This window comes from Psychrobacillus sp. FSL W7-1457 (genome assembly GCF_038593405.1).
GTDB lineage: Bacteria > Bacillota > Bacilli > Bacillales_A > Planococcaceae > Psychrobacillus.
In genome coordinates, this window is sequence record NZ_CP151993.1 from 1,785,914 (window position 1) to 1,901,256 (window position 115,343).

General features: G+C 35.7%; 121 protein-coding genes, 1 pseudogene, 2 riboswitches and 1 other annotated feature (2 of these 125 running past the window's edge). Of the genes and pseudogenes, 88 read left to right on the forward strand and 34 right to left on the reverse strand.

All coding sequences use genetic code 11. The annotated features are described in order from the left end of the window. From NSQ95_RS08500 to hisF, 4 genes are all read left to right on the forward strand, one after another. On the forward strand, positions 1-482 hold the 3' portion of the coding sequence (locus tag NSQ95_RS08500) for an RNA polymerase sigma factor (RefSeq protein WP_342560685.1). 10 nt of this gene lie to the left of the window's left edge; 482 of the gene's 492 nt are visible here — the last part of the coding sequence; its start codon lies beyond the left edge, outside the window; the stop codon is at positions 480-482. Then, entirely contained in the window at positions 482-1,234 is a 753-nt protein-coding gene (locus NSQ95_RS08505; RefSeq protein WP_342560686.1) for a hypothetical protein, read from the forward strand. Before NSQ95_RS08500 ends, NSQ95_RS08505 begins: the two co-directional genes overlap by 1 nt. A 200-nt stretch (positions 1,235-1,434) precedes the next feature. Next, entirely contained in the window at positions 1,435-2,055 is a 621-nt protein-coding gene (gene hisH, locus NSQ95_RS08510; RefSeq protein WP_342560687.1) for an imidazole glycerol phosphate synthase subunit HisH, read from the forward strand. Then, entirely contained in the window at positions 2,048-2,821 is a 774-nt protein-coding gene (hisF, locus tag NSQ95_RS08515; protein ID WP_342560688.1) for an imidazole glycerol phosphate synthase subunit HisF, read from the forward strand. The genes hisH and hisF overlap by 8 nt, the downstream gene beginning before the upstream one ends. A gap of 255 nt (positions 2,822-3,076) precedes the next feature. Here the strand turns inward: hisF and NSQ95_RS08520 are convergent, their stop codons facing one another. The 4 genes from NSQ95_RS08520 to NSQ95_RS08535 all read right to left on the reverse strand — a co-directional run bounded on the left by NSQ95_RS08520 (position 3,077) and on the right by NSQ95_RS08535 (position 5,806). Further along, positions 3,077-3,739, reverse strand: coding sequence for an HAD family phosphatase (locus NSQ95_RS08520; RefSeq protein ID WP_342560689.1), 663 nt, complete (start codon positions 3,737-3,739; stop codon positions 3,077-3,079). A 127-nt stretch (positions 3,740-3,866) separates the two neighbouring features. Beyond that, positions 3,867-4,460, reverse strand: coding sequence for a spore coat protein (locus NSQ95_RS08525; protein WP_342560799.1), 594 nt, complete (start codon positions 4,458-4,460; stop codon positions 3,867-3,869). A 210-nt stretch (positions 4,461-4,670) separates the two neighbouring features. Beyond that, positions 4,671-5,255, reverse strand: a complete 585-nt coding sequence (locus NSQ95_RS08530; RefSeq protein WP_342560690.1) for a branched-chain amino acid aminotransferase — start codon at positions 5,253-5,255, stop codon at positions 4,671-4,673. Then, positions 5,252-5,806 carry a DUF1273 domain-containing protein gene (locus NSQ95_RS08535; protein WP_342560691.1) on the reverse strand — a complete coding sequence of 185 codons (555 nt, stop codon included), beginning with the start codon at positions 5,804-5,806 and terminating at the stop codon, positions 5,252-5,254. The genes NSQ95_RS08530 and NSQ95_RS08535 overlap by 4 nt, the downstream gene beginning before the upstream one ends. A gap of 92 nt (positions 5,807-5,898) precedes the next feature. On the opposite strand from NSQ95_RS08535, the gene NSQ95_RS08540 reads away from it, so the two are divergent. Further along, positions 5,899-6,126 carry a YuzF family protein gene (locus NSQ95_RS08540; protein ID WP_169361494.1) on the forward strand — a complete coding sequence of 76 codons (228 nt, stop codon included), beginning with the start codon at positions 5,899-5,901 and terminating at the stop codon, positions 6,124-6,126. A gap of 12 nt (positions 6,127-6,138) precedes the next feature. Beyond that, positions 6,139-7,032, forward strand: a complete 894-nt coding sequence (locus tag NSQ95_RS08545) for a manganese catalase family protein (RefSeq protein ID WP_342560692.1) — start codon at positions 6,139-6,141, stop codon at positions 7,030-7,032. A 177-nt stretch (positions 7,033-7,209) separates the two neighbouring features. On the opposite strand, the gene NSQ95_RS08550 is transcribed toward NSQ95_RS08545, so the two are convergent. From NSQ95_RS08550 to NSQ95_RS08570, 5 genes are all read right to left on the reverse strand, one after another. Then, positions 7,210-8,352: an alpha-hydroxy-acid oxidizing protein gene (locus NSQ95_RS08550; protein WP_342560693.1), complete on the reverse strand. Its 1,143-nt coding sequence runs from the start codon at positions 8,350-8,352 to the stop codon at positions 7,210-7,212. Between the two features lie 56 nt (positions 8,353-8,408). Continuing rightward, the gene (locus tag NSQ95_RS08555) at positions 8,409-9,080 is read right to left on the reverse strand and encodes a methionine ABC transporter permease (RefSeq protein WP_342560694.1); all 672 of its coding nucleotides are present in this window, start codon (positions 9,078-9,080) and stop codon (positions 8,409-8,411) included. After that, positions 9,077-10,096: an ATP-binding cassette domain-containing protein gene (locus NSQ95_RS08560; RefSeq protein WP_342560695.1), complete on the reverse strand. Its 1,020-nt coding sequence runs from the start codon at positions 10,094-10,096 to the stop codon at positions 9,077-9,079. The genes NSQ95_RS08555 and NSQ95_RS08560 overlap by 4 nt, the downstream gene beginning before the upstream one ends. A gap of 195 nt (positions 10,097-10,291) precedes the next feature. Continuing rightward, positions 10,292-11,101, reverse strand: coding sequence for a MetQ/NlpA family ABC transporter substrate-binding protein (locus NSQ95_RS08565; RefSeq protein WP_342560696.1), 810 nt, complete (start codon positions 11,099-11,101; stop codon positions 10,292-10,294). Positions 11,102-11,194: 93 nt separating this feature from the next. Continuing rightward, positions 11,195-11,309: riboswitch (SAM riboswitch) on the reverse strand. A 181-nt stretch (positions 11,310-11,490) separates the two neighbouring features. Beyond that, positions 11,491-12,654 (reverse strand): pyridoxal phosphate-dependent aminotransferase, encoded by a 1,164-nt coding sequence (locus NSQ95_RS08570; RefSeq protein ID WP_342560697.1) that lies wholly within the window; start codon positions 12,652-12,654, stop codon positions 11,491-11,493. Positions 12,655-12,739: 85 nt separating this feature from the next. Between NSQ95_RS08570 and NSQ95_RS08575 the strand changes: the two genes are divergently transcribed. The 6 genes from NSQ95_RS08575 to NSQ95_RS08600 all read left to right on the forward strand — a co-directional run bounded on the left by NSQ95_RS08575 (position 12,740) and on the right by NSQ95_RS08600 (position 17,880). Then, the gene (locus tag NSQ95_RS08575) at positions 12,740-13,519 is read left to right on the forward strand and encodes a carbon-nitrogen family hydrolase (protein WP_342560698.1); all 780 of its coding nucleotides are present in this window, start codon (positions 12,740-12,742) and stop codon (positions 13,517-13,519) included. Between the two features lie 79 nt (positions 13,520-13,598). Then, a complete protein-coding gene (locus NSQ95_RS08580) occupies positions 13,599-14,075 on the forward strand; it encodes a PaaI family thioesterase (protein WP_340883665.1) in 477 nt (158 codons plus the stop codon). A 219-nt stretch (positions 14,076-14,294) separates the two neighbouring features. After that, positions 14,295-14,504, forward strand: coding sequence for a hypothetical protein (locus tag NSQ95_RS08585; RefSeq protein ID WP_169360154.1), 210 nt, complete (start codon positions 14,295-14,297; stop codon positions 14,502-14,504). A 247-nt stretch (positions 14,505-14,751) separates the two neighbouring features. Continuing rightward, positions 14,752-15,420 (forward strand): hypothetical protein, encoded by a 669-nt coding sequence (locus tag NSQ95_RS08590; RefSeq protein ID WP_342560699.1) that lies wholly within the window; start codon positions 14,752-14,754, stop codon positions 15,418-15,420. A gap of 173 nt (positions 15,421-15,593) precedes the next feature. Then, the gene (locus NSQ95_RS08595; RefSeq protein WP_340881957.1) at positions 15,594-17,054 is read left to right on the forward strand and encodes an IS1182 family transposase; all 1,461 of its coding nucleotides are present in this window, start codon (positions 15,594-15,596) and stop codon (positions 17,052-17,054) included. 265 nt (positions 17,055-17,319) lie between these two features. Then, complete coding sequence (locus tag NSQ95_RS08600) at positions 17,320-17,880, forward strand: sugar O-acetyltransferase (RefSeq protein WP_169360152.1); 561 nt, start codon at positions 17,320-17,322, stop codon at positions 17,878-17,880. Positions 17,881-17,985: 105 nt separating this feature from the next. Here NSQ95_RS08600 and NSQ95_RS08605 read toward each other — a convergent pair whose 3' ends face one another. Continuing rightward, entirely contained in the window at positions 17,986-19,263 is a 1,278-nt protein-coding gene (locus tag NSQ95_RS08605; protein ID WP_251556171.1) for an MFS transporter, read from the reverse strand. A gap of 134 nt (positions 19,264-19,397) precedes the next feature. Next, positions 19,398-19,673 (reverse strand): hypothetical protein, encoded by a 276-nt coding sequence (locus tag NSQ95_RS08610; RefSeq protein ID WP_342560700.1) that lies wholly within the window; start codon positions 19,671-19,673, stop codon positions 19,398-19,400. A 245-nt stretch (positions 19,674-19,918) separates the two neighbouring features. On the opposite strand from NSQ95_RS08610, the gene NSQ95_RS08615 reads away from it, so the two are divergent. Then, a complete protein-coding gene (locus tag NSQ95_RS08615) occupies positions 19,919-20,383 on the forward strand; it encodes a hypothetical protein (RefSeq protein WP_298471724.1) in 465 nt (154 codons plus the stop codon). 110 nt (positions 20,384-20,493) lie between these two features. Here NSQ95_RS08615 and pepF read toward each other — a convergent pair whose 3' ends face one another. Further along, positions 20,494-22,305 carry an oligoendopeptidase F gene (gene pepF / locus NSQ95_RS08620; RefSeq protein ID WP_342560701.1) on the reverse strand — a complete coding sequence of 604 codons (1,812 nt, stop codon included), beginning with the start codon at positions 22,303-22,305 and terminating at the stop codon, positions 20,494-20,496. A gap of 475 nt (positions 22,306-22,780) precedes the next feature. On the opposite strand from pepF, the gene NSQ95_RS08625 reads away from it, so the two are divergent. The 7 genes from NSQ95_RS08625 to NSQ95_RS08655 all read left to right on the forward strand — a co-directional run bounded on the left by NSQ95_RS08625 (position 22,781) and on the right by NSQ95_RS08655 (position 29,146). After that, positions 22,781-23,962, forward strand: a complete 1,182-nt coding sequence (locus NSQ95_RS08625) for an ABC transporter substrate-binding protein (RefSeq protein ID WP_342560702.1) — start codon at positions 22,781-22,783, stop codon at positions 23,960-23,962. Between the two features lie 102 nt (positions 23,963-24,064). Next, positions 24,065-24,937: a branched-chain amino acid ABC transporter permease gene (locus tag NSQ95_RS08630; RefSeq protein WP_169360146.1), complete on the forward strand. Its 873-nt coding sequence runs from the start codon at positions 24,065-24,067 to the stop codon at positions 24,935-24,937. Positions 24,938-24,947: 10 nt separating this feature from the next. Then, positions 24,948-25,901: a branched-chain amino acid ABC transporter permease gene (locus NSQ95_RS08635; RefSeq protein WP_342560703.1), complete on the forward strand. Its 954-nt coding sequence runs from the start codon at positions 24,948-24,950 to the stop codon at positions 25,899-25,901. After that, a complete protein-coding gene (locus NSQ95_RS08640) occupies positions 25,891-26,679 on the forward strand; it encodes an ABC transporter ATP-binding protein (RefSeq protein ID WP_169360144.1) in 789 nt (262 codons plus the stop codon). Before NSQ95_RS08635 ends, NSQ95_RS08640 begins: the two co-directional genes overlap by 11 nt. Continuing rightward, positions 26,672-27,376 (forward strand): ABC transporter ATP-binding protein, encoded by a 705-nt coding sequence (locus tag NSQ95_RS08645; protein ID WP_169360166.1) that lies wholly within the window; start codon positions 26,672-26,674, stop codon positions 27,374-27,376. Before NSQ95_RS08640 ends, NSQ95_RS08645 begins: the two co-directional genes overlap by 8 nt. Before the next feature lie 6 nt (positions 27,377-27,382). Further along, complete coding sequence (locus tag NSQ95_RS08650) at positions 27,383-27,553, forward strand: hypothetical protein (protein WP_342560704.1); 171 nt, start codon at positions 27,383-27,385, stop codon at positions 27,551-27,553. Between the two features lie 54 nt (positions 27,554-27,607). Then, the gene (locus NSQ95_RS08655; protein WP_340883655.1) at positions 27,608-29,146 is read left to right on the forward strand and encodes a sensor domain-containing diguanylate cyclase; all 1,539 of its coding nucleotides are present in this window, start codon (positions 27,608-27,610) and stop codon (positions 29,144-29,146) included. 42 nt (positions 29,147-29,188) lie between these two features. On the opposite strand, the gene NSQ95_RS08660 is transcribed toward NSQ95_RS08655, so the two are convergent. Further along, positions 29,189-29,566 (reverse strand): hypothetical protein, encoded by a 378-nt coding sequence (locus tag NSQ95_RS08660; protein WP_340883653.1) that lies wholly within the window; start codon positions 29,564-29,566, stop codon positions 29,189-29,191. A gap of 82 nt (positions 29,567-29,648) precedes the next feature. On the opposite strand from NSQ95_RS08660, the gene NSQ95_RS08665 reads away from it, so the two are divergent. The 3 genes from NSQ95_RS08665 (at position 29,649) to aac(6') (ending at position 30,997) form a co-directional block, all read left to right on the forward strand. Next, the gene (locus NSQ95_RS08665; RefSeq protein WP_340883651.1) at positions 29,649-30,089 is read left to right on the forward strand and encodes an OsmC family protein; all 441 of its coding nucleotides are present in this window, start codon (positions 29,649-29,651) and stop codon (positions 30,087-30,089) included. A gap of 203 nt (positions 30,090-30,292) precedes the next feature. Beyond that, the gene (locus tag NSQ95_RS08670) at positions 30,293-30,535 is read left to right on the forward strand and encodes a hypothetical protein (RefSeq protein WP_169360140.1); all 243 of its coding nucleotides are present in this window, start codon (positions 30,293-30,295) and stop codon (positions 30,533-30,535) included. Between the two features lie 6 nt (positions 30,536-30,541). After that, entirely contained in the window at positions 30,542-30,997 is a 456-nt protein-coding gene (aac(6'), locus tag NSQ95_RS08675; RefSeq protein WP_342560705.1) for an aminoglycoside 6'-N-acetyltransferase, read from the forward strand. A gap of 92 nt (positions 30,998-31,089) precedes the next feature. Here the strand turns inward: aac(6') and NSQ95_RS08680 are convergent, their stop codons facing one another. Next, positions 31,090-31,740, reverse strand: a complete 651-nt coding sequence (locus NSQ95_RS08680; protein WP_340883649.1) for a hemolysin III family protein — start codon at positions 31,738-31,740, stop codon at positions 31,090-31,092. A gap of 140 nt (positions 31,741-31,880) precedes the next feature. Here NSQ95_RS08680 and NSQ95_RS08685 point away from each other — a divergent pair, with 140 nt between their 5' ends. The 6 genes from NSQ95_RS08685 (at position 31,881) to NSQ95_RS08710 (ending at position 36,158) form a co-directional block, all read left to right on the forward strand. Continuing rightward, positions 31,881-32,447: a DUF1836 domain-containing protein gene (locus NSQ95_RS08685; protein ID WP_298471705.1), complete on the forward strand. Its 567-nt coding sequence runs from the start codon at positions 31,881-31,883 to the stop codon at positions 32,445-32,447. Then, entirely contained in the window at positions 32,447-33,964 is a 1,518-nt protein-coding gene (locus tag NSQ95_RS08690; protein ID WP_340883648.1) for an amidohydrolase, read from the forward strand. The genes NSQ95_RS08685 and NSQ95_RS08690 overlap by 1 nt, the downstream gene beginning before the upstream one ends. Before the next feature lie 53 nt (positions 33,965-34,017). After that, entirely contained in the window at positions 34,018-34,326 is a 309-nt protein-coding gene (locus NSQ95_RS08695) for a DUF4870 domain-containing protein (RefSeq protein WP_340883647.1), read from the forward strand. Positions 34,327-34,353: 27 nt separating this feature from the next. Beyond that, a complete protein-coding gene (gene coaW / locus NSQ95_RS08700; RefSeq protein WP_169360135.1) occupies positions 34,354-35,175 on the forward strand; it encodes a type II pantothenate kinase in 822 nt (273 codons plus the stop codon). A gap of 164 nt (positions 35,176-35,339) precedes the next feature. After that, a complete protein-coding gene (locus NSQ95_RS08705; RefSeq protein WP_053589685.1) occupies positions 35,340-35,540 on the forward strand; it encodes a cold-shock protein in 201 nt (66 codons plus the stop codon). Positions 35,541-35,642: 102 nt separating this feature from the next. Then, on the forward strand, positions 35,643-36,158 hold the full coding sequence (locus NSQ95_RS08710) for an SRPBCC family protein (RefSeq protein WP_340883646.1): 516 nt from the start codon (positions 35,643-35,645) through the stop codon (positions 36,156-36,158). 73 nt (positions 36,159-36,231) lie between these two features. Here the strand turns inward: NSQ95_RS08710 and NSQ95_RS08715 are convergent, their stop codons facing one another. Further along, positions 36,232-36,624 carry a reverse transcriptase-like protein gene (locus NSQ95_RS08715; protein WP_340883644.1) on the reverse strand — a complete coding sequence of 131 codons (393 nt, stop codon included), beginning with the start codon at positions 36,622-36,624 and terminating at the stop codon, positions 36,232-36,234. A gap of 90 nt (positions 36,625-36,714) precedes the next feature. On the opposite strand from NSQ95_RS08715, the gene NSQ95_RS08720 reads away from it, so the two are divergent. Then, positions 36,715-36,897 carry a zinc-finger domain-containing protein gene (locus NSQ95_RS08720; protein WP_340883643.1) on the forward strand — a complete coding sequence of 61 codons (183 nt, stop codon included), beginning with the start codon at positions 36,715-36,717 and terminating at the stop codon, positions 36,895-36,897. Between the two features lie 37 nt (positions 36,898-36,934). Here the strand turns inward: NSQ95_RS08720 and NSQ95_RS08725 are convergent, their stop codons facing one another. After that, positions 36,935-37,138, reverse strand: coding sequence for a cold shock domain-containing protein (locus NSQ95_RS08725; protein ID WP_169360131.1), 204 nt, complete (start codon positions 37,136-37,138; stop codon positions 36,935-36,937). A gap of 804 nt (positions 37,139-37,942) precedes the next feature. Here NSQ95_RS08725 and NSQ95_RS08730 point away from each other — a divergent pair. From NSQ95_RS08730 to NSQ95_RS08745, 4 genes are all read left to right on the forward strand, one after another. Further along, a complete protein-coding gene (locus tag NSQ95_RS08730) occupies positions 37,943-38,575 on the forward strand; it encodes an HD domain-containing protein (RefSeq protein ID WP_340883642.1) in 633 nt (210 codons plus the stop codon). Further along, the gene (locus NSQ95_RS08735; protein WP_340883640.1) at positions 38,572-40,452 is read left to right on the forward strand and encodes an ABC-F family ATP-binding cassette domain-containing protein; all 1,881 of its coding nucleotides are present in this window, start codon (positions 38,572-38,574) and stop codon (positions 40,450-40,452) included. The genes NSQ95_RS08730 and NSQ95_RS08735 overlap by 4 nt, the downstream gene beginning before the upstream one ends. Positions 40,453-40,477: 25 nt before the next feature. Beyond that, complete coding sequence (locus NSQ95_RS08740) at positions 40,478-41,590, forward strand: conserved virulence factor C family protein (protein ID WP_340883639.1); 1,113 nt, start codon at positions 40,478-40,480, stop codon at positions 41,588-41,590. A gap of 249 nt (positions 41,591-41,839) precedes the next feature. Further along, positions 41,840-42,124 (forward strand): hypothetical protein, encoded by a 285-nt coding sequence (locus NSQ95_RS08745; RefSeq protein ID WP_169360126.1) that lies wholly within the window; start codon positions 41,840-41,842, stop codon positions 42,122-42,124. A 64-nt stretch (positions 42,125-42,188) separates the two neighbouring features. On the opposite strand, the gene NSQ95_RS08750 is transcribed toward NSQ95_RS08745, so the two are convergent. Further along, positions 42,189-43,640, reverse strand: coding sequence for a UDP-N-acetylmuramoyl-L-alanyl-D-glutamate--2,6-diaminopimelate ligase (locus NSQ95_RS08750; RefSeq protein ID WP_342560706.1), 1,452 nt, complete (start codon positions 43,638-43,640; stop codon positions 42,189-42,191). A gap of 524 nt (positions 43,641-44,164) precedes the next feature. On the opposite strand from NSQ95_RS08750, the gene NSQ95_RS08755 reads away from it, so the two are divergent. The 12 genes and pseudogenes from NSQ95_RS08755 to NSQ95_RS08810 all read left to right on the forward strand — a co-directional run. Next, on the forward strand, positions 44,165-44,596 hold the full coding sequence (locus NSQ95_RS08755; RefSeq protein WP_340883636.1) for a BrxA/BrxB family bacilliredoxin: 432 nt from the start codon (positions 44,165-44,167) through the stop codon (positions 44,594-44,596). Beyond that, complete coding sequence (locus NSQ95_RS08760; RefSeq protein WP_340883635.1) at positions 44,597-45,376, forward strand: class I SAM-dependent methyltransferase; 780 nt, start codon at positions 44,597-44,599, stop codon at positions 45,374-45,376. A gap of 300 nt (positions 45,377-45,676) precedes the next feature. After that, complete coding sequence (locus NSQ95_RS08765; protein ID WP_340883633.1) at positions 45,677-46,252, forward strand: YpjP family protein; 576 nt, start codon at positions 45,677-45,679, stop codon at positions 46,250-46,252. 39 nt (positions 46,253-46,291) lie between these two features. Then, positions 46,292-47,236 carry a thymidylate synthase gene (locus NSQ95_RS08770; protein ID WP_340883632.1) on the forward strand — a complete coding sequence of 315 codons (945 nt, stop codon included), beginning with the start codon at positions 46,292-46,294 and terminating at the stop codon, positions 47,234-47,236. Positions 47,237-47,250: 14 nt separating this feature from the next. After that, complete coding sequence (locus tag NSQ95_RS08775; RefSeq protein ID WP_298467783.1) at positions 47,251-47,742, forward strand: dihydrofolate reductase; 492 nt, start codon at positions 47,251-47,253, stop codon at positions 47,740-47,742. Then, a complete protein-coding gene (locus NSQ95_RS08780; RefSeq protein WP_342560707.1) occupies positions 47,735-48,478 on the forward strand; it encodes a lysophospholipid acyltransferase family protein in 744 nt (247 codons plus the stop codon). Before NSQ95_RS08775 ends, NSQ95_RS08780 begins: the two co-directional genes overlap by 8 nt. Before the next feature lie 55 nt (positions 48,479-48,533). Further along, positions 48,534-49,373 carry a DegV family protein gene (locus tag NSQ95_RS08785; RefSeq protein ID WP_298467788.1) on the forward strand — a complete coding sequence of 280 codons (840 nt, stop codon included), beginning with the start codon at positions 48,534-48,536 and terminating at the stop codon, positions 49,371-49,373. A 91-nt stretch (positions 49,374-49,464) separates the two neighbouring features. Then, on the forward strand, positions 49,465-50,277 hold the full coding sequence (locus NSQ95_RS08790; protein ID WP_298467791.1) for a GDSL-type esterase/lipase family protein: 813 nt from the start codon (positions 49,465-49,467) through the stop codon (positions 50,275-50,277). A gap of 13 nt (positions 50,278-50,290) precedes the next feature. Further along, positions 50,291-50,866: a YpmS family protein gene (locus NSQ95_RS08795; protein ID WP_169360117.1), complete on the forward strand. Its 576-nt coding sequence runs from the start codon at positions 50,291-50,293 to the stop codon at positions 50,864-50,866. 10 nt (positions 50,867-50,876) lie between these two features. After that, positions 50,877-51,407: a peptide-methionine (S)-S-oxide reductase MsrA gene (msrA, locus tag NSQ95_RS08800; protein ID WP_342560708.1), complete on the forward strand. Its 531-nt coding sequence runs from the start codon at positions 50,877-50,879 to the stop codon at positions 51,405-51,407. Continuing rightward, positions 51,397-51,807 carry a peptide-methionine (R)-S-oxide reductase MsrB gene (msrB, locus tag NSQ95_RS08805; RefSeq protein WP_169360115.1) on the forward strand — a complete coding sequence of 137 codons (411 nt, stop codon included), beginning with the start codon at positions 51,397-51,399 and terminating at the stop codon, positions 51,805-51,807. Before msrA (NSQ95_RS08800) ends, msrB begins: the two co-directional genes overlap by 11 nt. Before the next feature lie 375 nt (positions 51,808-52,182). Continuing rightward, positions 52,183-52,836: pseudogene (locus NSQ95_RS08810) on the forward strand (transposase); the annotation flags it as partial. 218 nt (positions 52,837-53,054) lie between these two features. On the opposite strand, the gene NSQ95_RS08815 reads toward NSQ95_RS08810, so the two are convergent. Then, the gene (locus NSQ95_RS08815) at positions 53,055-54,899 is read right to left on the reverse strand and encodes a methyl-accepting chemotaxis protein (RefSeq protein WP_298467797.1); all 1,845 of its coding nucleotides are present in this window, start codon (positions 54,897-54,899) and stop codon (positions 53,055-53,057) included. Between the two features lie 119 nt (positions 54,900-55,018). Here NSQ95_RS08815 and NSQ95_RS08820 point away from each other — a divergent pair, with 119 nt between their 5' ends. From NSQ95_RS08820 to NSQ95_RS08845, 6 genes are all read left to right on the forward strand, one after another. Further along, on the forward strand, positions 55,019-55,240 hold the full coding sequence (locus NSQ95_RS08820) for a YozE family protein (protein WP_298467800.1): 222 nt from the start codon (positions 55,019-55,021) through the stop codon (positions 55,238-55,240). Positions 55,241-55,312: 72 nt separating this feature from the next. Beyond that, positions 55,313-56,014 (forward strand): purine-nucleoside phosphorylase, encoded by a 702-nt coding sequence (gene deoD, locus NSQ95_RS08825; RefSeq protein WP_169360112.1) that lies wholly within the window; start codon positions 55,313-55,315, stop codon positions 56,012-56,014. A 73-nt stretch (positions 56,015-56,087) separates the two neighbouring features. Next, a complete protein-coding gene (locus tag NSQ95_RS08830) occupies positions 56,088-57,614 on the forward strand; it encodes a S41 family peptidase (RefSeq protein ID WP_340883628.1) in 1,527 nt (508 codons plus the stop codon). 130 nt (positions 57,615-57,744) lie between these two features. After that, positions 57,745-58,650: a GTP-binding protein gene (locus tag NSQ95_RS08835; RefSeq protein WP_298467867.1), complete on the forward strand. Its 906-nt coding sequence runs from the start codon at positions 57,745-57,747 to the stop codon at positions 58,648-58,650. Beyond that, positions 58,643-58,897, forward strand: a complete 255-nt coding sequence (locus tag NSQ95_RS08840) for a hypothetical protein (protein WP_298467806.1) — start codon at positions 58,643-58,645, stop codon at positions 58,895-58,897. Before NSQ95_RS08835 ends, NSQ95_RS08840 begins: the two co-directional genes overlap by 8 nt. 160 nt (positions 58,898-59,057) lie before the next feature. Beyond that, entirely contained in the window at positions 59,058-59,993 is a 936-nt protein-coding gene (locus tag NSQ95_RS08845; protein ID WP_298467808.1) for a CAP domain-containing protein, read from the forward strand. A gap of 290 nt (positions 59,994-60,283) precedes the next feature. Here the strand turns inward: NSQ95_RS08845 and NSQ95_RS08850 are convergent, their stop codons facing one another. Then, positions 60,284-61,636 (reverse strand): MATE family efflux transporter, encoded by a 1,353-nt coding sequence (locus tag NSQ95_RS08850; RefSeq protein ID WP_169360109.1) that lies wholly within the window; start codon positions 61,634-61,636, stop codon positions 60,284-60,286. 40 nt (positions 61,637-61,676) lie between these two features. Here NSQ95_RS08850 and NSQ95_RS08855 point away from each other — a divergent pair, with 40 nt between their 5' ends. Continuing rightward, the gene (locus NSQ95_RS08855; RefSeq protein ID WP_251553193.1) at positions 61,677-62,753 is read left to right on the forward strand and encodes an undecaprenyldiphospho-muramoylpentapeptide beta-N-acetylglucosaminyltransferase; all 1,077 of its coding nucleotides are present in this window, start codon (positions 61,677-61,679) and stop codon (positions 62,751-62,753) included. A 38-nt stretch (positions 62,754-62,791) separates the two neighbouring features. On the opposite strand, the gene NSQ95_RS08860 is transcribed toward NSQ95_RS08855, so the two are convergent. Beyond that, positions 62,792-63,337 (reverse strand): GNAT family N-acetyltransferase, encoded by a 546-nt coding sequence (locus NSQ95_RS08860; RefSeq protein WP_169360107.1) that lies wholly within the window; start codon positions 63,335-63,337, stop codon positions 62,792-62,794. 677 nt (positions 63,338-64,014) lie between these two features. Here NSQ95_RS08860 and NSQ95_RS08865 point away from each other — a divergent pair. The 7 genes from NSQ95_RS08865 (at position 64,015) to NSQ95_RS08895 (ending at position 73,801) form a co-directional block, all read left to right on the forward strand. Further along, entirely contained in the window at positions 64,015-64,692 is a 678-nt protein-coding gene (locus NSQ95_RS08865; RefSeq protein WP_298467817.1) for a response regulator transcription factor, read from the forward strand. After that, on the forward strand, positions 64,689-66,059 hold the full coding sequence (locus tag NSQ95_RS08870) for a HAMP domain-containing histidine kinase (RefSeq protein ID WP_342560709.1): 1,371 nt from the start codon (positions 64,689-64,691) through the stop codon (positions 66,057-66,059). The genes NSQ95_RS08865 and NSQ95_RS08870 overlap by 4 nt, the downstream gene beginning before the upstream one ends. A 275-nt stretch (positions 66,060-66,334) precedes the next feature. Then, positions 66,335-69,136 carry a 2-oxoglutarate dehydrogenase E1 component gene (locus NSQ95_RS08875; RefSeq protein ID WP_342560710.1) on the forward strand — a complete coding sequence of 934 codons (2,802 nt, stop codon included), beginning with the start codon at positions 66,335-66,337 and terminating at the stop codon, positions 69,134-69,136. A 26-nt stretch (positions 69,137-69,162) separates the two neighbouring features. After that, positions 69,163-70,404: a 2-oxoglutarate dehydrogenase complex dihydrolipoyllysine-residue succinyltransferase gene (gene odhB, locus NSQ95_RS08880; protein WP_169360103.1), complete on the forward strand. Its 1,242-nt coding sequence runs from the start codon at positions 69,163-69,165 to the stop codon at positions 70,402-70,404. Positions 70,405-70,801: 397 nt separating this feature from the next. After that, positions 70,802-70,999 (forward strand): DUF6501 family protein, encoded by a 198-nt coding sequence (locus NSQ95_RS08885; protein ID WP_342560711.1) that lies wholly within the window; start codon positions 70,802-70,804, stop codon positions 70,997-70,999. A 60-nt stretch (positions 71,000-71,059) separates the two neighbouring features. After that, the gene (locus NSQ95_RS08890; RefSeq protein WP_342560800.1) at positions 71,060-71,911 is read left to right on the forward strand and encodes a MoxR family ATPase; all 852 of its coding nucleotides are present in this window, start codon (positions 71,060-71,062) and stop codon (positions 71,909-71,911) included. Positions 71,912-71,920: 9 nt separating this feature from the next. Beyond that, positions 71,921-73,801 carry a VWA domain-containing protein gene (locus NSQ95_RS08895; RefSeq protein WP_342560712.1) on the forward strand — a complete coding sequence of 627 codons (1,881 nt, stop codon included), beginning with the start codon at positions 71,921-71,923 and terminating at the stop codon, positions 73,799-73,801. Positions 73,802-73,956: 155 nt separating this feature from the next. Here NSQ95_RS08895 and NSQ95_RS08900 read toward each other — a convergent pair whose 3' ends face one another. Then, positions 73,957-74,439, reverse strand: coding sequence for a GyrI-like domain-containing protein (locus NSQ95_RS08900; protein WP_342560713.1), 483 nt, complete (start codon positions 74,437-74,439; stop codon positions 73,957-73,959). Between the two features lie 440 nt (positions 74,440-74,879). Then, positions 74,880-75,317 (reverse strand): DUF3139 domain-containing protein, encoded by a 438-nt coding sequence (locus NSQ95_RS08905; protein WP_342560714.1) that lies wholly within the window; start codon positions 75,315-75,317, stop codon positions 74,880-74,882. A 449-nt stretch (positions 75,318-75,766) separates the two neighbouring features. Here NSQ95_RS08905 and NSQ95_RS08910 point away from each other — a divergent pair, with 449 nt between their 5' ends. Next, positions 75,767-76,519 (forward strand): hypothetical protein, encoded by a 753-nt coding sequence (locus tag NSQ95_RS08910; protein ID WP_342560715.1) that lies wholly within the window; start codon positions 75,767-75,769, stop codon positions 76,517-76,519. Positions 76,520-76,940: 421 nt separating this feature from the next. On the opposite strand, the gene NSQ95_RS08915 is transcribed toward NSQ95_RS08910, so the two are convergent. Continuing rightward, on the reverse strand, positions 76,941-78,137 hold the full coding sequence (locus NSQ95_RS08915; RefSeq protein ID WP_169360100.1) for a toxic anion resistance protein: 1,197 nt from the start codon (positions 78,135-78,137) through the stop codon (positions 76,941-76,943). Next, positions 78,115-78,786, reverse strand: coding sequence for a 5-bromo-4-chloroindolyl phosphate hydrolysis family protein (locus tag NSQ95_RS08920; protein ID WP_251553186.1), 672 nt, complete (start codon positions 78,784-78,786; stop codon positions 78,115-78,117). The genes NSQ95_RS08915 and NSQ95_RS08920 overlap by 23 nt, the downstream gene beginning before the upstream one ends. Before the next feature lie 245 nt (positions 78,787-79,031). Between NSQ95_RS08920 and NSQ95_RS08925 the strand changes: the two genes are divergently transcribed. The 4 genes from NSQ95_RS08925 to NSQ95_RS08940 all read left to right on the forward strand — a co-directional run bounded on the left by NSQ95_RS08925 (position 79,032) and on the right by NSQ95_RS08940 (position 81,353). Then, on the forward strand, positions 79,032-79,307 hold the full coding sequence (locus NSQ95_RS08925; RefSeq protein ID WP_340883622.1) for a DUF1033 family protein: 276 nt from the start codon (positions 79,032-79,034) through the stop codon (positions 79,305-79,307). Positions 79,308-79,500: 193 nt separating this feature from the next. Then, the gene (locus NSQ95_RS08930) at positions 79,501-79,701 is read left to right on the forward strand and encodes a cold-shock protein (RefSeq protein WP_169360097.1); all 201 of its coding nucleotides are present in this window, start codon (positions 79,501-79,503) and stop codon (positions 79,699-79,701) included. Between the two features lie 176 nt (positions 79,702-79,877). Further along, the gene (locus NSQ95_RS08935) at positions 79,878-80,690 is read left to right on the forward strand and encodes an STAS domain-containing protein (protein WP_342560801.1); all 813 of its coding nucleotides are present in this window, start codon (positions 79,878-79,880) and stop codon (positions 80,688-80,690) included. A 174-nt stretch (positions 80,691-80,864) separates the two neighbouring features. Beyond that, complete coding sequence (locus NSQ95_RS08940; protein ID WP_169361409.1) at positions 80,865-81,353, forward strand: DUF1232 domain-containing protein; 489 nt, start codon at positions 80,865-80,867, stop codon at positions 81,351-81,353. A 95-nt stretch (positions 81,354-81,448) separates the two neighbouring features. On the opposite strand, the gene NSQ95_RS08945 is transcribed toward NSQ95_RS08940, so the two are convergent. After that, positions 81,449-83,050, reverse strand: a complete 1,602-nt coding sequence (locus NSQ95_RS08945; RefSeq protein ID WP_169361410.1) for an ATP-binding cassette domain-containing protein — start codon at positions 83,048-83,050, stop codon at positions 81,449-81,451. Positions 83,051-84,001: 951 nt separating this feature from the next. Here NSQ95_RS08945 and NSQ95_RS08950 point away from each other — a divergent pair. After that, positions 84,002-84,772, forward strand: coding sequence for a hypothetical protein (locus tag NSQ95_RS08950; RefSeq protein ID WP_342560716.1), 771 nt, complete (start codon positions 84,002-84,004; stop codon positions 84,770-84,772). Positions 84,773-84,932: 160 nt separating this feature from the next. Here the strand turns inward: NSQ95_RS08950 and NSQ95_RS08955 are convergent, their stop codons facing one another. Continuing rightward, positions 84,933-85,271 (reverse strand): HNH endonuclease signature motif containing protein, encoded by a 339-nt coding sequence (locus tag NSQ95_RS08955; protein WP_342560717.1) that lies wholly within the window; start codon positions 85,269-85,271, stop codon positions 84,933-84,935. Between the two features lie 253 nt (positions 85,272-85,524). Between NSQ95_RS08955 and NSQ95_RS08960 the strand changes: the two genes are divergently transcribed. Then, the gene (locus tag NSQ95_RS08960; protein ID WP_342560718.1) at positions 85,525-85,890 is read left to right on the forward strand and encodes a hypothetical protein; all 366 of its coding nucleotides are present in this window, start codon (positions 85,525-85,527) and stop codon (positions 85,888-85,890) included. Positions 85,891-86,035: 145 nt separating this feature from the next. On the opposite strand, the gene msrA (NSQ95_RS08965) is transcribed toward NSQ95_RS08960, so the two are convergent. Then, positions 86,036-86,557, reverse strand: coding sequence for a peptide-methionine (S)-S-oxide reductase MsrA (gene msrA / locus NSQ95_RS08965; protein WP_342560719.1), 522 nt, complete (start codon positions 86,555-86,557; stop codon positions 86,036-86,038). A gap of 175 nt (positions 86,558-86,732) precedes the next feature. Between msrA (NSQ95_RS08965) and NSQ95_RS08970 the strand changes: the two genes are divergently transcribed. The 11 genes from NSQ95_RS08970 (at position 86,733) to NSQ95_RS09020 (ending at position 96,637) form a co-directional block, all read left to right on the forward strand. Next, a complete protein-coding gene (locus tag NSQ95_RS08970; protein ID WP_342560720.1) occupies positions 86,733-87,683 on the forward strand; it encodes an LCP family protein in 951 nt (316 codons plus the stop codon). 67 nt (positions 87,684-87,750) lie between these two features. Continuing rightward, the gene (locus NSQ95_RS08975) at positions 87,751-88,947 is read left to right on the forward strand and encodes an AI-2E family transporter (protein WP_342560721.1); all 1,197 of its coding nucleotides are present in this window, start codon (positions 87,751-87,753) and stop codon (positions 88,945-88,947) included. A gap of 5 nt (positions 88,948-88,952) precedes the next feature. Further along, positions 88,953-89,348: a sporulation protein gene (locus NSQ95_RS08980; protein ID WP_169361414.1), complete on the forward strand. Its 396-nt coding sequence runs from the start codon at positions 88,953-88,955 to the stop codon at positions 89,346-89,348. Positions 89,349-89,472: 124 nt separating this feature from the next. After that, on the forward strand, positions 89,473-89,700 hold the full coding sequence (locus tag NSQ95_RS08985; protein ID WP_342560722.1) for a hypothetical protein: 228 nt from the start codon (positions 89,473-89,475) through the stop codon (positions 89,698-89,700). 75 nt (positions 89,701-89,775) lie between these two features. Further along, the gene (locus NSQ95_RS08990; RefSeq protein ID WP_298467850.1) at positions 89,776-89,907 is read left to right on the forward strand and encodes an RAxF-45 family protein; all 132 of its coding nucleotides are present in this window, start codon (positions 89,776-89,778) and stop codon (positions 89,905-89,907) included. A gap of 108 nt (positions 89,908-90,015) precedes the next feature. Then, positions 90,016-91,884, forward strand: a complete 1,869-nt coding sequence (gene abc-f / locus NSQ95_RS08995) for an ABC-F type ribosomal protection protein (protein ID WP_342560723.1) — start codon at positions 90,016-90,018, stop codon at positions 91,882-91,884. An 84-nt stretch (positions 91,885-91,968) separates the two neighbouring features. Next, a riboswitch (SAM riboswitch) is annotated at positions 91,969-92,072 on the forward strand. A 145-nt stretch (positions 92,073-92,217) separates the two neighbouring features. Further along, positions 92,218-93,126 (forward strand): homoserine O-succinyltransferase, encoded by a 909-nt coding sequence (metA, locus tag NSQ95_RS09000; protein WP_342560724.1) that lies wholly within the window; start codon positions 92,218-92,220, stop codon positions 93,124-93,126. 453 nt (positions 93,127-93,579) lie between these two features. Continuing rightward, complete coding sequence (gene speD / locus NSQ95_RS09005; RefSeq protein WP_342560725.1) at positions 93,580-94,395, forward strand: adenosylmethionine decarboxylase; 816 nt, start codon at positions 93,580-93,582, stop codon at positions 94,393-94,395. Between the two features lie 242 nt (positions 94,396-94,637). Beyond that, the gene (locus tag NSQ95_RS09010) at positions 94,638-95,354 is read left to right on the forward strand and encodes a DUF5694 domain-containing protein (RefSeq protein WP_342560726.1); all 717 of its coding nucleotides are present in this window, start codon (positions 94,638-94,640) and stop codon (positions 95,352-95,354) included. Positions 95,355-95,389: 35 nt separating this feature from the next. Continuing rightward, a complete protein-coding gene (locus NSQ95_RS09015) occupies positions 95,390-96,319 on the forward strand; it encodes an aminoglycoside phosphotransferase family protein (protein WP_342560727.1) in 930 nt (309 codons plus the stop codon). A 120-nt stretch (positions 96,320-96,439) separates the two neighbouring features. Further along, complete coding sequence (locus tag NSQ95_RS09020; protein WP_342560728.1) at positions 96,440-96,637, forward strand: hypothetical protein; 198 nt, start codon at positions 96,440-96,442, stop codon at positions 96,635-96,637. 335 nt (positions 96,638-96,972) lie between these two features. Here NSQ95_RS09020 and NSQ95_RS09025 read toward each other — a convergent pair whose 3' ends face one another. Beyond that, complete coding sequence (locus tag NSQ95_RS09025) at positions 96,973-98,130, reverse strand: acyl-CoA dehydrogenase family protein (RefSeq protein ID WP_342560729.1); 1,158 nt, start codon at positions 98,128-98,130, stop codon at positions 96,973-96,975. A 66-nt stretch (positions 98,131-98,196) separates the two neighbouring features. Beyond that, positions 98,197-99,129, reverse strand: coding sequence for an aldo/keto reductase (locus NSQ95_RS09030; RefSeq protein WP_342560730.1), 933 nt, complete (start codon positions 99,127-99,129; stop codon positions 98,197-98,199). Positions 99,130-99,829: 700 nt separating this feature from the next. Between NSQ95_RS09030 and NSQ95_RS09035 the strand changes: the two genes are divergently transcribed. Both NSQ95_RS09035 and fosB read left to right on the forward strand, forming a co-directional pair. Next, positions 99,830-100,402 (forward strand): histidine phosphatase family protein, encoded by a 573-nt coding sequence (locus NSQ95_RS09035; protein WP_342560731.1) that lies wholly within the window; start codon positions 99,830-99,832, stop codon positions 100,400-100,402. Next, on the forward strand, positions 100,392-100,820 hold the full coding sequence (fosB, locus tag NSQ95_RS09040) for a metallothiol transferase FosB (RefSeq protein WP_342560732.1): 429 nt from the start codon (positions 100,392-100,394) through the stop codon (positions 100,818-100,820). The genes NSQ95_RS09035 and fosB overlap by 11 nt, the downstream gene beginning before the upstream one ends. Positions 100,821-100,899: 79 nt before the next feature. Here the strand turns inward: fosB and NSQ95_RS09045 are convergent, their stop codons facing one another. From NSQ95_RS09045 to NSQ95_RS09055, 3 genes are read right to left on the reverse strand one after another with little or no spacing between them, the layout of a single operon-like run. Next, positions 100,900-101,085 (reverse strand): hypothetical protein, encoded by a 186-nt coding sequence (locus NSQ95_RS09045; RefSeq protein WP_169361334.1) that lies wholly within the window; start codon positions 101,083-101,085, stop codon positions 100,900-100,902. 1 nt (position 101,086) lies between these two features. Next, entirely contained in the window at positions 101,087-101,260 is a 174-nt protein-coding gene (locus tag NSQ95_RS09050; RefSeq protein ID WP_169361335.1) for a YvrJ family protein, read from the reverse strand. Continuing rightward, the gene (locus tag NSQ95_RS09055; protein ID WP_169361336.1) at positions 101,253-101,768 is read right to left on the reverse strand and encodes a sigma-70 family RNA polymerase sigma factor; all 516 of its coding nucleotides are present in this window, start codon (positions 101,766-101,768) and stop codon (positions 101,253-101,255) included. The genes NSQ95_RS09050 and NSQ95_RS09055 overlap by 8 nt, the downstream gene beginning before the upstream one ends. A gap of 423 nt (positions 101,769-102,191) precedes the next feature. Between NSQ95_RS09055 and NSQ95_RS09060 the strand changes: the two genes are divergently transcribed. From NSQ95_RS09060 to ileS, 5 genes are all read left to right on the forward strand, one after another. Further along, a complete protein-coding gene (locus tag NSQ95_RS09060) occupies positions 102,192-103,502 on the forward strand; it encodes a helix-turn-helix domain-containing protein (protein ID WP_342560733.1) in 1,311 nt (436 codons plus the stop codon). Positions 103,503-103,891: 389 nt separating this feature from the next. Then, positions 103,892-105,208 (forward strand): hemolysin family protein, encoded by a 1,317-nt coding sequence (locus tag NSQ95_RS09065; protein ID WP_342560734.1) that lies wholly within the window; start codon positions 103,892-103,894, stop codon positions 105,206-105,208. A gap of 45 nt (positions 105,209-105,253) precedes the next feature. Beyond that, positions 105,254-106,318 (forward strand): hemolysin family protein, encoded by a 1,065-nt coding sequence (locus tag NSQ95_RS09070; RefSeq protein WP_342560735.1) that lies wholly within the window; start codon positions 105,254-105,256, stop codon positions 106,316-106,318. Positions 106,319-106,472: 154 nt separating this feature from the next. Continuing rightward, positions 106,473-107,027, forward strand: coding sequence for a GNAT family protein (locus NSQ95_RS09075; RefSeq protein ID WP_342560802.1), 555 nt, complete (start codon positions 106,473-106,475; stop codon positions 107,025-107,027). A 130-nt stretch (positions 107,028-107,157) separates the two neighbouring features. After that, positions 107,158-107,398, forward strand: a binding site (T-box leader). Between the two features lie 52 nt (positions 107,399-107,450). Beyond that, positions 107,451-110,519, forward strand: a complete 3,069-nt coding sequence (gene ileS / locus NSQ95_RS09080) for an isoleucine--tRNA ligase (RefSeq protein ID WP_342560736.1) — start codon at positions 107,451-107,453, stop codon at positions 110,517-110,519. Between the two features lie 51 nt (positions 110,520-110,570). On the opposite strand, the gene NSQ95_RS09085 is transcribed toward ileS, so the two are convergent. Further along, on the reverse strand, positions 110,571-111,035 hold the full coding sequence (locus NSQ95_RS09085) for a hypothetical protein (RefSeq protein WP_340883605.1): 465 nt from the start codon (positions 111,033-111,035) through the stop codon (positions 110,571-110,573). Between the two features lie 102 nt (positions 111,036-111,137). Here NSQ95_RS09085 and NSQ95_RS09090 point away from each other — a divergent pair, with 102 nt between their 5' ends. Further along, positions 111,138-111,938 carry a methyltransferase domain-containing protein gene (locus tag NSQ95_RS09090; protein ID WP_340883604.1) on the forward strand — a complete coding sequence of 267 codons (801 nt, stop codon included), beginning with the start codon at positions 111,138-111,140 and terminating at the stop codon, positions 111,936-111,938. 38 nt (positions 111,939-111,976) lie between these two features. Here the strand turns inward: NSQ95_RS09090 and NSQ95_RS09095 are convergent, their stop codons facing one another. Next, positions 111,977-113,383, reverse strand: coding sequence for an HD domain-containing protein (locus NSQ95_RS09095; RefSeq protein WP_342560737.1), 1,407 nt, complete (start codon positions 113,381-113,383; stop codon positions 111,977-111,979). Positions 113,384-113,857: 474 nt separating this feature from the next. Between NSQ95_RS09095 and NSQ95_RS09100 the strand changes: the two genes are divergently transcribed. After that, positions 113,858-114,019, forward strand: a complete 162-nt coding sequence (locus NSQ95_RS09100; protein ID WP_169359217.1) for a hypothetical protein — start codon at positions 113,858-113,860, stop codon at positions 114,017-114,019. Between the two features lie 687 nt (positions 114,020-114,706). Further along, positions 114,707-115,343, forward strand: partial view of an ABC transporter permease subunit gene (locus NSQ95_RS09105; RefSeq protein WP_298469961.1) — the 5' portion only. The gene runs 203 nt beyond the window's last position; only the first 637 of its 840 coding nucleotides appear in the window; the start codon lies at positions 114,707-114,709; its stop codon lies off the right edge, out of view.

Below are 115,343 nucleotides of genomic sequence, written 5' to 3' on the forward strand. Positions count from 1 at the left end.
AAGTAGTTAGCTCGACTGAACTAGATATAGAAAGAATTGTTGATACATATGGCGATATGCTATTTAGAATATGTCTTGTTATTTTATGCAACGAACATGATGCAGAGGATGTTGTGCAAGATACTTGTTTTAAATATTTAACTAAATCTCCGACTTTTTACGATTCCGAACATGAGAAAGCATGGTTAATTACTATTGCCACTAATCGCTGCAAAAATATGAGAAGGTACAATTTTATTCGTAAACATATGGATATCAGTGATTTGCAACTATTTTGTAAGGACGAAGAAAACTACGGTTTGCTCGACCATCTTATGAAATTACCAAATAAACATAAGATTGTATTATTACTTTATTATGTAGAGGGCTATAAAGTAGAGGAAATAGCAAAAATACTTACCATTACAACATCAGCAGTAAAAAAGCGTTTACAACGTGGGAGAGCTCTAGTTCGAGAAAGATACCGAAAGGAGAATGAGTGATGGACTTGGAGAAGATTAGAGATGCTGTTAATTCTATTGAAATGTCAAAAGCTATGAAAAACCGCGTAAAAAAGAATGGTAATATTCTAGAAAAGAAAAAGTCGGCAAAAGTACATTATAGAAGGTGGATTTCAGTAACATGTGCATTTGGAATCCTTTTATCTATTATAATAGGCATGTCATATCTTAATAAGAATGGAGAGCTCCAAGCTGCAAACTTTACAATAGTTGCTTATGCATTAAGTGATGAAGGAAAACAGTTGAATACAACTATTACTTCAGAAAAAGCTACTATTGAATTAGCAACAGAAGATAGAGTAGGTATCATAGGTAGTATAAGTGGTGATGGAGCTAATTTAATTTTTTCAGATGTTAGATTCAATATAATTGGAGAACAGGTCGACTCAATCACTTATACCTTAAGCGAAGGCAAGTTTGTTGAGGATGTTACATTTACATCTAAAGAATTTGTAGACAAAGAATGGTTAATAGAGGAAAAGATAAACTACATTACTGGTGAGCCTGGTTCGGATGTGTATCAGGGTATAAAGGAAGTAGGGAATACCTATACAGTTAAGTACAATGAACAGGATAAATATAAATATACACTTGCAATTCCTCATGATGGTGATGGTGTAGTGGTTAATGACATCATAATTGAAGCAACTGTAAAGTATACAAATGGAAACTCTGAACAACAACATATCGTTGTAACTCAAGAATCAAATTCTATTTCATTAAAGCTTAAATAAAACTATGAAGATGCTCGAGCTTTTTCGACTAATAGGTGCAAACAATATCAAATAAAAATGAGCCAGGAGAAAATATCCTAGCTCATTTTTTATTGTCGGTTTCTTTTATTGTGCTATCGTATTAGCAGACTAAAGTTTTTCTTTTATTTTCTGTCAACTGATGGCATAATAAATGTAAGAGATAGAAGAGGGGGAACAGCATGATTGGCATAATAGATTATGGAGCAGGAAATTTACATAGTGTGGTTAAGGCAATAACTCGCCTTGGTTATCAGATTAAGCTTATCACCAAACCTAGCGAGCACGATGATGAAATAGAAAAGCTAATTCTACCAGGTGTAGGAAATGCCAAGGTGGCCATGGATGTTTTAAATGACACAGGCTTAAGTGACTATTTGCGGGCAGAAGTTAATAAGGGGACACCCCTTTTAGGAATTTGCTTAGGAATGCAGCTTCTTTTAGAAACGAGTGAGGAAGGAAATGTTCCATGCCTAGGGTTTCTACCAGGAACAGTCCCTTTGTTTGGGGAAGAGGCAGAAAAAATTCCACATATGGGTTGGAATCAAGTTCAGGATGTGCAAAATCATTTCTTGTTTCAAGATATTCCAGATAATACGGACTTCTATTTTGTTCATTCCTATTACGCACAGCCTAGCATGGAGGAACACATAATCGGTGTGACAAATTATGGACCTGACTTTGCATGTGCAATCGGAAATTCGCAGGTGATGGGTGTACAATTCCATCCAGAAAAAAGCGGTAAATACGGCATTCAATTGCTAGACAATTACTGCAAGCAAGGAGTTGAGGAGCATGCTTAGAAAACGAATTGTTCCTGCAATAGACGTTTTAGGTGATAAAGCAGTAAAATATATACAATTCAGAAACCCTACGATTATTGGAGATCCAGCAGAACTAGGGAAGAAATATTCGGAGGATGGGGCGGATGAGTTAATCTATCTAGATACTACTGCATCGTTGAAAAACCAAGACTTAAAGATAGATTGGATTCGTCGAGTTGCAGAGCAAGTATACATACCTTTTTCGGTAATTGGCGGTGTTCGAACGATAGATGACTTTAAAAGATTGCTTCGTGCTGGAGCAGATAAGGTAGGGGTTAACTCCGCCGCTGTACAGCGACCAGAGCTCTTAAGAGAAGCGGCAGATATATTCGGTAAGCAATGTGTGGTGCTAGGATTGGATGCCATGCCAATTTATAATGAGAACAATGAAATTATCAGATGGGAAGTTTATACACATTCAGGACATGAGAAAACAGGAATGGATGTAGTAGAGTGGGCACAGCAAGCAACTGACCTTGGTGCAGGAGAGATTATTTGTACAAGTATTCATAAGGACGGTATGAAAAATGGATATGATGTCGAGCTTATTAAGCTGCTATCTGAAAAAGTGAATGTGCCAATTATTGCATCTGGTGGAGCCGGTACTTTAGACCATATCGAAGAAGTGTTTACGGAAGGAAAAGCAGATGCTGCTTTAGTAGCCTCGATGATCCACTATGGGGACTATACTATTTCGGAGATTAAAGATTATTTATATAAGAAGGATATTAATGTGAGAATGTAGTTTTCGATTGACCCCCTGTTAAGGATTAATTCTTAGCAGGTCTTTTTTTGTTAGAAGTATATGTTAGTTTTTATTATATATATTTGACAATCGGTCGGTTTGTTGGCGTAATCGGTCGGTTCTGCCAAATAATCGTTCGGTTATTGAGCAAAATCGGTCGGTCACATAAAAAAGCTATCCAATCATCATCGATTAGGTAGCTTTTAGGCTGTTTAGGCACCAATTTGTGTGGGTCTGTCTAAAATAAAAGCTTCTCTATCTAAGTATTTCCCATCCTCGTTCTTGGGCAATAGTTCGAAGTTTTTCCTCAGGCTTTACAGCTACAGGATTCCCGACTAATTCAAGGACGGGTAAATCTGAATAGCTATCTCCGTAAGCGTAGCTGTTTTCCCAATCTATTTCTTGGCCTTCTAGCTTTTCTAAAAGCTTTTTCGTCTTCACCCTGCCATTTACATGCTCTAGTGGAGTCTTTGTATACACATAGTTATCTTTGTAAATGATTTCAGTTCCGATGATCTCGGTAAATGAAATTCCTTCCGTGACACGTTCTAAAAATTGGGTATAAGCACCTGAGACTAGATAAATATGTATATTTTCTTGCTGATGAGCATTCAATTTTTCTAAAACCTTTTTATTGAAGCTTTGTTGCATTTGCTCTTTTAATTCGTCAAAGTATTGATACATCTCATCTTGTGTTCTACCTTCAAAAGCCTCCAGATATAATTGCATGGACCGTTTTCTCATACTAGTAGTTGGGTAAAGCTTGAGTTTATTGGCAATATAGGGAGGAACGATGGATCTATAAAAACGTTTATATTGTGGATGATAAGTTGGATGTACCTTTAAGTGATTCATTAGCAGCTTGAATGTCTCTTCCTCATATAATGTTCCATCAAAATCAAAAATAGCAACTTGCATATCTTCACCTTTTCATTAATATGGTTTTATTTTATTATACTGGAAAAGAGTGAGGAAAGACAAAAATTCTATTAAGAAATAAGCGCTTTCCGTCCTTAAGGGGAACAGAAAGCGCTTATTTAGGTTACTATTGCATTTTGTACATTGGACCTTGAGCAGTCCCGTAGTGATTAAAAATTTGTTCCATCGTTTGGTCATCGAAGCGTGGTACTTGATAGTAACCGTGCTTGTTTTGATAAATGGAAAGCTCATAAGCCATCTCGATACAGTTAGGAATTGAATCCTGCAGGACTCTTCGCACAACCGGGTTAGTAGCTTCTAGCGCTGCAGGAACCTTACCAGCAGCTCCTGCTTTAGCAGAGCCTAACAAATAACCGGAGATCATTTCGTCATTTATCTCTGAAGCACTTTGGATAGGTTTTTTAGGTTGTGATGACGGTTTTAGACCATAAGTAAAATCATTTTGCGTTGCCATCTTATAAGATGCAGTGCGATGTGAAGGGTCTTTACCAGTTTTAAAGCATTCCACTAGCATATTATACTCGTCTAAAGCAAAAGCATATTGACGGTCTAGAATGCTTAATAATTCCTGATCCTTCACGTGTGGACGTAAAATGGTGCTCAAGTTTAATGCACCGATTGCTGCAGACAATACCTCATGTACATCCATTAATTCGTGCGCACCATGATTAAAATGAGGTACAACCGTTTGCCCATTCATCGTTTCACTGTGATTTTGACTGTATGTGTTATCCAATCTATTCTCCTCCTCCATTAAGATGTATTGAAACATCTCGATTAGTGTGAACAGAACAAACAAAAATATGTATACACGCTCAGTTAAAAAGAAAGTGTTACAGGTGCCTGGCACCTGTAACACTTTTGAAATAAAATAATCGTGATTTTTGGGGAATCACGATTATGTATGCATTTAGTTTTCGGTTGAAGCTACTAATGAGAACAGGAAGCGATACAAAAACTGGTATGTTTCTTCTATTGTATAATTCGTGTTAAATCCGTCAATATAATTTAAAGGTAGATTGACTTCCCACAGGCCATCTCCAGCAGAGAACATGACACTGTAATTCATTGCTTTTCCATCAAAGTGTTCGTTCAAATATGCTTTTAGTGCGTCCCCGTGTTTCTTTTGTACGGATAGTCCAAACATGGCTGTATATACTTCAAATACTTCATCGTACTCAAAGGCGATAGCGTCTACACTTAATGTTTCGAAATGAGGAGTCTCTAAGTACATAAACTCGTTCATTTTTTCTTTAAAATGAGAAATAGGAGTTTTTAAAAAGGCGTTAGATTCTTTTGAGATTAATTCCTCTGTTTCTTTATCGAATCTTTCAATGATTGCATTTTCAAATAGTTTGTCGCTTTCGATTACGGATATACTGGCAGTATCCGATAAAAGTTCATTAGTTAAAGCATAGTCGTGCTCTTCTTTCGTCAGTGAGAGACTTTCTCCTGCATGTTCCGTAATTTTTTGAGTTAGTTTCTTTTTTATCATATATAATCGTTCCTTTCTTCATCTGCAATTACTTGTAAGTCGTATGCGTCAATACTAATTATAGGGTAGTTATTATTTTCTGCATAACTTTGAGCAAGTTTTTTAATAAATTTTGGTGATCCTTCATTTTCGTCATCATAAATGATTAACATGGCATCCGTATTTCTAATGAGAAATTTGTTTTTTTCGATAAATTGCCACGGCGCCTCATAAGGCTTTTTTGTCACGCTTGTATGAAAATCAGCAAGTGCAATAAGCCTTTGATAGTTTTCCTTCTTCTGCTCATTCCAATTTTTCTCTTGTTCCAAGAAGGGTGTAATAATAGAATATTTTAGCTGGGGAAATTCCTTCTTTAGCTCCACTACTAGCTCTGCTGCCCATGTTTCCACGCCTAGCTGTCCACTAAGAATAACCCATTCCAGTCCTTCATCAAGGAGAGCACGCATTTGACTCTCAATCGCTTTTTTTATAATAGGAACTCCAGGATGGCTATCATTAAATATCCCTAATTCATGGGCTTTATACCCAGTTACCAAAAGTCTTTTAATCATTTTCTCTTCCTTTTCTTAAGTTATTGAGTAATGTGACCATATACTACATTTTCTCATAAACTAATATGAATGCAAAGAAGGGATGATGGAAGTTGAATGAAAGAAGTAGCGTGGAGTTTGTAAGTCCGTTTGATGGTTATGTATTCCAAGCAGCAGAAAGTTTAATAGGCACTAATATTGCAGTGCAAACGACTAAAAATATCCTTCAAGGAAAATTGACAGCAGTCGCTCCAGATCACCTTGTCGTGAATGTAGGTGGAGTTCCTTTTTATGTACGTATACAAGCTATCGTTTGGATTTCTCCGAACATATCTAAATGAAAGGATGGTTAATTGTTTAATAGAGTAGATAAATTGTTGATTGAATTGCCCAATTTAGAATATGGAGATGCAAATGCGGCTTCCGCTGTGCAGGAGCTCTTAGGTGGTAAATTTGGTGAAATGTCGACACTTAACAACTATATGTATCAATCCTTTAACTTCCGTGGCAAAACTAAGCTAAAACCATTCTATGATTTGGTGGCCAGTATAACAGCGGAGGAATTTGGTCATGTGGAGCTCGTCTCCAATACGATAAATCTATTATATAAAGGAACTAGCTTCAGTGGAGACCCAGATGTGGCACCACTACAAGATGCCAAAAATATGCGAAACACTTATGCTTTTATAGCCAATGCTCAAACCTCCTTAGCCGGAGATTCCATGGGAAATCCTTGGAGAGGAGATTATGTATTTTCTAGTGGTAACCTAGTATTAGATCTTTTGCATAATTTCTTTTTGGAATGTGGTGCAAGAACCCATAAAATGAGAGTATATGAAATGACTGATCACCCAACTGCTAGGGAAATGATCGGATATTTATTAGTTCGTGGAGGGACGCATATTATCGCTTATGCAAAAGCCCTTGAAATAGCTACAGGTGTAGATGTAACTAAAATGTTGCCAATTCCTAACCTTGATAATCGTGCGTTTGATCAGGCACGAAAATACGAGGATTTAGGATATGGGAATGTGCTTTTTACATGGAACAACGTAGGCGATTATAAAGACATTGATAAAATCTGGAAGGGTAAGAATCCTACAAGTGGGGACCAATTAATTGTGAAGGAAGGTAGTCCTAAAGGCTATAAAATTCCTGAATTAGAATCTCTCCCGGAAGAGTTCGCTCCTGGAATCGGTCCAGAGGAATTCCAAGCCATTGCCAAACGATTAATGTCTAAAATGTAAACTGACATACAGGTAGGGACTAAGGGTGCTTCAGAAAAACAATGGCCAAAAACTGAACAAACGTAATGTAAAATAAATGAATACTTATTTTTTTGCTAAATGTGTTTGTACCATAGATCGATAATTTGATAGAAACAAAAACCCCCATTCTCATAGAACGGGGGTTATCTACTATTGTTATTCTTTCGTAACCGTCATGCGCTGAAGTTCTTTCATATTACGAACACCAGCCAAGGATATAGAAACCTTTGTCTCTTGCAGGAAATTCTCTAGGACCCTTTCTACTCCTATTTGTCCTCCAGCAGCTAGCCCCCAAACGAAGGGGCGGCCGATACATACAGCAGAGGCACCAAGAGCTAGAGCCTTTACAGCATCAGAGCCTCGTCTAATACCACTGTCAAATAAAACAGGAATTCTTCCATCAATAGCTTTTACAATACCAGGAAGTGCATCAATACTTGCAATAACGCCATCCAGTTGCCGTCCACCGTGGTTAGAGACAATGATGCCGTCTATTCCTTGTTTTACTGCTAGTTTGGCATCCTCTGGATGGAGGATCCCTTTAATCAAAATCGGGAGAGAAACGTAGTTCCTTAGCTCGGATATATCATTCCAGTTCAAGGTAGGATGATATATATTCTCTAAAATACTATCAACGATAGCCTCCTGAGAATGCTCTGGTAAAGCAGCCATAAAAACAGGGTCTGAAGCATAATTACCTTGGCCAAAGCCGCGCTTTAAAGGAGAGAACTGGTTGCGAATATCTTCTTCTCGCCAACCGAGCATAACCGTGTCTACTGTCAGGACAATTGCTTCATAGCCAGCAGCTTCCGCGCGTTTAGCCATGCTAAACGCTATCTCTTTGTTAGAAGACCAGTATAGCTGAAACCATTTAGAGCTGCCGGGAGTTGCGGAAGCAATCTCTTCAATAGAAAAGCTCGATACAGTACTTTGTATGTAAGGAAACTCAAACTTAGCTGCAGCTTTTGCCACAGCAATTTCACCATCTTCATGTGCAATTTTATTTACTCCAACTGGAGCGATGAAGAGGGGGTGAGGATAAGTTTTACCAAGTATTGTTACTTCGGTATTTAGCGTAGATACATCATTTAAAAATCTTGGAACGATTGAGTACTTCGAAAAACTATTTATATTTTTTCTATAGGTTTCTTCTCCACCTGCAGATGATCGAATATAACCAAAGGGACCAGCCTCTAATGTTTCTTTTGCAGCCTTCTCTAATTCGTTAAAGTCAATAGGGTACTGTTCATTATTATCTATATTGCCTAATAGTAGGTCATTGTTTTTAGCATTGGACATAATCTACACCTCTTACATAAAATTAGGGATATTCAAACCATCTACATTTTGGTAGACTAATCCTTTTTTAATCTTGCAGCTAATCTATTACCGATAGACTGAATTCCTTGTACCAAAATAATTAAGACAACTACTGTGGCATACATAACGTCCTCTTCGTAGCGTAAATGCCCAAATCGATAGGCCAAGTCTCCTAGACCACCAGCACCAACCATACCTGCCATCGCAGTTGCTCCTATTAATCCTACAGTTGCAATCGTTAAACCTAATATGATGGATGGACGAGCCTCGCGGAGCAGCACATGCCATATAATAAAACGGGTTTTTATTCCCATAGCTGTGTATGCTTCTAGGACTCCATTTTGTACCTCTAGAAGCGCAGATTCCATTAATCGAGCAATGTACGGAGCAGTGTAAATGACTAGTGGAACGATCACACCTTTAACACCTATTGTTGTACCTACTAGTAATTTTGTAAAAGGTAGGATAAAGAATAATAAAATGATAAACGGGATAGAACGAATAATATTAATTAGAAGGTTACTTAACTGGTAAACTACTGCATTTTGTAGCGCTTGACCAGGTCTCGTTAGAACGATTAGGATGCCTAAGGGAATACCTATCAAGATGGAAATCAATAAAGAGATCCCGACCATTTGAAATGTTTCTATGATGGCTTCTCCAATTAGTGGCAACCATTGGTTTGTAAATTGTTCTATTCTACTCATGATTGCACCTCCAAGTTTTCCGTTTCAACGCCGCGTTCGTTTAGAAATTGGATTGCAGACTGAACTTGGTCCGGGTCTCCGACTAAATGGATGACAATATTACCCACAATCCCATTTTTCAACTCAATGATATTGGCGGTTAATATATTAGGCTGGACTTCAAATCTTTGACTAACCTCTGCTAATAAGGGCTTGCCAGTGCTCTCTCCAACGAATGTTAAACGTGTAACAGCACCTGTTACATGGAGCTGAGAAATTAGAGACGGGGATAGATTTCGTTGACTGATTGTGCTTAAAAACTTCTTTGTAGTTGGATGCTTTGGCTTTGTAAAAAGGTTAATCGCCGTGTTTGCTTCTACAACTTCTCCTTTTTCCATTACATACACATGATCACATATTTTTTGAATGACATTCATCTCATGGGTGATTAGTAGAATAGTGATACCCAGCTCTTTATTTATTTTTAATAACAAATCTAGTATGGAATCAGTAGTTTCAGGATCCAATGCACTTGTTGCTTCATCGCTTAATAGTACTTCGGGTTCCTGTGCAAGGGCTCTAGCTATTGCGACGCGTTGTTTTTGCCCTCCTGAAAGCTGGTTTGGATAGCTTTTATACTTATCAGATAAACCAACTATTTCTAAGTACTTTTCTACTCTACTTTTTACTTCTGCTTTGTTATAGCCGAGTAGCTTTAATGGAATGGCAATATTATCATAAACAGTTGCTGTTTTTAGAAGGTTAAATCCTTGAAAGATCATTCCTATTTTATTTCGTACCATACGTAGCTTCGCCGGGGGAAGGGGGGTAATGTTATTGCCGTTTATGTATACTTTTCCGGATGTTGGTTTCTCTAATAGATTTACACAGCGAATGAGCGTACTTTTCCCTGCACCGCTATATCCTATAACACCATGAATTTCACCTTTTTTTACGTGTATGCTTACGTTATTAACAGCCTTAACCGTACTACTTTTACTGTTGAATTCTTTTGTAATATTTTCTAAAACTATCATGAATGATCTTCCTTTCTAAAGAAACGCCGGCAGACATAGGCGATTACGCTTTTCTAGTTGTCTAGCTTCGGCGTCTTGCCCCTCGGGGTCAAATGGGAAAATACTGCGGTGGCTGTGGATCTGCCTCCTCGCATTTTCCCATTTGCCTGTCGGTGCAGACATAGACTCCTACGCTTTTCTAACTACTTTTTACTTTTACCATCCTGGTAGTGCAGAACCTTGGAATTCTTCTTCAATAAATTCTCTAACTTCGTCTGAATGGTATGCTTTAATGAATTTTTGAATGACAGGGTCATTTTCATTTTCCTTACGAACAACAATATGGTTAACGTATGGTGAATCTGCTGACTCTAACAAAATAGATTCTTCTCCAGGGTTAATACCAGCTTCCAAAGCATAATTGGAATTGATTGCTGCTGCATCGACCTCACTAAGCTGTTTTACTATTTGAGCAGCCTCTAATTCAATAAATTCAAGGTTTTTAGGATTTTCTTCAATGTCATGAATAGAAGCATTTCCTTTTTTACCTTCTTTCACTTTGATAAAACCGTTCACTTCTAATATGTCTAAAGCTCGTGCACCTTGTGTTGGATCATTTGGTAGTCCAAAGGTAGCCCCATCTGGCAATTCTTCGAAGGATGAATACTTTTCAGAATAAACGCCCATTGGAAGTAAAATAGTCTCAGCGACTGGTACTAGCTCTGTATCATTATTTTCGTTGAATGAGTCAAGAAAAGGTAGAGTTTGATAACTGTTTGCGTCTAAGCTTCCTTCAGCAAGTGCTGTGTTTGGAAGTACGAAATCTGAAAAAGCCTTTATCTCAATTTCTAGTCCGTCGCGTGCTGCAACTTCCGCAACAACCTCAGTAACTTGTTCATGTGGACCTGACGTAACGCCAATAACTAATTTATTTTCATCTAATGGTCCTGAAGTAGCATCATCACCACAAGCCGAGAGTAACCCTGTTAATAAAACACCTGATAATACTAAGCTTAATTTTTTCATCGTAATTCCTCCTGAATATGTATTAATAAAAACGAATAAATATAAAAGCCTCTCTTTCAAAAGAAAGAGAGGCACACAAATATGTATGGTCCTCTCTTATCTTCCAAAACAAAAATGTTTTGCAGGATTTAGCACCTTTCTATACTTTTTTAGTATAGATGGTTGCCGAGCTTCAACGGGCCAGTCCCTCAGCTACTCTTGATAAGAGATAATAATCTATTAAGTTTTTCGTTTTTACTATAGAAAAAATTTACTACACTGCTCTATTGAAGTCAATAGATATTTTTATATTTTTATAATTGTTTAGAAAACTTCAAATAGAGAATTATATAAATAATTATGCATAAGCAATATTTAGCAAGAAGACTGAATCAGTGTTTCAGCAACTATTAAAAAAGCTGTAGCTTTTCTATTCTTTCTACGGCTTCGACGAGTCGATCCTCATCAACTAATAGCCCCACCCGTACATAACCTTCTCCATGCTTACCGAAGCCGTTTCCAGCAGCGACTGCAACATCAGCTTTTTCTAAAAGAAGGTCTGCAAATTCCTCGCTAGTATAGCCATTTGGAACTGGAAGCCAAGCGAAGAAAGAGCCTTCTGGAGCTTTTACGTTCCAACCAATTTTTCTACATGCCTCTATGAAAATGTTTCTTCTTTTTTCATAAAGTGCTACTAATTCATCCACACATTCTTGAGAGCCATTTAATGCTTCGGCTGCTGCAGTCTGAACCGCAGGAAAGAGACTGACAAAAAGATGATCTTGTATAATATTAATAGATTCAATGATTTTAGAATTACCGACTGCAAAACCCACACGCCATCCAGCCATATTATAGGTTTTAGAGAGTGTATACATTTCAATGCCGATTTCCTTTGCGCCTTTTGCTTCTAAAAAGCTAACTGGTTTCTTTCCATCAAACCCAATACCTCCATACGCAAAGTCATGTACAACGGCTATACCATTTTCCTTCGCTAAATCTACCGTTTCTTGAAAAAATTCTGAAGTGGCAGAAGCTCCAGTTGGGTTATTTGGATAATTCAAATACATCAGTTTTGCAGCTTCTTTTTGTTCTGTAGAAAGCTGCTCGTAATCTGGAAGAAAACTATTTTCCTCTAACAGGGGCATTGTTTCAAATTGTACATTGGCTAGCCCAATACCTGATAAGTAATCTGGATAACCAGGGTCTGGAAGAAGCATTAACTCGTTATCATTCATCAAAGCTAAAGGTAGTTCAACCAAACCAATTTTAGTTCCAAATAAAATAGCGACTTCTGTATCAGGATCCAAATTTACGTTGTATTCGCGCGAATAAAAATCTACTGCTGCTTGCTTCAACTCATTTATTCCTCTGAATGGAGAATATTTATGAGATTGAGGGTTTTTAGCAGCACTTGATAATGCTTTTACAATATGATCCGGTGTGGGCTGGTCGGGATTACCTTGTCCAAGATTTATCACATCTCTTCCTTCTGCCACAGCTTTCGAGACTTTTTGTACTAGTGTTGCAAAAAACTGGGGAGGGAGATTTTTTATACGATCAGAAAATTCCATGGGCAATACCTCTTTTTCTAAATAGTTGCATATATTAGTCAAATCTTATAACCTTTTTAGTATTATGTCTAGAGGTGGTGTCGGTATGAAAATTGCTTGTGTTCAGTTAGATATAGCATTTGGTAATCCTAAAGAAAATTTTGAAAACGTTGAAAAGAAGATTAGAGAGGCTGCAAAGCAAGAAGCTAAACTAATCATTTTACCGGAAATGTGGAACACGGGATATGATTTGACTAGATTAGAAGAAATAGCTGATAAAGAGGGGAATGACACAAAGAAATTATTAGCCAAGCTAGCGAAGGAATTACATATTCACATTATCGGTGGCTCTGTCTCTACAAAAAAGGATTCTCATTTTTATAATACGATGTATATTGTAAATGATTCTGGAGATATCATAACAGAGTATGATAAGGCCCACTTATTTAAGCTAATGGATGAACATTTGTATTTAAAAGCAGGAAACAAGAAAAACTTATTCGAAATCGAGAATATAAAGATGGCAGGTGTTATATGCTATGATCTTCGCTTTCCTGAATGGTTTCGGGCTCACTCTTTACTAGGAGCCAAGGTAATATTTGTTCCTGCACAGTGGCCAGCAGCCCGGATTGATCATTGGAAAATTCTTCTGCAGGCAAGAGCAATCGAAAATCAATGCTATATAGTGGCAGTAAATCGAGTAGGAAAAGACCCGAACAATGAATTTAATGGTAACTCGATGGTGATTGCCCCTTGGGGAGAAATAGTATGGTTAGGTAATGAGGAGGAAACTACCGGTCTAGTAGATATTGATTTAAATCTTGTAGAAGAAGTAAGAGGTAGAATTCCGGTTTTTCAAGATAGGAGAGAATCATTATATAAATAATAATATTTATTTGAAAACTCTTAATTTAAGTTGACTGATAGTTTGCTTTTTTGTATGGTTTGTTAAAGGGGGAGAAATAATGACAGAACACAAAATTGCTATACAGGATGAATATCCGGATGATTTTGCTTGGTGTTATGGATGTGGTCGTTTAAATGAAGAGGGGTATCATTTAAAGACATATTGGAATGGAGATCAAACAGAAACAATTTATCAACCTAGAGAAGAGCATACTGCAATTCCTGGCTTTGTGTATGGTGGATTAATAGGGGCTTTGGTAGATTGTCACGGGACCGGCTCAGCATCACTTGCTCTTCACCGAAAAAATGGATTTGAGCCTGGCAGTGGTGAGGCACCTCCACGATTTGTGACGGGTTCACTGCATGTGGATTTTCTGAAACCAACACCACAAAAAGTTGAACTAAAGGCTATCGGTACGGTGGAAGAAATACATCCGAAAAAGTGGAAGGTGACTTCTGAGGTGTTTGCTGGAGACGTCCTTTGTGCTAAAGGGGAAGTAATCGCTGTTGTCATGCCTGCTACTTTTGCGAAATAATAAATATAACAGTTAACACAGGATATTTTTCCTGTGTTTTTATTATTGATTAAAGGAAAATAGTGACTTTCTGCAAAGGTCGGTTACCCATGTTGTAACTGGATATTTATGTTAAAATATTAAAGAGTTTATCAATGTAGAGACTTTAAATGACACGATATAGGTCATTGTTTTTTTGAGGTAGAGTTGAATGATTTGTAATCTTTAAGGAGGGACAAAATGATAAAATCTGCAAAGGGTCAATTAATACTTTCCACAATAACTGCCACTCTCTTTATTATTGCTTCCTTTTCTTTTATACAATTTAATGATGGTAATAGTTTTTTCTTTGGACCGGTTGTGTTCTACATTTTAATGTTATTAAATGTATTTCATGCGGGATTATTAACGCAAAAATATATTCAATTCAAAAATGACGACACTGATTAAACTACAGATAAATTAAAAATATAATCGTTAATAGGCAGAAATACAATGATGAGCTATAGGTGGAGTTCTCAGCTTTTTATTGCATTTCAGTTCCTTGAAATATCCTTATGATCTTGTTTTCTAGCTTGCTTTTACATACGATATACTTTTCGAAATGGAACAGAGGATGCTCGTTGGAAAACAACTATTAAATTTAAGATTATAACCCCTCTTTTATGGGAAAGAAATAATAAAGGAGGGGAAATCAATGGATACTATTTTGTACTTATTTTTTACAGCGGCATATATAGGGCTGTTTATTTGGGGATTAATAGGAATAAAGAAAAAAGATGTTTTCAAGTGGACAAGCTTTGTGTATCTTATTATTTTGGCACTCATCTATGATAATGGAATAATTGGTATTGGGAGATGGATCGGTGAAGGTGATTTGCTGGAAACCTTGAATCTCTTACGATTTTGGACGCATGCATTTTTAACTCCATTACTTGTCTTATTTGCGGTTGGTACATTGAAGGAAAGTGGAATAGCATGGGCTCAGAAAAAATGGCTTACGATATCAGCTATTATTTATACATTGATTTTAATAGGTATTGAAATATGGTTGGAAGCGTCTCAGCTTACATTAAAGGCTGAGGAGGAATATGGGGTTCTTAGATATGTCTCTACAGAAGAAGCTTCAGGGCCACCAATTATGATTCTTCTAGTAACACTTGTATTAATCGTAACTAGTGCTATTCTTTGGAAGAAAACAAAATGGGCAGTATTTTTTATAGGTGCAATCGTTATGACAATAGGTAGTGCGGTTCCTATCAATGTAGAGAGCGGTGCGGTCACGAATGCATTTGAATTGTTCTTATTATTTACGCTTATTTGGACAAAGAGAAGGCTTATAAAAGGTAAACTCCAATATAAATAAATTCAAATTAAAGAAATTAAGACGACCCAATAAATTACGAGGGCACTGAAAAAGTCAATGAAATTACTAAAGCGATTGCGTGAACAGATTTCTGTTCACGCAATCGCTTTTTCTTTATCTTACATCCTCTTATCATAGTATAATGAGTAAAACTAACTAGAGGTGACGCAGCCATGATTTCCAAACAAGAAACACTAAATTTGAGCCCTTATATAGCTTTGTATGATTTAGTTATCCCAAAAGATAATATGCTTCGCCAAATCAACGAGCTCGTCGATTTTTCATTTATCTTAGACGAATTAAAATCAAAATATTGTTTGGATAATGGTAGAAATGCGATTCCACCTATTCGTATGTTCAAATATTTACTGTTGAAAGCCATACATGACCTATCAGATGCCGATCTCGTAGAGCGTTCAAAATTCGATATGTCGTTTAAATATTTTCTAGATATGTCACCAGAAGAAGAGGTCATTGATTCCAGTTCTCTTACAAAATTTCGCCGCCTTCGTCTCCAAGACATGAATCTATTAGATTTACTCATTGGAAAGACGGTTGAAATTGCGTTGGAAAAAGGGCTTATCACCAGTAAAACCGTTATTGTCGATGCAACTCACACAAAAGCTCGTTATAATCAAAAATCACCAAAAGAGTTTTTACAAGAAAAATCAAAAAATGTGCGTAAAACGGTTTACCAACTCGAGGAAGAGATGGTCGGAAAGTTTCCTAAAAAGCCAACTTCAAATGAAGTGACGGAGGAATTGGATTATTGCCGCCGAGTTGTGGAAGTCGTCGAAACACAATCAAAAGTAGCACAAATCCCTGCTGTGAAAGAAAAATTAAATGTCTTAAAAGAAGTCATCGATGATTACGATACACAGTTGGGTCATTCAAAAGATCCTGATGCGCGTGTCGGACATAAATCGGCAGACTCGGCTTTCTTTGGATTCAAAACGCATATCGCGATGAGTGATGAACGAATTATCACAGCCGCGATTGTAACAACTGGTGAAAAAAGTGATGGTCAATATCTTCAAGAATTAGTAGAGAAAAGTAAAGGGACAGGGATGGACATCGAGACGATCATTGGAGACACGGCTTATTCAGGCAAAGATAATTTACAATACGCCAAATCGGAAGAACTTCAATTAATTTCAAAATTAAATCCCGTTATCACAAATGGTAACGGTCAAAGAAAAATTGCATTTGATTTTAATAAAGATGCCGGTATGTTTGTGTGCCCAGTCGGGCACATGGCGATTCGAAAAGCACGGACTGGAAAGAAAAATGAAAATCAAAATCAAAAAATCACCTTTTATTTTGACATCGAAAAATGTAAAGTTTGTCCAATGCGTGAAGGCTGCTATACAGAAGGTGCGAAAAGTAAAACGTATAGCATCTCATTGAAATCAAATGAACATGAAGAACAAGAGGCCTTCCAAGAAACTGAGGCCTTCAAAGAACTAGCCAAAAAACGCTATAAAATTGAGGCGAAAAATAGTGAGATTAAAAATCCGCACGGCTATAAAACGGCAAAATCAGCGGGTTTATTTGGCATGGAAATACAAGGTGCCACAACGATATTCGCTGTCAACCTGAAACGGATCATGAAACTACTAAATGAAAAAGAGTAAGAAATAGACAATGAAATAAGGCACTTTCCGTTCGAATTGAACAGAAAGTGCCTTGTTTTTGGTTGAAAAACCAATTAGATTTTAAAACTCGTTAGTTTTTCAGTGCCCTCTAAATTACTGGGTTGTCTTTTTGAATTTAACTAAACTAATGGCAAGAGAAGTCTAACGATCAATATAGAAAAAATAAGTTGGAACTACCTTAAATGTGTTAGGCTTTGGTCAAGAGATATAATGCCAGTTAAGTATAAAGATGAGGAGGATAAAAATGAAATCTGAAAAAGAAAAAATGCTGTCCGGTGAATTGTATAATCCAGCAGATACCGAATTAGTTAGAGACAGGGAAGAGGCAAGGAGAAAGGTAAGAATTTATAATGAGACTATTGAAAGTGAAGGGGAAAAACGCCGTGAACTACTAATGGACTTATTAGGTTCTACAGGGAAATTAGTTTATATGGAGCCAACGATTAGATTTGATTATGGCTATAATACGCATGTTGGTGACAACTTTTTTGCGAATTTTGATTGTATCATATTGGATGTTTGTGAAGTTCGCTTTGGGGATAATTGCATGCTTGGACCAAGTGTGCAAATTTATACAGCCACACATCCTCTGCATCCAGGAGAACGTAATTCCGGCAGAGAGTATGGAAAACCTGTCACAATTGGAAATAATGTTTGGATAGGGGGACATGCAGTTATCAATCCAGGAGTCAATATTGGAGATAATGCTATTATTGCAGCTGGTGCTGTCGTTGTAAAAGATGTGCCTGCGAATGTGGTGGTAGGCGGTAATCCGGCAAAAGTAATTAAAGAAATTGAAATATAATGAGCTTATTAGGAGCAACGGGAGCATCAAAGTATAGAGATTTTAAATTTCATACAGAAAGTGAAAAGTGAAATTGCGCGTGGCAATTTCACTTTTTGCAAACTATTAGACAGCATCAACTGGTACAGGCTTTGGTGCTTCTTCTGGTTCTGGTACTTGTGTCAAAACTATTATTCCAATAATAAATAAGATGATTAAGCTAAATACACCGTAAGAGGAATTCCCTGTAACTTGTGTAGTAAATCCAATTAATAAAGGTCCCATTATGGAAGCAAATTTACCGAAAATATTATAGAACCCAAAAAACTCGTTAGAATTTTCTTTTGGTATTAGCTTGCCGAAATACGATCTACTTAATGCTTGGATCCCACCTTGAGAGGTTGCTACTAGCATAGCTAAAATCCAAAAATCAGTGATAGTTTCTAAGAAAAATGCATACGTACATACAATTGTATAGACGATAATCCCTACATATAACATTTTCTTTTCAGAAAATCTAACCGCCAGCCTACCATATAGAATTGCAAATGGAGCTGCGACTACCTGGGTAACAAATAGAACAATGATTAAATCAGTAGATTTTAAGCCTAGGTCCGTACCGTAGGCAGTAGACATTGAAATAATGGTTCCTACACCGTCAATGTAAAAGAAATATGCTATTAAAAATAGAAACAATGCCCGGTACTGACGAATCTCCTTAACCGTTTTTCCAAGTCGTTTAAAACTTTGTGTAATTGGATTTTTTTCTCGCTCGATATAATGAATCTGTTTTACATTTTTAAACATCGGAATAGCGAATATAATCCACCAAGCTGCGGTGATAAGGAAAGCAATGCGGCTTGCTGTGATATCTGAAATAGGAATGATATTATTGCTGGCCAAAAGAATGATGACTATACTGATTAAAAATGGGATAGCACTACCTATATATCCAAGACCGTAACCTCTAGATGATACTCGAGACATTCGCTCGTTAGTGGTGACGTCAACAATGAAGCCATCATAGAAAACGTTAGCTCCAGTTGCACCAAGAGCAGCAAAAGTATAGCAAATTAAAAATAGATACCATTTGTCATAGGGGATAAAGGCAAGCAATGCAGTTGCTGTTACTCCTAAAAAGAAAAAGAAATAGAAAAATTTCTTTTTAAAGCCTTTGTAATCGGCGATGGTACCAAGGATTGGTCCGATCATTGCTAATATAAACGTAAAAATCGCAATCGTATAACTAAGGTAAACCGTTGAATCAGCTGTATCAATGCCAGCAGCAGTAGCTGACCCTTTATAAAAAATAGGAAAAATTGCAGTAGTAATTATGATGGAATATGCGGAGCTACCCCAGTCGTAGAGAGCCCAACTATTTTCTTCCTTTGTAAACTTTTTCATCATTTTCCCCCTTCCCGTCTGATAATATTGTACATGATTTGTAACAAAGTTTGTAAAAATTTCTGAAATTTTACAACTCTTTTTTGTTCCATAATGGTGGGAAGAGAGAGGATTCCCCGCGAATAGGAATAGCTTTATTTCATTTTAATTGAAATTTCGGAAACAACATAGGCTAGATGGTCATTGCCAAACAACTGTAGTACTTGAATTACGGTTTGAGTGTCTACATCTACAGCATTTATTTCTGTTTCTTCTACTGCTTTTGCTAAAGCTTCATTCGTTGCTTGTTCCGGATAGGCAGTTTGATAAAGTGCAAAAGGGTCTACTTCATTGTTAATACACCATTGTGCAAATAATTGAATCATCATATTCTCATCTTGTTCGTATTGCTCAATCACTTTGTTTTTCATATTTACTCCTTGTTAAGTCATATTTTATGGCTTATTTGATTATATCTTTAAAAAAGTGGTTAGACAGGATTGGTTATTTAATTAGTATAATTATAGCAAAGTTCGTTAAATATAGAAGTAGTTTAAAAGCGGAAGGAGGGTGTATCAACGGTTTGTTGGAATACTACTATAAAACAAGTTGCTAATAGTTGACTATAAATTTATATATCTTGATATAAAAATAATAGATTAAGGGGGATTTATTAATGGCAATATTAAAAGACTATACAGAACAACCAACTTGTGAAGTTGAACTAAATATAGAATCAGTAAATGATATGAGCGTAAAATTCAACATTTGTTTCCGTTCTGGTCACAGTTTCCCTGCCGTACATTCAAAATCAATACGCTGTTTAAAAGAAGATTTCCTGGAAATGTTAAGTGATTTAAAACGACTAAATAACACATATTTAAGTATGCTAGAACATAAAGATCCAGGGTTGTGTATTTATCATATTCCTCAGTTTGGTACTTATTACTATCCTAACTATGGATTATTGGTGCCTGAGAAGGAAAGGGATTTACGCTATAGATTAATTTTTGTTTTAGATGCAGGTGAGCTGAATCATCGAATGGCAACAGAATGTGGACCCGCCTTATGTTTAATAGTTAGGATGGAACAAATTAATGAATTTGCTAACAGTTTAATTGCTCAAGTAAATACTGTTTAATAACTGATACACACTAATTAAATAATAAGCCCCAGAAATTTTACGAGTGGTAAAATTTCTGGGGCATTTTAAATTTTTTTGCAGTATCGTTTAGCTTGTTCGTTCTTAACTTACTTGCTGTCAATTTCCTCTGTTAAGCTTTCAAGTTCATCAACAAGTGAACCAATATATGCAATTGTATCTCGGAGTGGTTCATCAGTTGTAATGTCCACACCAGCCATTTTAGCTAATTCTACTGGCGATTTAGTTCCACCAGCCTTTAATACTTCTAACCATTCGTCTACTGCCGGCTGTCCTTCGTTTAGTATACGTTTAGCAACCTGCGTGGAGATGGTTAAACCTGCACTATATGTGTATGGATATAATCCCATATAGTAATGTGGCTGTCTCATCCAAGTAAGCTCTGCTCCATCTGTTATTTCCACAGAATCTCCCCAGAATTCTTCTAAAACCTCTCGCTTGTATGCATTTAAAATTTCAGCATTTACATTTTGCCCTTGATCTACACGCTCATAAACTTTACGTTGATAAGCTGCTTCTAGTAAATGAGTAACAAAGTTATGATAATAGGTTCTAGCAACAATGGAAGATATTACCCAACGTTTAAATTTAGGGTCATCCGAACTTTTCAAAAGATGATTGGCAACTAACATTTCATTCATTGTGGAAGGCGCCTCGATAAAATATAAAGATGGACGAGAATTAAATAGATTTTGTTCTTGGTGTGCAAAATAGAAATGACCCGCATGACCAAGCTCGTGAGCGAGAACAAATACTTCATTCATTCGACTCGACCAGGATATTAAAATGTATGGGTGACTACCATATGGACTAGAACAGAAAGCGCCCGTGGATTTTCCTTCATTTTGTGCAAAGTCTACCCAGCGTTCCTTATAAGAGCGATCAACCATTTCTAAATACTTATCACCCATTACTGATAATGATTCATTAATATACTTCTTGGACTCTTCTATTGTAATAGTCGGCTCATAGTTTGGATCTAGGGCAATCTTTAAATCAGCGAAGGTCATCTTATCTAAGCCATGTACCTTTTGAAGTAATTTTGCATATTTCCTCATATGTGGTGCTAATTCTTTTGTGATTAGATCTATTTGACGGTTATATAAAGATCGATCGACTTCTTGGTCGAACAATAAATATTCGAATACCGAATCGTATCCTCGCAGGTCAGCCGTTGTTTTTTCTTGTTGAAGCGCAATGTCATACGTTTTTGCAGTGGTATGCTGATATTCCTTCAATTTAGATGAAAAAGCTTCAAATGCTGCTCTTCGAAGAACTGTATCTGTTTCAGCTTCCCAATCATTTTCAAAGGAAACGTAGCTTAATGGATATGTTTTTCCGTTTACCTCAAAGTCAGGAAAAGAAATATCCAATAATTTAGTTGTTTCATATAAATTATAAGGTGCATCAAATGTTGGAGAGTAGGCAGCTAATACCTTTTCCACTTCTGGGTGAAGCGTATATTTCTTTCTTTCTAGTAACTTCACTAAATAGTTTTCGTAAGAAGAATCCAGTTTTGCTGCTTCCTCAAGTAACTCTGTGGGCATTTCTAATAGTTCGCTGTCAACAAAAGATGTTTGGCTAGCAACCTTGCCAGCTAATGAACTAAATTGACCGGCTCTCATTTGTGCTTCCGTATTTGACTGGTCTTCCGTAATCGCTAATCTTGCATAGCTACCTAACAAACTAAATTTCATATAAAGAGACTGGTATTCCTCCAAAGCATCAATGATGACATTAGCGCTATCTAATTTCCCTTTATACTTTTCAACGAATACAGGGACATTTTTCTCTATTTCTGCGTAAGCATCTTTATATTCCTTTTCCGAAGCAAATAAATCCTTTAAGTTCCAAGTTTCTTCTATTTTAACCTCTGATCTTTTTGGTAAACTTTGTACCATTCCCATCTCTCCTTAATATTACGGATATCGAACTATAAATAATTATAACGGAACTTAATAGAAAAGTAATTATTTTTCTTATATTCAGATTTATTTAATGAAACGGCTTTTATGTAGAGCTAAGACAATGAGCATATATACTACTTTTTTTATTAATTGTTCGTGCTTAACTTTTAAAAAGGGGTTATAAAATTGACACCTTTAAATGATATCAAAGTTAAACTGATCAGATTTTTGAAGCTAGTATTTCATGATTTTCAATAATAGAAGTATGAAAATGATGCCATTTTTTTATTTAATATATTGATATACTAAAGATTAAAAAGATTCGAATTAGTCAAATTTTTATAGACTGATTCCTATCTTTGTTTTACAATGTAATTGTATTACGAAAGGATAATTTTGGATGAAGTTAACTATAAGAAAGAGATATTAGTTCGCTTTTCAATTTCAAAATTTTCAAACAACAAAGGGGATGCATTGTATGAAAAAATCAAAGTTTGCTTCATTATTCCTAGCCTCGACCATTCTCATTGGAGTTTTGGCAGGTTGCAATAGTGAAGGCGGTTCAGGGGATGGCGGAGATACGATTAAAATTGGTATTAATCTTGAGCTATCTGGTGGAGTTGCTTCCTACGGACAATCAGAAGATAAAGCAATTGATCTGGCTGTAGAGGAAATTAATGATGATGGTGGTATTGACGGGAAGAAAATCGAACTTGTAAAAGTAGATAATAAATCGGATGCTGGTGAAGCCACCAGTGGAGCAATTAAGCTTATTACAAAAGATAAAGTAGTCGCTATCATTGGAGCTGCAACTAGTGGTAACACTGTAGCTCAAGTAGAAGTTGCTGGAAAAAATAAAGTACCACTTATCTCTCCATCAGGCACGAGTACTACAGTAACCGTTACGGATAAGGGTAAACTAAATGAGTTTGCTTTCCGCACAGCGTTTATTGACCCATTTCAAGGAACAGTAGCAGCAAATTTTGCCGCTAATGAGCTAAAGGTTAAAAACGTAGCGATTTACGCAGATAACAGTAGTGATTATGCGAAAGGCTTAGCAGCTTCCTTTAAGAAGGATTTTGAAGCTGCAGGCGGAAAAATTGTTGCACAGGAATCTTATGTTGCTAAAGATACAGATTTCCGTTCTACATTAACAAGTCTTAAATCTAAAAATCCAGATTTCATCTTTATCCCTGGTTATTACGAGGAAGTTGGTCTTATCGTTAAGCAAGCTCGTGAAATGGGGATTACAGTACCATTGATGGGAGCAGATGGATGGGATTCACCGGATATTGTTGATTTAGCAGGGGCAGATGCATTAAATAACACATATATTATCACTGCTTATTCTTCAGAGGATCCAGATGGTAAAGCTAAAGCCTTCTCAGATAAGTTTAATGAAAAATACGGGGAAGCCCCTAACTCCTTCCACGCTTTAGGCTATGACACTGTTTATCTATTAAAAGATGCAATTGAGAGAGCAGATTCAACAGATGGAACAAAAATTAAAGAGGCATTAGAAGCAACAGATAATCTAGATCTTGTAACGGGACTTTACTCGATGGATGAAAATCACCACCCAGTAAAATCAGCAACCATTATAGAGTTCGTAGATGGAGAGCAAGTGTTTAATACAAAGGTTAATCCATAAATATTGTTACTAATAACGGAGGGATTCATTCCCTCCTTTTCTGTGACTCTATGAAAAAAGGGGTTAGGCTTGTGCTGCCCTAAATATAAGGAGTGTAACTACATGGAATGGGTTCAACAGTTGATTAATGGTATTTCACTAGGAAGTATATATGCCTTAATCGCCCTTGGATATACAATGGTTTATGGAATTATTAAGTTAATAAACTTTGCTCATGGCGATGTATTTATGGTAGGTTCTTTCATTGGTTTCTATTCAATTACCGTATTTGGTTTAGGTTTTTTTCCCGCACTTATTATTTCAATGACTGTCTGTGCATTATTTGGTGTTCTAATAGAGCGCATTGCCTATAAACGACTAAGAAATGCTACACGTATAGCGGCTTTAATTACTGCCATAGGGGTTTCTTTACTCATTGAATATGGAGTGATTTATATAAGAGGTGCTCAATCTGAGGCATACCCAGATTTCTTTAAGAAAAACTTTGAACTATTTGGTGTGCAAATAGGTATGCAGTCCATCTTAATATTGTCTGTTTCCGTTGCATTAATGATTATTCTGCAATTTATCGTACATAAAACGAAAACAGGAAAGGCAATGAGAGCTGTTTCTCATGACACAGAGGCGGCAAAATTAATGGGTATTAACGTAGACAACACAATTTCCGCAACTTTTGCAATTGGTTCAGCCCTAGCGGGTGCTGCTGGTGTTATTTTTGGAGTTTACTATACAAAGATTGACCCATTAATGGGAGTTATTCCAGGGGTAAAGGCCTTTATAGCAGCAGTATTAGGGGGAATTGGAATTATACCTGGAGCAATGGTAGGAGGTCTACTTTTAGGTGTTATTGAATCTGCTGTAAGTGCAATAGGCTTCTCTTTGTGGAGAGATGCAGCAGCATTTGTCATTCTAATATTAATACTTATCTTTAGACCATCAGGTATTTTTGGCAAAAATGCACGAGAGAAAGTGTAGGTGTATACGTATGAAGAGAACCTCTAAACAATTTTGGCTATTTGTTGTATTGGGGATAGCCATCTATGCCGTGATACAGCTTCTTATTATGAACGGGATTATAGATCAATTTTATAGTAATACAATTATTGTTATATCTATTAATATTATATTAGCCGTAAGCTTACACCTTATAATTGGGATTACCGGACAATTTTCTATAGGGCATGCAGGCTTCTTAGCAATTGGGGCATATATTTCAGCTATTGTGACAATGAGGCTTGAATTACCATTTTTCTTAGCCATAATAATAGGTGGAATTGTTGCTGCTTTAGCTGGGTTGATCGTTGGCATTCCTAGTCTTCGCTTAAAGGGAGACTACTTAGCGATAGCAACGCTTGGCTTCGCTGAAATTATTCGTATTGTTTTCTTGAATATCGACTATGTTGGTGGAGCTTCCGGTATGCAGGTTGACCATATGACCACATGGACTACAGCATTCATCTGCTTAGCAATTACTATCTTGGTGATTGTCAATTTCACAAATTCAAGACATGGTATTGCCTCCATTTCAGTTAGGGAAAATGAAATTGCTGCAGATGCCATGGGAATAAATACGACTTATTATAAGGTAGCAGCATTTGCAATCGGTTCCTTTTTTGCTGGAGTAGCAGGCGCTCTTTACTCACATAATTTTTATATCATTCAACCAAGTCAATTTGGTTTCTTGAAATCGTTCGACATTTTAATCTTTGTTGTTCTAGGAGGATTAGGGAGCTTATCTGGAGCCGTTTTATCAGCTATCCTATTAACCGTCGTCTCAACGTATCTACAAGGATATCCAGAAACTCGAATGATCATATACAGTCTCGTACTAATCATTGTTATGTTGTATAGACCAAAAGGATTGATGGGGACGATGGAGATTACAGATTACTTTAAAATGTGGAGAACACCAAAAGGGGGCAGTCAATATGGAAAATAGGCCTTTACTAGAGGTGATAAATGCCGGAATTCAATTTGGGGGCTTGAAGGCTGTCCAAAATTTAAATATGGTTTTAAATGAGGGAGAGCTTGTAGGTTTAATAGGGCCAAACGGAGCAGGCAAAACAACGAGCTTTAACCTATTGACTGGGGTCTATGCACCTACCACTGGAGATATTATGTTTAACGGGGAAAGAATTAATGGATTAGCCCCCTTTAAAGTAACTAGGAAAGGAATCAGCAGAACCTTTCAAAATATTCGTCTGTTTAATGAATTGACTGTCTTAGAAAATGTGAAGGTCGCTTATCATTCTTTAGCTAAGCATACGATGCTTAGCTCCATTCTGCGACTACCTTCTCATTTTAAAGGTGAGCAAGAGATGGAAGAGAAATCTATCGAATTTTTGAAGATATTTAAATTAGATAGATATAAGGATGAGCTTGCTAAAAACCTTCCTTATGGTCAACAGAGACGGTTGGAGGTTGCAAGAGCTTTAGCAGCAGGGCCTAAGCTACTTTTATTAGATGAGCCAGCAGCTGGAATGAATCCTAAAGAAACAAAAGAACTGATGGATCTAATAGGATTTATTCGTGAAAAGTTTAATTTAACCATTCTGCTGATTGAGCACGATATGAATCTTGTAATGGGTGTTTGCGAAAGAATTTATGTATTAGACCATGGACAGCTTTTAGCAGAAGGTACTCCTCAAGAAATACGAAATCATCCAAAGGTCATTGAGGCTTATTTGGGAGAGGAGGTTCCTAATGTCCATGCTTAAAGTAGAAAATATGGATGTGTATTATGGGAATATCCAAGCTTTACATAATATATCGTTAGAAGTGAATGAAGGAGAAATTGTTACGTTAATCGGAGCGAACGGGGCTGGAAAAAGCACGCTCCTTAAAACTCTATCTGGATTGTTAAAGCCTAAGAAAGGGAAAATCGAGTTTTTAGGTAAATCTATAACAGGGAAAGCAGCTCAAACGATAGTGAAGGCTGGTATATCTCATGTACCAGAGGGTCGAAGAGTTTTTGCTAATCTTACTGTAGAGGAAAATCTCGAGCTAGGAGCATTTCTTCGTAAGGATAAGGCAGGCATTAATTCAGATTTAACAAAGGTTTATGAAACTTTTCCAAGATTGTTAGAAAGAAGAAAGCAGCTATCCGGAACACTCTCCGGTGGAGAGCAGCAAATGCTTGCCATTGGGCGAGCGATTATGGCAAAGCCTAAACTAGTGTTACTAGACGAACCGTCGATGGGATTGGCTCCGCTTATGGTTCAAACTATTTTTAAAGTCATAGAAGAGATAAATAATGACGGCACCACCGTATTATTAGTTGAACAAAATGCCCATATGGCACTTTCCGTAGCTAATAGAGGATACGTTATTGAAACAGGTAAGGTAGTATTATCTGGGCCTGCAAGGGAGTTACAATCGAGTGAAGAAGTTAAGCTAGCTTATTTAGGTGGTTAATAAAAGATGCTAGGAGAAAAAGGTGAGCTTGGTAGCTATCAAGCTCATTTTCCATTTTATAAGGGATGTCAAATCTTTAACATCACACAACTTTTCGCCTATTTGAAAAAAGAATTTTTCTTCTCTTTTTCTCCATATCAATCAAAATATCCATTATCTATAGTTATTCCTATATAAATAATGCTACAATGAGAAAATGTAGTAATTATATTGTATAAATTTGGAGGAAACATGATAAGAACGTTACGTTTTTGGATTTTAACTTTAATTTCATTTTCAATCATTGGCATACTGACAAGCTCACTCTTTTCAAGCTATTTAGTGACAAAAGATAGCTTGATTGATAACTCGTTGGAGCAAAATCGAGTATATTCTAAAAAGCTGGCGGAAATGTCAGAGGAGCTTTTTTCTTCTATGCAACTTAACCTTGAAGGGAGAAAAGCTGATATTATCAAGCTATTGGATAATCCGACAGAATTAACAATAGTATTGAACCAGCTGATAGTAACAAGTAAAAACTTTAACTCTGTCTCAGTTATTGATAAGAACGGTCTCGCGATAGCTACTTCTCCTAATGTAGGAATTGCTGGTACTGTTATTCAATCCGAAGGTGTTAAAGAAGCATTAGATAAGAAAGAGAATATTATTACAAAACCATATATGGCTGCGACAGGTAGATTACTAGTTCTTGTATCCACCCCGCTTTTTAATGAACAAAATGAGTACCTAGGAATGCTGAACGGAACCATCTATTTAGAAGAGGATAATTTTATACGAAACATTTTAGCAGAGCATTATTCTAAAGATGGATCGTATGTTTATGTCGTGGACCATTCAGGAACGCTTATTTATCACCCTGATGAAGAGAGAATCGGAGAAGTAGTAAAAAGTAATGAGATAGTAGAGAGCTTAATCAGAGGTGACAGTGGCGCAAGTATTACTGAAAATACGAAGGGTGACCTGTACGTGGCTGGATATACTTTAATAGAAGCAAGCAGATGGGGAGTAGTATCGCAAACCCCTTATGCTTCAAGTATAGAGCCTCTTGCTGGAATCATATTGAAGATATTTTTATATGCACTTCCTTTTATAGTTTTATTTCTTGTAGTAGCTTTTGTCCTTTCAACTAAACTAGCTTCTCCATTACAAAAACTTGCAATGTACACAATGGATCCTCAATTTAATAGAAATGAGCTAGAAATTCCGACATGGTATTTTGAGGCTAAGCAGTTAACGGAAACTGTTGAAAACTATCGAAAACAGCAAGAAGAAACTGTAGAGAATTTTAAAACTCAATCCTTAACTGACCCTTTAACTGGGTTAAAAAATAGAAGGTTTGCAGAATATCTTTATAGTCATTTAATCGAGAGTAAAAATAACTTCTCGATGATTATGGTGGATATCGATTTCTTTAAAAAAGTAAATGATGAGTTTGGACATAATGCAGGGGATGAGGTTCTGCAATTCATAGCTTACCGAATGAATGGGGTCGCTCGTGAAGAAGATTATATCATTCGATTAGGTGGCGAGGAATTTGCAATTGTTATGCCGAATACTCTACTAGAGGAAGCATATCTTATTGCAGAGATACTGAGAAAAGATATTGAATCTACTTTACCTCCAACCAATAAGGCTATTACAATATCTTCTGGAGTGGGGGAATACAAGCATAAGGCTGAAGCGATTTCTTCATTTATGGACCGTATTGATCAGGCTCTATATAAAGCAAAATCTAATGGGCGTAATCAAACGATTAAATCCAAGTATTAGAAATAACGTAAAAAGGTTTTAGCAAGTAGCTAAAACCTTTTGTCATTGTACATTGTTCATCTTTTTAATGAGATAAAATACAGCCTCTATAATTATTCCTATTACTAACCCAAAAGCACTAAACATAAACAGTGACAGGATTCCTATTATATCACCGTTTCCTTCAGGATTTATAATGAAGGAGCGGAAAAGGTCAATGAAACCTATCGCCAATCCAAACGTAAATAAATAAAATGCTTTGTAGAGCTTGTATAATAGCATAGCCCCAGCTGTGACTCCTGCTACAATGGAAAAGGCTGCAAAAGCAATAAAGTTCATAATAACTAATTCTTGTCCTAATACATACCTAACACCTAGAATTAGTAAAAAAAGTGAAGCTACAATGATGAAACCAGCAATTTTCCCATAATTTTTTAACAAATTAAACGCCTACCTTCTCTTTTTATAATATAGGAAAGTGGCACAATTTCCAATACATCCATAAGAAAGGTTTGATCAAATTATGACGGAACATCTTTTTCATTTAAAAGCGAATTGGCCTGGAGGCAGAAATGACGTGGGAGATATTCACTCAGGGAATTTACAAACTAATATCTCCATTCCAAAAGAAATGGACGGACCTGGAATTGGAACTAACCCTGATGAAATGCTTTTAGGTGCTGCAGCGACTTGTTATATTATTACACTGGCTGCAATGATGGAGAGAAGTAAAGTAAATACAGAAAACTTAGAGATGAACTCAACTGCTATAGTAGATGTTACAAATGGTATTTTTACGTATAAAAAAATTATTCATCGTCCGATAATTGTAATAACAGATGAAAAAGACAGACTAGTATCAGAAAAGCTCGCTATTAAAGCAGAACAAAGCTGTATGATAAGTAAAGCATTGCGAGGAAATGTGGATATTGAAGTAGAATATTCTATAAATATAACGGATTAATCGATTTCATAAAATAGTGAAGAACGATATAACTAAATGATTATTTTGATTTTCATACCTTTAAGTTAAATTGCTAAATAGAAGAAGTTATAATAACCGATATTTTTCAATATTGATCTTTAATTGATTGTTCATGTTTTTACTTTATAAAAGGAATTACATCTTTAATTAAAACTACATTTTGATTAATAGGGGTGAATACAGTGGAATGGATAATAATACCAGCTTTAATTTTTTCTGTACCTGTCATAAGAGCGATAACAGATCACTTAGAAGAAAAAGCACGTATAAAAGCTAGCTCTGTTAAAGATGCGTTAGAACTAGAAAGACTAAAACAAGAAAATTTTATCATTGAAACCGAAAAGATGAAAATAGAATTGGAACAAATGAGATTACAATCTCCCTCTCCAAGCTTAGACTTTTCCGTTACTAAAAAGGAGGTTTAGCATTGTATGGAAGGTATAATGATGATTAAACGAGCTGAAATAGAAGATTCAATGGATGTAGTCAGATTAGCTTCTCTTCTATGGCCAGGACACAACATAGAAGAGTTTAAAATAGAAACAGGCCAGCTGATAAAAAACGAGAATGCGATTGTTTATCTAGCATATGGACCTTTAGGAGAGCCAATAGGATTTGCACAGTGTCAAATTCGAACAGACTATGTTGAAGGAACTAGTACAACGCCAGTAGGCTATTTGGAAGGACTATTTGTGAAAGAAACGTTCAGGAGATCAGGCATCGCCAAGCAGCTAGTTAAACATTGCGAAGACTGGTCTATTTTAAAAGGCTGTAGGGAGTTTGCTAGTGACTGTGAGCTAGACAATGAGGAGAGTTATAACGTCCACCTGAAGCTAGGCTTTAAAGAAGTAAATCGTGTCGTTGCTTTTGCTAAAAAGCTGACTTAAACATGAGGAAATTATGAAAGGCACTTTCTGTTCAATTTGAACGGGAAGTGCCTTTCTCATCTGCTATATTTTGTTTATACAACGTAGAAGGTTTATATCACAAATTCATATACACATATAAAATGAAATATGGTTCCGAGCAATATGAAAATATGGAAAATTTCGTGGAAGCCTAATTTTTTTATAAATGGTAGATTAGGCTTTATACCATATATGATTCCGCCTATCGTATAGAAAATGCCTCCTCCAACTAAATATAAAAGTCCGTGGGTTCCAAGACTATCAGCTAATGAAGGAGCAAGAAAGATAATAATCCATCCCATTCCTATATAAAGGGCTGTGGAAATCCATCTTGGGCAATCAAACCAGACCATCTTAAATAATATTCCTGAAAAAGCTAGGATTCCAATTAAACCAAATAATAGATACCCTGTTGATCCCTTTAAAGTAATCAGGCAAAAAGGAGCATATGTGCCAGCGATGAGTAAATAAATCATTGAATGGTCTAAACGGCGTAAAAACTGAATAACACGACCTTTCGACTTGACCGCATGATACGTGGCAGAAGCTGTGTAAAGCAATATCATACTAACGCCAAATATAGAGAGAGCTGTTAATGTTAGGCTCGTTGCGTTTAAGGTAACTCCTTTCATAAGCATGAGGAATAACCCGGTTATTCCTAAAATAGCTCCAAATAAATGAGATAAGGAGTTAAAAGGTTCTCTAATATAATTTTCTAGCATAAAATGAATGCCTCCACTTCAATATGTAGTTTTAATAACTACATATAATGATATATTGATATGTATTGGTAGTCAAGGTTTACCTTTATTGAGTTTTAAGTTACTATGTTTTTAAGTATTACTAGGAGGTTCATTTATTTATGAATGATTTAAATAGGTTAATTGACCGTTTAGCTTTAGACACTGCCATTAAAGAAGAGGATATACCGGAAATAGACTTATACATGGACCAGGTTATACAGCTTTTTGATGCTAAATACGGGACGACCATTCGAAGTGATGAAGACAAGGTATTAACTAAAACGATGATTAACAATTATGCAAAGGGCAAGCTATTCGTTCCGATAAAAAATAAGAAGTACTCTAAACAACATATTATGTTGATTAATCTTATTTACCATTTAAAAGGATCACTTTCCATCAGTGATGTGAAAGAAACTTTATCTCCCTTAAAGGAGAAAATGGCTTCAGATGAATTTACATTAAATAATTTTTATCAATACTTTATTTCCCTTCAGCAAAATAATAAACAAGTCTTTTTAAAAGAAATTCAAGATTTAGATAAACTAACTAAAGAATTAGAGGCCGAGGAGGAATTACAAAAACTACTGTTAATCTCTTCTCTAGCTAATATGAGTAATTTTTATAGAAGAGCTGCGGAGTTGCTGGTTGATGAGCTTGCTCCTAAAGAAAAGGAGAAAAAATAATGAAAACTCTTTGGACAGACGGAAGTATTTATACAATGGATTCGGAAAATTCTATGACGGAAGCAGTTTTAACAGAAGGTGGAAAAATTATCCGAACAGGTGAAAAAGAAAAATTACTTCCCATGGCCGACATAGTTATTTCCCTTAAGGGGTCTGCAATGTACCCGGGATTGGTAGATAGTCATATTCATTTAATCGGTCACGGGGAAAAGCTTTCCTATCTCGACCTTTCTGGCTTTACATCCATAGAAGACATAGTGACAGAGGTAAGAAAAAAAGTCGTTCCTGGTCAGTGGTATATAACAGAGGGCTGGAACGATAACAATTTAATAGAGAGTCGCCCTATTACTCGAACTGATCTAGACGGTGTTATACAAGAAAGCCCAATCGTATTAAAAAGAATTTGTAGACATGTCCTTGTAGCGAATTCCAAAGCAATGGAAATTGCGGGGATAACCGAAGAAACTACTAGTCCAGTTGGTGGAATGATAGGAAGAGACGATAATGGTAGATTAAACGGGCTATTCTACGATGAGGCACAGAATCTAATCACTTCTCACATCCCACCAGTTACCTCAGATTACTTAGCTGACGTTATACGATTAAGTATCCAAGATTTACTCTCAAAGGGACTTACAGGCGTGCATACGGAGGATATGTCCTATTACGGGCAATATAATGTGCCATTAAAAGCGTACCACGATGCTGTAGAAGAAAATTTTAAAGTTCACCTGTTAAGACATCATTTAGTTTTTGAACAAATGCAGAGAGAGGTACCTACTGAATTCATAGAATTTGGTGCGATGAAAATTTTTGTAGACGGTTCATTGGGAGGAAGAACGGCTCTATTGTCTACTGACTATTTTGATGCCACTGGAACACAAGGGGTAGCTGTTCATCCTGAAGAAAAACTTGAGCAATTAGTGAAAATAGCTCGAGATTACCAAGAAAACATAGCAGTGCATGTAATTGGAGATAAGGCTACAGAGCTTATATTGGATGTAATCGAAAAATATCCGCCACCTCATCCGAAAAAGGATCGGCTCATTCACGTAAATGTTTTACGGAAAGATTTAATAGAAAGAATGCGCAAGCTTCCTTTAGTATTAGATATCCAGCCAATATTTGTTCCTTCCGATTTTCCTTGGGTAAGAGAACGACTAGGAAGCGAAAGAATGGAGTGGGCATATGCCTGGAAAACTCTTATAGCTGCTGGATTAGAATGCTCAGGCGGTTCAGATTCGCCGATTGAAAATGCGGATCCATTTTTGGCCATGGATGCTGCAGTAAACAATGTGTGGAATCCTGCTCAGTCATTGTCCTTGTATGAAGCACTTTGTCTTTATACAATAGGTAGTGCTAAGGCAATAGGTAAGGGGCTTTCTCGAGGAAAAATTGAATCAGGCTATGATGCTGATTTTACAATTGTTAATGAGCCGCTTACCGTAAGTAATCTAGCGAAGGTGTCTGTGTGTAAAACAGTAGTAGCAGGAAATATTGTGTATGAAAGAAAATGAAACTAATTATCTGTATATCCGTATAATAAGTTAAAGAAAAAGGAGGTTATATCATGGAAAATACAGGGCTAAAAGTATTATTACATGCAAGCACTTGGTTTGCACCGTTTTTAGTACCATTTGTGTTGTATTTAGTAGTAGATAATCATGAAATTAGAAATTTATCTATTCAAGCAGTACTTTTTCAATTAGTAATGTCAGTCCTACTGTTTATATCATTTTTACTGATATTTATTATAATAGGTATTCCATTAGTAATAATTTTTGCTATAATGGCTTTTGTTGTCCCGATTATAGGTATAATTAAAGCAATCAATGGCGAAACATTTAATTATCCTATTGTGGGATCATGGATTAAATAAGGGCTGTAATGTAAAAGGGGAAAAAGTATGACTACTAGAATTGGTATTGATGCAGGTGGAACTTTAACGAAAGTCGCTTACTGGAACGATGAAAATATAATGTCCTTTAAAAGTTTTCTATCCTCAGATTTTCAAAGTGTTAAAGAGTGGGTGGAAAGTAAGCATTCGTCAAGTTCTATCTGCCTTACTGGTGGTCGAGCAGAACAACTAAAAAAGATCCTTTTGTCAAAAGAGGATCTTCCTTATGTAGTTGAGTTTGATGCAACGATGAATGGTGTGATGCATCAAATGAAACAGGAAATCATTAATAGTAGCTCGGCAATCATTGCAAATATTGGTACAGGTACTTCAATACATATTATGCATGATAACTCGCATGCTCGAATTGGTGGAACTGGAGTAGGTGGGGGAACACTTTTAGGATTGGGAACGGCATTAACAGGTTTAACAGATTATAAGGAAATGATTCAGTTATCTTTAAATGGAAATAGATCGACAATAGATGTTTTAGTAAGTGATATTTATAAAGATAACAAATTACCAATAACTGGATCGCTTACTGCTAGTAATTTTGGTGGTGTTTCTTTAAAAAACGAAGAAACAAGAACAAAAGCAGATCTGATTGCAGGTATCCAGGGTATAATTGGTGAAGTTGTGGCAACATTATGTATACAAGCTGCAGATGCTCATGGTGTCGAGGACATAATTTATATAGGTTCTACACTAGAAGATAATATATTGCTTCAGGAAATTATTGAATCCTATACGATACTAAAAAAGAAAAATCCAATATTTTTAGAAAAACATGGGTATAGTGGAGCGATTGGTGCATTATTGGAAAACAATTAAAAAAGATTTTGGATAATTGTTGCATTATTAGGATAGGCGTGTTATATTTAAAGAGGATTATTTTTGTTCGGTTAGTTAGTAGGTGGCAACACTTTTACTTAACAGTGTTGAGCAAGGATAGTAACACAATGTATGCACAATTTGCATACGAGGAGGATACACACATGGAACAAGGTAAAGTAAAATGGTTTAACTCAGAAAAAGGATTCGGATTTATCGAACGCGAAGGCGGAGACGATGTATTCGTACATTTCTCAGCTATCCAAAGCGAAGGTTTCAAATCTCTTGACGAAGGTCAAGAAGTAACTTTTGAAATCGAGCAAGGCCAACGTGGTCTTCAAGCTACTAACGTAGTTAAAGCTTAATTTTAAACCTAAACTTTAACAGGCTCTCATTTCGAGGGTCTGTTTTTTTGTGTTATCATATATAGAAAGGTTCACATATTGATATGCAAGGGAGTAGTTTGGATGAAAAAGTGGAAGAAGGATATAATTATTAATGTGCCTATTGAATTTGCATGGCCTTATTTCTATGGGGACTTAGAGAAAAAGAAAGCAATTTTCCCTAAAATTATAGATGAAGAGGTTTTAAAGGAAACACATGAAGTGGAAGGTACAATAATCCGACAAGCATATAAAAACGGATCGATAGACGAATCTTATGACCTTACTATAAAAAAGTTCATCAACGAACCAAATCATAAGCTCGTACAAGAAGCCTTTATTTTAAACAACATGTTCCGTATGAAGGTGGATTACGAATTAAATTCAGTGGATGAAAACCAAACAAGGTTTACTTATCGATCTGTTAACAGACCAAGAAACCCCTTGTTGAGTCTATTTCAACTCTTCGGCAAAGATGATGTTATTATACGATTCATGAATCGCACAAAAACTAATATTGAGGAAGCGTATAACTCAAACGGAGTAGAACAAGACGTAATCGTAACACCAGGAGAGATTGAAACTGCACCTGAAAAGTAAAAAGAAATGCTTTCATAGTAAAGCCCAAAAAAAAACACCTCCACTCAAATATATTTGTTGGAGGTGTAGCTTGTTATGGTAAATTCTTTCGTACTGCTTCTCGTGCTAATGCATGTGCAGCTTTATTTTGATCATCAGAGATCCACTTTATAAAAAACATATCGAAGGTATCTGTTATAGCTAGTATTTTTTCTAATATGGCTGCAAACTCAGGGTTCTTAGCGTAGCGTTTTTCAACTGCTGCGAATACTATTTGTGAATCAGTCCTAATAGACACGATGGTAGGGGATAATTTCGATACTTCTTCCAAACCACGTTGTAAGGCGATAAATTCAGTAACGTGATTTGTTTGGTCTCCTATAAACTCACTAATTTTAATCTGGTGACCTTCTCCTTTGATAAAAATCCCAATACCACTAGGTCCTGGATTGCCAGTAGTGGAGCCATCAATATATAATTCAATCATTATTAATCATCCTTTAAGGTAATGTAAGGTAATTTTTCGAATAAATATAATTGTACTGTTGAATATGTCATACGGCAAGGAGTAGAAAAAATGAAGCATACACAAATTATAAATGAAATTGATCAGCTAATAGAAAATTATTGTAAAGGCTGTTTAGTGAAAAGTGAACTAAGAAAAGAAAAAGGCAAGACTAAAGCTCATCAGTTTTGTATTAAAGGCTGCACGGTTGGGGAAGAGATAAAAGAGGCAGGCAACAAATTATTTGGAAAATAAAAAAAGTCCCACGACCAGTTGCCGCGGGAAGAACTGTTTACTTCGATTTTATAACGTTTGCAGCCTGAGGTCCACGGTTTCCTTCAATGATCTCAAATGTTACTTCTTGACCTTCATCAAGTGATTTGAAACCTTCTCCTTGAATACCAGTAAAATGGACAAAAACATCTTCCCCATCATTGTACTCGATGAACCCATAACCCTTTTCGTTGTTAAACCATTTTACTTTCCCCTGTTGCATAACTGTTCCTCCCTTAATCCACAAAAAATTCTGTAAATGGATAAAATAAACTATACATGAAATAGATGCTACCGTCAATAAAATGTCGAATTATAGCTAAAATCTTATCAATTTTATGAGGTGAAAAAAGCTATAATTTAAAATATAATCCAACAAACTTAAGTATACCCAAATTAATGAAGAAATTCTCAATTTAAAATATGTAATGTGATTAGGTCTTTGGATAGGTAAATTAAATTATTATAATAAATTTTAGCTTTGTTAAAGTTATTGGTTGATTATGACTAACAATTCTTTTTTATAGTGACTGTAAACATAAACAAAAGAACTTTCAAATTGCTATTAAGAATAAATATAGATGATGAAATTGGGGTTGGTGACAGTTTTTCAGCTATGTTTATGTGAGTAAATTTGTTAGTGCTTTATCGATGTTAAAGCGGTTCCCATTTAATGATTGGAGCGCCAGATGGCGACTCATACGGGATGAGTGAGATAGATAAGACATCATAACCACGCGCGTAAGGATTGGTGATGGCTTATCGATCACCCCGAGGAAAGCGATCGGCTGGGGCGGAAATCAATTCTACTCTCTGATCTATGATTTCTTTGCGTCATAAATTCACCTCACCCTTTATAAATTTTAATCAATAAGAAAAGGCTAGCTAAAGAGAAAATATGATATCCACTTACAACAAGAGGGTACCTTCGAATGACTTTCAAAGGAAAAGACTGCACTATAGCGGTCTTTTTTTCTTTTTTTCGTTATAATGAATAGGATGACTCGTTTGAAGGAGGTATTTTAATATGAATGCTATTATCCTGTGTGAAAAGCTAGTTAAAGACATATACAACAAATTTGACGCCAGTCATGATTTTTTGCATATAGAAAGAGTGCGTAAAAATGCGCTGACCATTGCTTCTACGGAGATAAATATCGATTTAGAGATAATTGAATTAGCAGTTCTACTACACGATGTAAGCGATCCGAAATATTCGAACGAAGGGAAATTTATGGAGGATTACATCATTGAGCAACTTGAACTTACTGATGTATCAAAAGATAAAGTAAAAAAAATCATTCAATCTGTTTCCTTTAATGGAGGAAATGAGACAACCGCGGATACGATCGAGGCAAAGATTGTTAGAGACGCAGATCGGCTAGATGCTATTGGAGCCGTTGGAATAGCAAGAACGTTTGCATATGGTGGAGCAAAGGGTAGAAAATTATACGATGTATCTGAAACGCCGAGAGACAATATGTCCATCGAGGAATACCGTTCTAAACAAACAGCTTCCGTCACTCATTTCTATGAGAAGCTGTTGAAGCTGGCAGACGGAATGCAAACTAGAAAAGGCAAAGAGCTTGCTGCAGAAAGGCATGCCTTCATGGAATTATTTCTAGAAAACTTAAGAAAAGAAACAGGGGAATCTATATGAGTCATTTAATCATTTCTAATCTTACAAAAACAGTAGGTGAGAAAACGCTATTCGAAGATATTTCATTTACAATTAATAATCAAAATCGTGCAGGGTTAATCGGTATCAATGGTACAGGGAAATCGACCTTTTTATCGATTATTGCAGGACAGCTTGAGGCAGACTCTATTGATCGGGACCATCCGAACAAGTTTCGAATTGCCTACTTAGAACAGCAACCGGTATTTGAAAAAGAAGAAACGGTCCTTCAAACTGTATTTAGTGGAGATTCACCTATTCTGAAGATCAACAGAGAATATGAAGAAGCATTGCTCGCTTTAATGGCTAATTCCGATTCAACTGAATTACAAAATAGATTGATGGACTTACAGCAGAAAATGGATGAGCTACAAGCATGGGATGTAAATGCTTTAGCAAAAACAGCTTTAACTAAACTAGGGATTACGCAGTTTGAAGATTCAATTTTACATTTATCAGGTGGCCAACAAAAAAGAGTCGCGCTTGCAAAAGTGTTAATAGAGCCGGCTGATTTATTGCTATTAGATGAGCCTACTAACCATTTAGACAAAGAGTCAACAGATTGGCTGCAGGACATGCTGCAAAAAGTAGAAGGGGCCATTATCTTTGTTACACATGACCGTTACTTTTTAGACACAGTAGCCACTCATATTTATGAGCTTGCTGATAAAACGTTGTATACTCACACAGGTAATTATGCAGATTATCTGGAATCTAAAGCGATTCGTGAAGAGATGAACGCTGCATCTCAGCAAAAGCTACAAAATTTATATCGTAATGAGCTAAAATGGATTCGCAGAGGTGCAAAGGCTAGATCTACCAAGCAAAAGGCAAGAAAAGATCGTTTTGAAGAAATCGATTCACAACTGGACCGCGATAATTCTGCTTTAAATCTAGAGCTTGAAATGGCTACTACTAGGTTAGGGAAGCAGGTGTTAGAGGGTAAAAATATTTCTAAACGTTTTGATGCAAAAGTCATTGTAGATGATTTTTCGTTTATCCTACAGGCAGGAGATCGAGTTGGCATAGTGGGGCCAAATGGGGTTGGAAAGAGTACTTTACTGAAAATGCTAGCAGGCGAGATTCAGATGGACTCTGGAGAAGTAGTTGTTGGATCGACTGTAAAACAGATGCACTTCTCACAACAGCTTCCAAAACTAAATGAACAAATGAGAATGATTGAATATGTACGCGAATCCTCCAATCTAATAGAAGTAGGATCTGGAGAAAAATTCTCGGCTGCTCAAATGCTTGAACGGTTTTTATTTCCATTAAATACACATGGCACGCAAATAGGCAAGCTCTCCGGTGGGGAGAAAAAACGTTTAGTTCTATTAAAAATGTTAATGGAGCAGCCAAATGTTCTATTTTTAGATGAGCCAACAAATGACCTGGATATTCAGACCTTATCTGTTTTAGAGGACTTTATGGAATCTTTCCCTGGTGTAATTATTACTATTTCTCATGATCGTTTCTTCCTGGACCGTATTGCTAAAAAGCTTTGGATTCTAAACGGAGATGGCTTAGTTAGAGAATGGTTAGGAATTTATTCGGATTATTTGGAAGACCTTAAGGATACATCAAAAAAAGTAGTGGAAGTTAGGAAAGATAATGCACCCGTAAAAAGTACGAAGGAAAAGAAAAAGCTAACTTATAAAGAACAACGAGAATGGGATACAATCAGTGAGGATATTGAAAAAACAGAGAGGTTGATTGAAGAATTGGAGCAAAAGCTGTTAACTACAGGCTCTGATTTTACATCGTTACAGCAACTGACCGAACAATTAGATCAAGCAAACGAAGTATATGAGAAGCTAATAGAAAGATGGTCTTATTTAGAAGAGATCGTTTCGTCCTGATTTTATAATATTGGAGGTATAAGATATGAAAATATTGACGATAGAACCAACGCCAAGTCCGAATACGATGAAGGTAGTCGTTGACCAGGAGCTTCCTTTTGGGAAGAGTTATAACTATAAAAAGGATCATATAGAAGACGCACCAAGAGAAATACAACGTATATTTGATATCGAAGGAGTAAAAGGGGTATACCACGTTGCGGACTTTTTAGCGATTGAACGAATTGCAAAGTTTAGTTGGGAATCCATCTTAGCATCTATTGAAAATGTATTTGGCGGTGAAAATGAAGCGGAAACTGAAGAAAAGCCTTTAGATCATTATGGTGAAGTATATGTCCATGTACAATCATTCAAGGGAATCCCGCTTCAGGTGAAAGTATTTGATAGTGAATCAGAGTCAAGATTTGGTTTATCTGCCCGCTTTACCAAGGCTTTGGATGAAGCGATGGAGGGTGATAAAGAAAATTATATTATGCTTCGTAAATGGGTTGACTATGGTGTGCGATATGGTGATCAAAAGGAAATTGGTGAGCAGCTAGTAAAAGAATTAGAGGCAAGCTTTCCCCAAAGTAAGCTGGAGCAACTAATTGCAGACAAAGACAAAGCCGAGGATGATAGAAAGCCTATAAGAGTTCCGTTCACTTTGGAGGAATTTGAAATAAGTGAATGGGAGAAGAGGTTCCAATTACTTGATAACCTTATTAACCCACAGGTTGAAGATATCCCAGTTCTAGCAAAAGCAATACAGGATGAACAGGTTTCAATAAGAAGGCTTGCTACTGTATATCTTGGTCTTATTGAAGATGAAAAAGTCATTCCGTACTTAGAAATGGCACTGAAAGATAAGAGTGCATCGGTTCGACGTACTGCAGGAGATGCAATGAGTGATTTAGGATTTGTACAATTTTCAAAAGCAATGGAAGAGGCGCTGTTTGATAAAAACAAATTAGTTCGTTGGCGAGCAGCTATGTATTTCTATGAGGTGGGAGATATGGATGCATTACCAGCCTTAAAGAAAGCGATGGATGACAAGGAATATGAAGTTAAGCTTCAAATCCGTATGGCGATTGCCCGTATTGCAGAAGGGGAAGAAGCAAAGGGCTCCGTTTGGAAGCAAATGAGCGAGGCAAGAAAATGAGTAAAAGTGAAGAGTCTGGCGGATATCGCCAGCTCTTCTTTTTTAGTTAAATAGATTGAAAATTGTAATAACTGTCGTTTTAAATGTTTAACAGACTAAAATGTGGGGAATTTTATTGTATATAGCAGTTTTTTCTCGAACAAAATCGATTCATTAAAAAAGTAATATTAATTTGTAATGTTGTTGTGTAAATTCAGGAAAATAGGTGAATAATATAAGTAGAACATAAAGTCGAAACGAGGGATCAAAATGAGTAAAGACCAAGTGAAGAAAAAAGAATACAAATATCGGGAAAATACCCAAATCACATACTATTTTACAACCATTTTTCTGATCGCCGGTACTCTTTTAACCTTGTATCTGCTGACTTTTAAAGTAGAAAATATCAGCATATTCATTATTGTATTGTCTATTTTGGCTGGTGGCTTACCGGTAGGTTTTATCGGAGCGTTTATCGATTATAAAATGTCAGTATCAAAGGTAAAATATCGCACCAATTCATCTGTAAAAGAAAGCAGACCTGAGCATAATTAATGCAAGGTCTGTTTTCTTTTTATATAGACATTATTCAGAAATCACAGTTCAATAATAGAACTTTCTATAACAGGCTTTCTATTTCAGGTTTTGCTGAATGCTTGGTACTTAAAAGATAATTTAATGTGTCAATATCAGATTTAGTCGAGAGGGAATAGCTTTGTTTATATGCTTCATTACCTTTTCCAGTAATTACTATCCAATCTCCTGGTCCCGCTATTTCCCAAGCGTATTTAATAGCCTCTGTTCGATCAGGGTATATCACACACTTTTCATGTGCCCCTAAATTCTCAAGCTCGTTTATCATTTGTTCCGCAGGTACCCCATTGAGATCATCAAATGTTAGAATGCATCGGTCTGCATATTTTAATGACATTTCAATCATCCTTGCCCTTTTTTGTACATCTCGATTACCCCTAAAGCCAAAAACATGATAAATCATCCGTGCGTTCTGTGACTTTACGGTGTCTAAAATATAGTGAAACGCATTGGCGGTGTGCGCGTAATCTACGACAGCGGTCGCACTATTCGCAAGAGGAAATAACTGATAACGTCCTGGAATAGCTTTGAAATTATTTAACGTTAGCTCAACACGTTTGGGATCTAACCCGAAATGAACGCTTGTAGCAAAGGCTGCAGCTGCATTATTAATATTGTGCTCGCCTTGCATTTGTGTTGTAAGAGAAAAAACCTTGCCAGTCTGTTGTTCGATAATTTTATCTATATCTATTGTATAAGTAGGAGAGCTTCCATTAATTTTAATAACTTCTCTTCCAAGTGAATTTACATATGTATTAAGCCTCTCACTCCAGTCATTACTAGAGAGAAGAATTGCTTTTCCATTGCTTTTTAAGTATGTAAACAACGATTGTTTAGCTAAATAGTATGATTCCATATCTTTATGGTAATCGAGGTGCTCGTGTTCTATATTTGTAAAAATACAATAATCAAATTCAAGTCCTTCTACGCGTTGTTGCACTAGACCATGGGAAGAAACTTCCATAATAATTACTTGGTCCTTGCTCTTTGCAGCAAGTTCATGGAAAGTCAGAGGATCTAATGTCGTATGAGTAGAAGAATATTCTTCGTTGTTAATAATAATAGAAATACTCCCGAATACAGCACAGGAGATTCCTTGGCTCTCAAGTATATGCTTCAACATATAAGAAGTAGTAGTTTTACCGTTTGTTCCAGTAATTCCAATTATTGTTTTGTTATTCGTTGGATTTTTGTAAAATGTTCTAGCAAGAAAGGCTAATGCTTTTCTCGCATCTTTTACTTGAAAGTATGGAACCTCATTTAAGAATAGTTCCTGTTCACCGACCACGGCAATAGCCCCGTTCGTAAGAGCATCCTCAATATACGTATGTCCATCTGAATGAGTCCCTGAAATAGCGACGAACAAATAACCTTCTTTAATGTTTTTAGAATTAAAAGCAATCCCGTTTACTTGAATATTCTGTGTCTTTAGAGTTGGAATAATCTCGACTGAAGATAATAGTTCATTTAGTTTCATAATTTATTTCGCCCCTCATCTAGTTGGTTTGAATTACGAGGTAGCAGATCCATCGTAAGGTTCTAAAATGTATACAAAATCATTAGACTTATTTTGAACGGATACGAGTAAGTTTATGCTAATACTTAGTCATCCATATAGATGAGCAAATGTTGAAAAATGTCAAAAAAAGTCGATATACATTCATTTTAATAGTAACATAGTTAATTTTCTTTCACTAAATAAAAGTATTTCAGTATTCTAAAATAATTCTATTTTCCCTATTTAAAGAGAAACAAGATTATTTAATGCTATGTAGCAGCTATTTAGATTCGTACGAATGAACTGGCTCTTATTATTTTCTTTGCTCTATTTCGAAAACCTGAGAAAATAAATGGATTTAAGGGAAATATAGCACAAGACTATCAAGAGGTTAATGTACTATAAGTAAAAATGAGTGAAAAAAAACTTAAACAAAAGTAGAATAGAAAATAGAATACCTTTTAAGAATGGGTAATTGAACATACGTGAAAGTGGGCGAAGAGATGAACGCATATGATGAATATATGAAGCAAGTAGTTAAACCAATGAGAAGTGAGCTGACGAATGCTGGTTTTAAAGAGCTGACTACACCTGATCAAGTGCATGAGCATATGAAAGAAGAAGGTGTGTCATTAATAGTGATTAACTCGGTATGTGGTTGTGCAGCGGGGCTCGCAAGACCTGCTGTTACTGAAGCGATTGGCGAATTACCAAAGAAACCAAATCATCTTGTTACTGTTTTTGCAGGACAAGATCAAGAGGCGACTGCTACTATGAGAGATTATTTTAGTGAAGTCCCACCAAGTTCACCTTCCATTGCTATATGGAAGGATGGAGAATTAGCTTATTTTATCCCTAGAGAGCAAATTGAAAGTAACTCTATGGAAACAATCAAAGACCACCTGACAGGTGTTCTCACTGACATAATTGCTTAAATGAAAACAGTTATAACGACTGCTGGAAGAACGAATCCCGAATATACTCGGGTAGCAAAAGATATAGCTGCTGATTTATGTATAAACTTCATAGACCGAAAGAAAAAGTCAGTGGAAAAAATACAAAACGAGCAGTTAGCGGATGTTTTAGTAGTTGGTAAGGAAAGGCTGGAGTTTTTTGCATATGGTTCCACCACTCCTTTTTTCTTTCACCCAAATTCTGCAGCCTTTCGTTTAAAAAGGCTGTTAAAAGCGGAAAAAGACCCTTTTCTTGAAGCAACAGGCTTAAAGTTGGGGGATAGGTTTTTAGATACTACAGCTGGTTTATGTTCTGATAGCTTAATTGCTGCTTATACAGTAGGAAATCCAGGAAAAGTAGTTGCACTAGAGAAGGAAAAGATGGTTGCATATATTATTAATCGAGGATTAAAAAGCTATGAAACGGAATTTAGTGAATTAGAAAATTCCATGCGAAGAATTCAAGTGATTCATAAAGATGCAGTAGACTATTTAAAAACGGTAAAGGATAACTCATTTGACGTTGTGTATATGGATCCAATGTTTGAAGAGGAAATTGCCGAGTCTAATAATTTTCAAGCCCTTAGAGAAATAGGGGCTATTGGAACTCTGTATACAGAGTGGGTCGAGCAAGCGAAGCGAGTTGCCAAAAAACGAGTTGTTTTAAAGGCGCATTTCCGCTCTCCTATGTTTGAGGATTTTGGTTTTACCCGACTGACAAGACTAAGTTCTAAGTTCCATTACGGAATAATTGAAGTATAAAACAAAGAGGGAAGTGACTATACAAGTCGCTTCCCTCTTTGTTTTAGAATAATGAACTATTTACTTTTAAATCAGTGCGTGAAGTTTAAAGAAGTTAAATAACCTAATAAAAATAAAAATCCGATTCCAATGATAATATCTGTGCTCATAAGAATTTCCTCCTTAGTTTAAAAAACTACTGATTGTTTACCCTTTTTATTGTACAATGAATACTAGGAAGATGAAACCTTTTGTTCTCGATTTCGTATATGTTTATAATATTGCTTTTACTAAATTGTACATAATTGAAGGTGATTAAACATGAAAAAATGGTTCCAAAAATCGATTATTATTACTGTGGCATTTCTAACATTTGGACTGATTTCACCTAACCATGTTATTTGGGAGCAACTGTTAGAGAGCAAAGTGCCGATGAAGTCGGTCTCTGCAGAGAAGCATACGGTAGAGTATGACCAGGTTAGTCTTAAAGAATCCATTGATTACAGTGAAAAGATTACTCTGGCCGCTAAAGAACAAGCTTACATTAAGTTTGGTGCGAGAATTGGCCCTGTTATTCAAAATGAGTTTGATGAAGTTATTTTCCCTAGAATTCAAGAGGCAATTAATACAACATTGGTTTCTGTTGATGACCAAAAAGCAGCTAATCTAGCAATAACAGAACAGCCTTCTGGAGAATATTACGAAAAAATATTCCATATTTTTGATGAAACTACAAAAAAAGATTTGATGCGTTTTCATGTAAGAACAGATAAAAAACCGCTAGATGGTTACTACTTTAATTTTCATTATCACCTAGCAGAGGATAAATATTCAAAGCATTATGCTTTAGGTGAAATTTATTGGTCTAAGAACACCCCACCTAAATGGCTCTCCTAGATGAGAGCTTTTTTGCTATAAAAGGAAAGGAGCAAGCAAATGCAACAATACTTAGATTTATGTAAGCACATTATGGAACATGGGATTGAAAAAGGTGATCGAACAGGAACGGGAACAAAAAGTGTTTTTGGTTATCAAATGCGTTTTGACCTTTCAAAAGGATTTCCTCTTATGACTACTAAAAAAACTGCTTTTCGCTTGATAGTAAGTGAATTATTGTGGTTTTTAAAGGGAGATACCAACGTTAAAACCTTGATTAAGGCCAATAACCATATTTGGGATGAATGGGCATTTGAAAAGTGGGTAAATAGTGATACATATAATGGTCCAGATATGACAAACTTTGGTGTACGAGCTTCGAAGGATCCTGAATTTAAGGCTTTGGTGGATCAACAAATGAAGGTTTTCTGTGACAACATTCTATCTGATGAGTCTTTCGCAGAAGAATTTGGAGACCTTGGTCCTGTCTATGGTAGACAATGGCGCTCATGGCCTGGCAAAAACGGTGAAACGATTGATCAGCTTGCGAATTTGATCGATGGATTACAAAAGAACCCTGATTCCAGACGACATATCATTACTGCTTGGAATCCATCTGAGGTCGATGATATGGCATTACCGCCCTGTCACACTTTTATGCAATTCTATGTAGCGAACGGAAAATTGTCTTGTCAACTCTATCAGCGAAGTGCTGATGTTTTTTTAGGAGTGCCTTTTAATATAGCTTCCTATGCTTTACTTGTTCATTTAATAGCAAAAGAATGTAAGTTAGAAGTTGGAGATTTCGTACATACTTTAGGTGATGCTCATATTTATTTGAATCACTTTGAACAGGTTGAAACACAATTATCGCGAACACCGCGTGCTTTACCGACATTAGTCTTAAATGAAGAAAAAGCTTCCATCTTTGATTTTGAAATCGAAGACATTTCTATAGAAGGCTATGATCCGCATCCCAAAATCAAAGCACCAATTGCTGTATAAAGGAGAGAATAATGATGATATCACTAATCGTAGCACATGATCCAAACCGAGTAATTGGCTATAACAAAGACTTGCCTTGGCATATACCTGGTGATTTAGCATATTTCAAAGAAAAAACAATGAGTAAGGCAATGGTTATGGGACGGAATACATATGAATCGATTGGGAAAGTATTACCAGGTAGAAAAAGTATAATTGTTACTAGAAACTCCTCTTATAAAGTCGAGGGAGCAGAGGTAGTAAACAATTTAGTGGATGCAATCGAATTGGCGAAGAGTCACCACGACGAGGTTATGGTAATTGGAGGAGAGCAGATTTTTAGAGCAATCCTACCAAAAGCGGACAGACTATATATCACCTTCATTCAACAAACATTCAAAGGTGATACTTACTTCCCACCATACAGCTCCGATGAATGGGTACTTACTGAAAAGTCGGAAGAAATGAAGACATCTGACGGAATAACTTACGTATATTTGGTTTACGATAGAAAGGTTAGTGAATAAGTTGTTTTCTTCTTTAAGAACTTTTGGCTTTTTGTTTGGCTATTTACCAATAAGCATCCCAAAACTCAACAAAATTAAGTCTAAAAAAGGCTTACTATCAGTAGAGCAGTATGACTTGCTTGTCCACGAAGTTCCGCAAAAATGGGCTGGGGGTATTTTAAAACGAACAAAAAGCGAATTTACTGTAGAAGGATTGGAAAATCTTCCTGATGGAGCTGTCTTATTTGTAAGCAATCATGAAGGGAACTTCGATATTCCTACTTTGTTAGCCCATATCCCTAAGCCGTTTGGGTTTATTTCAAAAATCGAGGTTAAAAAAATTCCACTAATTCCTAAATGGATGGAAGAAATGAATTGTGTGTTTTTAGACCGGACAAATCGAAAAAGTAGTTATCGATCAATTCAGGATACAGTATCACAATTACAAAATGGTCATTCTATTTTAATGTTTCCGGAGGGAACTAGAAGTAAGGGACAGGGGATAGGAGCATTCAAATCGGGATTTGTCCGTATTGCTAAAGACGCAGATGTTCCTATTGTTCCTATCGCGATTCATGGAACCTCTAATATTATGGAGAAAAATAATAATAAAATTAGTCCAGCACATGTTCAAATTAGTATCCTTCCTTCATATAGTAAAGAAACGATTCAAGTAAGTAATTCAGAACAAATAAAAGAAGACTTACATATAATTATTGCAAATAAAATTAATGAGCTTCAAAGCAGGCATAAATAGTTTACAGATTAACATCTTTCTTCTTATAATATACTTAGGAAGGAAGGGATATACAGTGCCAAAGGTTCATATAGTTACAGACTCTACAGCTGATTTAACTAAAGAGATAATTGAAAAGTATAATATACATGTAGTACCTTTGACGATTCAGATTGATGGGGAGTCATATATTGATGGGGTTAATATTCAACCAGAGGAATTTTTAGAAAAGATGAGTACTTCTAAAGAACTTCCTAAGTCCTCCCAGCCTGCAGTAGGGGTGTTCAAAGAGCTATACGATAGACTTGGTAAGAATGGAGATCAAGTTATCTCAATACATATGACCGGTGGTATGAGTGGTACTGTCAAATCTGCTCAAACAGCTGCTGACCTGACAGATTCTGATGTGACTGTTATTGACTCCAAGTTTATCTCCTTTGCTTTATATTTCCAGGTGGAAGAAGCTGCTAAAATGGCTGTTAATGGAGCTACAAAAGATGCAATTGTTGAGAAGGTATTAGACATATGCACTAAAACAGATCTATATGTAGTAGTAGATACTTTGGATAATTTAGTGAAAGGTGGACGTATTGGAAAGGGAAAAGCAATGATTGGATCTTTACTTTCTATTAAACCCATTGCGAGCCTTGCGAATGGAGTTTATACTCCTGTGGCAAAAGCTAGAAGTCATAAGCAAGTAGTCAACTATTTGTTTAAACAGTTTATGGAAGACACTAAAGGTAAAGTTGTAAAAGCGGTAGGTATTTCTCATGCTAATGGATTGTCTATGGCTACACCCTTAATGGAATTAATAAAAGACTCGGGTTTCAAAGATATTCAAGTGTCCTTTACTTCCCCGGTGATTAGTACGCATACTGGTCCAGGTGCCATTGGATTTATGTATATGACAGAATAATGCCAAAGCAGGGAAGATCAAATTTTCCCTGCTTTTATTTATAGTTTTACATCATCTTGTATATAAATGGAGTTAAATAAAGGGGTTAGATATGAAATATAAATTTTTAATTATTCTTGTTTGTATTTCTTTATTAGCTAGCTGTGCGCCAGAAAAAATAGAAGAAGTTAGCTTTCCGATAAAGGAAACGGTCTTATTCGAAGAATATATTATTCCGCCTGAATTTTTCCCGAGAACATTAGAACTTGTAGGTCTTGGAGATTCTCTTACTCAAGGGGTAGGAGATGAACTAAAGAAGAATGGGTACGTTGGAAGATTAAAAAATCAAATCTTAGAATACAAGGGAATAGAAGATGTCGTGTTAACCAATACTGCTAAAAGAGGAAGACGAAGTGACCAACTTCTAAAGTTGTTAAAAGATGGAGAAATCGATCATCAACTTCGTAAAGCAGACTTAATCACTATTACCATTGGTGGAAATGATGTCATGAAGGTATTTAGAAAAGATCTCTTCAACCTTCAGATTGAGGCATTTCAAAAGGAATTACAGCGTTTTGAGCGAAATTATGATGAAATCTTAGAGCAAATTCGAGAGGTTAATAGTAGTGCTCCAATAATAATGATTGGAATTTATAACCCTATTACCATAGTTACAGATGAAACGAGCGAAGTAGATCAAATCATAACAGATTGGAACGACACTATAGAATCGCTATCCTATAGTAATACAAATGCTTGTTATGCACCTATTGATACTTTGTTTGATTCTAATGCAAACTTAGTCTATCATACCGACTTTTTTCATCCGAACAGCAAGGGGTATGAGCTGATAGTAGATAACGTAGTAAATTCTTTAGAAAATTGTGGTTTGATAGATGAGCAAAGTAGGGAATTGTTCTTTTGAGGAGCTGGTTTAGATGAATAAGTGGATGATTGCCTTTTTTTTATTATTATTAATCATTGCAGGGAGTATAGGAACCCTTTTGTACTGGATTACATCTCCAACGGAAAATGTTGACGTTGAAAGTATTACTACACCTGACCCTTCCGGACATGTATTAACTGTAAATGTCTCTAAGGAAGATTTTCAGGGAATAGCAAATACTTTTATAGCTACAGCGATGGATGATAAGCCTATTCCCCTTCAATTGAGTGTAGAGGAGCAAATTATTTTAAGCTCTGAGTTAACCATTTTCTCATTAACTCTTCCTGTAAAGATGTATTTCGAACCTTTTGTCGAAGAGAATGGGAATATTCGTTTGGAGCAATCGTCGGTTGAAGTCGGACAGCTTCAATTACCACCCGATACTGTGTTAAAGTTATTACGAGATTCAATAGACCTCCCTCGCTGGATGGTAGTGAAGCCTGATGAAGAAGAAGTTTTAATTCAGTTGGCTAGTATTCCTATGGCGTCTGGTGTGAATGTTCGAGCGAAGGAATTGAATCTTCAAGAAGACAAAATTGTTTTAGAAATTATAGTTCCATCGAAATGAGGGATATAAAATGGAAAAAGCAACATTTGCAGGTGGCTGTTTTTGGTGTATGGTAAAACCGTTTGATTCTTATGACGGCATTAAAAAAGTTGTTTCCGGTTATACGGGTGGTAATTTACCTAACCCTACTTATGAACAAGTGTGTTCAAATGCTACCGGACACTTTGAGGCAGTTCAAATTACGTATGATCCGGAAAAATTTTCTTACGATCAACTACTGGATATATTTTGGCTAAACATCGATCCAACAGATGAAGAAGGGCAATTTTTCGACAAGGGATCTTCCTATCAAACAGCTATTTTTTATCATAATGAAGAGCAACGAGAAAAAGCAGAACAATCAAAGGCTGCTTTAAATGCCTCTGGTCGATATCCGAAAAAAATAGCTACCAAAATTTTGCCTGCATCTGAGTTTTATGAGGCAGAAGAATACCATCAAGACTATTATAAAAAGAATCCAAGTCATTATAATAGATACTTTGTTGGTTCTGGTAGAGCAAACTTCGTTGAAAACAATAGGAGGTTACAAAATGAAGGATAAATTAACTGAAATGCAGTATTACGTGACTCAGCAAAATGGAACAGAACCACCCTTTCAAGGAGAATATGATAAGCATTTTGATGAAGGAATTTATGTAGATGTTGTTTCAGGCAAACCATTATTCCATTCAAAGGACAAATATGATGCTGGTTGTGGCTGGCCAAGCTTTACTAGACCAATCGAGAGCCACGAGGTAACTGAGCATTTTGATGATTCTCATGGTATGAGAAGAGTAGAAGTGAGAAGTAAAACAGCAAACTCACATCTTGGTCACGTATTCCCTGATGGTCCAAAAGAAGAAACAGGCTTACGCTACTGTATTAATTCAGCTGCTATGCGTTTTGTTCCCAAGGACAAGCTAGAGGAAGAAGGCTATGGAGAATACTTAAAACTATTCTAATGTAAAAAAGCATGGATTTCATATCCATGCTTCAGACTGTAGACAAACTCCAAAAATTTTGGAGTTTGTCTACAGTCTTTTTTCTTTTAAAATAGAAGTTAAGCGAGGAAGAGTTGATTTCCACTACGAACGGACGCTTTCCGCGGGCACGGCTTAGGCCAACAGGATGTTGGTCAGGAAAACGTTGTCACACGATGTGACGTCCTTAGTTTTCCCTCCTTGAAACTCCCTCACTGCGCTCAGTCCAGGGTCTTCAGCTCGCGCTGTTCCCGCTGGAGTCGCCGTTCTTCGCTCCAATCAACGGGTCTCCTATAAAATGAATGAGGTGATGGATTTGATGACGAAAAATCAAACCAATGACGCGAACAATTAGAAATCTTGACTATTGAACAGTTGGTACCACAAGACCATCTTTTTCGTAAGTTAGATGCGGCAATTGATTTTTCATTTATCTATCCATTGGTTGAAAATCTTTATTCTACACAGGGAGACCTAGTATCGACCCAGTGGTACTTATCAAGATGACTTTTATCCAATATACCTTTGGTATACGGTCCATGCGCCAAACCATTAAAGAGATTGAAACCAACATGGCATACCGATGGTTTCTAGGCTTTGGTTTCCATACCGAGGTTCCCCATTTCTCAACTTCCGCGAAAAACTATGTCCGTCGTTTTGCAGACACAGATCTATTAGAGCAGATTTTCTACAGAGTATTAAAGGATGTCGCAGATCGTGGGCTCCTAAATCCCGGATCATGTCTTTGAGACGCAGGCTTATGAAAAGAGGCTCCAGGAGGAGCTCAACCTCGACCGGGAAAAGCATGGGAAGAAACCATTCCCGCATGAAAAGTTTGAAAAGGAAGAATACAAGGAGATTAAGGAATCGACAACAGATCCTGAAAGTGGTTAATTCGTAAAAGATGAACGGACAAAGCAGTTCGCCTATTCTTTTCACGCTGCAACAGACAAGAAGGGTTTTGTACTTGCAAACATTGTCACACCTGGAAATGTTCACGACAGCCATATCAATGCTTTTTATGTAATTGTTAAGGGTAGAGAGTGTAATAAGAAAGGGGGGGAACCTTGCGGAGATACACATAAGTATTGGGCTAATGGACCCATACCTTGTAGGGGTGGTCCTTAAATAAAGTGTAGAGCCTCACAAAGTGATTTATGGCTTTTTACATAAGAAAAGCTAGCACTATGATTCTCAGTACTAGCTAAAACGGTTATATTACTTACAAATTATAACTTGAACTCGTTTACTACTTTTCTAAGCTCGTCCGCTTGGTGTGATAATTCTACAGCGGAAGCATTGATTTCTTGCATGGCAGCACTACCTTGTTCAGCGGCGGCAGCAGAGTTTTCAGTATTTGACGCAGTGTTTTCTGCAATATGAGTCACTTCTATAAAGGAAGCAGCTACTTCCTGGCTAAATTCCAGTGTTTTTTCTATCTGATTGACCATTTTATTAATAATACTAATCGTTTCGTCTGTTTGTTTCATAATTTGTTCAAGGGAAGTGCTTGTTTCATTCGCTACTTCAACGCCTTTTATAACATTTTCGACCCCTTCGTGATTTTGTTTAACAATAGAGGTTACCTCCGTTTGAATGGAGGTTACAATTCCTGTTACCTCTTTTGCTGCTTTTTGAGATTGCTCTGCAAGCTTCCTTACTTCATCTGCTACTACTGCAAAACCTCTTCCATGTTCTCCGGCACGTGCAGCCTCAATTGCCGCATTTAGAGCCAGTAGGTTAGTTTGCTCTGCAATTGCAGTGATGGTTTTAATAATAGAAGTTATCTCATACGATTTAGTTCCTAAAGATTGAACAGTCTGAGAGGTATTAGCCATCGTTTCTTCAATATTTAACATAACATTTGAAGAATGTTGAACAGACAATGCTCCTTGTTTGGCAGCGGCAGTCATGTGATCAGTCGCTACTTTTACAGCTTGTGCATCCTCATTCAAATATCTTGTTGCTTCTTCTAGTGAATTCATTTTTTGAATAGCTAAGGTCATGCTTTTCATAGTCTGCTCACTACCAGATGCTATCTCATTTGTAGAATCCGCTATTGACTGAATTGTAATAGCAGTGTCGTCAGAAGAGGCCATCAATTCCTGACCGCTAGCTGATACATTTTCGGTTAAATGGCTTACACGTCTAACTAAATCAGCAATAGAAGCGATTAAAACATTTGTATTGGAAGCAATTTCAGCAAATTCGTCTTTCGTTCTTACTTTTACTCTTCTCGTTAAATCACCGCCAGCTTGAGCGATTTCTAAAATCGAACGGTTAATAGAGTAAGTGCTTCTTTTAATAGAATTAAATAGTACAATTCCAAATACTAATGTTAATAATACAGAGAAAATCGTTAAGCCTATAAATATGTTCAAAGCGTTTTGATTTTCGCTCTTTAAGAGTGCAATTTGCTTAGCGTTCTTTTTAGCTAACACTTCGTTCATCGCTTCGATTTGGACATCTACATGGCTCATGGCTGCGCGTCCACTTCCTGCATTTACAAGCTTTTGAGCAGCCTCAAATCCTTTTTGGTCTCTTAGGCTTAATGCACGTTCAGAATATTGAAGGTATGTATTAAAATGCTCGTTAATCGCCGTTACTTTTTTGAGCTCATCAGGACGATTTTTAAAAATAGTCTGCAATTCTTTAAAGCGAGTAACGATTGCATCTTTATAACTTCTATAACTTGACATATAATTTGATTTACCTGTGATGATATAGCTTTGTTCTGCATTTGAAAGTTTAGCAATATCCGCAGATATTTGATTGACCATTAACTGCTCTTTTATGTCCACGTTTATAAAGTTTTCTAGTTCCTTCTGAGATGATTGCATGTTGGCCGAAGTAAGGACAAGCATGGAAAATAGAATTATAATAAGGACGGAAAAAATGATGAGTACTCTGCCACGTATGGAATTTAACAAATTGGTATTTTGAAAGCTTTTGTTTGCATTCCTTTTAAAAAGGGAAAATGAACGACTACTAAGGGATTTGCGCTGTTTCTTTGGTTTAGGTACTTTGGGCGTACTAGGTATTTTGTTTTTTTTCGATTTAAATCCATATTTCAATTGAGCCATTCCTTTCTAATGTTTTATCATCATAATTTTTAGTTTAATTGTTTTAGACTGAATTATCTACAAAATTTTAAATTAATATACTACTTCAGGACTAAAGGAGGAAAAATAATATGAATCAATCGTTTTATTTATTTGCATTAAAATTCCGGGGAGGTCAAAAGACCGATGCCAAAGCTCTATTTGCGGAACAAATGTTTTTACAGCATGATTTTCCAAAAGCAGAAACATCTTTTCAGCCACTTTCCGAGTATATTGAGGAGCTCGCGCATCCAGAGATGCCGGCAATAGTTTTTGATGAAATATGGGAGTTATACGAAGACAATAACCTCTAGGCTTCTACATTGCATTTTATAGTAAAAAAAGGTATCATAAACACGATAAGTTTTAGAAATGAGGTTATATTAATGAGTATTCATATTAATGCAAAAAAAGGTGAAATAGCTGACACGATTTTACTACCAGGAGATCCACTTCGTGCAAAATATATTGCTGAAACTTTCTTAGAGGATGTTGTGCAATATAATGAAGTGCGTAATATGTTTGGTTACACAGGTACATATAAAGGGAAAAGAGTTTCTGTACAAGGAACAGGAATGGGAGTACCATCCATTTCTATATATACAACTGAATTAATGGCTGAATATGATGTACAAAAATTAATCCGTGTTGGAACTTGTGGAGCTATCCAAAAAGACGTAAAAGTACGTGACGTTATTCTTGCTCAATCAGCATCTTCTGACTCTTCTATGAATAAAGTACTTTTAGATGATATTAGCTTTGCTCCTACTGCTGATTTCAATTTATTATACAATGCATATAATGCAGGTAAAGAAGCAGGACTAAACCTACGCGTAGGTAATGTATTTACAGCTGATTTATTCTATAATGAAAATGCTCAAAATGAAAAATGGGCAAGCTACGGTGTACTTGCAGTTGAAATGGAAGCTGCTGCATTATATACACTAGCTGCTAAATACGGAAGACAAGCTCTAGCCGTATTGACTGTTAGTGATCACATTATTACTGGAGAAGTTACTTCTTCAGAAGAAAGACAAACAACATTTAATGACATGATCGTAGTGGCATTAGAAGCAGCATTAAAATAAGGATGTAATTTTAAAAAAAACAGACTGTCATTTTTGGCAGTCTATTTTTTGAAAAACGAATTGTGTGAAAAGGGTGAAGATTTTGGACGAACAAGAGCAACGAACAAACGAAGAACAGGAACAATCATCGCCTGAATCTTCCAAATATGTAAAGATTAAACCTTTGATGCTTTGGTTAATGATTTTTGGTCTCATGATAATCACGGCTGGCGTTACATCACTTCTATTTATGTTTGGAAAAGAGGATGAAGCTAGTGAAATAAAAGGGCAAGAATCACAGGTACAATATGTAGGTGAACGAAAAGAATTCACTAAGTTATATATGGCTTATGACAAATTAAAAAAAGATTACTATAAGGATATTGATGAGGATACAGTGATTAATGGTGCCATCAATGGCATGGTCGATGCACTGGAAGATCCTTATTCTGAATACATGGATACAGAAGAGGCATCTATGTTTGAAGACAGTGTTCATTCGAGCTTCCAAGGAATTGGAGCGGAAATACAGGAGCAAGATGGTATCATTACGGTTATTTCTCCTATTAAAAATTCTCCAGCCGAAAAGTCTGGGTTGTTACCTAATGATAAGGTTTTAAAAGTAGATGGGAAAGATATTAAAGGCTACAGTGTTTCGGAAGCTGTTTTATTAATTCGCGGTAAAAAAGGCACTGAAGTTACATTAACGATTCAACGTGGTGAAGGCGCATTAATTGAAACGACAATAGTTCGAGATGATATCCCTATAGAAACAGTTTATCCTGAGATGTTAAGTGACAAAGTAGGGCATATTATGATTTCTAGCTTTTCTGACGATACGTATGATGAGTTAGTTACTGCGATCGATGATCTGAAAAAAGAAGGCATGGAGTCATTAGTTCTGGATGTAAGACAAAATCCAGGTGGCCTGCTAGATTCGGCAGTCGACATTTCGAACCTCTTTGTTGAGGAAGGCAAAAATATTGTACAAATTGAAACAAAAGATGATAAAAACAAACTTGTAAAAGAGGCGATTGTTGCATCACCTGGTCTCCGAGTGGATCTTCCTGTTACAGTGTTGATCGACGAAGGGAGTGCATCTGCATCTGAGATACTTGCAGGAGCATTAAGCGAATCAGCAAATATGCCTATTGTTGGTGTAAATTCGTTTGGTAAAGGAACTGTGCAGTCTCTTAACAATTTACCTGATGGCTCTAATATTAAAATAACAACAGCAAAATGGTTAACACCGAAAGGTAACTGGATACATGATAAAGGTATTGCACCAGATTACGAAGTACAATATCCTTCTTATGCGATGTTATCTCCTTTAAATACTTCTGAAGTTTTAAAGACAGGTATGACATCAGATGCTATTAAAAATGCTAAGGAAATGTTAAAAGCAGTTGGATACGATCCAGGTACTATTAATACTAGCTTTGACGAGACTATGGTTTCTGCGGTGAAAAAATTCCAAGCTGACAACAAACTGGATGCTACAGGTGAGCTTACCGGTGATTCTGCTAATACATTGATGAATAAGCTTCGTGAAAAATTACTAAACGAAGATCCTCAATTATTAAAGGCAGAAGAGATAGCAAAGGATTTAATTAAAAAATAAGTAATAGCATAATCTATTTCTTAAAAGAGCTGACCTGCAATGGTCAGCTCTTTATTCAAGAGAAGAAGTTTTGACGTTGCCGAGTTGACGATGAATTTCTTTAGGAAATACATAGGAAGAGGTGTGGATGTTGAAAGATGTATATTTATTGAGTGGATTTTTAGGAAGCGGGAAAACATCCTTGTTAACCAATTTAATCTCACAATTCAAAAATGAAGGTATTAAACCAGCAGTAATTATGAATGAGTTAGGTAAATTGGCTTTTGATAGTAGAGCAGTAGAGGAAGACATCCCTCTTAAAGAAATGCTAGAAGGATGCATATGCTGTACAGGATCTGAGAAGATGGAAGCACAGCTTCAAATGTTGTTGGCTGGGGAAGATTTTGATGTGTTATTAATAGAGACTACTGGAGCTGCACACCCTGTTGAAGCATTAGATGCAGTATTCTCACCGATATTTGCAAATCAGTTAAATATAAAAGGTATTATTACTGTTGCCGACTGCAAAAGATGGTTAGAACGCGACAAGCTGTCACCCAGAACACGGATGCTCTTCCTTGAGCAAATCAAACATGCACATTTAATTGTTGCCAATAAAGTAGATTTACTAACTGATGACGAGATTGCGACTGCCTCTATGGAACTCCAAGGTATTAATGGGGATGCACCGATCATTCAAGCCTCAAACAGTAAAATTTCTATAAAAGCACTTGCTAACTTGGAAGCTACCTTTCATGAAAAAGAAGTTAAAGAAGCGGCAATAGGCAAGCAACTTTCCTTGTCTTCAAGGCTTCATACCTTTAACGGACCAATAGATCAAGAAGCCTTCGAGGATTGGGTTAGAGGTCTTCCTGACTCCGTCTATCGGATGAAGGGTTATGTTCCACTTAAGGGACACAAATATCCTTATTTATTTCAATATGCTTATGGAATGATCCAATGGCTCCCTGAATACATGAAAATGGAGCCCCAACTTGTAATTATCGGAGAGCAAATAAATAAGCTTGAGATTATAGGGGATTCGGTTAATGATTGATGCTTTTAAATTGCTATATAAAAATCGCACCACGAATGATATTACCGAAGAAGAAGTACGTAATGTCATTAAATCGGAGCTCCTAGACGAATATACTCACCCGAGGGTAAGGCAGAGCATTGAAAAAAAACGTGAAATGATCACAGAACGAGTTAAAAATAGCAAACTATCTATTTCACAGCAAGAAGATATACTTTTGGTAATTCACGAAGAATATATGAAATTGTCAAGAGCTTTAGAAAACTAATATTTTTATGTATTGGTTTATCCTACCATACCAAAGGAACGGAATCCTTTCTCCCGTCCATCTTTTAATACTCGAATGGACGAGATGGAAGATATTATATAATTTTTTCTTTTGATTTTGTGTATAAAATGAGAGAGCACAAAAGAAGGAGGAAATGAAAATGAACAAAAAGATTTTAGCAGGTATGCTAGCAGGAGGATTATTACTTACTGCTACAACAGCAACAGCATCAGCAGAAACAGCTGGTAATTCAAAAACTACTTCTGAGGCAAAAACATCCATCGAATGGAAGTCTCTAAAGATTAACTCTCAAAAATTGTCTTTAAGTGAGACAGAAATAAACAAAATGCTTCAAAAGTTTAATATAAATAAAGAGTTAATCGTTGCTAACCTAGCAAATACTATTAAAACAGAGGCTGCAAAGAAAAATGACGTGGCACAAAATACCCAAAAGGTACAAAAAGAAACAAAAGAGGTTACTAAACCCAACAATCAAATAAAAGAAAAACCAGTCGTTGAAAAAACACAAACTGCAGCAAAAGTAGAAGTAACTAAACCAAATGCTGCTAAAAAAGAAGCTACAACTGCGAAGGCTCCAGTAAAAAAAGAATCAACAGTGCCAGCGGCTCAACCAAAAAAAGAGGTAGCTACAACTTCTCCAACTACTCAGCAAGCTACTAAAAAAACGGAAACAAACAGTAATTCCAATCAAGCTCAAGTATCTTCTGTTATCCAACAGGTGGTAGATCTAACTAATGCCGAGCGTGCAAAGGAAGGCTTAGCACCTCTACAAATCGACTCTGCATTGACTAAGTCAGCACAGCTTAAATCTCAGGACATGAAGGATAATAATTATTTTTCACATACAAGTCCTACATATGGCTCACCTTTTGATCAAATGAAATCTTTAGGGATTAGCTACAAGTCAGCTGCAGAAAATATTGCAATGGGACAACGATCAGCTCAAGAAGTGGTACAAGGCTGGATGAATTCAGCTGGTCACAGAGCGAATATCATGAACGGTAGCTATACACATATTGGAGTAGGATTATCTGATAGTGGTTATTACTGGACACAACAATTTATTAGCAAATAATTAAAAGAGGCTAAGACAGCTCTTCTCAAAACAAAAGCCTCGAAATATTTTACCCTGGTAAAATATTTCGAGGCTTTCATTTTATCTATAGTTGATAACCGTTCCGGTAATTGCTTTCCATGGGCACTAACGAGAAATTACCAGATTGACATAGTTTTTAATATTGAAGAAAAAAGTGAAATCGGAAAAATGGATTTCACTTTTTCTTGTAGTTAGATTTGGATTACATCAATATCTAAAATATAACTGTTTAGCTATCCATAAAGTTTATGATTATTGTCAAATATCATTTAATAAAGCTTAGCAAACTTGCGCTGTAAGTATACTAAACGTGTTCCCAGGGTAAGTGCACCGACCGTTAAGCCGGCAATTAAGCCTATCCAGTAGCCAAATGGGCCGTATGCTGTGTAAGTACCTAGTATATAGCCAATAGGTAAACCTATTATCCAATAAGATATAATCGCCATGATAAACGTAATTGTAACATCCTTATAGCCCCTTAATGCTCCTTGAACTGGTGCTTGAATGGCATCAGATAATTGGAAGAGGGCAGCAAAAAAGAAAAATTGAACGGTTAAGTTAATGACCTCTACATCGTTTGTGTAAATGGCTGCTATAGGTTCTCGCCAAACAAGTAAAATAGTAGCTGACACAAAGCTAAAGGACACAGCTGTCCCGACTCCTAGCCAACTGTAGGATTTTGCATCCTGATAGCGTTTAGCCCCTACTTCTTGACCTACTAAAATAGTAGCTCCCATTGCAATACTTAAGGGAATCATATATAACAACGAAGTAAAATTCATAGCTATTTGGTGAGCTGAAATTACTGCTGTGGAAAATACACTCATCATAATCGTGACTGCAGAAAAAATAGTAGTCTCTGCAAAAATAGATAGTCCTATTGGTAAACCGATCACTGTTAATGTTTTTAACTTGGCCAACGACGGTTTCGTCCATTCTTGGAATATTTGTAGATCAGCAAACGGTTTATTGTATTTTATGATGAAAATAGTAATAATTAAAATGAGCCAATAAGTTATTGCTGAGGCTAATCCAGCCCCAACACCACCTAAAGCTGGCAATCCAAATTTACCGTAAATCAGCACATAATTTAGTGCGATATTAATTGGTGCAGACAGTAACGTGATGAACATGGAGATGCGGGTCTTGCCTAATGCATCTATAAACGATCGTAGGACACTGTATAGGAATAAAGGAAGTAGTCCGATGCACATCATCCATAAATATTTTTCCGCTATTATGCGTACACTAGTTTCAAGAGGAATTGCTTGAAGGATAGGGTCCAGAAACAAAATAATTCCTATAAAAACTAAAATAGCTAATAGAATAGCAATATATAAACCTTGTTGAACAAAGGTTCTCACATCTTCTTGCTTTTTTGCACCGATTAATTGTGCTACAATTGGCGTAATGCCTAGTAGAATACCAGTCAACCCGGTATATACTGGCACCCATAATGAAGAACCTATAGAAACGCCTGCTAGATGATTGATATTGTATTTACTTGTCATCAAGATATCAAAGAAAGTCATTAAATAGAGTGCGACCTGAGTGATTAAAATTGGTAGTACCATTTGAATCATTATCTTGGTTTTTTCTTGTAAGTTTTTTGTTTCTACCATATGGGCATACATCCTTTAGATAAATAGTTAGGAGATTATCATGAACAATAACAAAATAGTACTGACAGGCGGGGGAACAGCTGGTCATGTATCTTTAAATGAAGCCATTATCCCAGAATTATTAAGAAACGGATATGAAGTCCATTATATTGGTTCTGCTGATGGAATTGAAAAATCAATTATTGAAAAAAGCTTTCCCACTTTACCATATCACACTATTTCTAATGGTAAGTTAAGAAGGTACTTCTCTATCAAAAATTTCTCGGATCCATTTAAAGTCCTCTACGGAACAATGCAAGCTATGAGAACCTTAAGAAAAATAAAGCCTTCGCTTGTATTTTCTAAAGGAGGATTTGTTTCTGTGCCAGTTGTAGTGGCGGCAAAGCTCTCTAATATTCCAGTCGTAATACATGAGTCCGACATCACACCTGGTTTAGCAAACAAAATAGCAACACCATTTGCAGAGCATATATTTACGGTTTTTGAAGAGACATTAAAGTATATTCCAAGGGATAAGTCTTCCGCTATTGGAGCAATCATTCGCCCTGATCTGTTTCAAGGAGATGAAAAAATTGCAAGAGAGCTGACAGGCTTTAGTCCTTTTAAAGAAACAATTATAGTTATGGGTGGGAGCCAGGGCTCCAAAAGTATTAATGCTGCGATTAAAGATAATATAGACACTTTAACCAAGCGATTTCAGATTATTCATCTTTGTGGTAAAGGAAACCTAGACCCTTCATTGATAGATAAACCAAATTATAAAGCCTTTGAATACGTAACGGATGAATTACCTCATTTGTTGAAAATCACAAACTATGTAATAAGCAGAGCTGGCTCTAACTCCATATTTGAATTTTTAGAGTTAAAAAAACCTATGTTATTAATACCATTGTCTAAGAACGCAAGCAGGGGAGACCAGGTATTAAATGCAAACTTCTTTGAAAAATTAGGCTATGCTATTGTACTTGAAGAAGAGGGGCTCACCGCTGAGACATTTATGAATTCTCTTTCAGCTTTAGCATTAAACAAAGAAAAAATAATTGATGCACAGTGTCTGGCGAGTTCTTCCAAAACACCTGAGCAATTTACGGAACTACTACTAACATATAAAAACTAATGAAACTCCCGTCATAAAGTTGACGGGAGTTTCTTCTGTTACATAGCTTGTTCTTCTTCCGCATTTTGCTGAAGTGTTTTCATTAGGAAGAGGTCCTTAGGTATATAATATAAATCGAAATGGTTATTACCCTTATTAATCTCTTCGTATATCACTTGGTGAGAATCATTTGCTTTTAAAGCATAGCCAAGCTTTTCAGTTGCACGGATGCTCTTAATATTATTTTTTCTAATACGTAAAAACACGGTTTGTATATTCTGCTCAAAGAACAGTTCTTCTAAAAATTGTTCCTTCGCTTTCTTATTATAACCTTGACCTTGGAACTGTGTGCCGATCCAAGTTCCTAAAAATCCAGCACCGTGTTCAATATCAAATAGATTTATGGTTCCTATTGGTTGTCCATAGTCACTGATGATTGTTCGAGAAATAGTCGTTCCAGCTAATTCTTCCTCAATCATTTGTTTGGTTAAAAACCAGTATTCGTCTGCTGAGCTAGCTTTATGACGAACGAATGGCATAATAGTTGGATCTGACATAAGCTCAAATAGAGCGGTACACTCATGTAAGTCTCTTTTTTTCAACACAAAAAAACGCCTCCTCCAGAACTGAAAATGAGCAGAGTCATTCTAGTTCCCCTGAAATTTTTCATTTGAATTGCATAAAAAATTTCGGGGTAGGAATCGAACCTACTAGAACCAGCTCAAGAACCGGTGGCGCACCATTTGCCTTCCCTCGGCAAAGAAATACTTTGCCTTATAAAATTATTTGCATAGAATAATATACTTTAAGTTTTTCATTTTGCATAGAGTTTAAATTATACATTTTAAAAAAAAATATTGTTAATACTTGTATGTTTCACAATTAATACATATGATTAATTTACATAAACAAAAGATACATAGAAAATGATTTACTAGTACAGCTATTATAAATGAATATATCAAATCTTCCTATATTTTTCTATTGATTTGTTTGGATTATCTACAGGAAGTTTTAATTCATGTAATTGTACTTTATCTTTTTAAACGAATGCTTTTCAACTGATGATTTTCTATACAAATAGTATAAAAGTTAATAGAGGGTAGACCTATCGTTCACTCTCAAAAAGCTTCTCCGCTTAGCACGCGATACACTTTATTTTATTATAATAACTATGACCTAAATTCTCTTTTCAGAATTTGAAATCGATGAGAAGAAACAATTCATATAATTTTACTGCCGTTCATATAAAGTGAACGGTATTTTTAAAGGAAGTGTGAAAGTGAAACATCATATTTTATTAATAGAAGATGAAATTAATATAGCGAAGTTTGTGGAACTTGAGCTGAAACATGAAAATTTTGAGGTAACCGTATCTTTTGATGGAAGAGAGGGATATGAATTAGCTTTAGAAAACCATTACGATTTGTTATTAGTAGATGTTATGCTACCTAATTTAAACGGTTTAGAAATATGTCGCAGGTTTAGAAAAGTTAAAGATATTCCTATTATTTTAATAACTGCGAGAGATGCAGTTATAGATCGTGTTTCAGGATTAGAGGCTGGAGCAGATGACTATGTGGTCAAGCCATTCGCTATAGAAGAGCTTTTGGCTAGAATTCGTGCTGTATTAAGAAGGGTGGGGCATACCACATTAAATCAGGAATCTGTTTTATCGATACGTGGCTTACAGGTCAATCAAAAAGCATATAGGGTTACGTATTTTGGGCAGGAGATTATTTTAACGAAAACAGAGTATGACCTTCTTGTATGTTTTATGCAAAACCTTAACATCGTATTAACTCGGGATCAGATTTTAGAAATTGTATGGGGTTATGAATCAGAAGTAGAGACAAATGTAGTGGATGTTTATATTAGGCATCTTAGAAAGAAATTGCCGAAGGAAATTGCAGCTTTAATAGAAACAGTTAGAGGAGTGGGATACGTGATTCGTTCATGAAAAACTGGACTTTACAAAAAAAATGGACATATGCTTCTGCTCTGTCTATTTTTTTAAGTTTTTTAATGATGAGTGCCATTTTATATTTTTCGCTATACAACTGGATGCTTATGTCTGAAAAGAGAGTGGCCCATAACACATTAAACGAAGTTGTAAGCTTCTTTGAGTCACAGGGTCCTGTGATTAGCGTTCAAGACATTCAAAGAAATCGCACACTTATTAACCAGCTTGTTAACCAAGAGCAGTCTATAAGGGTTTTAAATGCAGATGGAATCGAGCTTCTCCGCATTAATGATGCGAGTCCATTTTCAGCATTCGAACCCACTTCAATAAATGAATTTGAAAAAGACAAAGTAGAAGGACAGACTATTTTTCATAAATCTGCTGAAATTGACTTCGGATTATTTAAGGGATATATAGAAATTTCCCACAGCCTTTCTAATTTTGAAGAACTAATGCGCTATATATTGTTGGCTATAACGTTATTTTCTCTCATAGCGCTATTACTATCTGCATTTATAGGGTATTCGTTGTCTGCATTCATGTTACGTCCAATTAAGGAATTACGTGATGAAATGCAGGAGGCAAAACGGACAAGGTTTTCTAAGGAAGTTAATTTTGAACGTTTGTCAAAAGATGAAATCGGTGAGCTGATGAAAATCTATAAGGAATTAATGGACGAGGTAAATGAAACAATCACCAGACAAGACGAGTTTATTCATAATGTATCTCATGAACTTCGAACACCTATTCAAGTTGTGGAAGGACATCTGGCTCTGCTGAATAGATGGGGCAAGGAACAACGAGATGTTCTGGACGAATCCCTGGACATTTCCTTAGCAGAAGTTCAAAAAATGAAAGTTTTAATAGAAGAAATGTTAAAGCTTGCAAAAAATGAACAAACATTTGAGAATACAAATACCCGTCTATTAAGTGTAGTCAAGGAATTGGAACAACAACTGGACGTGCTATCTCCAACTTCATCAATTGTTTACCGTGGAAATGAAAATATATCAGTTAATATCCCCTCAACGACATTGGAGCAAATTCTTAGAAACCTTATGGAAAATGCAATAAAATATAATGAAAACGATCCGAAAATAATTATAGAAGCTTGGGAAGACACTTCCAAAGTAGTAATTACTGTTTCAGATAATGGGATTGGTATTAAAAAAGAATCCCTTTCTAAAATCTTCGATCGTTTCTATACAGCAGACGAGGCACGTTCAAAGAATAAAGGAGGCTCAGGATTGGGCCTTAGCATTGTGCAACGACTAGTTGTTGCATATAAAGGTAGTATTAACGTAGAAAGTAATCAAAACGGAACAAAATTTTCCATATATTTCCCTAAATTTACAAGTGAATAATCATTCATTTCAAATGTATAAAAAAATTTAGAAAAGATTAATTTAATTTACCAAAAAGGATTGTATTTTTTAGTGAGAGTAGTAAGATGGATATGGAAAAATTGTTCTTATACTTGAATTCTTGAATTCTTTAAGTCTCATGAAAAGAGTGGTAAACTATTAATGTGAAGATTTAAAGAATAAAAATGTACATCTTTCATTTTCAGGCTTTTGCACTTATTTTTATGCAAATCATTAATGCCTATTGTGGCACAATATGTTGGAGGTTTTTTTAAATGTCGAACAATCAAACACCTTGGTCCATTTTCTCAGGACCCAATCTTGGTTATGTGATGGAGCAGTATGATTTATACCTTCAATCACCAGAAGAAGTGGATCAAGAACTAGTTAGCTTATTTGAAGAGTATGGGGCACCAGTTCTGGATACAACTACAAATGGTACAGGAGCTGCTTTACCAACTGTGGAATCCAACAACTTCGATAAAGTGATTCGTGCAATCGAGTTGGCTGATGCTATACGAGCTCACGGGCACTTATCTGCAGATATCTATCCTTTAAATGACAGAGAGAAAAATGATTCTCGAATCAATTTTAAGACTTACGGTATAACTCCTGCTGATTTAAAAGAAGTTCCTGTAGCTTTTTTATTAGCTGATGCACCAAACACAGTTACCAACGGTTTAGAGGCAATTGAGTACTTAAAATCTGTTTATACGAATAAAATAGCTTTTGAGATTTCTCATATTGTGAATGTAGAAGAGCGCAAGTGGTTACAGGGCAAGATTGAAAAAGGTGTTGTATTAGAAAACTTATCTGCTGATACAAAAAAGGAATTATTGAAACGTTTAACTCAAATTGAAGGTTTTGAGAAATTTATTCACCGTACGTTTGTGGGAGCAAAACGCTTCTCTATTGAAGGTTTAGATTCATTAGTGGTTTTGATAGACGAGCTTGTTAGACAATCTAATATCACTAAAACAAAACAAGTAAACATTGGTATGGCCCACCGTGGACGTTTAAATGTATTAACACACGTTTTAAACAAGCCTTATGAGATGATGTTCGCAGAGTTTGCACACGTACCTTCTGAAGCTTTTCAACCAAAAGACGGCTCTTTAGAGCTTTCTGAGGGATGGTATGGTGATGTGAAATACCATAAAGGTGCTGCTTACCATTCTCCATCTGGATTAACGATTAAATTAGCATATAACCCTTCTCACTTAGAAGTAGTAAGTCCTGTAGTAACAGGGCAAACTCGTGCTGCTCAAGAAACAACGGATCAAGCAGGTTTGCCAGTTCAAGATAAAAATGCTGCTTATGCAATTTTAGTTCATGGAGATGCGGCTTTCCCTGGTCAAGGTATCGTCACAGAAGTGTTAAACTATAGTAGAGTAAGAGGCTTCCAAACTGGAGGTTCGATCCATATCATCGCAAATAATATGATCGGATTTACAACGGAGCATTACGATTCACGTTCTACTTTCTATTCTTCTGACCCAGCTAAAGGATATGAAGTTCCTGTTATTCATGTAAATGCAGATGATCCAGAGGCTGTTATCGGCGTAGCAAAACTTGCTCACGAATACCGTAACAAATTTGGTAAGGACATTGTTATTGACTTACTTGGTTATCGTAGATATGGCCACAATGAAATGGATGAGCCACTTGTGACTAATCCACAAATGTATCATATTATTCATAAACACCCGACTGTACGTAATATTTACGGACAAAAGTTAGTAAATGAAAACGTTATCCAAGAAGCCGAAGTGAAAAAGCTGGATGAAACTATCTTCAGTGGAATGCAAGAAGCATACGATCGCGTGAAAGAGCTTCCACAGACTACTGCACATGAGATTATTATTCCTGATGCTGTATTAGAGGGAATGCCTGAGCTACCTACTGGAGTTGAGGAAGGCAGACTGAAGAAAATCAATGAAGAATTATTAAGCTGGCCATCTGATTTCAAAGCGTTCAAAAAATTAGAGAAAATTTTAAAACGTAGAGAAGAGCCATTTAAAGGGAAAGGTAAAATCGACTGGGGTCATGCAGAAACACTTGCCCTAGCAACGATTATTCAGGAAGGGAACTCTGTTCGCTTAACTGGTCAAGATGCACAACGTGGTACATTCTCACATAGACACTTAGTGTTACATGATGAAAATACAGGTGCAGAACTTACACCAATTCACTATATTAGTGATGCAAAAGCTTCCTTTACCGTTCACAACAGTCCATTAACAGAAACAGCAGTGTTGGGCTATGAGTTTGGTTATAACTTGGAGAATGCTAATTCATTAACTATTTGGGAAGCCCAATACGGGGACTTCGCAAATATGGCGCAAGTTATGTTTGACAATTTTATCAGTTCAGCTCGATCTAAATGGGGATTGAAATCTGGACTTGTGATGCTATTACCGCATGGTTCAGAAGGTCAAGGCTCAGAGCACTCAAGTGCACGTCTAGAGCGTTATTTACAGCTTGCTGCAGAAAATAACTGGACAGTTGCGAATCTATCAAGTGCAGCAAACTATTTCCATATCCTTAGAAGACAAGCTAAAATGCTAAAAGAAGACGCAATTCGACCATTAATAATCGTTTCTCCTAAATCATTACTTCGACATCCTTTAGTCGGTGCAGAGGTAGCAGATTTGACTGAAGGTAAGTTTGAGACTATTATTGAACAGCCTGGCTTAGGCCAACAACCTGACAAGGTCGAAAAAGTAGTCTTTGCAAGTGGTAAACTAGCAATTGACTTAGCAGACAAAGTGAAGGATGGAGAAGGATATGACTTCATGCATATCGTTCGCGTAGAGCAACTTTACCCATTCCCAGAAGAGAAAATTCAAACGATTGTAGATCGTTATCCAAATCTTAAACAAATTGTTTGGGCTCAAGAAGAAACAGAAAATATGGGCTCATGGAATTTTGCACTTCCATATTTACTGGATATTGCAAAAGGAAAAGATATTAAGTACGTAGGGCGAGTACATCGCTCAAGTCCTGCTGAAGGTGATATCGACACTTATAAAGTAGAGCAAGCAAGAATTATTGAAGAAGCATTGAAAAGCATGTAAGAAAAGCAATAGAGGAGGAAAATCAAGTGGCAGAAATTATAGTTCCCGAATTAGCAGAATCAATTACAGAAGGTACCATTGCACAATGGTTAAAACAACCAGGTGATACAGTGGAAAAAGGCGAGTTTATCGTTGAGTTAGAAACAGATAAAGTAAATGTAGAGGTAATTTCAGAAGAAGCTGGAGTTGTTAGCGAATTACTATTTGCTGAAGGCGATACGGTACAAGTAGGCGAAGTAATTGCTATCGTAGGTGCAGGTTCAGGCGCACCAGCAGCTAAAGCTGAAACTAAGGAAGAACCGAAAGAAGAAAAAGCACCTGCAGTAAGTGGCAATAAAGCTGAAGAGGTAGCTAAAGCTAATGAAGACGCTTCTAAAGAACAAGACCGCACAATTGCTAGCCCAGCTGCTCGTAAGTTAGCTCGTGAAAAAGGTATTAATTTAAGCGAGATTTCTCCAGTAGATCCTATGGGACGCGTTCGAGTTCAAGATGTATCTGCTCACGGTTCTAAACCTGCTGCACCTAAAGCTGAAGCTTCAAAATCTGCAGCTCCAGTAAAAGAAGATGATGGACGTACAACTCGCGAGAAAATGTCACGTCGTCGTCAAACTATCGCTTCTCGTCTGTTAGAAGTTAGACAAAGCACAGCAATGTTAACAACATTTAATGAAATTGATATGACGAATGTAATGGCTTTACGTTCTCGTAAAAAAGACAAATTCTTTGATGATAATGATGTGCGTTTAGGATTCATGTCATTCTTTACTAAAGCTGTCGTTGCAGCATTGAAAAAATATCCTTACGTAAATTCTCAAATTGATGGAGATTATATTGTAAAAAATAATTTCTATGATATTGGTATCGCTGTATCTACAGAAGGCGGACTTGTAGTGCCAATCGTACGTGATGCAGACCGTAAAAACTTTGCAGAAATCGAAGGAGATATTGCTGGTCTTGCTAAAAAAGCTCGCGATAACAAGTTAGCTCTTTCAGACATGGCTGGTGGTTCTTTCACTATCACAAACGGTGGAGTATTCGGTTCACTATTATCAACACCAATTTTAAATGGTACACAAGTTGGTATTCTTGGAATGCACACAATCCAAAAACGTCCAATCGCTGTTGGAAATGAAGTTGAAATCCGTCCAATGATGTACGTGGCTCTTTCTTATGACCACCGTGTTATCGATGGAAAAGATTCTGTTGGATTCTTAAAAACAGTAAAAGAACTTCTTGAAAGCCCAGAAGACTTAATGTTAAATTCTTAATATTTTTAAGGCTGGCATATACCCGGCCTTAAATATTCAAAGCACCGAAAATTCTACGTTATGTAGATTTTTCGGTGTTTTTTTTGTCTACTTCTTACATGTGTGTTCTATACGGTATGCGTTTTCCAAGGAGTGTTACCTAAAGAGGAGGTGCGCACCTAAAAGCGTGGAAGAGTCACCTAAACCCGTGGAAAGCGCACGTAAAAGGGAGCGAATGTCACCTAAAGAGTAAAAGTGCACCTATACGTTGACCATTGACACCTAAATCATTAGTAAGCGAACCTAAAGGCAGTAGAACTGTCACCTAAACCAGAGCAAGTGACACCTAAATACAGCAGTAACATGATTGAATTTTCATGAATTCAATCGTATACTATAGGTAAAGGAAGTGGTTGAAATGGTACATACTAATTGGGCTTTAAAGCCAACTACTAAGACAGTAACATGTATTCATACAGACGCTAAAAAATTCTTAGTTAGCAATGTATTGACAGTTGGAAAGACATACGAAGTAAAAAATGAAACAGAAGAATTTTTATTCGTCATTGATAATACCGGTAAGGTCGGCGGATACTACAAGGAATATTTTCAATAAAAAACTGATGAGCCTTCATCAGTTTTTTTTGTTAAGGAGGACAATAGCGTGATTGAGTTAATAAAAAATGAAAAAGAGCTAAGAACTAGCCGATTACACAGTGAGAAAGATATAGATCTGATTGGCACGGGAGGATATGTTTCGCCTATCGACCATTTATATGAAGATGTGCTGATAGCGATTTCCTTAAAAAAACCTGTTTTATTAAAGGGGCCAACGGGAGCAGGAAAGACTAAGCTAGCTGAAACAGTGTCCCATTTTTTTTCACAGCCAATACAAAGTATCAACTGTTCTGTAGACCTAGATGCGGAGGCATTGCTTGGTTTTAAAACGATTGTCATTAAGGAAGGGACTAATGTGATTGAATTTGTAGATGGTCCTGTAGTTGAGGCGATGAAAAAGGGACATATTCTTTATATAGATGAAATAAACATGGCTAAGCCTGAAACCTTGCCAATTTTACATAGTGTATTAGATTACCGTCGTATGTTGACTAATCCATATACGGGTGAGGTTATTAAGGCACATCCTGATTTTTCTGTTATCGCAGCAATAAATGAAGGATATATTGGAACTACTCCTATGAATGAAGCATTAAAAAATCGTTTTGTTTCTTTTTCTATTCCCTATATTACCGGAGAATTACTTGAGAAACTGTTTAATAATTTATTCCCAAATGCTCCTAAAGATCTTCATACTCTAATGCTTAACCTAGCAGAGGATTTAATGGCACAAGTGCAGCAAGGTCTTTTAGCAGAGGATGCTGCATCTATTCGGAGTCTCCAATATGCAATGGATTTAGCACAATATATGGATCCTTTAAGAGCAATTGAATATGCAATTGCTGAAAAGCTAGATGATGAGCAAGAGAAGAGACTCGTTTTAGAGCTTGCTTCCTCTTGGGTTAAGTGAGGCGGTATAATGTCTTCAGTAAATCGCTTTATACAATTTAACAACGAAACGATTGATGCTAGACAACTGATGCATTACGAGACAATTGCTCGTGCAATGACCAAAGACCTGGGAATTACTATTAATGAACGAAAGCTAATAGAATTCCAGCCGGAGGAGCAAACAATATCTATTAGTGTGTTTTGGAGACATCGAAGTGAAGAGGTGATGCATAAAGGGAGACTTTCAGACATCTATCTCTTAACCGAAGGGTTCTGGAAATACTTCAGCATAGGCGCTTGGCTAGACTACTTAAAAGATAGAGATGACACTCTGTCTAAATTAATGGATCAACTAGTGTTTTGTCTTGAGGAATTTCGCCTTATGGAAAATATACAAAAAAGACGTATTGGTACAAGGAAAATCTTTATTGCAAGAGTGGAAACATACCTTGCCTTTCATAAGCAACAGTTAATTGTTAATCTTCAAAAAGGGTTTTTAGCAGATGCTTATATTAGTTACCTTTATATTAGTTTATATGAAGGTACAATTAATGCAAAAGGTCCTGATTCGTTTGTTCAAACTAACAGCATGATTCAAAGAGTATACGATCACAGATCTACAAATGACTCTATTAATTTAGCGTATCAGCTTGTAAATTTTTTAAGGGAATATATTTCGACTGATTCTATTTTACAATTTTATGCGATTCTTTCTCCTAATACTTTAATGAATAAAGACTTTCATTATCATCAAGGCATGAAGGATTCTATAAAAGGTGAGGATGAAAGGAAAGACACAATCGAGGAAGTATTTAGATCCTGGCATAGAGAAAATGAACAGGAAAGCGGAGTCCATCTACAGTATGAGCTGGAACACGGAACAGATGGGAAAGCTGAACAAAATGTCAACGCTGAAGAAGGCCGAGAGGGTCATGACATTACGGAAACGGGTAGGGGACAATCCTCTGGGAATACGAAGGAAAATCTTTCGTCAGATCAAGTAGAGGATAAAATGGGAAGTACCAAGAAGGCAGGCAAGAACTTTGGATATGAACATTTAAATGTGATATACGAAGAAAAGAGAATTGAAAGCATGCTCCATCCACATACGAAATTAGAACTGCAGACAATCCGGCAGGAGCAAGCTCCCTTTGTTAAGGCCTTTGTCCATGAAATGAAAAAACGCATGGAACAAAAAAAGGTAGATAAGCGGACCAATTTATCAAAAGGTCGACTTTCTACTCGAATGACGTCTATATGGACAGAGGAAAGACCTAAGCCGTTCTACAAAAAAGATGCTCCAAGTACAAGACTCAACGCCGTATTTGGTTTACTGGTAGATGGGTCTGCATCTATGCAGGATAAAATGCCGGAGACCCAAAAGGCTGTTTTATTATTCCACGATGTACTAAGAGAATTAAACATTGCTCATGAAATTGTACTTCATTATGAGGATGCCTATGAGGCAACTGAAACTAGCCAGCCTAATACATTTGAATGGATTCATCGATTAGAAGATGGACAAAAGGATAGTGGTCAAAATATTTTGTCCATGGAAGCGCATGAGGATAACCGTGATGGTTTTGCAATCCGTTGGATAGGCAAACGTTTAGAAACTAGACCAGAAATACATAAATTTCTATTAGTCTTCTCAGACGGAGAACCCTCAGCTTTTGGCTATGCCCAAAATGGTATTATGGATACTGCTGAAGCAGTATTGGAAGTCGAACGAAAACAGATTTCTATACTTCATTTATTTCTTAATGAAGAGGAGCCAACAGACGAACAAATTAACCTGTTCCAGCTCATTTTCGGTAAGAAAACAGCGACAGCTTCCTCTATGGAGAAGTTCTCAGATGAAACGTTGCGCTTACTGCGTAAAATGCTTCAGCATGTCGTAAAAAGCTAAGAAGAATAGTTAATCTTAGTATTGTTTATAAAGGAGGCGGTTATGATCAATAAATCATAACTGCCTCTTTAAAATATTTCTTTGTTATATGGTGTAAGTGTTTTTCTGTAATGGAACTTAATTCACATTTTCCTATCTGATTTCCCCTAATCCAGTTAAGCTTTTCGTTTTTTTATGGGAACAAACAAGTCTACTTTTAATTTCCCTTCTGGGTCTTCAACGGGATTATTCATGTTAAACTCCAGATTATATCTGGCATGATCAGCATCATAATTACTAATTGGAAGCCAATGTTCAAACATATATTTATAAGCTGAATTCAATTTTTCAGGACTATCATAAAATTCATACATAGCATATTGTCCACCATCCAGCTTTTTGAATTGCATATTTTTATGTTTCGTTTTATCAAAGCCTTCAGGAATTGTAACACAAGCATCGTGTCGACATTTATTACTTTCAACAATGTTGGGATCATCCAAGGATATTCCTATAAATGACTGATGGGGTGGAAAAAAACCATTTTCATATGCCCAGTGCATTAAATTACCCCAGTGTTCTTGCGGTTCAAAATAACTTCCAGTTCGTCTAACAAAGGCTACCTCGTATACAGGTAGTTCTTTAATGACTATCTCCATTTTAATCATCTCCTAAATATCAATAATTTATTTATTCGTTTTTAGTAGTTTAAATCCCTTTAGGCTGTTATAGATAAATGTTGATATTTGCTCAAATGGAACTAAAAGTACTATGGTGAAATCAACAAATAAAAAAGGACTATAAAAATTTTTAGAAAGGTATATTTTTATTATTGGAATTTTTAGGTGTTTTGAAGTCAGAGCGTACTCTTCATGTAGATATATTTTAAAAAGGCTTAGTTAAAGACTTAACGAGTTCGGTTGATGGGGAGAAAATGCTAAAAGCACCTCAATTATCACCCTAATCGGTACACATTTCGTATCCTAAATAACAGTATAAACGGTATTAAAAAACGCACAGTAATAATCTGTGCGTTTTTACTTGTCGTATTTTATTATTGTGATTTCACTAAACCTTACTTAACAATCACGTCGATTGCTTAATTTTGATTTTCTAGAGAGTTAACACATTTTTCTTCACTATGTTTTGTCTCGCCTTCAAAAATATCTATAACACCATTGGGTAACAATTTATCCTTTTCACAAAATTGCTTAACCTGCTTGTCTTTTTTAGTTAATCCATAATAATACATCACGTCTGGTTCGTCTCTAAAAACAACCATGTAATGACCATGATAAAAATCTTTATTTATGACGTGTTTAGGTTCCACAAAATGCAATTCCTCTATGTCGCTTTCTTTGTACCCCTGTTCCTCCAAATAAACTGGCCCATTTTTATTTGCCATATATTTTGTATAAGGATTTCCGTTGTTTAACAAGTAAATAACGACAAAAGGAGTTGCTATGACAAGGATTAAAATTACACTTATCGCAATCCATATACTTTTTTTTATATTAATCCCTCCAGTCTGTTTCACAAAAGGCTCCGCTTGTTGAATGATTACTTTAACTGTAATCTACTTTACCATATAAACTTTCTTTCTTTTGGTTAATTTAACTATTTTGAAAACTATTTTCATAACAACTATTATTCAACAAATTAACATATGTCTTAACATTGCAATTAGGATTGTAATACGCAATGCCACGTAAATTTAGGTGGTGTTATGAATTGATATGCTAGTAACTATACCAAATTATCCATATTATGTGTCATAACATTGATATAACAACGAAAACAGGGACACCAATTCATATGCGAATGGCGTCCCGAATTGGTACTTGATTTGATGTTTTCTCCCCTAGTTCCGAACCTGTTATTAAAGACTAGAGGTTCTTTTTTTTTGAAGCAATGTAGTGTGTGAGATGTTACACTTAAACGAACGAAGCAGGTCAGGTCAACTAGATAACTAAAGGGGTGTTTTTTGTGGAAAATCAATATACATGTATTTATGATATAAATAAATACAGAGACGCTATAATTAAATTTAATGGAGATGGTCAAGAACTCGAATTCAAATTTATGATTCCATTCGTTTCAGTTCCTCATTTCTTTCATATTCTTTTAGAACTATGGACTGGGAAAGTGAACAAAGATAACATAAACGGTTACGGTATTCCAGCGGAATATTATTTAACGGTGGAGGAGAAAAACCTATGTGTTGAACGTCTTACTTCTAGCGAAGATAGTCGTAAGCCTATTTTTCACAATTATAAATTTGACTTTGAGAGATTTGCTAAAGCATTGGATAAAGGATTCTCTGAATATTTCCAAGAACAAAAGAACAAAGGACTATATCCTCTTCCTCTTGAGGTTGATGAATACAGTCATCACTTATCGAATATAGTAATTAAAAAATATGAAGAATTCTCGACCATCATCAACGAGAGTGAATTGAATATGATTAGACCGGTAGAGGAGATAAAGATTACTTTGTTAGATGATGTACCAGCATATCACCTTTTAAAATCCGAAAAGGAAGGTATAGAATTTCTCCTAAAAAACGACTACAAAAAAGTAAATGGTTTAGGTTATTACGTTGTATCATTCCACGGAGAAGGACTAGAAGAAACAGTGTTACAAACTGTATTTGACGATAGGGAAGATGCCGAAAATTGTATGGAGTTACTGGTGCAGAGATTAGAAAATGGTCACGGTAGAGGTATATTGGGTATTTAAAAGAATGGTAATTTCCACTTAAACTAACAGGTAATTTAGCAAAGAAGAAATCAAATTAAAATGAGCTTGGAGGAGATCTCCTAGCCCATTTTTTGTTTACAATAATTTCATATATTATAATATTTCATATAATCCTATAAAAGAATATTCATCTGAAACCGATGTGGTAGACTTTTATATAACTAGAAATTCTCATGAGGGTGAAGAAACCAATACAAAATGCCAAGATACGAATAATTGCAAGAAGGTTTTCGAATATTTTAGTGATCTAAACTTAAAGCCCATAAAGGATAAAACTGCATCTCAATATACTAAATTTCTTTACTACTCGTTCTAACGGAACTTCCAATTTACAGTTCTATATAAAAAATAGAGTCAAACTCAGAAATTTGAGTTTGACTCTAGCCATTTTTAAAGCAAATTATGGTTGAACGGATCTGTTTTTAGATTGGTCAGCAATAAGAAGGAGACGTTGTTTTAGTTCTTCTTCCATTCGACCAATTTCAATTTCAGCAGCTTTTCGTTTAACTCTTCCATCTGCTTGAATACGCATTGTTTCCTCAATTGTTTGCAGAAGGTTTTCCTGTGTTTTCTTCAATGTATCGATTTCAACGATACCTCGCTCATTTTCTTTAGCTGTTTCAATACTATTCACTTTAAGCATTTCCGAGTTTTTCAATAGTAGGTCGTTCGTTGTTTTTGTAACTTGTCTTTGAGCTGCTACTGCTTTTTGTTGACGATTTAACGTTAAGGCAATCGCAATTTGGTTTTTCCATAATGGAATGGATGTCATGATAGAAGATTGTATTTTTTCAGCTAACGTTTGGTTTGTTTGTTGAATCATACGTATTTGTGGCGCACTTTGGATGGTAATCTGACGTGAAAGCTGTAGGTCATAAACTCGTTTTTCAAGTCGATCTACAAATTGGGCCATATCATTAACTTCCTGGTAAGCCATTTGGTCGTTTGACATTTCAGCTTTTCTTTTTAGTTCTGGTATCGTAACGTTGAGTATTTCATCTTTTTTTAGTTCAGCAGCTGCAATATAAACGTTTAATGCTTGAAAATATGTTTTGTTTTGATCATATAGCTTATCTAACATTTGAACATCCTCTACTAGACCACGTTTTGAATGCTCCAATTGAATGCCGATACGGTCGATTTGTGTACTAAGCTTTTGATATTTTGTCATCATTTCTTGAACAGATCTGTTTACACGATTAAAAAGCTTTTTAATACCACTTTTCTTTTCGTTTGAAAGCTCTTCAGGATTTAGCTCTGATAGTTTTTTCATTAAGTCGCCTAATATATCTCCAACTGGTCCGATATCTTTCTTTTGCACATGGTCCAGCATTTGATGTGAAAAGCGGGTAAGCTCTGTTTGAGCATTGGCTCCATATGTTAAGATCGCTTCATAATTACCAGCAGGTATTTGATCTGCTAGCTGCTTAGCTTTTTGTTTCTCTTCTTCCGATAAGCGATCAATTAATTTAGTTGGTAGCGCCTCATTTGCTTGTTTAGTTAATGTTTGAGGCTTTGTTTCATTTAGAGAAAATGGATTATTAAGTAGTTCGTCCATTAAAAGATCGTCTGTTTTATTCGAGATATTTTCGCTCATTTGTTGTCTCTCCTTTTAGATATAAAGGTTTTTCGTTTTTAGATACGGATAGTTTAGCAAAATCAAGTTCCATTCTTAAATGCTCCATATCACTAGCAAGAACATTTTTTAAGTCATCTTCCATGACAGAGTTAATGGATTCTAGTGTTTCACGAGTATCCTGCAAAGCAATTTTCATCTCTTTGTTCTTTGATGGCTGAGAAACTAAGAATGTATACTTAGATGTTAGCTCTACTGCCGAATCTAAATGAGCGTAGAAGAAGTTTTCAGCTTGGTAAAATTTCTTTGGGTTTGCTTTAACTAAGGCAATAATTCGTTTTGCTAATCTATTTAATTCGAAAAGCTGTTTAAAAGAGCTCACTGATCGTACTTTTAAATAATGGTTATTAAGTGTACGAACTTTTGCTGTTGCTTCCTTAATCTGCTTTCGAATATGAAAATACTCTGATGAAGTTAAATCATATTTCTTCATAATAGATCTCTGTTGAATTTTTTTGATAGCAAAATTAGAAGTTAGGTAGGTAACTACTGCTAACGCTGAGCTTACAAAAAAACCTAATTCAACTGGGAAGAAGAAAATTAGCCATGATGTAATCATGACAGGAACATTAATAATATGACGAATGACGGTTTGTATTACTTGTGTCATAGTCAAGACCTCCTTATATATACACTACATTATACGAACGAGAGAAAAGAAGGTTTCATATATGTCGAAATTAATGGGAGCATATTACCGTTTAATTTCTCTTTTATTTACTTTGATGTTATTTATAACTTAACGTAAATAGCAAATTTTTTCAATTTATTCAGTTTCAAAAGTCAAAAGAGTAGACATTTTCTTTGTGAGCAGTAAAATATGTATTAATAAAAAGTATTAGAGGCGATTACAATATGTATGAGGTTATTTATATGAAAGCAGACTATGAGCCGTGGTGGGCTTTTGAGGGCTGGGAAGAGTTTATAATGGAAAAAGCGGAATTTGATCAAGAGGACCAAGCTCGCTTATTTTTAGAAAAAAAACTAACCGAATTAAGAAGGAAGTTCCCAAAAGAAGAGATGAGAAACGATAAGTATTGGGCATTTTGGTCAGTAAAGGAACAATGTTATTGTGAGTCGTGTGAAGATGACTTACAAATTTTCCATGGAATCATATTTAATATCAAGTAAACGATTTAGAATAATGTAATTATTTGTTGACTAAATTTATCCAACTGCTATAATTTATAGTAACAATAAAGTATAAACCGGTTGAGCAATTCACATATCCCATGTAGTGATCGATGATGTGATGTCGGTACTTCATGGAATATGTGAATTTTTTAGTTTACATATTGTTAATTTTATTTTTGGAGGTAATAACATGAAACAAGGTACTGTAAAATGGTTTAATGCAGAAAAAGGATTTGGATTCATCGAAATTGAAGGAGAAAATGATGTATTCGTACACTTCTCTGCTATTCAAGGTGATGGCTTCAAATCACTTGAAGAAGGCCAAAGTGTAGAATTTGAAGTTGTAGAAGGAAATCGCGGGCCACAAGCTGCAAATGTAACAAAACTATAAGTAGGAAGCCCATCATTATGATGGGCTATTTTTTTTCCAAAAAATATTAAACTCTAAAGAAAACACTATCTACATAGTGTTTAATATCCAAAGAATTCGGGTATAAGTATCGAGTGTTTAATTTTATATAGATTATAGGGGGATGTCACTTGGAAAAGCTATTATTAGATGGAGGAATTAAAGAATATTTCGAGGGTAACAAGGGGAAAGTCGAAGATAATCTTTTATCAGAGGCTGTAAATGTTAAAGATAAGATTAATGATATTTTAAGAGTTGGTGATATTGATCTTATCAATAATGCGCATCATCTTATTAAAAACATTATCGATGGTAATGATGAGGAGTTAGATCTATTTGCTAAACAAGAAGGGATTGCGTGGGCAACTCATTCTTTAACGCTTTCTTTTAAATTAGAATGGGTGCAAGCTATCCGTCGAACCATGTGGAGGTTTATAAAGGAATTGAATGATTCCGATCAAATGATGGACCTAGAGGACTTCTTTAAAATTGAAAAGCAGCTAAATAATAGAATTGACAACTTCTTAAACGAATTTTTTATTAATTATTCAACTTATAAAGATGCTTTGATATCCTCTCAGAAAAAAGTAGTTGAAACTTTATCTGTACCAATAATACCGATCACACCTTCCATTTGTATTTTACCTTTAATTGGATCAGTAGATACATATAGAACTTCAATTCTAGAAGAAAAAGTATTAACTGAAATTAGTAAACTCAGAATCCAAACTTTAATAATAGATTTATCAGGTATAGCAGAAATGGAGACAGAAGTAATAGAACATCTGTTAAAGACAATTTATGGTACATCAATGATGGGATGCCAAACAGTAATTACTGGTTTAAGACCTGAGGTTGTTCGACAAATGATTCGATTAGGCATGCTATTTGATAAAGATACAAGAACTTATGGCACATTACAGCAGGCTTTAAATGAATACTTGAAACTAGATAAAATGTATTTACAATAATAGCTATATTTATAAATAGATTTCACCAGTTTACTACTATGATTTTTTTTATAGTAAAGGGCTAATTATAAAACTAACTCTTTGAAGTGCTCATTAATATACTCGAATGAGTGCTATTTAAGTTTCTTTTTCCAAAATTTTTGGTATAGTGAGAACAAGAAAGGGGAGCTTTGTATGAATTTAGAGTTAAAAAAGGAATTACCTTCCTATGAGGAGCAACAAGACTTTTACACAAAACTACGTGCTAAAATAACGAAATATGTAGATTCCAAATCAAACAAGTTAGGTAAGTTTACTCCATACCTTCTTTTTGCTCCAGATTTTTTCCATTTACTTATAAAATCTATGCTAGATGATCGCATTGACGCAAAAAGTAAAACACTTATTGGTAGCGGTATCCTATACTTTATTACTCCAATTGATATATTACCCGAGGGCTTAATAGGACCAGGTGGATACATGGATGATATTATTGTTGCAGCATTTATTGTCAATATGCTTTTAAATAAGTTTTCCCCTGAAATCGTAGAAGAGCATTGGGCTGGAGAACATAAGCTGTTAGATACAATGAAAAAGGTATCGGAAACAAGTGATAGCTTGCTTGGGAAATTACCAGCACGTTCATTGCTAGGACGTTTTATAAAAACATCTAAGAAGGTGTAAGACTATACGTCTAACACCCTTTTTTATACGAAAAAAGTACCATGGGATATAAAAAAAAGGGTATCGTAAATATTTACGAATACCCTTTTTACGTATTATAATTTTTGAGATTCTTTCCATTCTAAGAATTCATCGTATGTCAGCTGTTTATCTAGAATAGAGCCGTCCTTGCGGATTTCGATTACACGATTTGCAATCGTTTGGATGAACTGATGGTCATGAGAAGTGAATATCATAGCGCCTTTGAACGCAATTAATCCATTATTCAATGCTTGGATGGATTCCAAGTCTAAATGGTTAGTAGGCTCATCTAGCAATAAAACATTACTTTCGGAAAGCATCATTTTAGAAAGCATACAACGAACTTTTTCTCCACCAGAAAGGACAGAAGGTTTCTTCTTCACTTCTTCCCCAGAGAAAAGCATACGTCCTAGGAAACCACGAAGGAATGTTTCACTTTCATCATCAGGTGAATATTGGCGTAACCAATCAACTAGTGAAGTTTCTGTACCGTTAAAGTATTTTGCATTGTCTAATGGGAAGTAAGCACGAGATGTAGTTACACCCCAACGAATAGAGCCTTCTTGTGGCTCTTCCTCTTCTGCAAGCATACGAAGTAAAGCAGATTTAGCAAGCTCATCACCTAACAAGATAATTTTATCGTCTTTGTTCATAGTGAAGTTCATACCTGAGAATAGTTTTTCGTTCTCTAGCGAATAACCTAAATCTTGAACCTGTAATACGTCATTACCAATTTCACGCTTCATAGAGAAGTTCACATATGGATATTTACGAGAAGAAGGTCTAATATCATCTAGTTCAATCTTATCTAACATTTTTTTACGAGATGTTGCTTGCTTTGATTTAGATGCATTTGCACTAAAGCGAGCAATGAAGGCTTGTAGTTCTTTAATTTTTTCTTCTTTTTTACTATTTTGATCCTGAGCCATTTTAGTAGCAAGCTGGCTTGATTCATACCAGAAGTCATAGTTGCCTACATAAACTTGGATTTTGCTGAAATCTAGGTCTGCAATGTGTGTACATACTTTATTTAAAAAGTGACGGTCATGCGAAACTACGATTACAGTATTTTCAAAGTTGATCAGGAAATCTTCTAGCCATTGAATTGCTTTGATATCTAAATGGTTGGTAGGCTCATCTAGTAAAAGTACATCTGGTTTGCCAAATAAAGCTTGAGCTAAAAGTACTTTTACTTTTTCTGACCCAGTTAATTCAGACAGTTTCTTTTGGTGCATGCTATCAGGAATACCTAGTCCTTGTAAAAGGATGGCTGCCTCTGATTCTGCTTCCCAACCGTTAAGGTCTGCAAATTCTCCTTCTAACTCAGCGGCACGCATACCATCTTCGTCAGAAAAATCTTCCTTCATGTAAATTGCATTTTTTTCGTTCATTACTTCATATAAACGTTTATGACCCATGATCACTGTTTCAAGCACGTTGTATTCTTCATACTCAAAGTGATTTTGCTTCAAAATCGCTAAGCGCTCATCTGGATTCATAATCACATTACCTTCTTGTGGCTCAATTTCCCCCGACAAGATTTTGATAAATGTAGATTTACCAGCTCCGTTTGCACCGATTAACCCATAACAGTTACCAGGTGTAAACTTTATATTTACATCTTCGAATAATTTACGATCACCAAATCGAAGACTTACATTACTTACTGCAATCATGCTATACCTCCTAAAATTCACAATGCTCTTATTATAGCACGTAATTTAAACAAAATCTATAAACCCCATGGGTTATAGGGTTTAAATTACTTTAGTTAATAATTAGCCCCTAAATTAGCCCCACTAGCTTGTAAGCTTTAACTAAAAATTGATACAGATTCTACTTCTAACTCAGTTAATACGTGACCATATACTTTATAGACCATCTAAACTGTATTGCCGAACCTTTCAGCAATAGTTTTCACATTTAGTCTAAAATTTAATAAAATCGTACAGTGGGTATGTCTTAAACCGTATAATGTTATTTTAAGAAGTTTGGTTCTTCCTAAAATTCTTTCAATTGGCGTTTAAAATCTGAAATAGGGTTAGCGCCCTAATCTTAAATAAAAACGTATGTTTCATTATAAATTGTTTTGGGTACTCAATTTTCAGTAATTCGATACATAATATCTTTATTATTGTCTTTTTCGCGTTCAATGTCATTCTTGATCAGTTAAATTTCAAATGGATTTTTATCGAGCCATTTTAGTAACAAGCTTTTTGTAAAATCAGGGTAGTCAGAGAAAAGCCAGTACAGGAAATTACTATGAAATAGTTCTAGAGAGCTTATGGAAACTGAAACATGAGGTTTTTCTTAAGCCTTTTTACTTTGCTGTTAAGTGTCAAATAAGAATCGCTCTAGACGAAGGAAGCTTTTGCATGGCGTAATAATGAGCTTGATAATATCCTACTTATGTCCCTTATGTCATCAAGTCTAATATTTTTTAATTTGTAAAAACCAAATGTAACATAACTACCTCCATAAAAGATGAATAGTAAGGGACTAATAATATTTTCAACCCCTTAATCAATATTAGTAATTTTATTATTAATTTTCTAAAAGATAATCCTTGTTTTTTTTTGCTATTTTAGGATAATGAATAAGAATATATATAGAATAGAGGGAGAATTTTGAAGAAATCGGTATTTTTATTAATCTTTATTTTAGTCGTTTTGTTATCTGGATGTGAGTCTAGTACTAAAAACTTAGACCAACTCTTAGATGATATAGCAAATAATGAACAGTTTGGCGATCATCTTCTCACAATCGGTTACACGGAAAGTGAAGATGAAAATTATGTGTATACATTAAAAGGTGAATTAGATGACAGTTTTGATAAACTATCGATACCAGAAAAATATCAGTTTTTTGAGGAAATCTACAAAAATATTCAAAAAGCAGGAAGAAATAACTATTCTGAATTCTATTGTAATGAAAATATAGATTGTGATATTGATTATATTGATTTAAACACTTCGGAACATAATTATAGTATGTCTTATGACTTTGGTGATGCTGATCCTGACTCGTTTTTTATTGATGGTGGAGGTATAAGCTATACGAAGGGTAACGAAGAATTTTATAGTGGAATTAGTTTTGAGGAAATGATAGACCGTGAGATGAAAGAAGTATCAGCAACGAAGGATAGTGTAAATTGGAATCTAAAATCTGCAAACGGTTCTGATTGGGTTGGATATGATGAAGGCGTAAAGTATATAATGGTTAATGATGCACTTAAAAATATTCGGGAAGTAGGATCAACTGTTGAATTTGATGTCGACTGGTTTATTGAAGCTTTAGATGCTTATTATGGTGATGGACAAGGTGAAGAAGCTGATGAACTTATAGCTGATATGGTAGTGATGTCTGGTGTAGCTGGTGGACTTATAAAAGGTGAATAATTTATAAATAGTCTATTTTATACTGGTCCTAAATAAGGGGATAAGATTTCCGTTAATTAGTGTAATTGTAATGGGTAACAAAATTAAAAAACTTTAGGGTAATACTACACTCACAAGTAGTATTGCCCTTTTATTTAATCTGAATTAACGACTGGGATATCTAGACCTTTTCTTCAAGGACTCCCTTCAAAAATTCAAGTATTTTCTTTTCTCTATCTTCTGAATAATGGTCATAGGCTTTGTACCAAATATCGAAGTCTTTAGTGGACTTTTTATAGTTACATGGTTCACAAGCAGGGATTATGTTGCTTTTACTGTAAATCCCCATATTTGATAATGGGATAAAATGATCTTGTGTCAAATAACCTTCAATCTCGCAATAAGCGCAACGACCCTTAAAATACTGAAAAGTTTCAAACCATTGTTCAGCGGTCAAATTGGCGATTAATTCCTTCTTTAGTGCACCGAGCTTTTGTTGAAGCAAGAATTCTGCTAACAATTGAGTCACTGCAAATTCTTTGCATCCATCTTCTCCGAACCCCGGTCTTTGTCCTCCATTTGTTTTTTAAACAGTGTAATAAATTGTATGCAGTAAAAGTAAAAAAGCATTAGAACAAGACTAATGCAAAACGCTATATTAATAAAATAGAACATATTAAAGCCAATAATAGGAAGTTAAAAGAAGAAATTTTGATAAATTTTAAAAAAACAATCAAAGGTACACTAAAAGTGTGTTTCATGGAGAGAAGAATATGGTAGATATTGATGGTTTTAAGATAGAAGTATGGCGTGGTGGACTTATAAAGAAAATTTTAAAGCTACATTTTCTATCTATATTAATGATAACATTATTCGGATGTTCTTTACTTGAGATTGAGATGGTGGCATTCAATAGTCTTTCAGAATCTGAACGAGATTTAATACCAACTTCTCCAAAGGATTCTGTGGTTGAGAAGATTAACGTAACAGAAGAAAATAAAAAATACCTTTTTGATGTTTATGACGGTGACAAAGTATATTCAGTTACATTTAATCATACGGATTCTGATAAAAAAGGGGATTTGATTGTTTTTGTTCATTTGAATAAAGAAATTGTAGTTGGAAAAGGTTTTAAATAATCATTAAAACAAAATAGTTAGTGACTAAACAATGGGAAGCTAGATGAACATGCCTTCCCACAAAAACTATGAGTGTATGAACGACAGCAGTCCATACACTCGTAGTTGCAGCATTTTACCTTGAAAATCTGATGTTAAGTTTAAATTATTTTTCCCAATGTTCTTCGATAAACTCCACGCGTCCTGATTGAGCAAGGTCTTCTTTATAATGATCAGGACTTTTTTTATAGAAGTCTTGGTGATAGTCCTCTGCTTTGTAAAACGTTTCAGCATCTCGAATTACCGTAACAATCGGTTTGGAAAATTTACCGCTAGCCGCTAGCTGCTCTTTAGACTTTTCTGCGAGCATGCGTTGTTCTTCATTATGAACGAATATAGCTGTCGTATAGCTTTCGCCTCGATCCTGGAATTGACCACCAGCATCCGTTGGATCTATTTGTTGCCAATATATTTCTAGTAGTTTCTCATAATCGAAGATAGAGGAGTCATACTGGATTTCTACCACCTCTAAATGACCTGAGTTACCTTTTTTCACTTGTTCATATGTGGGGTTTTCGATATGACCACCCATATATCCTGATGTTACCTTATGTATGCCTTCCCAAGTATCAAACGGTTTTACCATGCACCAAAAACAGCCTCCTGCGAACGTAGCTCTTTCTATCATTTTTATATCCCTCCTATTATAGTAAAATGATTTTACCATTACTTTTCAAGTTGTACAAAATTCTGAAACCAACGCACTGTAAATACGTTATTATAAGAGTATGATATAAATATGGGAAACTAAATACGTGCACCATCAAAACAGCATCGATGAAGAGCTCAAGGGGAGATTTAATATGACTGAAGAAAGAAATACAGAAAGACGATATAAACCGAAAAAAAAACTACGGAAAGGAAGAGTATTCCTTACTGTTCTGTTACTAGCTGGGTTAACAATTGGTATTTACTCATTTTTACAATATCGGGAGGGCTATAATTTAGCTAATGAAACAAAAGTAAAACAGGACATTGACTTTAAAGGGGATGCTTGGTCAAAAGGTGAACGAGAAAATATTCTAGTCCTTGGAGCAGATTCCGGAGCGGGAGGGAAAGAGAAATCCCGAACTGATACAATGATGATCATTTCTTGGGATAAAGAAAAAAATGATGTTAAAGTCATTTCGTTTATGCGAGATATTTATGCTGCTATTCCTAACTATAAGTCCTATAAGTTAAATACAGCCTATTATTTAGACGGAGTGCCATTATTGCAGGCAACTCTTCAGAATATGTTTGATATACCTATCCATCATTATGCATTAATAGATTTTAGAAGCTTTGAATCATTGGTAGATATTCTCGCTCCTGAAGGAATTACAATGGATGTAGAGAAGGATATGTCTGAGAAAATTGGAGTTTCACTTACAAAAGGTGAACAACAGCTCAATGGACAGGAAATACTTGGTTATGCACGATTCCGAGCCGACGGAGAAGGTGATTTTGGAAGGGTTGCCCGCCAACAAAAAGTAATGGAAGCATTAAAGGATGAGGTAATTTCCATACAAAATGTTTCTAATATCCCGAAATTTATAGGAGCAGCCGAAGGGTATATCCAAACCGACTATTCACGTAAAGATAAAGTTATTCGAGTCTTGGATGCTATCGTTAGTGGAAAGCTAGAAATGGATAAACTGACTATTCCTGTAGAAGGAAGCTATTATGATAAGAACTATAGTCACGCAGGAGCAGTTCTCGTAATTGACGAAGATAAAAATAGAAAAGCAATAGAAGATTTTTTAGGTGAATAGGACTTTTAAATTTGCGATAAAATTTATTCATTCGTAAAATTAAGTTAGGAAAGGATGTTATGTAAAATTGGAACCTGAAAAACCTTCTTTTTTCTCAACTAGATACATAAAATTTTTAGGTGGTCGTAATACTATATTTACGCTTATACTGCTTTTAATGATTGGCTTAATCATCATGATTTACGATGAAATTTCCTTCATATTTGTCCCATTAACAGTTTTTTTAGGGAATGTCATCCTACCAATCATATTAGCAGTCATCATCTATTATTTACTTAGACCAATATTGCGTATGCTAGAAAAAATTAAAGTTAAACGAGTGATTGGTATACTCCTCATCTTTTTAGCTTTGGTTGGTATTATTACCTTATTAGTTTTCTTAGTGTTTCCATTCTTAAAAGCTCAATTTTTTAAATTGGCAGAAGAGCTTCCAGGTTATTTTATAGAAGTCTTAACCCGCTTAGATTCATTCTTGAGAACGAACTCTCTTATAAGCACGTACTATTTGCAAATAGAAACCGATGTTGCTAATCTTCTGTATGATTTACCGAAGGAGCTAGGTGCCTTTTTTCAGGAAACCTTTACAGGAATTGCAACAGGAATTTCATCTGTTATCGGTATATTAACTAGCTTTATACTGGCAATCGTTACTGTTCCTTTTATCTTATTCTATCTTTTAAAGGATGGGGAAAAGCTTCCTGCTTATGTACTGAAAATTTTCCCGCCTCGCATGAGAGATGACATAAAGTCGGTATTTACTAGCATCGATAAGCAGATCAGCTCGTATATTCAGGGTCAAATTCTTGTCTCTATGTGTATAGGTATTATGATTTTTATTGGTTTTACCATCATTGGAATGGATTATGCATTATTGTTGGGTGTTATAGCAATGGTTACGAGCGTCGTACCATACTTAGGTCCAGTTATAGCAATAACTCCAGCTGCAATTATTGCCTTAGTTACCTCTCCTTTCATGCTTATCAAACTTGCAGTAGTCTGGACAATTGTTCAGTTAATTGAAGGGAAGTTTATATCGCCACAAATTATGGGTAAATCATTACATGTGCACCCGATTACAATAATTTTTGTATTGATAACTTCTGGTGCGATGTTTGGAGTTCCCGGAGTAATTTTGGGTATACCTGGCTATGCTATTTTAAAAGTTATCGTTTCCCATTTTTACACAATGTTTAAAAAGAGGTACAATAAATTTGAACCAGTTGTTGAAAAACACTATGAGTACACAAATAACAAGGTGGAATGAGAATAATGGCCAAAAAATTCAACTCCAGTATTGAAGTGAAATCCATTAAGATTGATACTGTGGTGGATCATCCTTATATTGAACATGGGATCAATCTTTCAGGTACGATTTATATTGATGGAGTTCACGACTATGAGCAAATCGAGAATATTAAGTTAGAAGTCTTTAAAGTGATTAATGGAGAAGCTCCCAAAGTTGTTTCCAAGCATTCTATTGAATTGGTAGGCACAGTAGCTTCAAAGGATATGCAAATGATTCCTTTTGAAATCATGCCAGATGAAAGATGGCTTCCAGATGGTGCAGAGGAAATGACAACGCTTATATTACGAACAACTGTATTATTTGAAAATGGCTCAGAATATAATGACGAAGATGAAATACACTTTGACATTGAAGAATAATTAGCAAAAAACCAGCATTTTTATGCTGGTTTTTTTGTGGATAAAATAAGTTCTTTAGTCCATTCTATATGAAAAGGATATGTAGCTGTTTATTTTTTAGCTGCAGTATCAAAAGGAGTATTTCATGAAAAAAATTATAGTTATATTTATTCTTACTGTGTTAACTTTAACTGCCTGTGGAGAAAATCGTACATCAAACGAAGTTCCACCACCTGAAATCATTGAAAATAATAGACAAAGTATTGGGCCTGAATCAGGAAATGCAGAAGTCAATAAAGAGAATGATGAAGGAATGCCAAATACGAATGAATTGAATGATCCTGGCTTAGAGGGATTAGAAGGTTACGAATAAATAAAAATTCACATTGTACGAAATAATGGAATATGTTAAAATAATCTTACATTAATGAACGGAGGTGAAGGAAGAATGAAAAACACTGTGAATGCACATGGATTTATATTGGAATTTTTATCCACATCATGTGCGATTACTCATGGATTTGCTACTAACGGGACCAGTCTGTCCTTTTTTAGACAATTACATGAAATTCACAGCTGATAAGCCATTCTTTCTGAACCACATTAGAAGACTGCTCGCTTATTCGAGCAGTCTTTTTGTATGCAGAAAAATGCTTCCAGCAATAATTTGGAGAGGAAGCGAAACATAATGATATGCAAAATACAGGAAATAAGTAAAATGCTTGGTGGGAATCTTATATTTGATGATCTGTCATTAGATATTAAAGTGGGGGACAAATTAGGAATAGTTGGACGAAATGGGAGTGGGAAAACAACGCTATTTAAGCTAATAGCAGGTATTGAAAAACCTGATCATGGAATAATCACTTTTAAAAAGGGGGCGAAAATAGGTTATTTAGCCCAAATTCCTACTTTTTCAGAAAGCGTTAAAGGAAAAGACCTGTTATATGATGCTTTCGAGGATACTATGCTACTACAGAAAAAGATGAGTATACTTGAAAACGAACTAGCAGTGGTAAATGCTGAGGCGATGGAAATACTTCTAAAGCAGTATGGAGACATACAGGAAAAATTCACGTTACAGGGCGGATATACGATTGATTCGGAAATTGATAAAGTAGTTGAAGGGCTAGAGCTAGGTGATTTTGTAGAACAGCCATTTTCAAGTTTAAGTGGTGGAGAGCAAACGAAAATAATGCTTGGACAGCTACTATTAACCAAACCAGACCTTTTACTGTTGGATGAGCCGACTAATCATTTGGATTTGTTTGCAATAGAGTGGTTAGAGGAGTATTTAGTTAGTTATACAGGTACAGTGGTTATTATTTCACATGACCGATATTTTTTAGATAAGGTAGTTACAAAAGTTGCAGATCTTGAGGATGGTATGCTTACGAAATATCATGGTAATTATTCTTCTTTTCTAATCGAAAAGGAAGAAAAACTTACTCGTGAATTTCAACAGTATGAGGAGCAACAAAAAAAGATAAAGAAAATGAGAGAAGCGATAAAAAGATTAAGGATATGGGCTAACCAAGCAGTTCCTCCAAATGCAAGTTTACACCGTCAAGCGAGGAATATGGAACGGGCATTAGAGCGGATGGAAAAGGTTCGTAAACCTCTAATAGACCCTAAGAAAATGAGTCTATCTTTTGATGCGGCACCCCGAAGCGGAAAAGAAGTTGTCATAATGGAAGAGGCTTTCAAAAGCTTTGGTGAAAAAATGTTATTAAACAGTGCAGAACTTCATGTACATTGGAAGGACCGTCTTGCAATCGTTGGTAGGAATGGAACCGGTAAAACTACCATTTTGAATATTCTCAGGGGAGTAGAGTTAATAGACTCGGGTGAAGCTCGATTTGGTAGTAATGTGCGCCAAGGATATCTTTCTCAACATTTCGAAATAACAGATCCCAAAGCTCGCTTAATAGATATTTTTAGAGCTGAAGTAAATGTGGCAGAAGGAGAGGCTCGACACATTTTAGCGAAGTTTATGTTCTACGGGGCGGATGTTTTTAAAAGAATTGCTGATTTAAGCGGAGGAGAAAGAATGCGACTCCGTCTTGCTCAGCTAATGCATCAAGATATAAATTGTCTCATATTAGATGAGCCAACGAATCATCTTGATATTGATTCACGAGAGGTATTAGAGGAAGCGCTAGATGATTTTACAGGGACTATTATTGCTGTATCTCACGATAGATATTTTCTAAATAAACTATTTCCAAGGACTGCTTGGCTAGAGCATGGCGTGCTTACCACATTTGAAGGCCCTTACGAATGGGCAAGGGAAAAATGGAATGAGTTTTGCTCGAAAGAAAATATTAGGAAAGAAATAATCGATCAGCCATTAAAAGAAACAACACCTGCCAAACAACAAAAGGAAATTCCTTTGGAAAAGCGAATAAGTGAGCTCGAAAATGTTATAGGTGAGCTAACAAAACAAATTAGCATAGAGAATGACTGGGAAAATTATGAGGCATTAAGCTTGGAAAAACTTCGGGTAGAGGAGCAATTGGAGCAATTATTAGAAAAATGGCTAGATTTAGCAGAATGACCCGAATACTTTGTAAAATGGGTTGATATAAGTAATAGAGCATGCTAATATAACTTATTAACGAATAATTTAAACAATTTAATATTCTTATCAAGAGAAGTGGAGGGATTAGGCCCTGTGATACTTCGGCAACCTCTGTTGTACAGAAAGGTGCTAATTCCTAACAAGACGATCTTGGAAGATAAGAGCTAGTTAGCAAATTCCTGCCTCTCTTTTCTTACATGGAAAGAGAGGTATTTATTTTAACAAATGCCTTGCTCCTGTTCGCTTTCCTACTTAGTTTGAGGCGAAATCACAGGTGCTCTTGCGCATTTCATTGGGAGGGGAAAGTCATTGCCTATCAATATTCCGAAACAATTACCTGCAGCTAAGCTGTTAAAAGAAGAAAAAATTTTTCTCATGGATCAAGAGCGTGCTTACAAGCAGGACATCCGTCCACTTAACATTATTATTTTTAATCTAATGCCTGAGAAGGAAAAAACGGAGCTTCAGCTATTAAGACTTCTGGGGAATACCCCTATACAAGTGAATATAACCTTTATGAATACAGCGACGCATGAATCCAAGAATGCCAGCAAAACCCATTTGGATACTTTCTACACGACATTTGATCAAATAAGAGAAAAAAAGTTTGATGGGATGATTATAACTGGTGCTCCAGTAGAACAGTTGCCATTTGAGGAGGTCGATTACTGGAATGAAATGAAGGAAATAATGGAATGGTCTAAATCCAATGTCACCTCCACCTTACATATTTGTTGGGGCGCGCAGGCTGCACTGTATTATCATTTTGGTATAGATAAATTCACACTTTCTCGTAAATGCTCGGGAGTGTATCGGCATATATTAACTGACCAAGTGGAGAATTTAATAAGAGGATTTAATGAAGAGTTTAATGCTCCCGTATCTCGTTACACTTCTGTATCTGAAGAAGAAATAGAAAAGCATGAGCGACTAACTATTTTATCCACTTCGGAGGAAGCAGGTGTGTTTCTTGTAAAATCGAACGACAATAAAATGGTGATGGTCACTGGTCATTTAGAGTATGATGCGCACACATTAGCAGAGGAATATCATAGAGACATAACTAAAGGAATAGATATTGAGATGCCCAAATACTATTTCCCAAATAATAATCCCTCTAATAAGCCATTAAATACATGGAGGGCACATACACATTTATTATTTTCTAATTGGTTGAATTACTATGTTTATCAGGCTACTCCTTATAAATGGGAGTAAATAGAAAAATTATATACGAGTCAATTTCATAAAAAGCATTTTAAAGATTAAAAGTGAACATTATAAATATTGATTGCAGCGGAGGGCGGAGACGTAAGTAGGGATGAGTGAGACAGATAAAGACGTTACAACCACGCGCGAAAGCGATGGGTGATGGCTTATCGCTCACTCCACGGAAAGCGTCCGCGATATGAGCGAAAATCAATTCTACTTTATTATTAAAAATCAGATAAATTTCATTGTTCTCTTTTAATTGTTCGTGTTTTTCTATACAAACAGGAATTTTGAAATTGACACATATAAACTCCTGTTTTAATATTCAGGAGTTTTTTATTGATTTTAGTTTTATTTATTCAAATATTAGGGAAGACAAAATGGAAGAGACATTGTATTTTGCTGATACACATATCTATAAAAGTATGATTTTCAATTATTGGAAGTGGGGTTATGTCTATGAGTTTGACACCAAAACAAAGAATCGAGTTACATGGTTTTAATAATTTGACGAAAACACTAAGCTTTAATATGTATGATATTTGTTATACAAGGACGAAGGAAGAAAGGGAAAAATATATTGAATACATTGATGAGCAATATAACGCTGAGCGTCTAACCAATATATTAACAAAAGTGTCCGAAATTATAGAAGCGAATATTTTAAACATAGCGCAACAGGACTACGAGCCACAAGGGGCAAGTGTGACTATTTTAGTGTCAGAAGGACCCGTGGATCAAACACCGATAGAATCATTTAAGCAATCCCCTGGGCCTATACCAGAGGTCGTTCTTGGTCATCTAGACAAAAGTCATATTACCGTTCATACGTATCCTGAATATCATCCAGATGAAGGGATTAGTACGTTTCGAGCAGACATAGACATTTCGACTTGCGGAGAAATATCTCCCTTAAAAGCTCTAAACTATCTAATACATTCCTTCGAAACCGATGTAATGGTCATGGATTACCGAGTGAGGGGATTCACGAGAGACGTGAAGGGTCATAAATTATTCATTGACCACGATATTAATTCCATTCAAAATTATATTCCGAATGCCTTGCAGGAATATTACCATATGATTGATGTGAATGTTTATCAGGAAAATATTTTTCATACCAAATGTAAGCTGAAACAATTTGATTTGAATAACTACCTCTTTGGTTACAAGGAAGACGAGCTATCCAATGATGAGAAAATCTCTATCACCAAAAAGCTTAAAACAGAAATGGATGAAATCTTTTACGCCAAAAACATGACACGAACCGAATAATATTAAGTTCTAAGTGTCATGTTAAATCGTTCAAAATGAAGATAAAATCATCCAGAATAGCAGAGCAATTCGCATAGAATTTGCTCTGTTTTTTATTTATCGTTTTCTTAGAAAGGCCTCAACCAATAATTTATCTATTTACCTTTATTCCTTTATATGGGAAAATAATAGAAAATTATGTTAACTCTGCGATGTATTAATGAAATTAATTTTATCGTATTGGGAGAGGATGGTAATAAAAAATGACCAAAATCATGATATTAGGGACATTTCATATGGGAAATACTTCTGATTTATACAATGTAGAAACGGACAACTTACGATCGACTAAAAGGCAAGGGGAGATAAGAAAAGTTGTAGATGCTATAAAAGAATTCCATCCTGACAAAATTGCTTTGGAAGTTGAAAAAGAAAAAAATCACTTATTAAACGAAGAGTATAATCAATATTTAAACAATGAACTAGAGCTAGCGATAGATGAAATACATCAGTTTGGTTTTCAGGCGGCAGCGGAGTTAAAACATGAAGAGGTATATGCGATAGATTGGATGGAGAACGTTGGGAATCGATCAATCGGAGAAGTTATGAAGTGGGCAGAAAAAGAACAAACAGAGGTTTTTCAATTAATTGATACTTATCGTTCCAAGCTCATACTCCCACTAGGTGAAAAAAGGATAGATGAGCTTATTATAAACCTCAACGAAGAGAAATACATAAAAAAGCAACATGAAATGTATATGCATATTGCTCGTATAGGTCGGGGGAGCGACTATGTGGGAATTGATTGGATGAGATGGTGGTATCAGCGAAATCTTATTTTGTTTGCTAACCTCGCCGATATCTCCTCTTCAAATGATCGGGTACTTTTGATAATAGGAGCAGCTCATGTCCATTTGGTAGCTCAATTTTTAAAAGAAAGTGGACTATTTGAAATTGTTTCGGTTGGTGAGTTTCTTTAGATTTGTATTAGCAACGATAGAAAGGAGGCAATCTTTTGAAAGTTAGTTTTGGTGAAATAAAAGAAAAAATCGTTTTACTTAAGCATTCTAAAAGTATTCAAGAGTTGTCAAAAGGATATTCCTCTGACCTGAAATTTATAGTTACGGATGAATTGGATAAAAAATATGTATTACGTCTTATGGAAATTAAATTGTATAAGAGAAAAAAGGAAGAATTTCAACTGCTCAATGAGCTTCGTCTATCACGCATTAAATGTCCCATGCCCGTAGAGATAGGGAGGATAGATGAATTAGGATTGTGTTATAACATCATGACTTATATAGAAGGAGAGGAAGCAAAAGATTATCTTCCTTATTTATCAGAGCAACAACAATATGAATTAGGGAAAGAGGCCGGGAAAGAGCTTTTTCGTATACATATGCTTCCTGCACCACTTAATTTGGAGAGCTGGCATATTAGATCAATTAAAAAACATAATAGATACCTAGAGCAATACAAAAGTTATAATTTAAGCTTTGAAAATATGGAGAGAGTCATTCATTTTATAGAGCAAAATAATGTATATTTGGAGAATCGTCCCAATCAATTCCAGCATGACGACTTTCATTTGGGAAATATCATTTTAAACAATCAGAGATATGGGGGTCTTATTGATTTTAACAATTTTGACTGGGGTGATCCTTGGCATGATTTTATGAAAATTCCTATTGCTAGTAGAGTGGAAAGTGTACCTTTTTCAATTGGTCAAATACATGGTTATTTTAATGATAATATTCCAAATGAATTTTGGAGGATATATAGTATTTATGCAGCTATGATGTGTTTTTCCAGTATAGTTTGGTCAATTAAAAGCTCTCCTCAGCAATTAGAAAAGTTTATGGAACGTATTAATCTATTATTACAGGATCACCATTTTTTCGAGGAGCTAGAACCAACCTGGTATAAGGATCCAGAAAGAGTGTAAGTCAATTTTACTTCAGTATTAAAAAGCTTATAAATTTCATTATCTTTTATTGTTCTTGGTTTTCTACAAAAACCGTACTTATAAACATGAATTAAATATGATTGGTAAGGAGAAAATCTGTTGGTTAACTTAATAGAAAGTGTAAACGAGGTAACGATCCTATTGCTGTGGCTATGTGGATATGCATATATTCGTCTGCTTAAAAAGACGAAGAGGGAAAGAAAGCTTAACAGGTTTGAAGTAATGATGTATATCATTACATATCTTGTAACTTTTTTATACGCAGCCTCTTATGTCCTTTTAACCTTTGGGACGTAACAAGAAAAGCGCAATCGCCTATGTCTGCCCCGACAGGCAAATGGAGAAAAGCGAGGAGGCAGTTCCTCAGCCACCGGAGCTTTTAACCATTTGACCCCGAGGGGCAAGGCGATGGAGCTAGCCAATCAAGAAAAGCGCAATCGCCTATGTCTGCCCCGACAGGCAAATGGAGAAAAGCGAGGAGGCAGTTCCTCAGCCACCGGAGCTTTTAACCATTTGACCCCGAGGGGCGAGGCGATGGAGCTAGTCATCAATTTATCCACAGGTTTCGAAGTTTATAACTTCTTAAACAAAATTAAAACGAAGCGAATGGACTGCTCTCCATTCGCTTCGTTTTAATTTTCGTCTTTCTTAGTTGCATCAATAGCTGCGCTTGCTAATTTTGACTTTATCATATCTTCCATAGGAGGGTTGTATAATCCTGCTCTCACATTTAGGTAGTAGCGATGCATCGGATTAGATTGAGATAGGGCTCTAGAGCCAACTATTTTCATAGCCAAATCGACTATTTTAATAGCTCCATTCGTGACGGCTATTTTAGTAATATCCAGTGACTCTTGAAGGGTCGTCTTATCTTCTGCTTGCTCATATCGTTCCACCGTTCCATAGAGCATATGTCTTGCAATGGATAACTCTAGTTCCATTTCGCCTATGATCTGCTTAATATTTGGAGTCTCAGCGATTGGCTTTCCTAAAGAGGTGGGGATATAAGAAGCCGCAAAGTCAACTGCGTATTTCCTTGCTGCAGAAGCGATCCCTAAGTAGCAGGCTGGAATATGAAGCATCCATCCCTTTGCTTCTGTCTTGGTAGCAGGTAAGGCTTTCAGGATATGATTTTCGGAAACTCTAACATTTTCTAAAATGAGGGTATGACTTGCAGTTCCTCTCATGGAAAGCATATCCCATGTTTCAAGAATAGAAACACCAGGACTGTCCCTAGGTACTACTATCATTTCAACAATGCCGATTTCGTTTGTGCATGTAACTATAATATAATCGAGTACAGGGGAAGCAGATGTAAAAGTTTTCTCACCATTAATCACTAAATCCTTGCCATCCCGTATAACCTTTGTACGGGGAAGAGCACCTCGTGTAGGGCTACCTGCATTATTTTCAGTGGCTGCACTATTAATGATTGCACCATTTGCTATTTCCTTTAAGAGCCAGTCAGCAGCATCTTGCTCCCAATGGTTGTTTTCTGCATATTCCAAAACGATACCGTTGTGCCATCCAATGGATAGTCCTGTAGCACCACTTCCCTCAGAAATAGCTTCCTGTGCTAGTATGTATTCATACAATCCTAAGCCTTGCCCTCCGTACTCTTTTGGTAAAGTTAAAGTAGGATAATCTATATTCTTTAAATCTTGGAAATCAGCAAAAGGAAAGGAGCCGAGTTGATCGAGCTCCGGCTCTCTATGTCTAAAAACTGGTTTTAAATCGTTTATCTTAGAAATTAGCTCAAATTGTTCTTCTGTTTTAATAAATTGGTCCATAGCTTGACATCCTCTCTCTATATATTGCTATGCAAGTCTAGGCGCTTAAATTGATAAAAAGATAAATCAGTGGAAGATACTAGAGATTTTGTTTATTTCATCTTTAGAAAGCTCAATTTCTAGAGTCTTAATATTCTCTAGTACTTGCTCTGGCCTTTTAGCACCAGGAATTACAACGTCAATTGATTCCTGTTTTAAATACCAAGCTAACACGAAATTAGAAACCGCTACATGCTTATTATTGGCAATTGCCTTCAATTCATCCACTTTATTTAAATTCTGAATGAATGCATCTCCCTGGAACAATGGGTTCTTTGCTCGTCCATCTTCAAATGTACTATTAGGAGAAAATTTTCCTGTCAATAAGCCAGAAGCTAATGGGAAATAAGGTATAAAGGAGATATTATTTTCTAGAGAGTAAGGGATTAAGTCATCTTCTGCATCTCGTTTAAAAAGATTATAGCCAGATTGGATGACTTCAATATAACCATCTTTGTTTCCTTCTCTTAACTGATCCATTGAAAAGTTGGATACCCCTATAGAACGGATTTTTCCTTCCTCTTTTAATCTATGAAGTTCTCCAACAGCCTCATATTTCGGTGTTTGTTCATCTGGAAAGTGTATATAAAATAAATCAATATAGTCTGTTTGTAGGCGTCTTAAGCTGTTTTCGACCGTCTCTCTTAGAAATTTTGGTGAATTGTCTACTTCCATTTTGTCATTCATGTACTTTTGTCCACCTTTTGTAGCAAGAACAACATTAGATCTTTGTCCTGTCTCTTTAAGTACCTCACCAATTAGAATTTCTGATTTTTCCGGCCCGTACATATAAGCGGTGTCTATAAAGTTAATGTCATTTTGAAGGGCTGCACGAACAATTTCTTTACCAGTTTCGTCCTTTAAATTAGGGAATATATTGTGTCCTCCAACAGCATTAGTGCCCAGACCTATGGGATTTACAAATAACCCAGTACTACCAATCTCCACTTTATTAGACATAAAAAACCAACTCCTTTTCTATGGATAATTACTCTTTTATCTTATCAATAAATAAAATAGAGGCCTAATGAAAGAACTTCCAATGTAACTATACTGTTAAATATATTTCCTATGCAGAGGAAAAGTAAACTATTATGTCGAAATATGAACTAATGGGATACTAGAGAAGAAATATAAATATTTAATAGGGTAGATTCATACATAGAAGTTTTTTAATTAAATAAAATGCTGTTAATGCTTGTCAAGTGTAGGAAACAAGTCTATAAAATAAAATTCACAAAGAGGAGGGAATGAATGAAATCTCATACAAGCTTTTCAAATAATCGTTCAAGAGTCTGGATATGGCTAGTGATTATCCCTATTGTGATTACTTTTCTTTCAATGAAATTTCTTCCTCCTGCACTTCTCTTTTTACCGAATTTATTACTAGCATTGTTTTTCCTCCTCTATTTTATGAGGCTCGTTGGGAAAATTAGGAGTGAGAAAGCTAAATAACGTTTCTCTAAGTTATTTCAAATAATGGAATCGTAACATGATCTATTTAATCTTTATATTGATCGGCAGCAACTATAGGTGAAGTGATACAAATAAATCATTTAACACGTTCTAGTCTGAGTTGGTGATTCTAGCCAATCCCGCGTAAAAGGACCGACTGAGAGCGAAAATCATTATTTAAAACTTGAGGGGGAAGGGGTCTCTAATGACTAACATCTATTTTGTAAGACACGCGCATTCAACCTATTCAACAGACGAGGTAGGTCGACCATTATCTCTTAGAGGTTTAAGTGATGCAAAGCTTGTTGCGAATTTGTTAATGCAACATGATATTGACCATGTTATATCAAGTCCTTATAAAAGGGCTATACAAACTGTAGAAAAAGTGGCTCAGCAATTTAATTTGACTATCGAGCTAGTAGAAGGATTTAGAGAAAGAACATTATCAGAACATCCGGTTCCGAATTTTGAAGAAGCAATAGCAAAGGTTTGGGAAGAACCAGCTTTTTCATGGGAGGGAGGGGAATCAAATCTAGTTGCCCAGGAGAGAGGTATAACGTCCTTATTGCAGGTATTAGATGAATGGCAGGGTAAAAACGTGGTGATTGGAACTCATGGTAATATAATGGTTTTAATTATGAATTATTTTGATGTCAAATATAATTTAGCTTTCTGGGATCAGCTCCAAATGCCTGATATTTATCAGTTGTCATTTGAAGGTAAAAAATTGAGGGATGTTAAAAGAATATCAGAAGAAGAGGTACTACATGGACATTAAAGGCATTAACCATTTATTATTTTCTGTTTCTAATCTTCAAAGGTCCATACAGTTTTATAAAGATGTGTTGAATGCAAAACTATTAGTTGTTGGAAATACCACCGCTTATTTTGACGTAAATGGAATATGGTTAGCATTAAATGAAGAGCCACATATACCTAGAAACGATATAAAATATTCCTATACACATATCGCATTTACCGTAGACGAAAAGGATTTCCAGGATATTTGTAAAAGGCTACAGGCATTAAAAGTTACAATCCTTCCTTCGCGTAAGAGAGAGGAAAGAGATAAGCAGTCCATATATTTTACAGATCCCGATGGGCATAAATTCGAGTATCATACTGGTACATTAGAGGATCGGTTGAGGTATTATAAAGAGGACAAGCAACATATGCGATTTTATGAAGACGCTTAAAATCCTTTAACACCCATACTTGCAAAGAAGGGTGTTAAAGGTCAATGAGTAAAAGTTGTGGAAAGTTAAAAATATAATCTCATCTCCTATTCATCTCAAAGAATCCCGGCACCTCTTGTGTAACCTTGTTATTGATTATTTTTAGTATCTTTTCTATTAAGTCCTGCTCCAGGTCTTCTCTGTATTCAAAGCTTGTTTGATATAAAACACTTTCCATTTTAGGCTCAAGCTGTTTAAGAAGCTTCAAAATTTCAGCTTCGTCCATTTCATTTCCCCCCTTTTTTCTTTTCTAAGTTATGAACGACAGTATTGGATAGATTGTGCAATGAATTTTCTAGTGCCTCCAGCTTATTTTCAAAACGGTGAAGTAAATAAATGGAGACTACAATTGGAAAGCCGAAGTTGCCAAGCAACTGAACAATATTGCTAGCTTCAATCATACGTAAGCTCCTTTCGAATGTTTTCGATTATATTTCGTCTTGATTTTGAAACCGCTTGTTGCGAAATGCCAAAATAATGTGCAATTTCCCGATCGGTCATTTGTTTTACAAAGACGAGTGATAATATTTTCTTCTGTCGTTCTGAAAGCTTTCTTATACTAAAAAATAATTTATCAGACGAGATGTGGTCTGATATGTCATCTGAGAATCCAATAAAGTCTGTAAAAAATCTTTCATGATAAATGACTGATATTTTTTCATCACCGTCTAGTGATAAAATATTCCTCCTTCTGTGAAGACGCTCCTTTTGATCAAATCGTTTACTTTCAAAATGTAATACCTTAATCACATAGGTTAAGATACGAATATTTTGGTAAAATCTTTTAAACTCTCTATCTAATTTGTTTTTAATCTCTTGGCTATTGGTGTATTGATATTCTTCAAGCATCTTTTGATTGTCAGGGTAGCTGAGAAACTCTTCTATAATCTTTTTATTACCAGTAACCATTTTTAACATTCCCCCTTGAAAATAGAATGTAATACTTGGCTGGCGCTAAGGAAAAAGGGACTTTAGCAATGAGTGACTTGTTGTTCTCATATAAAGGGATTTTTTTATTATTTTTTACAACTCCCATGAAATGTTTTTGAAATAAAAGTAAAATATATAATTGTATATCCTAAATATTACTAATATTTGGATAAGAAATATACTAATATTTGTTGTGAAATAAAAAGAAAAAAGTATTATTATTTAATGCACTATAATAAGAATTTCTTTTTTTAGGTGAATTATTGTACAAAATATTGATTTTCGCTATGTTTTTCTTCTTTTTTTATAGAGTTGTAGAAAAAAGTCGAAAAAATAAAAAAAGGAATTCAGCGATGAAAAGAGAATTATAACCTATACTACATTGCAAGGAGGTGACTTCCGATGGGTGGTAGTATTGGTCTCATAATTAAGCAGGAAAGGTTAAATCGGAATATTAAACAAACGGTTTTGGCAAAGGGGATTTGTTCAACTTCCTATTTAAGCAAGATAGAAAGTAACTCAACGATACCTAGCGAAGATGTAGCACAGCCATTGTTAAAACGATTGAACTTGATGCTAGAAGAAATACCACTGGAAGAAGAAAACAAAGTTATTGAAGACTTATATGCATTATATAAAAGTGCTATTTTAAGTAGAGATCAAGAAATGGTCAGGGAACGCCTGCAGCAATATACATCACGGAAGATTAACTTTACTAATTTAAAAAATTTTTACAGTTACAATTTATACATGTTTCGATTGATGTTGATTGTTAACGAGGAAGTCCTTCAAATCTATCCAATTTATCAAGTCCTAATAAAAATGGAAGCAGATTTTGATGACAAACAAAGGTTTCTTCTAAATTTAAACCTTGGAATATATAACTATTTAATCGCTGAATATTATACTGCACTAGATAAGCTCGAGGATGCTCTGAAGCTGGTAAACTATAGCTCCTTTGAAGAATGGGAACTCGCCGATTTTCATAATGTTATAAGCTTGAGCTACTTTAAATGTAATGAGTATTTTAATGCCATTAACCATTCTAGTAAATCACTTAAGTATTATATGGATAATCTACTCTTTGAACGAGCAATTGATAGCTATATAGTTACAGGCATGGCCTATAAAAATATGAAGAACTATCAAGAAGCAGAAAAAAACTATAACTTAGCTAAAAAGCTGGCTATGGATTATAAGCTAACTCAATATAAAGGAATGCTCTATCAAAATTTAGGTTCTCTCCAGGCTATCCAAGAAAATCATGAAAAAGCAATTGAGTACTATACACTTAGCCTGTCGTATAAGGAAGGTCCTCAGCAGGTGGAAGGTTATATGATTACTACACTTTCCATTGTCAAAGAATATTCTAAGCAAAACGACCATCAAAGGGTCCTCAGCTGGTGTGAAGCGGGTTTCAGTAAAATGGACGAGGCTAGCATTCAGCAAAAAAGCAATATTAAATCTTACATACACCATTTTCACATATACCAGGCTCTTCATAATCATTCAGAGGAATTTGAAGCTATTGTTAAAAAAGGTATTAATTATTTTGAAAAAGTCCATGACGATCGACATGTTCAAAAGTACTCTATTCTTTTGGCGGACTACTACTATAGGAATAGCAGATTTAAAGCAGCGAACCTTTATTATCAAAAGGCGAATGAAATATTGTTTAGAAAAAAATCTATTACAAAATGGGAGGATTTATAAAATGAAAAAATTAATTATTCTGGGGTTAGTCACGTTAACGGTTTTGTTTAGCTTTGGAACATCTACTTTTGCTGAAGAAGAAGCACCTCGACCAACTTCATCTGGTAATTCAAACAATTAAAAGTCTCGTCATGGACTTTGGATAACTATTTAACTAATATCACCCACCTGTATAATTACAGGTGGGTGTCTATGTTATTTGTACGGAAATGCATAAATACTGATTAAAATGAAGAAATTCGGGTAGAAAATTGAGAAGGATGAAAAAATTTTGTTTTTTTGAAACCATAACGTGATGGTTTTCGTTATAATATACTAGAAAAGATTTTTAAGAGTCATGTAGAGTATTAAAAATAACGGAGGTGAATCCCTCTAAATGAGGGAACATATTGGACTCGAGTATATTAAATATCATTTTATTAATCATCTTTTTAGGTTTGACAGCATTTTTCGTAGCAGCTGAATTTGCAGTAGTCAAAATCCGTAAATCCAGAATTGATCAGTTAATCGAAGAAGGTAATAAAAAAGCTGAGATTGCAAAGAAAGTTGTAAGTGACCTTGATTATTACTTATCAGCGTGTCAGTTGGGTATTACAATCACAGCTATTGGGTTAGGTGCTTTCACAAAGCCTTACGTTAAGCATTTAATGTATCCTATTTTTGAATGGCTCAATACTCCTGAAACTGTAATGAATATTTTATCTTATGGTATCTCACTTGCGATTGTAAGTTACCTACATGTCGTTATTGGAGAAATGGCACCAAAAACATTAGCAATTCAATTTTCGGAGAAAGTCACATTAATGTTGGCACCAAGTCTATATTATTTCGGTAAAGTAATGTATCCGTTTATTAGAGCATTAAATGGTACATCACGATTTCTATTGCGTGCTGTAGGTGTTAAAGCAGCTAGCGAGGATCAAGCCTATTCGGAAGAAGAGCTTAAAATAATTATGTCCCAAAGTTTCCAAGGTGGGGAAATTGATAAGCAAGAATTGGAATATATGGAGAATGTATTCGCCTTCGATGAGCGTGTTGTCAAAGACATTATGGTTCCTCGCCCAGAGTTTGTTGCTATTGATAGGGATATGAATACTACAGAAATAGTATCGATTTTAGATGAGCATAATTACACACGTTATCCAGTCGTTGAGGAAAACGATAAAGATAAAATTATTGGCTTTGTAAATGCAAATAAGTTACTTAGTCGCATAGTAACGAACCGTCCTGCTGATTTGAGTGATTTTGTTCGCACGATTCCATTTGTGTTTGAGCAAACACCGATTCAAAATGCATTATTAAAAATGCAGGAGGAGCGTGTACATATAGCGGTGGCTGTCGATGAGTATGGTGGTACCGCTGGTATTTTAACGTTGGAAGATATACTAGAAGAGCTCGTTGGAGAAATTCGTGATGAATTTGATGCGGATGAAGTGGATGAGATTCGTAAGACGGGCGAAAACGAGTATACAATTAATAACCGAGCATTATTAGAAGAACTAGAGGATCGCTTTGGTATTGACTTCGAGGATAGTGAAGATATAGATACAATTGGTGGTTGGGCACTAAATGAAGGTTTTAAAAACACATCGGAAGTTAACGAGGGAATGGAAATACAGCACGGTGATCATCTATGGATTATTGGTGAAGTAGAAAACTACCATATTAAAGAAGTGATCTTCAAGCAAAATTATTTTAAACAATAATTACGATTATTAATGGAGGTGAATCCCTTTCCATAAGGGAGTTAATTGGACGGTATAATTATTTTAAACTTAGCGTTAATCACATTATTTATTTTATTGACAGCGTTTTTCGTAGGGGCAGAATTCGCAATTTTAAAAGTGCGTATGTCACGAATTGACCAGCTTATCTCGGAAGGAAACAAAAAAGCAGTCGTCGCCAAGAAAGTTACACAAGATTTAGATTACTATTTATCAGCGTGTCAGCTAGGAATAACAGTGACAGCTCTAATTTTGGGAGCACTTGGAGAACCGACCGTTGAAAAAATGTTAGCACCAGTATTTGAATATTTAAATTTAGGTGAAGCTCTTTCAACCGCACTTTCCTATGTCATAGCGTTATCGGTTGTCACATTTTTACACGTAGTTCTTGGTGAATTAATGCCTAAAACATTAGCAATTCAATATGCTGATAAAATGACACTTCTTTTAGCACCACCTCTTTATTGGTTCGGGAAAGTTTCTAAGCCGTTTATCTCAGCGTTAAATGGATCCGCTCGTGCGTTATTAAAAATATTTGGAGTAAAGCCTGCGGGACATGACGAAGTGTATTCTGAAGAAGAGTTGAAAATGATTGTTACACAAAGCTTTGCAGGTGGAGAAATCAACCAAACCGAACTTGCTTATTTGGAAAATATATTTGCATTTGATACTCGTCAGCTAAAGGATATTATGATTCCACGGTCAGAGGTAATCATGTTAGAGAAACAGCAAACGCTTGAGCAAATGGTGGCGGTCATTGAAGAGTTCGAATATACACGCTATCCAGTCATTGACGTTTTAAAAAAGAAGAATGACGTAATTGGATTTATTAACACGAAGGAAATGTTAACGGATATCGCTGCTGGACGTTCTAATGACGTGACATTCTTCATCCATGAAATCCCAAGATTCAAAAATTCAACAGTTATTAAAGAGGTATTCTTAAAAATGCAACAAACGCGTAAGCACATGGCCATTGTAACAGATGGTAAAGGAGTTATCGTGGGTCTTGTTACAATGGAGGATATATTATCAGAAATTGTCGGTGAGATCCAAGATGAAGATGATGGAGACTTCGTATATGCAACATAACGGTGTTTTTTAAACAATACATTTGAACAGGAACCCGAATAGTGTACACGTAACAAGTGGACCTATTCGGGTTTTAATGTTAGAGAATAGATTAAATACAACCATCACGTTTTAGTTTTGAATATTTTGGTATCAAAATATTGTGTGGAGGGGGATAGCTATGAAAGCATTATATTTGGAAACTGATCGCTTGATACTCAGAACATTTAATGAGGATGATTATGAGAACTGGTCAAATGGATTCAATCATCGATTACCTTCTCAATATAAATACGACGAAGGATATAAAACAATGGAGAAGGTTTCTAAGGAGTGGTTCTCTGAATGGATCAAAGGTTTTAATAAGGCTCAAGAGAACGACGAAATGTACATATTGGGTGTTTTTAGAAAAGAAGATGGAGTTAATATCGGAAAGGTAGAACTAATCACAATTCTTAGGATGGATTATCAATGGGCGATGATGGGATATTCTATTCATAACCAATATTGGAAGAAGGGGTATGGAGTCGAAAGTGTGAGAGAAGCTAAAGATTATTTTTTTGACTCTTTAAAGTTCCAACGAATTGAACTTCATATTAATGTTGATAATAGGCCGTCCGAAAATCTTGCTAAAAGAGCCGGCTTCAAATACGAGTGTACACGAGAGAAATTTTCTATGGAAGAGGAAGAATGGGCAGACTTTCTAATTTATTATGCGCTTAGAGAATAAGCTTGTACCTTTGATAAGTAACATTTGAAACCAACTAAAAGAACGAATATTTATATTTTTTGCTAAGTAATAAATAATCCTATTGACATTAGTTTTACATACATGATAAATTTATCCACAATAAAACCATACAAATTCGTTGATGAGAAAAAGTAAATGATAAATCTATTCCAAAGAGAGCCGACGCTATGCTGAAAGTCGGTGTTTAGGTTATTTTTGAAAATCCTCTCTGAGAAGTCGCACTGAACTAAGTAAGTGTGATCGGGTGTCTACCGTTAAAAGGAACGCGTATGCTTGTACGTGGCTAAGTGCTATTGAAATGAAGATTTCAATGGAATTAGGGTGGTATCACGGTTAAACCCGTCCCTTTACTGGGGCGGGTTTTTTGTATGTTTTATTAAATTGAACAAGGAGTGATATCAGATGGTTAACAAGGACGTAAAGAAGACGGTTTTACAACGCGAGGAGCAGATACGAAAGATGTGGGAGGAGCATAATGTATTTCAGGCATCTGTTGAGCAACGAGATGGAAATCCTACATTTGTGTTTTATGAAGGTCCTCCTACAGCGAACGGTATGCCACATGTAGGGCATGCCCTCGGTAGAACGATCAAGGATCTGGTCGCTAGATATAAAACAACGAAGGGTTATCAGGTCATTAGAAAAGCAGGCTGGGATACTCACGGGCTACCAGTTGAACTTGGCGTAGAAAAACAGCTTGGTATTTCTGGTAAGAAGGATATTGAAGATTATGGAATCGAAGCATTTATCAAGAAATGTAAGGAAAGCGTATTTGTTTACGAAAAGGAATGGCGTGATTTCACAGAAAAACTGGGATACTGGGTCGATATGGATAGCCCCTACATGACGATGAGTAATAGCTATATTGAAAGTGTATGGCATATCCTTGGTACTATACATGATCAAGGTCTGCTACAAAAAGGTCATCGGGTTTCCCCATATTGTCCTAGCTGTCAAACGACCTTAAGTTCGCACGAGGTATCTCAAGGTTATAAAACGGTTAAAGACTTATCTGCAATAGTTAAGTTTAAGCTTACACATAAAGAGAATGAGTATTTTCTTGGATGGACTACTACTCCTTGGACACTGCCGGCAAATGTAGCCTTGGCGGTTAATCCCTCGCTTGAATACGTTCGAGCGAAGAAAGGGGAGGAGGTATATATCCTCGCAAGAGATTTAGTAAAAAAAGTATTGAAAGAGGGATATGAGATTCTTTCCACCTTAAAGGGGGCAGAATTAGAGGGTCTTACCTATACACCACTTTTTGATATTGTACATGTAAAACAGGGATATAAAGTAGTTACCGCAAATTACGTTTCAAGTGAAAGCGGAACTGGTGTAGTGCATATCGCACCAGCGTATGGGGAAGAAGATTACAAAGTGATGAAGGAAAATAGCTTACCTTTTATTCATGTAGTAGATGAAAGAGGGAGGTTTACGATAGCCGTCGAGGGGTTGGAAGGACGTTTTGTTAAAGAATGTGATTTAGAAATTATACGATTACTCTCCCATAAAGGACTACTGTTTTACAAGGAAAAATACGAGCATAGCTATCCCTATTGCTGGCGCTGTGATTCCCCATTACTCTATTACGCAATGGAAAGCTGGTTTATACAAACTACAGCCTTAAAAGAACAATTTTTAGCTAATAATGAATCTGTATCTTGGCATCCAGAGCATCTCAAGCATGGTAGGTTCGGCAACTTTTTAGAGCAAATGGTCGACTGGAATATCAGTCGTAATCGTTACTGGGGGACTCCACTTAATGTATGGGAATGCAGCAATTGTAAGCTTGAGATCGCCCCTAAAAGTATAGAAGAATTGAGCAAGTATTCGCTACATCCTCTAGGAAGTATTGAGCTCCATAAGCCATACGTAGATGATGTTCGCCTCTGTTGTCCGTCGTGTGCTGGAGCTATGATGAGAACTCCTGAGGTAATCGATGTATGGTTTGACAGCGGTTCTATGCCATTTGCCCAATATCATTCTCCATTTGAGAATGACAAGCTATTCTCTAAACAGTTTCCAGCAGATTTGATAGTAGAGGGGATTGATCAAACAAGAGGATGGTTTTACAGTCTTTTGGCTGTTTCTACACTGTTCACAGGCAAGTCACCATACAAGCGTGTTCTTTCCACTGGGCATATTTTAGATGAGAACGGCCAAAAGATGTCTAAAAGCAAAGGGAATGCGTTGGATCCTGTTGAGCTGATCCAATACTATGGGGCAGATTCACTGAGATGGGCTTTACTCGTTGACAGTGCCCCCTGGAATGCAAAAAGATTTTCCGAACGAATTGTTCAAGAGGCGAAATCTAAGCTGGTTGATACACTAGACAATGTTTATCATTTTTATAGACTCTATACTTCTTTAGACAAATATGTCGTAACGGGAGATAAAGCACTTCAGCAAACAACATTAGATAAGTGGATTCTATCCTGCCTTCATAGTACCATTCGCAACGTTAACATTAAATTAGATGAGTTTAACTTTACGAGTGCAGCAAGAGATATTGCACGTTTAGTGGAACAAATAAGCAACTGGTACATTAGAAGATCGAGGGAACGTTTTTGGTCAAGTGGTCTCAATAACGATAAAGTAGCAGCATATGAAACGCTTTACGAGGTATTGACTAAAGTAAGCCAATTACTTGCGCCATTTACACCTTTTATCGTTGAAGAGATATACGTGGCACTTACCGGAAAAAGTGTCCATCTTACGGATTACCCACAGTCTGATGAATCCCTAATCGATCAATTACTCGAGCAGGAGATGGGTGAGGTATTACAGGTTGTGGAACTAGGAAGAAGCATTCGCAACAGTCTTGCTATAAAGGTAAAGCAGCCACTAGCACAATTGTTTGTGATGAGCAGCAAACCACTAAATTGGAATGCATATGAAAGTATTATAATGGAAGAGCTAAATATCAAGGAGATTCATCTGCTTAACAGCAGAGAGGAATATTTTACTTCAACTGTGAGATTAGATTTTAAAAAATCAGCTGCTAAGTTTGGCAAACAATCAAATAGTATTAATATGAGGCTAAATAACTTAACATCTAGTCAGGTAAGCGAGCTTATTCAAAATAGAAGCATAAAGTTAGAAGAAAATCTTGTTTTACTAGAAGACGTTTTAATAGAGAAAAAAGTAAAGGATGGCTTTGCTTATGGAACTAGTAATGACATGACTGTTTTGATAAATGTGACATTAACAGAAGCCTTGATACATGAGGGGTGGATGCGTGAGTTAATCAGAGCGATCCAATCCTATCGGAAGCAGTTGCTTTTACCTGTAGAAAAAAGAGTAAATATCAGCCTTCACACAACTCCCGAGATGCTTGCAGTCATAAACAATTTTTATCCATTGTTAGAGCAAAGTGTATTAATAAATCAGCTTATCGTTAAACAACAAAGAGTATCAGGTATAAATGTGACAATTGGTGGTCATGAGATTGAAATAGCACTCGAATAAATACTAAAAAAAGGGACATTCTTTCGCGAATGGTCCCTTTTCATGTCTCTATTAATGCCAAGTATTACTCTCCACTAAACGAGCGAATAAAACATAAAACTCTCTTTCTGGATATTTCTGTTTCATTTTATCAATATGTTTAACAGCATACTCTTCTGCCTCTTTATAAGTAAGGTGGGTCATCGTGCCGCCTGAATTGGTACACATAGGTGGAGTTGCTTCGTTAATTTGTACAAAGGTGAATGTGATATAAATCCTTTCAGGAAGGTATTGGGCTCTTTTTAATTCGTCATCTGCTGTTCGATCGTTTTCTGAAAAATAGAATGTATCATGCTTATTCAGCAATCCAACTCTCTTTAACACCCACAGATCCGTGTAACCCATAGAAACTTCTTCTCGAAGGTTTGTATAGATTTCCTCTAGGCTATCACCTATTTTAGGGAAGGCATCTCCTCGGTTAGTTAAGTAAACAAAGTAGCTGATATTTTGAGTTTCATCCAGTAGCTTCTTGATCATTTTGCTCCTCCTTTTATTTTTAAATTATGATAAAGTAAGTATATTACATTAATTCATACTATTGTTTATTTTCGCCTAAACTTTAGTGAAAGGGTAGAGAAAATGGAAAAATTATTATCTTATATGAAAACTGTAGGAGATTCTTCTATTCAACTTATACAGCTTCAACATCGCCTAGGGCTAGTACAGGCATTTAATATTGAAAAGGGCATGAGAGTGCTAGAAATCGGGTGTGGTCAAGGTGATACCACAGTTGCATTGGCAGATGCAGTAGGTGAAACAGGATTTGTAATGGCAATTGATATTGCTGGCAGAGATTACGGTAAACCCATAACCTTAGGAGAAGCAACTGACTTTATAAAATCCTCCCCAATAGGTACCCGATTATCTTTTGATTTAGAAGCAGACTTCCTCATGATGAATATAGAAGAGACATACGATGTAGCTATTCTCTCTCACTGTCTTTGGTATTTTCAAGATCCTGCTATATTGCTTTCTTATCTTAAACGATTAAAGAAGGTAGCTAAGCGCATATGTATCGCCGAGTGGGACCTAGAATGGACTAAGCCAGAGCAGCTTGCCCATTTTTACTCAGCGAGCATATTAGCAATATATGCAGAACAGTTTGAAGACGATGGTAATATCCAAAATATTTTTCACAAGCAACAACTTAAAGAGATGCTGAAAGAAACAGGATGGAACCTGGTGGAAGCAAAAAATGTGGATGCATCGTTCCTACAAGATGGCAAATGGGAAGTAGACTATGCGATATCAGTGAGAGAGAAATTTAATCGTTCTCCCATTAAACTACAAACGCTAATTCAGAGTTATTATGCCTTACTAGAGAAAGCTACTAATAAGGATGTTCAATCATTAAACAGTATAGTATTAATCGCAAACTAGCCTAACACACTATAAGATTGCTAGATTCTTATGGTGTGTTAGGCAGGGTTTGTTTCATCATTCACGATATCGGTTATTTCTTTAACAGCCTTGGATGTTTTCACAAAATGAAGCCACTTTGCATTAGCAGTTATTTTATTTTTCACATGGAGCTCTACTATATCTTTATCCTTTAAAATTGTTTGAAGTGAGCTTATCTTGCCATTTACTTTAGCAAAGGCTAGTTTATTTGCCAAAGTCGGATTAAGTGCATATGCAAAGTCAATGATGTTGGAGTTAACTGGTAACTTAATAATATCCATTTTTGGTGTGTATATTTCTATTTCTTTATAAAAAAGTTCTAGAGAAACTAGCTCACAAAATGCAATTGGGTTATTCGTAATGGATTTAGCAAAAGGAATCGAGTTCCCTAAAAGAGAGGTACTTAGTGTAGTAGAATCAATGGACTTTAAGCAAGCGAATATACCATACTGGTAAAAGTATTGTGTTTGCCTATCCTGTAAAACAATTGTCATTGGAATGCCAGCTACTCTAACCTTTGTTTTGAGCTGTTTGATAAAGGGGTGTTTTTCAATGGCAATTTGGTCTACAAAATGATCTGGCATTGTTTCAAATGTGGAATGCACTAGACCAAGAGCTGTATAGCAGTTGAAGGTAGAATCAATCGTAATGTGAACAGTAAACATATCCGAAAGGTAGAATCCTTCACTCAACAAGTTGTACCCTTGAAATAAGGGGATATTAATCCATCTATGTTTGGTAATTATGTGTGTGGTATCCTCTTTCATTAGTTTAGTAATAAATTCCTCATAGGATTCCTCATAGACTTTTGTATAGTTATTTATCTTCTCACGAAATTGCTTATACCGTTCCGGATGCAAATAGCTGAAGGCTAGCTCTTCCAGCTCCCTTTGGAGTGTAAACAACCCTATTCTTTCTGCTAATGGTGAAAAATAAAGAAGTGTTTCGTTTGAATAGGGAATTTTCTTTTCCGTTCTTTTGATAGCCAGGGTTCTCATATTATGCAAACGATCTGCTAGTTTAATAGCAGCTATTCGTATATCTTGAATAGCATAGGATAGGAGCTTCTCCATATTTATGGCACTATACTCCTCTTTTTCAAACGTACCTTTTTCGAACTTCGTTAACCCATCCACGATAAAGGCGACATCTTTTCCAAATAAAAGCTCTATTTCCTTGAGATCAACTGTTGTATCTTCCACTACATCATGAAGTAAGGAGCAGACTAAAGTCGTTATGTCAGCCTTGTATTCGGATAGAATCAGGCACACCTCGAAAGGGTGGATAATGTAAGGCTCACCAGTTGCTCTTGTTTGGCCAACATGCGCCTTTTCTGCAAAGTCCATGGCACTTCTTAGTTGAACTAATTCTCTTTCCTCTAAATAGTTACAGCTATGTATAAGCTGCTCTTTTACTTCCTTCATTTGAAATCACCTCCATTTATTAATATATGTATTAAGTCCTCCTTGAGCAAAGCAATTTAGACTAATTAAGTGGTATTTATATTTATTCTACCGAAATCTCAGAATTCCTTTTTAAATGATAGAACAATCCTAAATATTTGGAGTCTACCCGTATGAGCGCCAATAAATGAATGGAGAGTGTCCCATAAAGAGTGAAAACTCGCCCATAAAATATGAAATAGTGCCCCATAAAGATTAAGAAGTGTCCCATAAACGAGGAAAGCGCCCGTAAATGGTTGGAGAGTGTCCCATAAACATTGAAAACTCGCCCGTAAAATATGAAATAATGTCCCATAAAGATTAAGAAGTGTCCCATAAATTGAGTGTAATTCACTCGAGGTTACAAGATTTTAAATTATCTATTCGATGTTCCTAATTTTTGATTAAAAGTTTCTTTTTAGATAAATTTAAAGTAATGCTTGAGGAGGGTTTAATATGAAATGTGGTGCAAAATGCTTTTTAGTGGAGATGGAAGTGAATGGAGTAGTAGAGGTTATACCGGTGAACGCCCGATCACCAATTGAGGCAAGAAAAACTATTCGTTTAGAATATGGGAAAGAAACTAAGGTTCTCACAGTTACTCCCGAAAAAAGTTAGCCAATAATTTATAGATTATTTTTCTAATCGTTATATGAAATGACGCAAAAAAATGAGCTGGACCACGTAGTCCAAGCTCATTTTTTGTGTTTTATCAAGACACACAGTTAATCAACTTAATCGACCTTTTTAGTAAAAGCCCAGATAAGACTAATTATTACTGAGCTGATTATAGTTGCCAATAATAAGGAAAATAAACTTACAAATAAAAATGAACCATAATCCTCTAATTCCTTAAACGGATTATCTGTAATGAAAGAATCACTTATCAGAAATACTAATAAAGTTGGGATAAAAATATAGGGAAATAATTTCTTGAAATAGCTGTTGAAATCTAGATATTTAGAGTTTTTTGTTTTGCTTATCATATAAAATCCCCCATAGATAAACTACACCGTTGAGTGTCGCTTCAGAATTGAGTAATGCCTCTTATATTCATTACTTTACATATATTAACTTATTCGACATAGTCCGATAAAAACCTTCCTCTTACCATAACCTTCAAAGTTAACCATTTACCCATTACAGAGATTTTTTAGAATCATAGTTTAAGTGAAGCATTTAACAATTAAAACTAAAAACTACCTTTTTCCTCTAAATATATTGAGTCTCCTGAAAATTCTCTTTTATTCGTTAATTATTGTGATATGATAATTTCATCGTAAATTTTAGTCACGGGGGATTATTATGAAAGTTTTTTGGAGATGGATGTTTCAGCTAGGTGTTGCGTTTATTGGTATTGTACTGATTAGTGGATTACCGTTGTTAATTACAGGCTTCCAGCAAGGGGAGTTTTGGTGGAAAGAATATAGAGACCACCTATTTGGATTGTTTCCTTTAAGTAAACTATTAGAAAAATATGCGGGTTTGCATATTGGAGAATACATCCAGTATTCTCTCGAGACTTTATTTTTGGCACTTATAGTGGCTGTTCTGTTAGCTCTATTTTTTACTGTGATCACTATGTTATGTAAAGAACGAGTTAGACAGCGGATTAAAACTGTTTTTTTCTTTTTGGAATCAATTCCGGATATATTGATTATAATGCTCATTCAGCTTCTAGTGATCATCATTCATAGGCATACAGGAGTATTTGTGAAGATAGCCGTTACAGGTGGGGAGAAAATTTATTTGCTTCCAGTAGTATGTTTGATGATTCTTCCTATGGTTCAGCTTTACCGATTAAGTATGCTTACTTTTGAGGCAGAGGAACGGAAAATGTATACAGAGCTTGCAAGATCGCTTGGATTCGGCAAATTGATTATTTTACTCATACATATGTTTAGAAACGCGATTATTAGTATCTTTTTTCAATCGAAAAAAA

What these genes read in the sequence shown, in the direction of transcription:
- NSQ95_RS08505 (WP_342560686.1), top strand. Translation starts at nt 482, where the DNA reads ATGGACTTGGAGAAGATTAGAGATGCTGTTAATTCTATTGAAATGTCA.
- hisH (WP_342560687.1), top strand. Translation starts at nt 1,435, where the DNA reads ATGATTGGCATAATAGATTATGGAGCAGGAAATTTACATAGTGTGGTT.
- hisF (WP_342560688.1), top strand. Translation starts at nt 2,048, where the DNA reads ATGCTTAGAAAACGAATTGTTCCTGCAATAGACGTTTTAGGTGATAAA.
- NSQ95_RS08520 (WP_342560689.1), bottom strand. Translation starts at nt 3,739, where the DNA reads ATGCAAGTTGCTATTTTTGATTTTGATGGAACATTATATGAGGAAGAG.
- NSQ95_RS08525 (WP_342560799.1), bottom strand. Translation starts at nt 4,460, where the DNA reads ATGAATGGGCAAACGGTTGTACCTCATTTTAATCATGGTGCGCACGAA.
- NSQ95_RS08530 (WP_342560690.1), bottom strand. Translation starts at nt 5,255, where the DNA reads ATGATAAAAAAGAAACTAACTCAAAAAATTACGGAACATGCAGGAGAA.
- NSQ95_RS08535 (WP_342560691.1), bottom strand. Translation starts at nt 5,806, where the DNA reads ATGATTAAAAGACTTTTGGTAACTGGGTATAAAGCCCATGAATTAGGG.
- NSQ95_RS08550 (WP_342560693.1), bottom strand. Translation starts at nt 8,352, where the DNA reads ATGTCCAATGCTAAAAACAATGACCTACTATTAGGCAATATAGATAAT.
- NSQ95_RS08555 (WP_342560694.1), bottom strand. Translation starts at nt 9,080, where the DNA reads ATGAGTAGAATAGAACAATTTACAAACCAATGGTTGCCACTAATTGGA.
- NSQ95_RS08560 (WP_342560695.1), bottom strand. Translation starts at nt 10,096, where the DNA reads ATGATAGTTTTAGAAAATATTACAAAAGAATTCAACAGTAAAAGTAGT.
- NSQ95_RS08565 (WP_342560696.1), bottom strand. Translation starts at nt 11,101, where the DNA reads ATGAAAAAATTAAGCTTAGTATTATCAGGTGTTTTATTAACAGGGTTA.
- NSQ95_RS08570 (WP_342560697.1), bottom strand. Translation starts at nt 12,654, where the DNA reads ATGGAATTTTCTGATCGTATAAAAAATCTCCCTCCCCAGTTTTTTGCA.
- NSQ95_RS08575 (WP_342560698.1), top strand. Translation starts at nt 12,740, where the DNA reads ATGAAAATTGCTTGTGTTCAGTTAGATATAGCATTTGGTAATCCTAAA.
- NSQ95_RS08580 (WP_340883665.1), top strand. Translation starts at nt 13,599, where the DNA reads ATGACAGAACACAAAATTGCTATACAGGATGAATATCCGGATGATTTT.
- NSQ95_RS08585 (WP_169360154.1), top strand. Translation starts at nt 14,295, where the DNA reads ATGATAAAATCTGCAAAGGGTCAATTAATACTTTCCACAATAACTGCC.
- NSQ95_RS08590 (WP_342560699.1), top strand. Translation starts at nt 14,752, where the DNA reads ATGGATACTATTTTGTACTTATTTTTTACAGCGGCATATATAGGGCTG.
- NSQ95_RS08595 (WP_340881957.1), top strand. Translation starts at nt 15,594, where the DNA reads ATGATTTCCAAACAAGAAACACTAAATTTGAGCCCTTATATAGCTTTG.
- NSQ95_RS08600 (WP_169360152.1), top strand. Translation starts at nt 17,320, where the DNA reads ATGAAATCTGAAAAAGAAAAAATGCTGTCCGGTGAATTGTATAATCCA.
- NSQ95_RS08605 (WP_251556171.1), bottom strand. Translation starts at nt 19,263, where the DNA reads ATGAAAAAGTTTACAAAGGAAGAAAATAGTTGGGCTCTCTACGACTGG.
- NSQ95_RS08610 (WP_342560700.1), bottom strand. Translation starts at nt 19,673, where the DNA reads ATGAAAAACAAAGTGATTGAGCAATACGAACAAGATGAGAATATGATG.
- NSQ95_RS08615 (WP_298471724.1), top strand. Translation starts at nt 19,919, where the DNA reads ATGGCAATATTAAAAGACTATACAGAACAACCAACTTGTGAAGTTGAA.
- pepF (WP_342560701.1), bottom strand. Translation starts at nt 22,305, where the DNA reads ATGGTACAAAGTTTACCAAAAAGATCAGAGGTTAAAATAGAAGAAACT.
- NSQ95_RS08625 (WP_342560702.1), top strand. Translation starts at nt 22,781, where the DNA reads ATGCATTGTATGAAAAAATCAAAGTTTGCTTCATTATTCCTAGCCTCG.
- NSQ95_RS08630 (WP_169360146.1), top strand. Translation starts at nt 24,065, where the DNA reads ATGGAATGGGTTCAACAGTTGATTAATGGTATTTCACTAGGAAGTATA.
- NSQ95_RS08635 (WP_342560703.1), top strand. Translation starts at nt 24,948, where the DNA reads ATGAAGAGAACCTCTAAACAATTTTGGCTATTTGTTGTATTGGGGATA.
- NSQ95_RS08640 (WP_169360144.1), top strand. Translation starts at nt 25,891, where the DNA reads ATGGAAAATAGGCCTTTACTAGAGGTGATAAATGCCGGAATTCAATTT.
- NSQ95_RS08645 (WP_169360166.1), top strand. Translation starts at nt 26,672, where the DNA reads ATGCTTAAAGTAGAAAATATGGATGTGTATTATGGGAATATCCAAGCT.
- NSQ95_RS08650 (WP_342560704.1), top strand. Translation starts at nt 27,383, where the DNA reads ATGCTAGGAGAAAAAGGTGAGCTTGGTAGCTATCAAGCTCATTTTCCA.
- NSQ95_RS08655 (WP_340883655.1), top strand. Translation starts at nt 27,608, where the DNA reads ATGATAAGAACGTTACGTTTTTGGATTTTAACTTTAATTTCATTTTCA.
- NSQ95_RS08665 (WP_340883651.1), top strand. Translation starts at nt 29,649, where the DNA reads ATGACGGAACATCTTTTTCATTTAAAAGCGAATTGGCCTGGAGGCAGA.
- NSQ95_RS08680 (WP_340883649.1), bottom strand. Translation starts at nt 31,740, where the DNA reads ATGCTAGAAAATTATATTAGAGAACCTTTTAACTCCTTATCTCATTTA.
- NSQ95_RS08685 (WP_298471705.1), top strand. Translation starts at nt 31,881, where the DNA reads ATGAATGATTTAAATAGGTTAATTGACCGTTTAGCTTTAGACACTGCC.
- NSQ95_RS08690 (WP_340883648.1), top strand. Translation starts at nt 32,447, where the DNA reads ATGAAAACTCTTTGGACAGACGGAAGTATTTATACAATGGATTCGGAA.
- NSQ95_RS08695 (WP_340883647.1), top strand. Translation starts at nt 34,018, where the DNA reads ATGGAAAATACAGGGCTAAAAGTATTATTACATGCAAGCACTTGGTTT.
- coaW (WP_169360135.1), top strand. Translation starts at nt 34,354, where the DNA reads ATGACTACTAGAATTGGTATTGATGCAGGTGGAACTTTAACGAAAGTC.
- NSQ95_RS08705 (WP_053589685.1), top strand. Translation starts at nt 35,340, where the DNA reads ATGGAACAAGGTAAAGTAAAATGGTTTAACTCAGAAAAAGGATTCGGA.
- NSQ95_RS08710 (WP_340883646.1), top strand. Translation starts at nt 35,643, where the DNA reads ATGAAAAAGTGGAAGAAGGATATAATTATTAATGTGCCTATTGAATTT.
- NSQ95_RS08715 (WP_340883644.1), bottom strand. Translation starts at nt 36,624, where the DNA reads ATGATTGAATTATATATTGATGGCTCCACTACTGGCAATCCAGGACCT.
- NSQ95_RS08720 (WP_340883643.1), top strand. Translation starts at nt 36,715, where the DNA reads ATGAAGCATACACAAATTATAAATGAAATTGATCAGCTAATAGAAAAT.
- NSQ95_RS08725 (WP_169360131.1), bottom strand. Translation starts at nt 37,138, where the DNA reads ATGCAACAGGGGAAAGTAAAATGGTTTAACAACGAAAAGGGTTATGGG.
- NSQ95_RS08730 (WP_340883642.1), top strand. Translation starts at nt 37,943, where the DNA reads ATGAATGCTATTATCCTGTGTGAAAAGCTAGTTAAAGACATATACAAC.
- NSQ95_RS08735 (WP_340883640.1), top strand. Translation starts at nt 38,572, where the DNA reads ATGAGTCATTTAATCATTTCTAATCTTACAAAAACAGTAGGTGAGAAA.
- NSQ95_RS08740 (WP_340883639.1), top strand. Translation starts at nt 40,478, where the DNA reads ATGAAAATATTGACGATAGAACCAACGCCAAGTCCGAATACGATGAAG.
- NSQ95_RS08745 (WP_169360126.1), top strand. Translation starts at nt 41,840, where the DNA reads ATGAGTAAAGACCAAGTGAAGAAAAAAGAATACAAATATCGGGAAAAT.
- NSQ95_RS08750 (WP_342560706.1), bottom strand. Translation starts at nt 43,640, where the DNA reads ATGAAACTAAATGAACTATTATCTTCAGTCGAGATTATTCCAACTCTA.
- NSQ95_RS08755 (WP_340883636.1), top strand. Translation starts at nt 44,165, where the DNA reads ATGAACGCATATGATGAATATATGAAGCAAGTAGTTAAACCAATGAGA.
- NSQ95_RS08760 (WP_340883635.1), top strand. Translation starts at nt 44,597, where the DNA reads ATGAAAACAGTTATAACGACTGCTGGAAGAACGAATCCCGAATATACT.
- NSQ95_RS08765 (WP_340883633.1), top strand. Translation starts at nt 45,677, where the DNA reads ATGAAAAAATGGTTCCAAAAATCGATTATTATTACTGTGGCATTTCTA.
- NSQ95_RS08770 (WP_340883632.1), top strand. Translation starts at nt 46,292, where the DNA reads ATGCAACAATACTTAGATTTATGTAAGCACATTATGGAACATGGGATT.
- NSQ95_RS08775 (WP_298467783.1), top strand. Translation starts at nt 47,251, where the DNA reads ATGATATCACTAATCGTAGCACATGATCCAAACCGAGTAATTGGCTAT.
- NSQ95_RS08790 (WP_298467791.1), top strand. Translation starts at nt 49,465, where the DNA reads ATGAAATATAAATTTTTAATTATTCTTGTTTGTATTTCTTTATTAGCT.
- NSQ95_RS08795 (WP_169360117.1), top strand. Translation starts at nt 50,291, where the DNA reads ATGAATAAGTGGATGATTGCCTTTTTTTTATTATTATTAATCATTGCA.
- msrA (WP_342560708.1), top strand. Translation starts at nt 50,877, where the DNA reads ATGGAAAAAGCAACATTTGCAGGTGGCTGTTTTTGGTGTATGGTAAAA.
- msrB (WP_169360115.1), top strand. Translation starts at nt 51,397, where the DNA reads ATGAAGGATAAATTAACTGAAATGCAGTATTACGTGACTCAGCAAAAT.
- NSQ95_RS08820 (WP_298467800.1), top strand. Translation starts at nt 55,019, where the DNA reads ATGAATCAATCGTTTTATTTATTTGCATTAAAATTCCGGGGAGGTCAA.
- deoD (WP_169360112.1), top strand. Translation starts at nt 55,313, where the DNA reads ATGAGTATTCATATTAATGCAAAAAAAGGTGAAATAGCTGACACGATT.
- NSQ95_RS08840 (WP_298467806.1), top strand. Translation starts at nt 58,643, where the DNA reads ATGATTGATGCTTTTAAATTGCTATATAAAAATCGCACCACGAATGAT.
- NSQ95_RS08845 (WP_298467808.1), top strand. Translation starts at nt 59,058, where the DNA reads ATGAACAAAAAGATTTTAGCAGGTATGCTAGCAGGAGGATTATTACTT.
- NSQ95_RS08850 (WP_169360109.1), bottom strand. Translation starts at nt 61,636, where the DNA reads ATGGTAGAAACAAAAAACTTACAAGAAAAAACCAAGATAATGATTCAA.
- NSQ95_RS08855 (WP_251553193.1), top strand. Translation starts at nt 61,677, where the DNA reads ATGAACAATAACAAAATAGTACTGACAGGCGGGGGAACAGCTGGTCAT.
- NSQ95_RS08870 (WP_342560709.1), top strand. Translation starts at nt 64,689, where the DNA reads ATGAAAAACTGGACTTTACAAAAAAAATGGACATATGCTTCTGCTCTG.
- NSQ95_RS08875 (WP_342560710.1), top strand. Translation starts at nt 66,335, where the DNA reads ATGTCGAACAATCAAACACCTTGGTCCATTTTCTCAGGACCCAATCTT.
- NSQ95_RS08885 (WP_342560711.1), top strand. Translation starts at nt 70,802, where the DNA reads ATGGTACATACTAATTGGGCTTTAAAGCCAACTACTAAGACAGTAACA.
- NSQ95_RS08895 (WP_342560712.1), top strand. Translation starts at nt 71,921, where the DNA reads ATGTCTTCAGTAAATCGCTTTATACAATTTAACAACGAAACGATTGAT.
- NSQ95_RS08900 (WP_342560713.1), bottom strand. Translation starts at nt 74,439, where the DNA reads ATGGAGATAGTCATTAAAGAACTACCTGTATACGAGGTAGCCTTTGTT.
- NSQ95_RS08915 (WP_169360100.1), bottom strand. Translation starts at nt 78,137, where the DNA reads ATGAGCGAAAATATCTCGAATAAAACAGACGATCTTTTAATGGACGAA.
- NSQ95_RS08920 (WP_251553186.1), bottom strand. Translation starts at nt 78,786, where the DNA reads ATGACACAAGTAATACAAACCGTCATTCGTCATATTATTAATGTTCCT.
- NSQ95_RS08925 (WP_340883622.1), top strand. Translation starts at nt 79,032, where the DNA reads ATGTATGAGGTTATTTATATGAAAGCAGACTATGAGCCGTGGTGGGCT.
- NSQ95_RS08930 (WP_169360097.1), top strand. Translation starts at nt 79,501, where the DNA reads ATGAAACAAGGTACTGTAAAATGGTTTAATGCAGAAAAAGGATTTGGA.
- NSQ95_RS08940 (WP_169361409.1), top strand. Translation starts at nt 80,865, where the DNA reads ATGAATTTAGAGTTAAAAAAGGAATTACCTTCCTATGAGGAGCAACAA.
- NSQ95_RS08945 (WP_169361410.1), bottom strand. Translation starts at nt 83,050, where the DNA reads ATGATTGCAGTAAGTAATGTAAGTCTTCGATTTGGTGATCGTAAATTA.
- NSQ95_RS08960 (WP_342560718.1), top strand. Translation starts at nt 85,525, where the DNA reads ATGGTAGATATTGATGGTTTTAAGATAGAAGTATGGCGTGGTGGACTT.
- msrA (WP_342560719.1), bottom strand. Translation starts at nt 86,557, where the DNA reads ATGATAGAAAGAGCTACGTTCGCAGGAGGCTGTTTTTGGTGCATGGTA.
- NSQ95_RS08970 (WP_342560720.1), top strand. Translation starts at nt 86,733, where the DNA reads ATGACTGAAGAAAGAAATACAGAAAGACGATATAAACCGAAAAAAAAA.
- NSQ95_RS08980 (WP_169361414.1), top strand. Translation starts at nt 88,953, where the DNA reads ATGGCCAAAAAATTCAACTCCAGTATTGAAGTGAAATCCATTAAGATT.
- NSQ95_RS08985 (WP_342560722.1), top strand. Translation starts at nt 89,473, where the DNA reads ATGAAAAAAATTATAGTTATATTTATTCTTACTGTGTTAACTTTAACT.
- NSQ95_RS08990 (WP_298467850.1), top strand. Translation starts at nt 89,776, where the DNA reads ATGAAAAACACTGTGAATGCACATGGATTTATATTGGAATTTTTATCC.
- abc-f (WP_342560723.1), top strand. Translation starts at nt 90,016, where the DNA reads ATGATATGCAAAATACAGGAAATAAGTAAAATGCTTGGTGGGAATCTT.
- speD (WP_342560725.1), top strand. Translation starts at nt 93,580, where the DNA reads ATGAGTTTGACACCAAAACAAAGAATCGAGTTACATGGTTTTAATAAT.
- NSQ95_RS09010 (WP_342560726.1), top strand. Translation starts at nt 94,638, where the DNA reads ATGACCAAAATCATGATATTAGGGACATTTCATATGGGAAATACTTCT.
- NSQ95_RS09025 (WP_342560729.1), bottom strand. Translation starts at nt 98,130, where the DNA reads ATGGACCAATTTATTAAAACAGAAGAACAATTTGAGCTAATTTCTAAG.
- NSQ95_RS09030 (WP_342560730.1), bottom strand. Translation starts at nt 99,129, where the DNA reads ATGTCTAATAAAGTGGAGATTGGTAGTACTGGGTTATTTGTAAATCCC.
- NSQ95_RS09035 (WP_342560731.1), top strand. Translation starts at nt 99,830, where the DNA reads ATGACTAACATCTATTTTGTAAGACACGCGCATTCAACCTATTCAACA.
- fosB (WP_342560732.1), top strand. Translation starts at nt 100,392, where the DNA reads ATGGACATTAAAGGCATTAACCATTTATTATTTTCTGTTTCTAATCTT.
- NSQ95_RS09045 (WP_169361334.1), bottom strand. Translation starts at nt 101,085, where the DNA reads ATGGACGAAGCTGAAATTTTGAAGCTTCTTAAACAGCTTGAGCCTAAA.
- NSQ95_RS09050 (WP_169361335.1), bottom strand. Translation starts at nt 101,260, where the DNA reads ATGATTGAAGCTAGCAATATTGTTCAGTTGCTTGGCAACTTCGGCTTT.
- NSQ95_RS09055 (WP_169361336.1), bottom strand. Translation starts at nt 101,768, where the DNA reads ATGGTTACTGGTAATAAAAAGATTATAGAAGAGTTTCTCAGCTACCCT.
- NSQ95_RS09060 (WP_342560733.1), top strand. Translation starts at nt 102,192, where the DNA reads ATGGGTGGTAGTATTGGTCTCATAATTAAGCAGGAAAGGTTAAATCGG.
- ileS (WP_342560736.1), top strand. Translation starts at nt 107,451, where the DNA reads ATGGTTAACAAGGACGTAAAGAAGACGGTTTTACAACGCGAGGAGCAG.
- NSQ95_RS09085 (WP_340883605.1), bottom strand. Translation starts at nt 111,035, where the DNA reads ATGATCAAGAAGCTACTGGATGAAACTCAAAATATCAGCTACTTTGTT.
- NSQ95_RS09090 (WP_340883604.1), top strand. Translation starts at nt 111,138, where the DNA reads ATGGAAAAATTATTATCTTATATGAAAACTGTAGGAGATTCTTCTATT.
- NSQ95_RS09095 (WP_342560737.1), bottom strand. Translation starts at nt 113,383, where the DNA reads ATGAAGGAAGTAAAAGAGCAGCTTATACATAGCTGTAACTATTTAGAG.
- NSQ95_RS09100 (WP_169359217.1), top strand. Translation starts at nt 113,858, where the DNA reads ATGAAATGTGGTGCAAAATGCTTTTTAGTGGAGATGGAAGTGAATGGA.